At 69.4% G+C, this 112914-nt stretch carries 107 protein-coding genes and 1 tRNA gene (2 of these 108 only partly in view); 36 read left to right on the top strand and 72 right to left on the bottom strand.

Translation table 11 applies throughout. The features are described 5' to 3' along the window. The 5 genes from ACIO3S_RS01130 to ACIO3S_RS01110 form a co-directional block, all read left to right on the top strand. Nucleotides 1-264, top strand: partial view of a hypothetical protein gene (locus ACIO3S_RS01130; protein WP_400458605.1) — the 3' portion only. Its footprint begins 573 nt before the window's first position; only the last 264 of its 837 coding nucleotides appear in the window; its start codon lies off the left edge, out of view; its stop codon occupies nucleotides 262-264. A 73-nt stretch (nucleotides 265-337) separates the two neighbouring features. Continuing rightward, nucleotides 338-1096 carry an SGNH/GDSL hydrolase family protein gene (locus tag ACIO3S_RS01125; protein ID WP_400458603.1) on the top strand — a complete coding sequence of 253 codons (759 nt, stop codon included), beginning with the start codon at nucleotides 338-340 and terminating at the stop codon, nucleotides 1094-1096. A 9-nt stretch (nucleotides 1097-1105) separates the two neighbouring features. Continuing rightward, nucleotides 1106-1813, top strand: a complete 708-nt coding sequence (gene rph, locus ACIO3S_RS01120) for a ribonuclease PH (RefSeq protein WP_378839662.1) — start codon at nucleotides 1106-1108, stop codon at nucleotides 1811-1813. Continuing rightward, on the top strand, nucleotides 1803-2417 hold the full coding sequence (rdgB, locus tag ACIO3S_RS01115) for an RdgB/HAM1 family non-canonical purine NTP pyrophosphatase (protein WP_400458602.1): 615 nt from the start codon (nucleotides 1803-1805) through the stop codon (nucleotides 2415-2417). Before rph ends, rdgB begins: the two co-directional genes overlap by 11 nt. Nucleotides 2418-2435: 18 nt before the next feature. Next, entirely contained in the window at nucleotides 2436-3203 is a 768-nt protein-coding gene (locus tag ACIO3S_RS01110; RefSeq protein WP_400458601.1) for a 2-phosphosulfolactate phosphatase, read from the top strand. On the opposite strand, the gene ACIO3S_RS01105 is transcribed toward ACIO3S_RS01110, so the two are convergent. From ACIO3S_RS01105 to cls, 3 genes are read right to left on the bottom strand one after another with little or no spacing between them, the layout of a single operon-like run. Then, on the bottom strand, nucleotides 3187-3903 hold the full coding sequence (locus ACIO3S_RS01105; protein ID WP_400458600.1) for a cytochrome c biogenesis CcdA family protein: 717 nt from the start codon (nucleotides 3901-3903) through the stop codon (nucleotides 3187-3189). The genes ACIO3S_RS01110 and ACIO3S_RS01105 overlap by 17 nt on opposite strands. Continuing rightward, nucleotides 3900-4379, bottom strand: coding sequence for a thioredoxin family protein (locus tag ACIO3S_RS01100; protein ID WP_400458599.1), 480 nt, complete (start codon nucleotides 4377-4379; stop codon nucleotides 3900-3902). Before ACIO3S_RS01100 ends, ACIO3S_RS01105 begins: the two co-directional genes overlap by 4 nt. 44 nt (nucleotides 4380-4423) lie before the next feature. Continuing rightward, nucleotides 4424-5896 carry a cardiolipin synthase gene (cls, locus tag ACIO3S_RS01095; RefSeq protein ID WP_400458598.1) on the bottom strand — a complete coding sequence of 491 codons (1473 nt, stop codon included), beginning with the start codon at nucleotides 5894-5896 and terminating at the stop codon, nucleotides 4424-4426. Between the two features lie 39 nt (nucleotides 5897-5935). Between cls and ACIO3S_RS01090 the strand changes: the two genes are divergently transcribed. Genes ACIO3S_RS01090 through ACIO3S_RS01080 form a run of 3 tightly spaced genes read left to right on the top strand, consistent with a single transcriptional unit; the run spans nucleotide 5936 to nucleotide 8077 of the window. Beyond that, nucleotides 5936-6844: an alpha/beta hydrolase gene (locus ACIO3S_RS01090; protein WP_400458597.1), complete on the top strand. Its 909-nt coding sequence runs from the start codon at nucleotides 5936-5938 to the stop codon at nucleotides 6842-6844. Further along, complete coding sequence (locus ACIO3S_RS01085) at nucleotides 6841-7485, top strand: methyltransferase domain-containing protein (protein ID WP_400458595.1); 645 nt, start codon at nucleotides 6841-6843, stop codon at nucleotides 7483-7485. The genes ACIO3S_RS01090 and ACIO3S_RS01085 overlap by 4 nt, the downstream gene beginning before the upstream one ends. Before the next feature lie 19 nt (nucleotides 7486-7504). Continuing rightward, nucleotides 7505-8077: a hypothetical protein gene (locus ACIO3S_RS01080; RefSeq protein ID WP_160024677.1), complete on the top strand. Its 573-nt coding sequence runs from the start codon at nucleotides 7505-7507 to the stop codon at nucleotides 8075-8077. A 10-nt stretch (nucleotides 8078-8087) separates the two neighbouring features. Here the strand turns inward: ACIO3S_RS01080 and ACIO3S_RS01075 are convergent, their stop codons facing one another. After that, the gene (locus tag ACIO3S_RS01075; RefSeq protein WP_400458593.1) at nucleotides 8088-9149 is read right to left on the bottom strand and encodes an inositol monophosphatase family protein; all 1062 of its coding nucleotides are present in this window, start codon (nucleotides 9147-9149) and stop codon (nucleotides 8088-8090) included. 596 nt (nucleotides 9150-9745) lie between these two features. On the opposite strand from ACIO3S_RS01075, the gene ACIO3S_RS01070 reads away from it, so the two are divergent. Further along, nucleotides 9746-11020, top strand: coding sequence for an HNH endonuclease (locus ACIO3S_RS01070; RefSeq protein WP_400458592.1), 1275 nt, complete (start codon nucleotides 9746-9748; stop codon nucleotides 11018-11020). Between the two features lie 920 nt (nucleotides 11021-11940). Then, nucleotides 11941-13284: an FAD-dependent oxidoreductase gene (locus ACIO3S_RS01065; RefSeq protein WP_400458589.1), complete on the top strand. Its 1344-nt coding sequence runs from the start codon at nucleotides 11941-11943 to the stop codon at nucleotides 13282-13284. Between the two features lie 71 nt (nucleotides 13285-13355). On the opposite strand, the gene ACIO3S_RS01060 is transcribed toward ACIO3S_RS01065, so the two are convergent. From ACIO3S_RS01060 to ACIO3S_RS01050, 3 genes are all read right to left on the bottom strand, one after another. Next, the gene (locus ACIO3S_RS01060) at nucleotides 13356-16343 is read right to left on the bottom strand and encodes a calcium-binding protein (protein WP_400458587.1); all 2988 of its coding nucleotides are present in this window, start codon (nucleotides 16341-16343) and stop codon (nucleotides 13356-13358) included. Nucleotides 16344-16474: 131 nt separating this feature from the next. Next, the gene (locus ACIO3S_RS01055) at nucleotides 16475-18301 is read right to left on the bottom strand and encodes a hypothetical protein (protein ID WP_400458586.1); all 1827 of its coding nucleotides are present in this window, start codon (nucleotides 18299-18301) and stop codon (nucleotides 16475-16477) included. A gap of 95 nt (nucleotides 18302-18396) precedes the next feature. Then, nucleotides 18397-18615 (bottom strand): hypothetical protein, encoded by a 219-nt coding sequence (locus ACIO3S_RS01050; RefSeq protein ID WP_400458584.1) that lies wholly within the window; start codon nucleotides 18613-18615, stop codon nucleotides 18397-18399. A gap of 125 nt (nucleotides 18616-18740) precedes the next feature. Between ACIO3S_RS01050 and ACIO3S_RS01045 the strand changes: the two genes are divergently transcribed. Both ACIO3S_RS01045 and ACIO3S_RS01040 read left to right on the top strand, forming a co-directional pair. Further along, on the top strand, nucleotides 18741-19502 hold the full coding sequence (locus ACIO3S_RS01045) for a Clp protease N-terminal domain-containing protein (RefSeq protein WP_400458583.1): 762 nt from the start codon (nucleotides 18741-18743) through the stop codon (nucleotides 19500-19502). 83 nt (nucleotides 19503-19585) lie between these two features. Next, on the top strand, nucleotides 19586-20587 hold the full coding sequence (locus tag ACIO3S_RS01040; RefSeq protein ID WP_400458581.1) for a hypothetical protein: 1002 nt from the start codon (nucleotides 19586-19588) through the stop codon (nucleotides 20585-20587). Between the two features lie 57 nt (nucleotides 20588-20644). Here the strand turns inward: ACIO3S_RS01040 and ACIO3S_RS01035 are convergent, their stop codons facing one another. The 4 genes from ACIO3S_RS01035 to ACIO3S_RS01020 form a co-directional block, all read right to left on the bottom strand. Beyond that, entirely contained in the window at nucleotides 20645-21538 is an 894-nt protein-coding gene (locus tag ACIO3S_RS01035) for a dioxygenase (RefSeq protein ID WP_400458580.1), read from the bottom strand. Further along, nucleotides 21538-22590, bottom strand: a complete 1053-nt coding sequence (locus ACIO3S_RS01030) for a maleylacetate reductase (protein ID WP_400458578.1) — start codon at nucleotides 22588-22590, stop codon at nucleotides 21538-21540. Before ACIO3S_RS01030 ends, ACIO3S_RS01035 begins: the two co-directional genes overlap by 1 nt. 29 nt (nucleotides 22591-22619) lie before the next feature. After that, a complete protein-coding gene (locus tag ACIO3S_RS01025) occupies nucleotides 22620-24410 on the bottom strand; it encodes an FAD-dependent oxidoreductase (protein ID WP_400458577.1) in 1791 nt (596 codons plus the stop codon). A gap of 118 nt (nucleotides 24411-24528) precedes the next feature. Beyond that, on the bottom strand, nucleotides 24529-25023 hold the full coding sequence (locus ACIO3S_RS01020) for a hypothetical protein (RefSeq protein WP_400458576.1): 495 nt from the start codon (nucleotides 25021-25023) through the stop codon (nucleotides 24529-24531). A 385-nt stretch (nucleotides 25024-25408) separates the two neighbouring features. Here ACIO3S_RS01020 and ACIO3S_RS01015 point away from each other — a divergent pair, with 385 nt between their 5' ends. Continuing rightward, on the top strand, nucleotides 25409-25672 hold the full coding sequence (locus ACIO3S_RS01015) for a hypothetical protein (protein WP_400458575.1): 264 nt from the start codon (nucleotides 25409-25411) through the stop codon (nucleotides 25670-25672). Between the two features lie 34 nt (nucleotides 25673-25706). Here the strand turns inward: ACIO3S_RS01015 and ACIO3S_RS01010 are convergent, their stop codons facing one another. From ACIO3S_RS01010 to ACIO3S_RS00975, 8 genes are all read right to left on the bottom strand, one after another. Beyond that, complete coding sequence (locus tag ACIO3S_RS01010) at nucleotides 25707-26558, bottom strand: alpha/beta fold hydrolase (protein ID WP_400458574.1); 852 nt, start codon at nucleotides 26556-26558, stop codon at nucleotides 25707-25709. A 97-nt stretch (nucleotides 26559-26655) separates the two neighbouring features. Then, nucleotides 26656-27297, bottom strand: coding sequence for a hypothetical protein (locus ACIO3S_RS01005; protein ID WP_400458572.1), 642 nt, complete (start codon nucleotides 27295-27297; stop codon nucleotides 26656-26658). 572 nt (nucleotides 27298-27869) lie between these two features. Then, nucleotides 27870-28877, bottom strand: a complete 1008-nt coding sequence (locus ACIO3S_RS01000; RefSeq protein WP_400458570.1) for a branched-chain amino acid ABC transporter permease — start codon at nucleotides 28875-28877, stop codon at nucleotides 27870-27872. Continuing rightward, nucleotides 28874-29740, bottom strand: coding sequence for a branched-chain amino acid ABC transporter permease (locus ACIO3S_RS00995; RefSeq protein ID WP_400458568.1), 867 nt, complete (start codon nucleotides 29738-29740; stop codon nucleotides 28874-28876). Before ACIO3S_RS00995 ends, ACIO3S_RS01000 begins: the two co-directional genes overlap by 4 nt. Next, nucleotides 29740-30459, bottom strand: coding sequence for an ABC transporter ATP-binding protein (locus ACIO3S_RS00990; RefSeq protein WP_350837580.1), 720 nt, complete (start codon nucleotides 30457-30459; stop codon nucleotides 29740-29742). The genes ACIO3S_RS00995 and ACIO3S_RS00990 overlap by 1 nt, the downstream gene beginning before the upstream one ends. After that, a complete protein-coding gene (locus ACIO3S_RS00985) occupies nucleotides 30456-31238 on the bottom strand; it encodes an ABC transporter ATP-binding protein (RefSeq protein WP_400458567.1) in 783 nt (260 codons plus the stop codon). Before ACIO3S_RS00985 ends, ACIO3S_RS00990 begins: the two co-directional genes overlap by 4 nt. Further along, entirely contained in the window at nucleotides 31235-32527 is a 1293-nt protein-coding gene (locus ACIO3S_RS00980; RefSeq protein ID WP_400458565.1) for an ABC transporter substrate-binding protein, read from the bottom strand. The genes ACIO3S_RS00985 and ACIO3S_RS00980 overlap by 4 nt, the downstream gene beginning before the upstream one ends. 245 nt (nucleotides 32528-32772) lie before the next feature. Beyond that, nucleotides 32773-33747, bottom strand: a complete 975-nt coding sequence (locus ACIO3S_RS00975; protein ID WP_400458563.1) for an AraC family transcriptional regulator — start codon at nucleotides 33745-33747, stop codon at nucleotides 32773-32775. 148 nt (nucleotides 33748-33895) lie between these two features. Between ACIO3S_RS00975 and ACIO3S_RS00970 the strand changes: the two genes are divergently transcribed. Then, nucleotides 33896-34426, top strand: a complete 531-nt coding sequence (locus ACIO3S_RS00970; protein WP_160026024.1) for a DNA starvation/stationary phase protection protein — start codon at nucleotides 33896-33898, stop codon at nucleotides 34424-34426. 190 nt (nucleotides 34427-34616) lie between these two features. On the opposite strand, the gene ACIO3S_RS00965 is transcribed toward ACIO3S_RS00970, so the two are convergent. From ACIO3S_RS00965 to ACIO3S_RS00945, 5 genes are all read right to left on the bottom strand, one after another. Then, on the bottom strand, nucleotides 34617-35639 hold the full coding sequence (locus ACIO3S_RS00965; protein WP_400458561.1) for an NAD(P)/FAD-dependent oxidoreductase: 1023 nt from the start codon (nucleotides 35637-35639) through the stop codon (nucleotides 34617-34619). A gap of 14 nt (nucleotides 35640-35653) precedes the next feature. Further along, nucleotides 35654-35833, bottom strand: coding sequence for a hypothetical protein (locus ACIO3S_RS00960; RefSeq protein ID WP_400461045.1), 180 nt, complete (start codon nucleotides 35831-35833; stop codon nucleotides 35654-35656). Between the two features lie 41 nt (nucleotides 35834-35874). Beyond that, on the bottom strand, nucleotides 35875-36237 hold the full coding sequence (locus tag ACIO3S_RS00955; protein ID WP_160026026.1) for a non-heme iron oxygenase ferredoxin subunit: 363 nt from the start codon (nucleotides 36235-36237) through the stop codon (nucleotides 35875-35877). Nucleotides 36238-36323: 86 nt separating this feature from the next. Next, complete coding sequence (locus ACIO3S_RS00950; RefSeq protein ID WP_350717714.1) at nucleotides 36324-37187, bottom strand: serine aminopeptidase domain-containing protein; 864 nt, start codon at nucleotides 37185-37187, stop codon at nucleotides 36324-36326. Nucleotides 37188-37366: 179 nt separating this feature from the next. Beyond that, a complete protein-coding gene (locus ACIO3S_RS00945; protein ID WP_350717712.1) occupies nucleotides 37367-38536 on the bottom strand; it encodes a glycoside hydrolase family 19 protein in 1170 nt (389 codons plus the stop codon). 166 nt (nucleotides 38537-38702) lie between these two features. Here ACIO3S_RS00945 and ACIO3S_RS00940 point away from each other — a divergent pair, with 166 nt between their 5' ends. From ACIO3S_RS00940 to ACIO3S_RS00930, 3 genes are all read left to right on the top strand, one after another. Next, nucleotides 38703-39863 (top strand): ROK family protein, encoded by a 1161-nt coding sequence (locus tag ACIO3S_RS00940; protein WP_400458558.1) that lies wholly within the window; start codon nucleotides 38703-38705, stop codon nucleotides 39861-39863. Nucleotides 39864-39936: 73 nt separating this feature from the next. Beyond that, nucleotides 39937-40350 carry a hypothetical protein gene (locus tag ACIO3S_RS00935; RefSeq protein ID WP_400458557.1) on the top strand — a complete coding sequence of 138 codons (414 nt, stop codon included), beginning with the start codon at nucleotides 39937-39939 and terminating at the stop codon, nucleotides 40348-40350. Beyond that, entirely contained in the window at nucleotides 40347-41903 is a 1557-nt protein-coding gene (locus ACIO3S_RS00930; RefSeq protein ID WP_400458555.1) for a multicopper oxidase family protein, read from the top strand. The genes ACIO3S_RS00935 and ACIO3S_RS00930 overlap by 4 nt, the downstream gene beginning before the upstream one ends. Here the strand turns inward: ACIO3S_RS00930 and ACIO3S_RS00925 are convergent, their stop codons facing one another. From ACIO3S_RS00925 to ACIO3S_RS00910, 4 genes are all read right to left on the bottom strand, one after another. After that, entirely contained in the window at nucleotides 41904-42290 is a 387-nt protein-coding gene (locus ACIO3S_RS00925) for a DoxX family protein (RefSeq protein ID WP_350837600.1), read from the bottom strand. 82 nt (nucleotides 42291-42372) lie between these two features. Then, nucleotides 42373-42843: a carboxymuconolactone decarboxylase family protein gene (locus ACIO3S_RS00920; RefSeq protein ID WP_141802088.1), complete on the bottom strand. Its 471-nt coding sequence runs from the start codon at nucleotides 42841-42843 to the stop codon at nucleotides 42373-42375. An 87-nt stretch (nucleotides 42844-42930) separates the two neighbouring features. After that, nucleotides 42931-43812, bottom strand: a complete 882-nt coding sequence (locus ACIO3S_RS00915) for a sigma-70 family RNA polymerase sigma factor (protein ID WP_400458554.1) — start codon at nucleotides 43810-43812, stop codon at nucleotides 42931-42933. A 101-nt stretch (nucleotides 43813-43913) separates the two neighbouring features. After that, a complete protein-coding gene (locus tag ACIO3S_RS00910) occupies nucleotides 43914-44279 on the bottom strand; it encodes a DoxX family protein (RefSeq protein ID WP_400458552.1) in 366 nt (121 codons plus the stop codon). 114 nt (nucleotides 44280-44393) lie between these two features. Here ACIO3S_RS00910 and ACIO3S_RS00905 point away from each other — a divergent pair, with 114 nt between their 5' ends. After that, nucleotides 44394-44771, top strand: coding sequence for a winged helix-turn-helix transcriptional regulator (locus tag ACIO3S_RS00905; protein ID WP_400458551.1), 378 nt, complete (start codon nucleotides 44394-44396; stop codon nucleotides 44769-44771). A 1-nt stretch (nucleotide 44772) separates the two neighbouring features. On the opposite strand, the gene ACIO3S_RS00900 is transcribed toward ACIO3S_RS00905, so the two are convergent. From ACIO3S_RS00900 to ACIO3S_RS00885, 4 genes are all read right to left on the bottom strand, one after another. Next, complete coding sequence (locus ACIO3S_RS00900; protein ID WP_400458550.1) at nucleotides 44773-46476, bottom strand: cation:proton antiporter; 1704 nt, start codon at nucleotides 46474-46476, stop codon at nucleotides 44773-44775. Nucleotides 46477-46604: 128 nt separating this feature from the next. After that, the gene (locus ACIO3S_RS00895) at nucleotides 46605-48872 is read right to left on the bottom strand and encodes a heavy metal translocating P-type ATPase (protein ID WP_400458548.1); all 2268 of its coding nucleotides are present in this window, start codon (nucleotides 48870-48872) and stop codon (nucleotides 46605-46607) included. 72 nt (nucleotides 48873-48944) lie between these two features. Then, nucleotides 48945-49151 carry a cation transporter gene (locus tag ACIO3S_RS00890; protein WP_350717426.1) on the bottom strand — a complete coding sequence of 69 codons (207 nt, stop codon included), beginning with the start codon at nucleotides 49149-49151 and terminating at the stop codon, nucleotides 48945-48947. 43 nt (nucleotides 49152-49194) lie between these two features. Then, nucleotides 49195-50091, bottom strand: a complete 897-nt coding sequence (locus ACIO3S_RS00885; RefSeq protein ID WP_400458547.1) for a hypothetical protein — start codon at nucleotides 50089-50091, stop codon at nucleotides 49195-49197. Between the two features lie 146 nt (nucleotides 50092-50237). Between ACIO3S_RS00885 and ACIO3S_RS00880 the strand changes: the two genes are divergently transcribed. From ACIO3S_RS00880 to ACIO3S_RS00870, 3 genes are all read left to right on the top strand, one after another. After that, nucleotides 50238-53318 (top strand): AfsR/SARP family transcriptional regulator, encoded by a 3081-nt coding sequence (locus tag ACIO3S_RS00880; protein WP_400458546.1) that lies wholly within the window; start codon nucleotides 50238-50240, stop codon nucleotides 53316-53318. Nucleotides 53319-53376: 58 nt separating this feature from the next. After that, on the top strand, nucleotides 53377-54819 hold the full coding sequence (locus ACIO3S_RS00875; RefSeq protein ID WP_400458545.1) for an MFS transporter: 1443 nt from the start codon (nucleotides 53377-53379) through the stop codon (nucleotides 54817-54819). Between the two features lie 63 nt (nucleotides 54820-54882). Further along, nucleotides 54883-55134 carry a heavy-metal-associated domain-containing protein gene (locus ACIO3S_RS00870; RefSeq protein ID WP_400458544.1) on the top strand — a complete coding sequence of 84 codons (252 nt, stop codon included), beginning with the start codon at nucleotides 54883-54885 and terminating at the stop codon, nucleotides 55132-55134. Here ACIO3S_RS00870 and ACIO3S_RS00865 read toward each other — a convergent pair. The 12 genes from ACIO3S_RS00865 to ACIO3S_RS00810 all read right to left on the bottom strand — a co-directional run bounded on the left by ACIO3S_RS00865 (nucleotide 55067) and on the right by ACIO3S_RS00810 (nucleotide 67811). Further along, a complete protein-coding gene (locus tag ACIO3S_RS00865; protein ID WP_400458543.1) occupies nucleotides 55067-55498 on the bottom strand; it encodes an aconitase X swivel domain-containing protein in 432 nt (143 codons plus the stop codon). The genes ACIO3S_RS00870 and ACIO3S_RS00865 overlap by 68 nt on opposite strands. Continuing rightward, on the bottom strand, nucleotides 55495-56793 hold the full coding sequence (locus tag ACIO3S_RS00860) for an aconitase X (protein ID WP_400458541.1): 1299 nt from the start codon (nucleotides 56791-56793) through the stop codon (nucleotides 55495-55497). The genes ACIO3S_RS00865 and ACIO3S_RS00860 overlap by 4 nt, the downstream gene beginning before the upstream one ends. Before the next feature lie 12 nt (nucleotides 56794-56805). Beyond that, nucleotides 56806-58005: an FAD-dependent oxidoreductase gene (locus ACIO3S_RS00855; RefSeq protein WP_400458539.1), complete on the bottom strand. Its 1200-nt coding sequence runs from the start codon at nucleotides 58003-58005 to the stop codon at nucleotides 56806-56808. A gap of 119 nt (nucleotides 58006-58124) precedes the next feature. Further along, nucleotides 58125-59822 carry a dihydroxy-acid dehydratase gene (locus tag ACIO3S_RS00850; RefSeq protein ID WP_400458538.1) on the bottom strand — a complete coding sequence of 566 codons (1698 nt, stop codon included), beginning with the start codon at nucleotides 59820-59822 and terminating at the stop codon, nucleotides 58125-58127. Next, nucleotides 59819-60616, bottom strand: coding sequence for an ABC transporter permease (locus ACIO3S_RS00845; protein ID WP_400458536.1), 798 nt, complete (start codon nucleotides 60614-60616; stop codon nucleotides 59819-59821). The genes ACIO3S_RS00850 and ACIO3S_RS00845 overlap by 4 nt, the downstream gene beginning before the upstream one ends. A gap of 3 nt (nucleotides 60617-60619) precedes the next feature. Beyond that, on the bottom strand, nucleotides 60620-61477 hold the full coding sequence (locus ACIO3S_RS00840; protein WP_400458534.1) for an ABC transporter ATP-binding protein: 858 nt from the start codon (nucleotides 61475-61477) through the stop codon (nucleotides 60620-60622). A 10-nt stretch (nucleotides 61478-61487) separates the two neighbouring features. Further along, nucleotides 61488-62546 (bottom strand): ABC transporter substrate-binding protein, encoded by a 1059-nt coding sequence (locus tag ACIO3S_RS00835; RefSeq protein WP_400458532.1) that lies wholly within the window; start codon nucleotides 62544-62546, stop codon nucleotides 61488-61490. A 138-nt stretch (nucleotides 62547-62684) separates the two neighbouring features. Beyond that, nucleotides 62685-63470, bottom strand: a complete 786-nt coding sequence (locus ACIO3S_RS00830) for an IclR family transcriptional regulator (RefSeq protein ID WP_400458530.1) — start codon at nucleotides 63468-63470, stop codon at nucleotides 62685-62687. A 125-nt stretch (nucleotides 63471-63595) separates the two neighbouring features. Next, nucleotides 63596-63877, bottom strand: coding sequence for a hypothetical protein (locus ACIO3S_RS00825; RefSeq protein WP_400458528.1), 282 nt, complete (start codon nucleotides 63875-63877; stop codon nucleotides 63596-63598). 1 nt (nucleotide 63878) lies between these two features. Continuing rightward, a complete protein-coding gene (acs, locus tag ACIO3S_RS00820; protein ID WP_400458526.1) occupies nucleotides 63879-65858 on the bottom strand; it encodes an acetate--CoA ligase in 1980 nt (659 codons plus the stop codon). A 37-nt stretch (nucleotides 65859-65895) separates the two neighbouring features. Next, the gene (locus tag ACIO3S_RS00815; protein ID WP_141802077.1) at nucleotides 65896-66288 is read right to left on the bottom strand and encodes a DUF779 domain-containing protein; all 393 of its coding nucleotides are present in this window, start codon (nucleotides 66286-66288) and stop codon (nucleotides 65896-65898) included. Then, nucleotides 66288-67811: an aldehyde dehydrogenase family protein gene (locus ACIO3S_RS00810; RefSeq protein WP_400458525.1), complete on the bottom strand. Its 1524-nt coding sequence runs from the start codon at nucleotides 67809-67811 to the stop codon at nucleotides 66288-66290. Before ACIO3S_RS00810 ends, ACIO3S_RS00815 begins: the two co-directional genes overlap by 1 nt. Before the next feature lie 145 nt (nucleotides 67812-67956). On the opposite strand from ACIO3S_RS00810, the gene ACIO3S_RS00805 reads away from it, so the two are divergent. From ACIO3S_RS00805 to ACIO3S_RS00790, 4 genes are read left to right on the top strand one after another with little or no spacing between them, the layout of a single operon-like run. Further along, nucleotides 67957-69168: a GAF domain-containing protein gene (locus ACIO3S_RS00805; protein WP_350717442.1), complete on the top strand. Its 1212-nt coding sequence runs from the start codon at nucleotides 67957-67959 to the stop codon at nucleotides 69166-69168. Nucleotide 69169: 1 nt separating this feature from the next. Then, the gene (locus ACIO3S_RS00800) at nucleotides 69170-70414 is read left to right on the top strand and encodes an iron-containing alcohol dehydrogenase (RefSeq protein WP_400458522.1); all 1245 of its coding nucleotides are present in this window, start codon (nucleotides 69170-69172) and stop codon (nucleotides 70412-70414) included. Nucleotides 70415-70424: 10 nt separating this feature from the next. Further along, nucleotides 70425-71792: a sensor histidine kinase gene (locus tag ACIO3S_RS00795; RefSeq protein WP_400458521.1), complete on the top strand. Its 1368-nt coding sequence runs from the start codon at nucleotides 70425-70427 to the stop codon at nucleotides 71790-71792. A 19-nt stretch (nucleotides 71793-71811) separates the two neighbouring features. Then, nucleotides 71812-72495 carry a response regulator gene (locus ACIO3S_RS00790; protein WP_400458520.1) on the top strand — a complete coding sequence of 228 codons (684 nt, stop codon included), beginning with the start codon at nucleotides 71812-71814 and terminating at the stop codon, nucleotides 72493-72495. Nucleotides 72496-72512: 17 nt separating this feature from the next. Here the strand turns inward: ACIO3S_RS00790 and ACIO3S_RS00785 are convergent, their stop codons facing one another. From ACIO3S_RS00785 to ACIO3S_RS00730, 12 genes are all read right to left on the bottom strand, one after another. Next, nucleotides 72513-73115 (bottom strand): acetate uptake transporter, encoded by a 603-nt coding sequence (locus ACIO3S_RS00785; RefSeq protein ID WP_160026050.1) that lies wholly within the window; start codon nucleotides 73113-73115, stop codon nucleotides 72513-72515. 242 nt (nucleotides 73116-73357) lie between these two features. Next, on the bottom strand, nucleotides 73358-74278 hold the full coding sequence (mftM, locus tag ACIO3S_RS00780; RefSeq protein ID WP_400458519.1) for a mycofactocin oligosaccharide methyltransferase MftM: 921 nt from the start codon (nucleotides 74276-74278) through the stop codon (nucleotides 73358-73360). After that, the gene (locus ACIO3S_RS00775; RefSeq protein ID WP_400458517.1) at nucleotides 74275-75795 is read right to left on the bottom strand and encodes a VWA domain-containing protein; all 1521 of its coding nucleotides are present in this window, start codon (nucleotides 75793-75795) and stop codon (nucleotides 74275-74277) included. Before ACIO3S_RS00775 ends, mftM begins: the two co-directional genes overlap by 4 nt. 18 nt (nucleotides 75796-75813) lie before the next feature. After that, complete coding sequence (locus tag ACIO3S_RS00770; protein ID WP_400458515.1) at nucleotides 75814-77007, bottom strand: AAA family ATPase; 1194 nt, start codon at nucleotides 77005-77007, stop codon at nucleotides 75814-75816. Between the two features lie 97 nt (nucleotides 77008-77104). After that, nucleotides 77105-78397 carry an NDMA-dependent methanol dehydrogenase gene (gene mdo, locus ACIO3S_RS00765; RefSeq protein ID WP_160026054.1) on the bottom strand — a complete coding sequence of 431 codons (1293 nt, stop codon included), beginning with the start codon at nucleotides 78395-78397 and terminating at the stop codon, nucleotides 77105-77107. A 102-nt stretch (nucleotides 78398-78499) separates the two neighbouring features. Beyond that, entirely contained in the window at nucleotides 78500-79918 is a 1419-nt protein-coding gene (gene mftF / locus ACIO3S_RS00760; protein ID WP_400458513.1) for a mycofactocin biosynthesis glycosyltransferase MftF, read from the bottom strand. Next, a complete protein-coding gene (gene mftE, locus ACIO3S_RS00755) occupies nucleotides 79915-80610 on the bottom strand; it encodes a mycofactocin biosynthesis peptidyl-dipeptidase MftE (protein ID WP_400458511.1) in 696 nt (231 codons plus the stop codon). Before mftE ends, mftF begins: the two co-directional genes overlap by 4 nt. Beyond that, nucleotides 80594-81796, bottom strand: coding sequence for a pre-mycofactocin synthase MftD (mftD, locus tag ACIO3S_RS00750; protein WP_400458509.1), 1203 nt, complete (start codon nucleotides 81794-81796; stop codon nucleotides 80594-80596). Before mftD ends, mftE begins: the two co-directional genes overlap by 17 nt. After that, nucleotides 81793-83025, bottom strand: coding sequence for a mycofactocin radical SAM maturase (mftC, locus tag ACIO3S_RS00745; RefSeq protein WP_400458507.1), 1233 nt, complete (start codon nucleotides 83023-83025; stop codon nucleotides 81793-81795). The genes mftD and mftC overlap by 4 nt, the downstream gene beginning before the upstream one ends. Further along, nucleotides 83022-83306 carry a mycofactocin biosynthesis chaperone MftB gene (gene mftB, locus ACIO3S_RS00740; protein WP_141802063.1) on the bottom strand — a complete coding sequence of 95 codons (285 nt, stop codon included), beginning with the start codon at nucleotides 83304-83306 and terminating at the stop codon, nucleotides 83022-83024. The genes mftC and mftB overlap by 4 nt, the downstream gene beginning before the upstream one ends. Beyond that, a complete protein-coding gene (mftA, locus tag ACIO3S_RS00735; protein ID WP_400458506.1) occupies nucleotides 83306-83410 on the bottom strand; it encodes a mycofactocin precursor MftA in 105 nt (34 codons plus the stop codon). The genes mftB and mftA overlap by 1 nt, the downstream gene beginning before the upstream one ends. Before the next feature lie 101 nt (nucleotides 83411-83511). Beyond that, the gene (locus ACIO3S_RS00730; RefSeq protein WP_400458505.1) at nucleotides 83512-84315 is read right to left on the bottom strand and encodes an alpha/beta hydrolase; all 804 of its coding nucleotides are present in this window, start codon (nucleotides 84313-84315) and stop codon (nucleotides 83512-83514) included. Between the two features lie 16 nt (nucleotides 84316-84331). Here ACIO3S_RS00730 and ACIO3S_RS00725 point away from each other — a divergent pair, with 16 nt between their 5' ends. After that, on the top strand, nucleotides 84332-84910 hold the full coding sequence (locus ACIO3S_RS00725) for a PadR family transcriptional regulator (protein WP_400458503.1): 579 nt from the start codon (nucleotides 84332-84334) through the stop codon (nucleotides 84908-84910). A 13-nt stretch (nucleotides 84911-84923) separates the two neighbouring features. On the opposite strand, the gene ACIO3S_RS00720 is transcribed toward ACIO3S_RS00725, so the two are convergent. The 3 genes from ACIO3S_RS00720 to ACIO3S_RS00710 form a co-directional block, all read right to left on the bottom strand. Continuing rightward, nucleotides 84924-85532, bottom strand: a complete 609-nt coding sequence (locus ACIO3S_RS00720) for an MBL fold metallo-hydrolase (RefSeq protein ID WP_400458501.1) — start codon at nucleotides 85530-85532, stop codon at nucleotides 84924-84926. Next, nucleotides 85532-86632: an S-(hydroxymethyl)mycothiol dehydrogenase gene (locus ACIO3S_RS00715; protein ID WP_400458499.1), complete on the bottom strand. Its 1101-nt coding sequence runs from the start codon at nucleotides 86630-86632 to the stop codon at nucleotides 85532-85534. The genes ACIO3S_RS00720 and ACIO3S_RS00715 overlap by 1 nt, the downstream gene beginning before the upstream one ends. A 177-nt stretch (nucleotides 86633-86809) precedes the next feature. Then, on the bottom strand, nucleotides 86810-87154 hold the full coding sequence (locus tag ACIO3S_RS00710) for a DoxX family protein (RefSeq protein WP_400458497.1): 345 nt from the start codon (nucleotides 87152-87154) through the stop codon (nucleotides 86810-86812). Between the two features lie 91 nt (nucleotides 87155-87245). Between ACIO3S_RS00710 and ACIO3S_RS00705 the strand changes: the two genes are divergently transcribed. Then, entirely contained in the window at nucleotides 87246-87965 is a 720-nt protein-coding gene (locus ACIO3S_RS00705) for a TetR/AcrR family transcriptional regulator (RefSeq protein WP_400458496.1), read from the top strand. Between the two features lie 161 nt (nucleotides 87966-88126). On the opposite strand, the gene ACIO3S_RS00700 is transcribed toward ACIO3S_RS00705, so the two are convergent. From ACIO3S_RS00700 to ACIO3S_RS00670, 7 genes are all read right to left on the bottom strand, one after another. After that, nucleotides 88127-88660 (bottom strand): TetR/AcrR family transcriptional regulator, encoded by a 534-nt coding sequence (locus ACIO3S_RS00700; RefSeq protein ID WP_400458494.1) that lies wholly within the window; start codon nucleotides 88658-88660, stop codon nucleotides 88127-88129. Continuing rightward, nucleotides 88657-89838, bottom strand: coding sequence for a cytochrome P450 (locus ACIO3S_RS00695; protein WP_400458493.1), 1182 nt, complete (start codon nucleotides 89836-89838; stop codon nucleotides 88657-88659). The genes ACIO3S_RS00700 and ACIO3S_RS00695 overlap by 4 nt, the downstream gene beginning before the upstream one ends. 44 nt (nucleotides 89839-89882) lie before the next feature. Then, the gene (locus ACIO3S_RS00690; RefSeq protein ID WP_400458491.1) at nucleotides 89883-90335 is read right to left on the bottom strand and encodes a cupin domain-containing protein; all 453 of its coding nucleotides are present in this window, start codon (nucleotides 90333-90335) and stop codon (nucleotides 89883-89885) included. 65 nt (nucleotides 90336-90400) lie between these two features. After that, complete coding sequence (locus tag ACIO3S_RS00685) at nucleotides 90401-92953, bottom strand: LuxR C-terminal-related transcriptional regulator (protein WP_400458489.1); 2553 nt, start codon at nucleotides 92951-92953, stop codon at nucleotides 90401-90403. A 62-nt stretch (nucleotides 92954-93015) separates the two neighbouring features. Next, a complete protein-coding gene (locus ACIO3S_RS00680) occupies nucleotides 93016-93387 on the bottom strand; it encodes a DoxX family protein (protein WP_400458488.1) in 372 nt (123 codons plus the stop codon). A 74-nt stretch (nucleotides 93388-93461) separates the two neighbouring features. Next, nucleotides 93462-95834 carry a sulfatase-like hydrolase/transferase gene (locus ACIO3S_RS00675; protein ID WP_400458486.1) on the bottom strand — a complete coding sequence of 791 codons (2373 nt, stop codon included), beginning with the start codon at nucleotides 95832-95834 and terminating at the stop codon, nucleotides 93462-93464. Nucleotides 95835-95991: 157 nt separating this feature from the next. Further along, complete coding sequence (locus ACIO3S_RS00670; RefSeq protein ID WP_400458485.1) at nucleotides 95992-99003, bottom strand: glycoside hydrolase family 3 C-terminal domain-containing protein; 3012 nt, start codon at nucleotides 99001-99003, stop codon at nucleotides 95992-95994. A 236-nt stretch (nucleotides 99004-99239) separates the two neighbouring features. On the opposite strand from ACIO3S_RS00670, the gene ACIO3S_RS00665 reads away from it, so the two are divergent. After that, nucleotides 99240-100244, top strand: a complete 1005-nt coding sequence (locus ACIO3S_RS00665; protein ID WP_400458484.1) for a LacI family DNA-binding transcriptional regulator — start codon at nucleotides 99240-99242, stop codon at nucleotides 100242-100244. Nucleotides 100245-100328: 84 nt separating this feature from the next. Here the strand turns inward: ACIO3S_RS00665 and ACIO3S_RS00660 are convergent. Continuing rightward, nucleotides 100329-100415, bottom strand: a tRNA-Leu gene (locus ACIO3S_RS00660). A 244-nt stretch (nucleotides 100416-100659) separates the two neighbouring features. Here ACIO3S_RS00660 and ACIO3S_RS00655 point away from each other — a divergent pair. Genes ACIO3S_RS00655 through pknB form a run of 7 tightly spaced genes read left to right on the top strand, consistent with a single transcriptional unit; the run spans nucleotide 100660 to nucleotide 109418 of the window. Beyond that, nucleotides 100660-101367 carry a DUF3662 and FHA domain-containing protein gene (locus tag ACIO3S_RS00655; protein ID WP_045550788.1) on the top strand — a complete coding sequence of 236 codons (708 nt, stop codon included), beginning with the start codon at nucleotides 100660-100662 and terminating at the stop codon, nucleotides 101365-101367. Next, nucleotides 101364-101846: an FHA domain-containing protein gene (locus ACIO3S_RS00650; RefSeq protein WP_141802030.1), complete on the top strand. Its 483-nt coding sequence runs from the start codon at nucleotides 101364-101366 to the stop codon at nucleotides 101844-101846. Before ACIO3S_RS00655 ends, ACIO3S_RS00650 begins: the two co-directional genes overlap by 4 nt. Next, complete coding sequence (locus ACIO3S_RS00645) at nucleotides 101843-103177, top strand: PP2C family protein-serine/threonine phosphatase (RefSeq protein WP_400458482.1); 1335 nt, start codon at nucleotides 101843-101845, stop codon at nucleotides 103175-103177. The genes ACIO3S_RS00650 and ACIO3S_RS00645 overlap by 4 nt, the downstream gene beginning before the upstream one ends. A 23-nt stretch (nucleotides 103178-103200) precedes the next feature. Then, nucleotides 103201-104604, top strand: a complete 1404-nt coding sequence (locus tag ACIO3S_RS00640; RefSeq protein WP_400458480.1) for an FtsW/RodA/SpoVE family cell cycle protein — start codon at nucleotides 103201-103203, stop codon at nucleotides 104602-104604. Then, nucleotides 104601-106067 carry a peptidoglycan D,D-transpeptidase FtsI family protein gene (locus tag ACIO3S_RS00635; protein ID WP_400458478.1) on the top strand — a complete coding sequence of 489 codons (1467 nt, stop codon included), beginning with the start codon at nucleotides 104601-104603 and terminating at the stop codon, nucleotides 106065-106067. The genes ACIO3S_RS00640 and ACIO3S_RS00635 overlap by 4 nt, the downstream gene beginning before the upstream one ends. After that, a complete protein-coding gene (locus tag ACIO3S_RS00630) occupies nucleotides 106064-107617 on the top strand; it encodes a serine/threonine protein kinase (RefSeq protein ID WP_400458476.1) in 1554 nt (517 codons plus the stop codon). Before ACIO3S_RS00635 ends, ACIO3S_RS00630 begins: the two co-directional genes overlap by 4 nt. Beyond that, nucleotides 107610-109418: a Stk1 family PASTA domain-containing Ser/Thr kinase gene (gene pknB, locus ACIO3S_RS00625; protein ID WP_400458474.1), complete on the top strand. Its 1809-nt coding sequence runs from the start codon at nucleotides 107610-107612 to the stop codon at nucleotides 109416-109418. The genes ACIO3S_RS00630 and pknB overlap by 8 nt, the downstream gene beginning before the upstream one ends. Nucleotides 109419-109559: 141 nt before the next feature. Here the strand turns inward: pknB and ACIO3S_RS00620 are convergent, their stop codons facing one another. Next, nucleotides 109560-110348, bottom strand: coding sequence for a DUF881 domain-containing protein (locus ACIO3S_RS00620; RefSeq protein WP_160026082.1), 789 nt, complete (start codon nucleotides 110346-110348; stop codon nucleotides 109560-109562). A gap of 43 nt (nucleotides 110349-110391) precedes the next feature. On the opposite strand from ACIO3S_RS00620, the gene ACIO3S_RS00615 reads away from it, so the two are divergent. After that, complete coding sequence (locus tag ACIO3S_RS00615) at nucleotides 110392-110853, top strand: cell division protein CrgA (RefSeq protein WP_350665255.1); 462 nt, start codon at nucleotides 110392-110394, stop codon at nucleotides 110851-110853. Nucleotides 110854-110997: 144 nt separating this feature from the next. Here the strand turns inward: ACIO3S_RS00615 and ACIO3S_RS00610 are convergent, their stop codons facing one another. The 4 genes from ACIO3S_RS00610 to ACIO3S_RS00595 form a co-directional block, all read right to left on the bottom strand. Then, nucleotides 110998-111804 carry a rhomboid family intramembrane serine protease gene (locus ACIO3S_RS00610; RefSeq protein WP_400458471.1) on the bottom strand — a complete coding sequence of 269 codons (807 nt, stop codon included), beginning with the start codon at nucleotides 111802-111804 and terminating at the stop codon, nucleotides 110998-111000. Between the two features lie 105 nt (nucleotides 111805-111909). Next, nucleotides 111910-112419, bottom strand: coding sequence for a peptidylprolyl isomerase (locus tag ACIO3S_RS00605; protein ID WP_350717520.1), 510 nt, complete (start codon nucleotides 112417-112419; stop codon nucleotides 111910-111912). A gap of 78 nt (nucleotides 112420-112497) precedes the next feature. Beyond that, a complete protein-coding gene (locus ACIO3S_RS00600) occupies nucleotides 112498-112830 on the bottom strand; it encodes a DUF3817 domain-containing protein (protein ID WP_400458470.1) in 333 nt (110 codons plus the stop codon). Further along, nucleotides 112827-112914, bottom strand: partial view of an SURF1 family protein gene (locus tag ACIO3S_RS00595; RefSeq protein ID WP_400458469.1) — the 3' portion only. 680 nt of this gene lie beyond the right edge of the window; only the last 88 of its 768 coding nucleotides appear in the window; its start codon lies beyond the right edge, outside the window; the stop codon is at nucleotides 112827-112829. The genes ACIO3S_RS00600 and ACIO3S_RS00595 overlap by 4 nt, the downstream gene beginning before the upstream one ends.

The following is a 112914-nucleotide window of genomic DNA, read 5'->3' as shown; positions in this document are numbered from 1 at the left end:
TACTACGGCTACACGCTGATCCTGGAGGCGTCCGTCTTCAGCGCCCTCTACTTCATCTTCGACTGGGCTCAGAACCTCTTCCCGTGGATCTCGATGCAGGTCGCGATGATGCCCTACATCGCGGAGAACGAGATGAGAGCAGCCGGGCTCGCCGTCGAGGACGGAGCTCTCGGGTACGCCAGGCTGGCCACCTCGATCGCACTGTGGGTCGGGCTGCCGCTGGTGCTCGGCACGATGCGGGTCCTCAAGTCCGAGCTGAAGTAGTTCATCGGACTGTTCGCGACACGACACGCGGGGGTGGGTGCTTCGGCACCCACCCCCGTCACCGTTGTGAGACGTGGGCACCTACCTGCGTTACGCGGCGCTCGGTGACAGCGCCACCGTTGGCCTCGGCGACCCGGTCCGTGAGGGTTGGCGAGGATGGGCGCGGCTTCTCGCCGAGGCTCTGGGACAGACGTACGACATCTCCTTCTGCAACACCGCGGTCATCGGCGCGACCTCGACCGTCGTGGTCGAGCAGCAGCTCGCCGATGCGGTGGCGCACCGGCCCGACGTGGCCTCGCTGATCGTCGGGGTCAACGACGTGATGCGGTCGAGCTGGGACACCGAGCGTCTCCGCAACGACCTGATGACCTGCGCCGACGCGCTCGCGGGCCAGGGTGCGCTGCTGATGACGGCGCGCTTCCACGACCACTCGGTGATGTGGCCGATGCCTGGCTGGATGAAGCGGTCGATCCAGCGGCGTACGGCCGATCTCAACGCCATCTGGGACGAGGTCCATGCCACCTACGGGGGCCTGCGGCTGGACCTGGGTGCGGTTCCCGACCTGCACGAGCGAAGGTTCTGGGCCGCCGACCGGCTGCACCCCTCCGAGCTCGGCCACCGGCGGATGGCTCGTGCGTTCGGTGAGCAGCTGGTGGCGTACGGCCTCCCCTTCGAGCCTCCGTCGCTGGAGCCTGCCGGCGGGCTGCCGACCACCTGGCGGCAGGACCTGGCCTGGATGGCCGGCGAGGGCGTGCCGTGGATGGGGCGCCGGGCGCGCGATCTGGGGCCGTGGGTCGTACGCCGGGCGTGGGCACGGGAGACCGTTGCATAGGGTGGTCCCGTGACCACACGAGCTGACGGGCGCGCCGACGACGAGCTGCGCCCCATCAAGATCACCCGCAACTGGCTCGACCACGCGGCCGGTTCCGTCCTCATCGAGTTCGGCAAGACCCGTGTCCTGTGCGCCGCCTCGGCCTCCGAGGGCGTGCCGCGCTGGCGCAAGGGCTCCGGGCTGGGCTGGGTGACGGCGGAGTACGCCATGCTGCCCGCGGCCACCCACGAGCGCTCCTCGCGCGAGTCGGTGAAGGGCAAGATCGGCGGACGTACGCACGAGATCTCGCGCCTCATCGGGCGCTCGCTGCGCGCCGTGATCGACTACAAGGCCCTGGGCGAGAACACGATCAACATCGACTGCGACGTGCTGCAGGCCGACGGCGGGACGCGTACGGCAGCCATCACCGGCGCCTATGTCGCGCTGTCCGACGCGGTGGCCTCGCTGGGCGTGCAGAAGGCGCTGACCGGCTCCGTCGCGGCGATCTCGGTCGGGATCATCGACGGTGTGCCGCGCCTCGACCTTCCCTACGAGGAGGACGTGCGCGCCGAGACCGACATGAACATCGTGATGACCGGCGAGGGCAAGTTCGTCGAGGTGCAGGGCACCGCCGAGGGCGTCGCTTTTGACCGTGCCGAGCTCGACGCCCTGCTGGCGCTGGGCGAGAAGGGCTGCGCCGACCTGACCAAGCTGCAGGAGGCCGCACTTGCCGGCTGAGCCGAAGATCCACGTCGCCTCGCGCAACGCCAAGAAGCTGGAGGAGATGTTCCGGATCCTCTCGCCGCTGGTGCCTGGGGTCTCGGTCGTCGGCCTCGACGACGTCACCCACTACGACGAGCCGGTCGAGGACGCGCCGACGTTCGAGGGCAACGCGCTGATCAAGGCCAGGGCCGGTTTCAAGGCCACCGGGCTGCCGACCGTCGCGGACGACTCGGGGCTCTGCGTCGACGCGCTCAACGGGATGCCCGGTGTGCTCTCGGCTCGCTGGGGCGGTCCGCCCAAGTCCGACGCGCGCAACAACGAGCTGCTCCTGGCTCAGCTCTCGGACGTCCCTGACGAGCGCCGCGGCGCCCACTTCGCCTGCGCGATCGCCTTCGTCTGGGACGGTGGCGAGATCGTGGTCGAGGGCCGCATGGACGGCCGGATCATCCGCGAGGTCCGCGGTGACGGCGGCTTCGGCTACGACGTCCTGTTCGTCGCGGTCGACACCGAGGACGGACGTACGTCCGCGGAGCTGTCGATCGAGGAGAAGGACGCCATCTCCCACCGTGGCCGCGCCCTGCGCGAGATCTCCCCGCAGATCGCCTCCGCTCTCGGCTAGGCCTGGGAACCTCATCGCGTGACCACCTTCGACGCTCAGCACCGTCAGCACGCCTACCGGTTCCGGCTCGAGTGGGGGCCGGTGGGCGCCGAGGCGATCGGGCCGGTGGACATCGCCGTCGTGGTGGACGTGCTCTCGTTCACCACGACGCTGACGGTCGCCGTCGAGCGCGGGATCGAGGTGTTCCCGTTCCGATGGCGGGACGACCGGGCGGAGGCGTACGCACGTGAGCGTGACGCTGTGCTCGCGGTGCAGCGCCAGGACGCGGTGCCCGGCCGGCCCTCGCTCTCGCCCGCCTCGCTGCACCGGGCCGAGGGCGTCCGGCGGCTCGTGCTGCCCTCGCCCAACGGCTCGACGATCAGCAGTCTGCTCGCCGACGGCGGTGCCACGGTCGTTGGTGCCTCGCTCCGCAACCGCACCGCGGTCGCCGAGTGGCTCGCTCCTCGCTGCGCCGAGGGCGCGAGCGTCGCCTTCATCGCGTCGGGGGAGCGCTGGCCGGACGGCACGCTCCGCCCCGCGGTCGAGGACCTCTGGGGTGCCGGGGCGGTGCTGGCCGCTCTCGACCCGAGCGACCCCTCGCCCGAGGCAGCGATGGCGCGCGACGCGTTCCGCGCGGCCGATCTTCCGGACGCGCTCCATGCCTGCGCGGGCGGCCGGGAGCTGACCGCGAAGGGCTATGCGGACGACGTGGTCGTGGCCTCCGAGCTGGACAGCTCGTCGGTGGTTCCGCTCCTGCGCGGCAGGTCGTTCGTGTCGGCCGCAGACCGGCTCACTGATCCGTGCTGAGCCGGCCCTCCAGGCCGATCTGCCAGTCGAAGAGCCCCTGCTCCACGAGCAGCGTGAGCAGGGCCTTGTCCAGCCCGGTCGCGATCGCGACGCCGATGAGCACCAGGACGACCCCGAGCACCTTGTGGAAGGCGCCCTCGGGGTCGATCGCCCACCTGAGCCTGGCGATCAGCGCCCGTCCGCCCGCCATGACCGCGGCCAGTAGGAGCGTCAGGCCCGCGACGTACGCGAGCAGGTAGCCGAGGCCGCGCAGCGGCTCAGCCGGGAGGATGGCCGCCACGATCAAGGCGTACGTCGGGCTGCAGGCGCTGAAGACCGGCCCCATGCTCGCGCCCAGGAGGATGTCGCCGCCGATCCCGCGACGGGTGCTCGCCCGGGCCAGACGCTCCTGGGCGCGCGAACCGAGCCCGAGCCGGAGCGCCACCGCGTCCCACAGCCGCGGCCAGATCATCACGACCCCGAAGAGCGCCACGATCACACTGGAGACGACGCTCCAGAACATCGGCGGTACGTCGATCAGCAGCGTCGTCGACTTGAGCGCGATGCTGAACACGATGATCGAGACCCCGAGCGCGGCCACCGCGACCCATGGCCGCCGTTCACCGGTCCCGCGGGAGAGGATCACGGGTACGAACGCCACCACGCACGGGGCGAGCACCGAGAGCGCCCCGGCGAGGAACGACGCGAGCAGCAGCGTCACTGAGTGTTCTCGAGGATGGCGTCGACCGACTTGTCCTGGCCGTAGCCGGACCAGAGCTTGACCGTCTTGCCGGCGGGGTCGACGCGTACGAAGGTCGACTGGATCGTCACCCCGTGCTGCTTGCGCAGGTCGGTCGCGGAGTCGTAGTCGACCTTCAGGATCTGGGCCCGGTCAGGCACCTCGCCGCTCTTGATCGCCTCCTCGAACCCGCGGCACTCGGGGCACCAGGGCGCGTGGAAGAAGAGGATCGTGTCGGTGTAGCACTCGTCGGCGACGGCCGCCTCGGTGTAGTCGGCATAGCGTCCCGTTGCCTCGCAGGAGGGGGACGAGTCGTTCCCGGCGGCGGGCGAGGTGGGCGGCGTGCTCGCGCTCGCGGTGGGCGATGCGGAGTCATCGACGGTCTCCGCCGAGCCGCAGCCGACGGTCACCGCGCAGAGGATGGTCAACAGGGCCAGGATTCGGGTGCTCACGGGCATGGGTTCGGAGCGTACGTCTCCCCGGACTGGTGTGTGCATCGACCTCACTGAAGAGCGGCGGTCAGGCGCAGCACGTTGTCGACGTACGCCGCGACCTTCGGCCGCGCGAGCCACTCCTCGAGCAGCAGCTCGCGCGAGATGGCCCGGTAGCTGTCCTCGACCTTCCGCAGCTGTGCCACCGGGTCGCCGTCGAAGAGCATCAGCGAGACCTCGTAGTTGAGGGCGAAGGAGCGCATGTCCATGTTGCTCGAGCCGAGCACGGCGACCTCGTCGTCGATGCTGAAGTGCTTGGAGTGCAGGACGGCGGGCTTGGGGTAGAGGTAGATGCGGACACCAGCCTCGAGCAGCGCCTCGTAGTAGGAGCGCTGGGCGTGGAAGACCATGAACTGGTCCTTGCCCTCGCTGACGAACAGCTCCACCGCGACGCCTCGCCGGGCGGCGGTGGTGACGGCGTAGAGGAGCGACTCGTCGGGCACGAAGTAGGGGCTCGTGATCGAGATCCGCGACTTGGCAGCGTAGATCAGCGAGGTGAAGGCGCGCAGATTGTTCTCGGCATCGATGCCCGGCCCGCTCGGCACGATCTGGCCGGTGACGTCGCCGACGGGCTCGCCGGACACCGAGACCGATGACGAGACCGCGAGCTCGGATCGCAGCAGCTCGCCGGTCTCGGTGTCCCAGTCGCTGGCGAACACGACGTTGAGTGCGGCGACCAACGGTCCCTCGATCCGGGCGGTCAGCTCGACCCATTCCCGACCCGCCTTGTGGTTCTTCGGCTTGTTGTAGCCGGGCTCGATCAGGTTCTGCGAGCCGGTGAAGGCGACCCGGCCGTCGACGACCAGCAGCTTGCGGTGGTTGCGTAGGTCGGGGCGGCGGATCTGGCCGCGGAGGGGGTCGATCGGCAGCAACGGGCGCCAGTCGATGTCGGAGGCGTCGAGCCGCTTGACCAGCTGACGCCATACCGGGATGCCGCGGGAGCCCAGATGGTCGAGGAGGAGCCGGACGCCCACGCCCCGCGCCGTCGCCCGGTCGAGGGCGTCGAAGAACGGCTCGGTCATGTGGTCGCAGGCGGTGATGTAGAACTGCACGTGCACGTAGTGCTCGGCCTGCTCGACCGCCGCCGTCATCGCCTCGATCGAGCCGCGGTAGTCGGCGATGAGCTCGACCCGGTTCCCCGGCGTGGCGGGCAACGAGCCGAGCCGCTCGTTGAGCTCGATCATGGTCGCGTCGACCTGCGAGAGCGAGTCCGGGTATGGCGGCCTCGGCAGCCCCGCGACGTACCGGGTGACCTCCTCGTTGAGCGCCCGCTGCCGCTCGTGACGCCGCCGGTCGAGTCGGGTCTGACCGAGCAGCAGGTAGCCGATAAGGCCGATTCCCGGGATGAAGAAGATGGCCAGCAGCCACGCCATCGCACTGCTCGGACGCCGGTTCTTCGGCACCACCCCGAGCGCGATGACCTTGACCAGCAGGTCGATGATGTAGATCGAGGTCCCCATGACCCCCGCCACTGTCATGCGCATCAGCATGCACCACCGCCACTCGTGTGGGAATCTTCTGACATGGTTCGACTCTTCCCCGCCGCCCGCCGTGCCATCGCCGCCGAGGAGGCCTCGCCGCCGGTCTGGGAGGTCGACGTCGCCGCCCAGCGCGACCAGGCCCGCAAGCTGGCCGCGGCCGAGGCGAAGGAGGAGGTCGCGGAGGTCACCGGCATCGACGCCGACGGGGTTCCGTGCCGGCTCTACACCCCCGAGGACGTACGCGAGGGGGTGATCGTCCACCTCCACGGCGGTGGCTTCGTCTTCAACGACGTCGAGGTCCACGACGCCGCGTGCCGGCGGCTGGCCAACCGGAGTGGGCTGCGGGTGCTGTCGGTCGACTACCGCAGGCCTCCGGAGCACCCCTATCCCGCGGCTCCCGATGATGTCGACACGGTCGTCAAGTGGCTGGGCAACGACCAGCTGCTGAGCACGTTGCCGGCGTACGTCCACGGCGACAGCGCCGGCGGCAACCTCGCTCTCGTCGCGGCTCTGCGCAACCCGGGTGTCTTCGGCGCGATGGTGCTCGTCTACCCATTCCTCGACCCGTCGATGAGCACCCCGGGCTACGCGATGGAGGACGGCTGGAACGAGGAGGCGGCCTGGTACTGGAAGCAGTACGCCTCGACCGAGGCCGATCTCCGAAATCCCGACCTCGGCCCGTATCTCGCCTCTGACCAGGAGCTTCGTGGCCTGCCGCCGACGCTGATCGTCAGCGCCGAGGGCGACATCCTCACCGACGAGAACGAGGACTTCGCGCTCCGGTTGGCCGACCTCGGCGTCGAGGTGGTCGCCTTCCGTGCCGTCGGCCAGATCCACGGCTTCTGGCGCCACGGCCAGACCTTCCCGGCCGCGGAATCGGTGATGGCGATGACCGCTGCCTTCTTGAATCAGCACAGCTTGAACCAGCACAGGCTACGAGGTCGCCGGTGACTGAGCCTTACGACGTCACCGAGACCCGGGCTGCTTACGACACCGTCTCCAAGGCGTACGCCGAGATCGTCGACCCGACGATGACCGAGACCTCGTTCGACACCGGTGTGCTCGACACGTTCGTCAGCTACGTACGCAAGGACGGTGGCGGGCTGGTCGGCGACATCGGCTGTGGGCCCGGGCGGGTGACGGCCTATCTGGCAGAGCGGGGGATCGACGTCTTCGGGGTCGACCTGTCGACGGGCATGATCGCGCAGGCCAAGGAGCGGCATCCGGCGCTCCGGTTCGAGGTCGGCGACATGGCCCGTCTCCCGCTCCGCGACGGTGAGCTCGCCGGGGTGCTGGCCTGGTACTCGCTCATCCACACCCCGCCCGCGCGCCGGCCCGATGTCATCGCCGAGCTCGCCCGGGTCACCCGCCGCGGCGGCCGGTTCGTGACCGCTTTCCAGGTCGGGGACGAGCACGTACGCCACATCGGCGCCTACGGCCACGACGTCACCTTCGACGGCTACCGGCTCCCGGTCGAGGCGACCAGCGCCCTGCTCGAGGAGGCGGGTTTCGAGGTCACCGCGACCGTGGTGCGCTCCGCCGAGGACTGGGAGCGGACGCCGCAGGCGTATCTCGTCGCGCGCCGTCGCTGACGACCGATAGGTTGCGCCCATGACGCAGCAGCCGTACCACGTCCCTCGCTTCTTCCTCCGCCAGAAGGTGACGCCCTTCGCCAACAAGTACGTCGCTCAGGCCGCCAATGCCGACGGCTCGGAGGGGCAGGTGCTCGCCTTCGCGCAGCAGAAGCGGCTGGCGTTCAAGGAGCAGGTGACGTTCTACGCCGACGAGTCGAAGTCGCAGGCCGTCTTCGCGTTCAAGGCCCGTGCGGTGATGGACCTCAACGCCGGCTACGACGTCACCGACCCGAGCGGTGCGGCGCTGGGGTTCTTCCGCAAGGACTTCGGCAAGAGCCTGCTGCGATCGACCTTCCAGGTGGAGGGTCCGGGCTACTCCGGCACCGGTCAGGAGCGCAACCAGGTCATCGCCATCCTGCGCCGCTTCACCGAGCTCGACTTCCTGCCGATCCACTTCGACTACGTGTCCTCCGAGGGCCAGCCGCTGATCTCGATCGAGCGCCGCTTCGCCTTCCGTGACAAGTACACGGTCACCGTCCACGACCCGCGCGTCGACTTCCGGGTCGCCGCTGCCCTCGCGGTCGCGATGGACGCGCTGATGCAGCGCTGAGCCGTTCGGCTCAGGGTCCGTCCGCCGCCGCCAGGTGCGGGCGGACCAGGTCCAGCAGCAGCTGGTGGGTGGCCGCGTCGGCCGCGGCGATCATCCCGCGGCCGGTGTGGATCGGGTCGCCGTTGAGGTCGGTGACGACGCAGCCGGCGGCCTGGCACAGCGCGATGCCGGCGGTGAAGTGGACGCTCCCCTCGAGGTGGCCGTCGGTGACGTACGCCGCCCGCCGCCCGGCCGCCACCCAGGCGACCGCGAGGGTGGAGGACATCACCCGCGGGCCGAACTGGGCCCGCAGGCGCGGGTCGGCGACGAGCTGCCCGCCGACGAACGGCCGGTCGAGCGGGCCGTCGCACTGGATGTCGACGAGCCGGGTGCGCGGGCTCGGGGCCAGGACGGTGTCGCCGCCGCCCTGGCGCAACCAGGCGGAGGTCGCGTCGGTCCAGAAGATCTCTTCGCTGATCGGATCCGCCGAGACCGCCGTCTCGATGCCGTCGGGTGTCACGAGCGCGACGTTCACTGCGGCGAGCGGGGTCTGGGCGGCGTAGTTGAGGGTCCCGCAGAGCGGGTCGACCAACCATCGCCGCTCGCTGTCCCCGCTGCGCCCGGTCTCCTCGCCCTCGAAGGCGTCCTCCGGCCGGTACGTCGCGATCGTCTCGCGGATCGCCTTCTCCGAGGCGATGTCCGCCTCGGTCGCGCTGTTGTTGTTTTCTTGGCGAGTCGGGGACTTGTCGAAGTGGCTCAGGTCGGTGCCGTACATCTCTCTGACGACCGCCGCACCTGCCGTAGCGGCCGCGATCGCGACGGCTTGGTCCGGGAACGCCGCCCGGAAGGCGTCGATCGCCGGATCCGGTTGCTGCTCCGGCTCGTCGCCGATGAACACCGCCACGACCTCTGCCTCGGGATCCTCGTCCAGGCTGGGCAGGATCGTGTCGCGCCAGCTCCATAGGTTGGGATGGTCATAGTCGACGTACGCCTCCGCGGGCGAGATCAGCTCGATCGCCCGCTCGAGGTCTTCTCGGGACAGTCTGTACGCCGCGGTGCCGCTCTTGTGTCCGACGACTGTTGCGATCACCACGGCCGGGAGGCGGTGGCCGTAGGCGTTGACCAGGGGGAAATGCTCTGGCCTGTGGTCGGGTGCTGTCGATGGGCGGAGGCCTACGCCGTGGGCGTTCGGGGGCTTCCAGCCTTCGATCGCTGATTCGAACCTTGATCGTGCCGCGAGGATCTCGTCCATCGTCGTCCAGTGGTCCACGGTGGGGGAATCTATCGGGGGGCTTGTCTTTCGGAGACTGCTTTTCGGCTGTTCTTCGGGGTTGGGGTGGGCCGCCGACCCGTTCTTGGAGGGTCTTCTCGACGAACCCCGGAGTCAAGGACGGCCTGCGGCCGCCGGCTTCGCCGGCCGCTTCGCGGTCCTTGACACCGGCGCCCGTCGAGAAAAGATTTGGCTGGCTATCGGGGCGGCGGCCCGGGTGTGGCGCGGAGAGATGCTTACGGGTATGGGCTGGCGTTGAGAGGTTTGAGGGTGGCCCTTCGGGCCACTTACCATCCACAGGAACGAGGGCGTTCGCTCACCGCGAAAACAGTGCTTGACCAGGGAAAATAAGTGGCTCCAGGGCGAGTGAAGGCGTAGAATCACACACATCACAGCACACCTCCGAGGAGAGGACAGCGATGAGTCTCGGCCGCTCGATCGACCCCTGGGGCGCCAACCCCGGCGACGCGATCAACGCTGCCCTGGCCGCCATCGAGACCGCCCTCCAAGACCTGCTGACCACCGATCCCGCCTATTGGCGCACGAGCCAGAAGAAAGACCTCCTCGAGCGGCTGGAGAAGCTCCAGGCCCAGCAAGCCGCATTGAAGCTGCGGGTGCTCGCGACGGCCGGCGACATCGCCGAGGAGACCGGTGCCAAGGACGCGTCTGGGTGGATGCGGACCGAACTACTCGTCGACAAGGCTGTGGCTCGCTCCCAGGTGAAGCTCGCAGCGGCGGTCACCAAGTACGACCTCGTCGCCAACGGCCTCGCCGAAGGTGTGGTGTCCCAGGACAAAGCAAGGGTGATCACCCAGGCGCTCGACAAGATCGAGGCCGACCCCATCGCCAGCGCCGAGGACCTGGTGTTGGCGGAGAAGCTCCTCGTTGACTACGCCACGCGGCTGACCGCGAACGAACTCCGCATCGTCGGACGACGGATCCTGCGTGAGATCGACCCGGCCCGGTTCGAGGACGCCGAAGCCAAAGCCCTCCTCGCCGAGGAAGAACGCGCCCACCAGAAGACCGCGCTACGGGTGTGGGACAACCACGACGGCACCATCGGGTTCGACGGCGTCCTGCCGACCTCGATGGGGATGCGGTTCAAGCGGCTGGTGGAGGCCTACGCCCAGCCCCGTAAGCAGCAGTTGGTCGGCAAGGGTGCTCCGTTGCCGCTGTGGGAACGACTGATGGGCCAAGGCTTCGCCCGGCTGCTGGAGACCGTCGACCCGGCCGCGCTACCCCGTCACGGTGGCGACGCCACGGTGGTCAACGTGGTGATCAGTCTCGAGGAGCTCCGTAAGGACCTCGGCATCGCCACCCTGGGCTATGACGAGACCAACGGCGCCACCATCTCCGCGGCCGAGGCACGGAGGATGGCGTGCAACGCCACCATCATCCCCTGGGTCCTCGGCGGCGACAGCGAGGTCCTCGACGCCGGTCGGGGCAGCAGGTTCTTCCAGCCCATCCAACGCAAAGCGATGCGGCTCCAGCACAAGTGCTGCCAGGCCGAAGGCTGCGACATGCCACCCGAGTGGTGCGACGCCCACCACCTCGACCCCTGGGCTACTGGCGGCAAGACAGACCTCAAAGACGGTGCGTTGTTGTGTCCGCATCATCATCGCCTGGCGCACAATGCGGCGTACGTTCATGAGCGGCTACCGGACGGCACCATCCGGTTCACCCGCCGCCCGTGACCGGCTGGGCGAGAAACACCACCGGGCCTGCCCTTCGGGCCTGACGGCTCCAACCATCGACCGGTCTCAGCTCTTGCTGAAACCGTCCGTCCCGGTGCCCACATGAGCGTTCCAGCCACCCTTGCTCGACTCCACGCCCGCCGCTCCCCACCGGCGAGGACACTTCCCCACCGCAGTGGAGGTTCCCCACGCTCCGGAGCATGGGGAACCTCCGCACCCGTGGGGAACTCTCCCGATCGGTGGGGAACTCGCGACCCTGCCGGCACCGAATCCGACCCCGGTCAAGAACAACGGCTCGCTTGTGAACGATTCACAAGATCGCGCCCACTGCCGTAGGCACCCACGAGGCACGACCCGCCGACGCACGACCAGTCACAGCCCCCAAGCCCGTGCCCAAACTGAATCCGCTGCGCCACACCCTCGCCGCCGACCCGATACAGGCCAAGTCTTTCTCGATCGCGTACCGGGTCAAGGATCGCCGAAGGCGACCGGCGAAGCCGGCGGGCGAAGCCCGTCCTTGACGCGGTGTGTGATCGAGAAACAATCGAACCAAGGGTCGGCGGCGAACCTCGAGACGAAACCACGGCCACCTCCAGCGCGGCGAACCGAAGCCAAACCAGAACTCAACGGCGAAGCCAGCAGAAGAAGCGCCCCTTGACTCCGGGCCGACATCGAGAACACCATCGATAGCAGGGTCGGCGGCCACCAGATTCGAAGCATCCCCGACCCGATCGAGGCCCGATGACGCGCCGTACGTGTCCGAGATCACGTCCCCAGGCAACCCCTAAACGAGAACACGTTCTAGTATTGAGCGTGGAACCCACGCACGACCTCGTAACCACCTGGTGGAACGGATTCGGAGGGTTACACGACCCCCTTTAGGCTTGCCTTAGTACATCCACGGAAGGTTGAACTCCCTTATGCGTGACATCCGCGTTGCGATCGTCGGTGCCGGTCCGGCCGGCATCTACGCTGCCGACATCCTCACGAAGGAGCACCCTGGTGCGCGCGTCGACGTCATCGAGCGCCTGCCTGCTCCCTACGGCCTGGTTCGCTACGGCGTGGCTCCTGACCACCCGCGAATCAAGGAGATCATCAAGGCTCTGAAGCGCGTCCTGAACCAGGACAGCATCCGCTTCATCGGCAACGTCGACTTCGGCACCGACCTCAAGCTCGACGACCTGCACCGGTTCTACGACGCCGTCATCTTCGCCACCGGCGCGATGGCCGACCGAGAGCTCGACATCCCGGGGATCGACCTGCCCCAGTCCTACGGCGCGGCCGACTTCGTCAGCTGGTACGCCGGACACCCCGACGTCTCCCGCGAGTGGCCCCTCGACGCCGAGGAGGTCGCCGTCCTCGGCGCCGGTAACGTCGCGCTCGACGTCGCCCGCATGCTGGCCAAGCCCGCCGACGAGCAGCTGGTCACCGAGATCTCCGACAACGTCTACCAGGGCCTGAAGAAGAACCCGGCCAAGACGATCCACGTCTACGCCCGCCGCGGCCCGGCGCACATCAAGTTCAGCCCGATGGAACTGCGCGAGCTCTCCCACTCCCCGTCGGTCGACGTCGTCGTCGAGGAGGAGGGCTTCGAGATCGACGAGGCCGGCGAGAAGGCGATCCAGAGCCACAAGGCGACCAAGCTCGTGGCCGACATCCTCCTGAAGTACATGGAGGCGCCCGCCGGCGACAAGCCCCACAAGATCGTCATCCACATGATGCAGAACCCCGTCGAGATCCTCGGCGAGGACGGTCAGGTGGTCGCGCTGCGCAGCGAGAAGACCGAATACAACGGCGACGGCACCGTCACCGGCACCGGCGAGTTCACCGACACCCCGGTCCAGGCCGTCTACCGCGCCGTCGGCTACCTCTCCGAGGCGCTCCCCGACGTGCCCTTCGACAGCGAGAACGGTGTCATCCCCAACGCCGGCGGCCGGGTGCTCGACCTCAACGGCGAGCACATCAACGGGACGTACGTCACCGGGTGGGTCAAGCGCGGACCGGTCGGCCTCATCGGCCACACCAAGTCCGACGCCAAGGAGACCATCGACAACCTCCTCCACGACCTCGACAAGCTCCAGCCCGCCGAGCTCGGCTCGCCCGCGGCGGTCCTCGAGCACCTGTCCGGCAAGGGCGTCGAGTTCACCACCATCGAGGGCTGGGAGAAGCTCGACAACCACGAGCGCTCGCTCGGCGAGGCCCAGGGCCGCGAGCGGATCAAGGTCGTCCCCCGCGACAAGATGATCCAGATCTCCAACGCCTGACACAGAGTTCGTACGCCGCTGGGCCGGTCATCCACTCGGATGATCGGCCCAGCGCCACATTCCCCTCAGCGTCAGGGGATGCTGATCCGCCGCTCGACGGCGATCGAGCTGTCTCTTCCCGGGCCACCGAATCCGCTGTCTTGACCGGGTCCTCCGAAGAGCACATCTGCTCCGCCGTCACCGTAAAGCTTGTCGGCGCCAGCCTCACCGTAGACTCTGTCGTTCCCAGCCCCACCGCGGAGCGTGTCATTCCCGCCATCGCCGTGGAGTTCGTCAGCGCCGGCACCACCCAAGACGACGTCGTATCCGACACCTCCTCTGATCACGTCGTTGCCGCCGTTTCCGTGAACGCGATCGTTGCCAGCTCCTCCGGTGATCACTTCTGAAACTGGACCGCCTACGAGGACATCGAGCCCGGAACCACCGATAAGACGTTCGAAAGCACTGATCAGGTCGGTACCAGCACCGCCGGTGTTCTGGGCGCTGGTCAGGCCCATGGACACCGAGAGCGGCCTGGAGATACTCGCGTAGGAAAGGGTGTCGACGCCACTGCCTCCGTACACCTTGTCGTTCCCTGCGCCAGGCAGAATGACATCGTTGCCCGAGTTTCCGCGCAGGAGATTCGCACCCGAGTCACCGCTCAACGTGTCCGAGTATTTGCTGCCAGCCAGATTCTCGACCCCAGTCATGACATCAGTACCTGCCCCGCCCGTGGCTCGAGTCGGCGACACCTTGACGCTCGCGGAAGCGGACGCGTACGACGCAGTATCGGTCCCGTTTCCTCCCTGCAATCGGTCATTGCCGCCTGAACCGGTGAGCGTGTCGTTTCCTGCTCCTCCATCAATCACGTTGGTTCCGGGTGTACCCGTCAGACTGTCGGCATGGGCGCTTCCGGCCACATTTTCAACCGAGGCGATGGTGTCCCATCCTGCTCCCACGGTGTCCTGACGAGCGGTTGTCGAAAGATTCACGCGGACACCTGCCGATGCCGTCCCGTATGTGACCAGGTCCGTTCCACCACCGCCGACGATCCGATCCGCCCCCGCGCCCCCGTCGATGTGGTCGTTGCCGTCTCCACCGGAGATCATGTCGTCGCCTCCACCCGCTGTGATGACATTGGCGCCGTACGACCCAGTGATGGCGTCCGCGAACCGCGAGCCGATGACGTTGTCGATTCCTGAGGCAATGCCCTCACCGAGCGTGCCTTTCATCAGGTCCGTTGCGATACCTGCGGAGGACTCGCTGTACGAAACGGTGTCGATCGCGTCGTCGTAGCTGTAAGAGCCGTCGTCGTGACCGTAGACAACGTCTACGCCACCGGCCGGATGGATCACGTCCGGACCATGGCGGCCCATGATCTCGTTGTCGCCGGAGTCGCCGAAAAGTGTGTCTGCGTAACGAGAACCCACAAGGCGCTCTGCCCCTCTGAGGATGTCGTTTCCAGAGGCCTGTGTCCCCGGGACGCTGAGCCCACCCAGCCCGACCCTGACCCCTGCAGCGGCATCGTCGTACGACACCGCGTCGTGGCCAGTCCCGCCATCAACGACATCGTTGCCCGAGCCCGGATAGAGGGTGTCGTCACTCGCTCCGGCGACCAGTGTGTCGTTGCCACCCTTGCCGTGGATCTCGTCACCGTGCCCGCCGAGCGAGCTGTCGTCGTAGCCGAGTCCATCGATGACGTTCGGCCCGTCACTTCCGGTGAGGTTATCCAACCCGGGCGATCCGATGAGGTTCTCGAAGTCCCGGATCGTTTGGGTCTCGTGCGCCGCGCCGTCGAATCTCCTCACGACCTGAGGACCGGTGACGGCCAGTGAGACGTCAATGCCCATCGCGTAGCCCCGGGGAAATTCTCTGTTGGCGTAGGACAGCGTGTCGGTTCCTCCGCCACCGTCGGCAACCATGTCGCCATTCGGCAGGATCACGTCATCGCCAGCCTCACCAGCAAGACTCTGCCCGTAGCCGCCGACGAGCACATCATCGTGGCCGGAGCCCTTGACCCACTCGACCGCGCCGGTGGTGACAGGCGTTTCACTGAGGTCGACTCCTGTTGACCATGCAGCGAAGGAGATCACGTCGTCGCCCGGGCCCCCGTAGAACTCGTCCTCCAACCCAGCCACCGGAAAGGTGTCACCCCCGCCACCGCCGGACAGGCGGTTCGTGCGACCCGGAGGCGCGCTCAGGACGTCGTCGTGCGCGGAGCCGTCCACGTTCTCGAAGTCGATGATCGTGTCGTTCCCGGATCCCCCCGAGGCCAACCCGGCACCCAGGTCAACGTGGACGCCTGCGTCAGAACCCGCGAAGGTCACCCTGTCAGGTTCTTTGCCCTCCGGCTCTGGCCCACCGTCGACCACATCGTTGCCATCACCCGGGTTGACGAGGTCGCCGCCATCGAGAGTTTGAACGTGGTCATCGCCGGAGCCGGCATAGATCGCGTCGTAGCCATCCGTCGCCCGGATCAAGTCAGCTCCACCGGTCCCTTCGAAGGCGATTCCGTCCTCGCGCCACCGGCTCGACCCTTCCGCGGACAGAAAGAGGTCCACGTAGGCGGTGCCGATCTCCTTCACCGTTGGCGACTCCGCGGCGAAATCGGCCTCAACCGGTGTCGAAAGGTCGCTGTAGTTGACCGTCACCGACCGCACGCCCGACGACAGATGCACGACGTCAGCGCCAGGGCCCGGGCGGAGGTATGCCAACCCGCCTTCAAGGTGGAGTTGGTCGTCTCCTGCTCCGCCGTCAGCAACGAAGTCTGAATGGATCTGATCGTCGCCATCGCCTCCGATCGCCGTGGTGGCACCGGTGATGCGATCGTTCCCCCCTCCACCACATACGGTGTCCGCACCCAACCCGGAGTCGATCACGTCATCGCCGGGCGTCCCCCAGATCACGTCGCTCGCTTCACGGTCGGGGTCTGGGTGCTCAGCCGCGGTGAGGTCGATGGTCACGGGTTCGCCCCCGCAGGACAACGGTTCCTCAGCCACCGCTCGCGACGATGCCGTACCGATCGTGATGCCAGCCATGAGAATGCTGCCGGCGACGTACGCCATCGGATGGATACGCATATTGGAACCTCAGAATCTGGTGCGAGAAGTCGCTCGGTGGGTCGAGCGATCGTCAGGACTACTTTCTGCCGGACGGCAGGCTGGTCACGATCTCCGATGGCTGGAACAAGCCGTCGGCGACGGGCGACTGGTCAACTCCCGGAGGTCAGCCGCAGAATCTGGGTGGTGTTCGACGACACCGACTTCGACCGCTCCTCTGATGTGATCGCCTCCAACTGCGCCGAGGAGTTGCTGTCCGGTACTGCAAAGGAGAATTCCATGGTCGTCGCGCCACTAGGTACGACAATGCTTGCTTGGTCCGGAACCAGGACACTCTCGAAGAAGGTCACGATGCGATCGTGATCGGAGGGCCCGGCGAAACGAAGCTGACCGGTCGCGAACTGTCCTGCGGCCACTTCAGCCGGAAGTTCGATGCCGATCAGAGCCGGCTCGAGCGTGACCGCGAGCCGCCGTGTGACCACGCCGTCCGTGACGACGACCGCAACCTCGGTGGTCGTGCCGACCGATCCGACGCATGGTGCGAAGTCCGCCACCGTGTGTCCGGCAGCAATGTCGACCGTCTCGACGCTGCATCCAGGGAATGAGGGCTCGGTGGTGACGCTCAACTGCTTACCTGCAGGACCTGCCTGATGGTCGAGCTTGATCCTGAACCCGCCTGCCTTCCAGGCTTCGGTCGGCGGAGAGACCGCAGTGACTGGCGGCGTGGCGATGCTGAAAACGTCGCCGTTGCGGAAGTCTCGTTTCACCGGGATCTGGACCGTGACGCTGGACGTCCCAAGGGTGAAAGTCACCTTCGCGACGGTGTCCTCGTCGGGGCTCTCGAAACGCCATGGCCCCTTCGACTGATACAACCAGTAGCCTTTGGCTAAAGGAAAGGTCGCCGGGATGTCAGAGGCCGTGGTCGAGGCGATCTTGATCGCTGATCCGTCCAGCGCACCTTCGGTCAGGGAGAAGCTGAATCGGTAGGTGTTGGCCTCCCACCCGTCAGCGGAGAAGGTCACACCAGCGATACCAGGGTCCAGGACGAGCGACCGGCTCGCCGAACCGACCGCCGACGACACCTTGACGGTGGGAGACGCGGCCATTGAGCTGGCTTCCTTGGCCGAGATCTTCACCGCGAAGCCGACCGATCGTGACTTCGCAGGCACCGTAACGGTAGCCGGTACGGAGAGGCGGCCGTCGTTCGTGCTCAGCTTGAGCTCGACCGGTGACACGGTCTCGCATCCCAGCACAATCGAGCCGTTGACCGTACTGGCAGCGTTGGCAGGGGCCGGCAGGTTGATCGTGGGAACGCACCGCGCCCTGGTGAATGTCCTCGATTTCTGCCGTCCACCGTGGCGGGCTGTGACGGTGCTGGTGCCGGTGCTGCTCGGGATGCTCGTCGTGACTCTGAATGTGGCGCTCTGCTTGTTGCGGCCGACGGTCACGCTGCTGGGCACCCCGACGCCCGAGGTAGCGCGTAGCCAGACGGTCTTGGCACTGGCCGGCAGACAGGTGAGTGTCACCTTGCCGACAGCAGCGGTGCCACCCATGACGCTGGCAGGAGACACACCTACGGACTGTGGATAGCAGGCCGCCGGCTTCCGCACCAAGGCGGCGCTCAGCGTCCGCTGCCGAAAGGTCGCCCGTACCTTCGAGCTCGTCCTGATGGAGGTGAGGCGAGTCGAGACGACGAAGGACTTGGCGCGCGTCCCCCTCGCGACGTACACCGCTGTCGGCGCGGACAGACCGGCACCGGCGCTGATCGCGACCTTCGTCCTCGTACGCACCGAACACGACAATTTCACGGTCGCCCTCGTGCTCCTGCCACCCACGACAGTCGACGCGCTCAGGGTGAGCGACGACAGGCGCGGCGAGCATGCCGCCAACGCCGACTCGGCGGCCACAACGACCGAGAGGGGGACGATCACCGTTACGGCCGCAACAACGGCGGCGACGACAAGGTGCAGAGGCTTCACAGCGACCTACTTCAAGTTCAGGCTCACAACCGACACGGGGAGCGGCGGGAGCCTACTCGATCTGGTGCCCTCCTGGGTATGGTCCCGAAGGTACGTCACCGACTCGTTGAAATGCCGTCAGGACCGCGCGCATTCCACTCGTCAACGCCCGGTACCGGACTGCCAGCGCGCGGCTTCAGCTCGTCCTGGTTCATCTCGCGAGGAAGCGAGCGGTTCCGCTCGATATCCAGGTCGTCGACACTCGGACCGCTGAGCAGGTGCTCGGCAATTGACACCTCGGGCTCAGACATTCGGCGATCGTCATAGGTGCTCACCAGGGCTACTGCCTCCGTCTAGACAGACTAGGCGGCTTACAAGCCGAAGTCCGGGACTGTCGCCCACCCAAAGAAGCGTCAACCAAGGGTTGACGATCTCGGAATCGTCAACTTAAGGTTGACGCATGACGACTCCCCGCGATGCAGACCCCGCCCTCAAGGCCGTACGCCTCGACACCCTGATCGACTCGATCAAGAAGGCTCGGACCGAGCCCCTGGACCAACTGGCCGACGCGATGGTGGTCGGTGAGCACCTGGGCGAGGTGGCCGACCACCTGATCGGGCACTTCGTCGACCAGGCTCGCCGCTCCGGTGCCTCCTGGACCGAGATCGGGACCCGGATGGGGGTGACAAAGCAGGCGGCCCAGAAGAAGTACGTCCCCAAGGCCGGCGAGACGGCGCTCGACCCGAACGCCGGGTTCGCGAAGTTCACCCCGCGCGCTCGCACCGTCGTCGTCGCCGCCCAGGGGGAGGCACGGAAGGCCGCGAACGCGGAGACCGGCGTACCTCACCTGGTGCTCGGTCTCCTCGCCGAGCCGGAGGGCGTCGCGGGCCACGCGATCAGGGCCCAGGACGTCACCCTCGACGCCGTGCGCGCCGCGGCGACGGCCGCCACGCCGGAGCCCTACGGCGAGGTCGGGGAGATGATCCCGTTCACCGCCGACGCCAAGAAGGTGCTCGAGCTGACCTTCCGCGAGGCCCTGCGCCTCGAGCACTCCTACGTCGGCACCGAGCACATCCTGCTCGCTCTGCTCGAGTACGAGGACGGCGCCGGGATCCTCCACGAGGCCGGGATCGAGAAGGCGAGCACCGAGCAGACCATCGCCTCGATCCTGGAATCGCTCCAGGTCGACTTCGCCGCGGCCGATGCCGACGCCCAGCAGTAGGCGACCGAGCGAGGGCTACCTGATCTGAGGGACCGCTGGTACGTGCGAGCAGCACGTACCAGCGGTCCCGATACGTTCCGAAGATGTCCCGCTGCTTCGCCCGACTCGTCCTCGGCATCGTCCTGGCCGTCGCGGTCCTCAACGTGCCTGCCGCGGTGACGGCACCGTCGGCTGAGGCGGCCTGTCGGCCGGCACTCAAGTCGCTGACGCTCGCCAGGAGCACCGTGGCCGGAGGAACGTCGACCACCGCCACGATCCGCCTCACCTGCCGGACCCCTCGTCGCGCCAAGGTGCAGCTGTGGGCCAGCACGGGCATCCGGGTCCCGGCGTACGTCTATGTCGCCGGCGGTCGGAGCACGCGGGTCGTCACCGTAAGGACCTCACCCACGACGGTCCGCAGCAGCGGCAGGGTCAAGGCGGTCTACCGGCAGGTGGTACGCCGCGCGACACTCGTCCGCACGGTCACCCCGTGCTACCCGACGCCGGCGCCCACCGCGGTGGCGTTGCCCGCGTACGTCCACGCCGGCCAGAAGGCCACCGGGACGGTCACGCTCGACTGCGTGGCCCGCACCTCGCTGGCCGTGAGCCTCACCTCGAGCTCGTCCTGGGTGACGGTTCCGGGCACGCTCACGATCCTGGCCGGGCGGCGTACGGCGTCGTTCACGGCGGTCACGAAGGGCCCGGCGGTTGGGACGCTGCCCGCGTTCAACGTGACGATCAGGGCGACCCGGAACGGGAAGAGCGCCGCACGGACGATGCAGGTCCGGCCGGAGATCCGGGCGTTCCGGGCCGGCGACCGGTTCACCGTCAACGAGCCGATCCTGACGCCCGACGGGCCCGACGGGTGGGTGTCAGGAACCCTACGGATCACCCTGGACCATCCGGCGCCGCCGGGCGGGCTCGACGTCAAGGGCTCGGTCGTCCCCGAGGGCCAGACCTGGACCGAGGTGCCGATCTATCTCGACTCGTATCCGCTCGACTCCCGCGTGACCGATCACATCACGATCACCACGAGGCCTGCGTCCGGTGAGGGCGGGTTCCTGCTCGACGAGGACTTCACCTACATCGTCCATCCGGCTCCGTGAGGGGGTCCCTGGCGTGCCGGGGCAACACCCCTGTGCCCGAAGCACGCCAGGGACGTATCAGGCGCCGGCGGGCGCGAGGACGATGTCGAACCGCACCTTCGACCAGGTGCCATCGACGTCCCGTCCGTCCGGCGTCGGCGTCCCGGTGGCCTGCCGCTCGAACTTCTTGATCAGCGACTCCTTGACCCCGAAGACGGTGTCCTTCCAGCCGATCGGGTCGCCCTCGGGGAAGATGTGGGTGACCAGCGTGCGGCAGCCCTCGTGGGTCACCATGAAATGCAGGTGCGAGGCCCGCAGCGGCGACCGCCCGACCGCGGCCAGCATCTTGCCGACGGGGCCGTCGTCCGGGATCGGGTACGGCGTGGGCGTCAGTCCCCAGAACCGGTAGCCGCCCTCGGCGTCGGTGAACAGGTGTGCCCGCGCGGCCCTGGCGCCCGCGTCGCGCTGGACGTCGTAGAGCCCGTCCTCGTCCGCCTCCCAGACCTCGATCCTGGCTCCGACCAGCGGTTTCCCGTCGGTTCCGCTCACGGTTCCGGTGACCCAGCAGGGCTCGCCCGGGGCACCGAAGGCCATGTCCCCACCCAGCTCGATCGCCGGGGAGTCCTCCACGAAGAACGGCCCGAAGACCGTGGCCTCGGTCGCGTCGGCGTACGCCTGGTTGTTGATGTTGATGGTCTGCATCGAGGCGCCGAGGGTGTCGGAGAGGAGGATGAACTCCTGGCGTACGTCGTCGGTGATGTGGCCGGCCTTGGTCAGGAACTCGATGGCGGCGGCCCACTCGTCCTCGGTGAGGCGTACGTCGCGGATGAAGGCGTGCAGGTGGCGCGTCAGCGAGACCATGACCTCCTTCAGGCGCGGGTCCTCGCAGGCGTCGAAGGACGCGACGACGGTGTCGACCAGGGTCTGCTCGACCGCCTGCTGCTCCGGCGATACGGCGGCTACGTCGCTCATCAGCTCTCCTCTCCCGCCCACGCCGCGGTCAGCAGCGCGGTCAGGTTCTCCTCGGTGACCGGGGTCGGGTTGTTGTCGGGGATCGCGGCCAGGATCGGCGCGACCGCCTTGGCGATGCCGTCCTCGGGCATGCCGTAGTCCTTGAGCGCCGTCGGCGCGCCGAGCGTCGTACGCAGCTCGGCGAGCCCCTCCACGGCCGTCGGCGTTCCGAACGCCGCTGCCATCCGTACCTCCGCCTCCGGGGCGGACGGCGCGTTGAAGGCGAGCACGTGCGGGAGCACGACCGCGTGGGTCTGGGCGTGCGGCAGGTTGAACATGCCGCCGAGCACGTGGCAGATCTTGTGGTGCATCCCGGAGCCGGCGGACGTGAACGAGACCGCCGCCAGGTAGGCGCCGTAGAGGGTCTGCTCGATCCCCTCGATGCTCTCCGAATCCGCCTTGACCAGGGGGAGTCCGGCCGCGAGCCCCCGGATTCCCTCGGCTGCGAAGACCTGGTCGATGGGATCCACCCGCGGACCCCACATCGCGTCGACGCAGTGCGCGAGCGCGTTCAGGCCGCTGGCGACGGTCATCTCGCCGGGCAACGTGGTCAGCAGGGAGGCGTCGTAGACGACCGACCGCGGCAGGACGCGAGCGTCGATGCCGGTCGTCTTGGTCTCGCCCGAGGTCAGGCCCCAGACGTTGGTCGCCTCGGACCCGGCGTACGTCGTGGGGACCGCCACGATCGGCAGCCCCGTGGTGAGCGCGACGGCCTTGGCCAGGCCGGTGGTCGAGCCACCGCCGACGCACACCAGCGCGTCGACGGCGGACTCGGCCGCCCGCTCACGAGCCCGCTCGGCGACCTCGACCGGCACGTGCATCACGACCTCGTCGTGATGCAGCGCGACCGGTACGTCGGCAGTCACGCGGGCGGCGAGCTCGGCCTCGCGCGCGCCGGCGATGACCATCACCCGCCGCGCGCCGAGCTCGTCGATCTCTGCTGCCACCGCGGCGGGCGCCTCGCCGGTGGCGAAGCGGACCCGCTGCGGCAGCGACTCATGCGTGAACTTCATAGAATCCCCCCGTCAGGGCCCGGAAAGGGTCAGGCCTTGCCCAGCAGCGTCGCGACCGCCTCGCCCAGCGCGGCGCCGGGGTCGTCGGGAAGCGACATGGAGCGCCAGGCGATGTGCTTGTCGGGACGTACCAGGATCGCGCCCGACTCCTCGACCTCGCGGAGCTTGGCCCAGTCGAAGTAGAGGTCGGTGACCGGCCGGCCCGGGCCGATGACGACGGTCTGGAGCGGGATCCCGAACTTCGTCCGGACCGCCTCCGCCGCGTCCTCCCACGCCTCGCCGGCGACGCCGGTGATCAGCGTCCACTGCGTGTAGGGGGCGAGGTCGAGCATCGCGTGCTTCTCGACGTTGTCCCCGACCCAGGCGTGCGGCAGGTGAGCACCCGGAGAGGTCGACATCCGGTGGTAGAGGTCCTCGTCGTCGGTCGGCGCCGGCCGGGTGCCGTCGGAGACGATCGCGTTGGACTCGTAGAACTGGCCGAGCTCGACGCCGTGGGCGTTGAACTCGTAGTTCTTGCGCTCCATCGCGGTGACGAGCGCGGCCCGCTTGGCGGCACCCTCGGGAGTGTTGGCCTTGCGCTCCTCGATGGCCTTGGCCATCTCCTCGCCCTCGAGGCCGACGACGCCGAGCGCCTCGAAGAGCTCTCCGAACTCGCGCGCGGACTGGTTGGCGCGGGTGACGATGCGCTTGGCGACCGGGGCACGCTCGGCGGAGTAGGACTCCAGGAGCGACGGCTCGGCATAGCCCTGCAGCACCGCCGCGAGCTTCCAGGCCAGGTTGTAGGAGTCCTGGATCGAGGTGTTCGAACCGAGACCGTTCGACGGCGGGTGCCTGTGGATGGCGTCGCCGGCGCAGAAGACGCGACCCTTCTGCGCGTGGGTCGCGTACATCTCGTTCACGCCCCACAGCGAGTAGCCGGTCACGTCCGGCTCCAGGTCGGGCATCCCGAGCAGGTCGCGGATGACCTTCACCGCGTACTCCTCGGTCAGCTCCGGCGGCGGCTGGTTGATGTCGTAGCCCCACACGATCAGCCACTCGTCCCAGGGGCGGACCATGCGGACCAGGCCGGTGCCGATGCCGCCGACGTTCGAGCCCGGCTGGATGACCCAGTAGAGGACCGACGGGCGGTGGTCGACGAGCTCGGAGAGGTCGGCCTTGAAGGTGATGTTCATCGACCCGGCGATGTCCATCGCACCCTCCATCGGGAGGTCGATGTCGGCGCCGACCTGGGTGCGGGCGCCGTCGGCGCCGATCAGGAACTTCGACCGGATCTTGTACTCGTGGCCGGTCAGCCGGTCGCGGGCGATCGTGGTGACGCCGTCCTCGTCCTGGACATGCGAGACGTACTCGGTGGAGAACCGCGTCTGGGAGCCGCGCTCGGTCGCGTTGCGGACCAGGATCGGCTCGAGGTACGTCTGCGGGATGTCGACCGTCAGGCACGGGGAGGCGAGCTGGTAGTCGGCCTCGCGGTCGGGGCGCGTGCCCCACGTGCGGATGCGGCCGATCTCCTCGCCGGCGATGCTCGTGCAGAAGACGGTGTCACCGACGAGCTCGTGCGGCGTCGCGTCGGCGAGCACCTGCTCCTCGATGCCCAGGTCGCGGAAGATCTCCATCGCGCGCTGGTTGGTGATGTGTGCCCGCGGGGTGTTCGCGGTCCAGCGGTACTTCGTGATCATGATGTTGTCGACACCGAGCTCGCTCAGGAAGAGCGCGGCGGACGCGCCCGCCGGGCCGGATCCCACGACGAGGACGTCGGTGGTCACGACATCCTCGGTCTCGGGAACCTCGGTCTCTTTCTGACCGTCGTCGAAGACTGGCATGTTCCTCACCTTTCCGAGGCCGCGGCGGGGTGTGGGATCGCAGCCTCAGGGCGAGTCTTGCGGCCCGCTCGGGCCGCTTCAAAGGTGGGGTCGTGGGTTGGCGGAAATGCGTACGCGACTAGGGCGTCGCCGGCTGATCCGCGTCGGACGCGGTCAGCGCGACCACCGCTCGCTCGATGCGCTTGGCACCCATCTCCCGGGCCAGCTGAAGGGCCCGATCGAGCATGGCGTCTGTCTCGCTGGACGACCCCGTTCTCGCTGTCGCCTCGGCGCAGCGCCACGAAGCGACTGCCTCTTCCCAACCCCAATCGGCACTGACGCAACGGTCGAGGGCGGTGTGCCAGAGATCGACCTCGTCGTCGCTGCGGCGACAACGAGCCGATTCGGCCTCGAACAGCGACCGCAGTTCGGGTTGGGCTGCGAAGGGATCATCCCAGGGAAGCCCCTCTGCTTCCTCGAGCAGCTTGTCGAGCAGGCGTTGCCCGCGACCTGTCGACCCGGTCCCCGAAGAGTCGAACGACGCCAGGTCCGCAGCGGCCCACGCACCCAACCGCAGCAGGTCGGCGGCTGTGTCCGGGTCGCTCTGGTCGAGTTGGAGATGGTCGAGGATCACCTCTCCTGCGCGCTCGGGTCTGTCGTGGCTGATCAAGTGCCTCACCGGGTGCCGTGGTCAGGGCGGCCAAGACCAACCGGTCACGGCCACCGATCCGACGCGGGTCGCCGTGCACGCTCAGGGGACCGAGAACCGCGATCTCCACCTCACCACTGTCGGCCGCGCCAGAGCGGGCGTCAAGCCGCCTCAGATCGCCTGCGAGTAACCGGTCTTAGCTCGACTCAACGCACAGCTTGGCCGGAGCGCGGCAGGCCAGCCACCGCGCCGAGGCGCCAGGGCCCATCCGATACCGGCGCGATACCGAGCCACTGCCGCTGCGATACCCGCTGATGACACAACGGAGATCCACACCGGGGCGACCAGCCCCACGATCCAAAGGAGCATCATGAACACCGCCACCACACACCGCACCGCGACCGCCCTCGCCACTGCCGCCGCCGCAGGCGCACTGACCATCGTGTCCTTGATTGCGCCCACGGCCGCCAGCGCGCACCGTCCCGACCCCGTCCCCGACCCGGTCACGACCACGCGCTGCGCCGAAAGCGCCGGGGGATCCAGCATCTCGTCGATGGACATCGACGAGATCGTCACGATGTTGAAGGTGCGGAGAGCGAAGTACCTGTTCGACCACCCGCTCCTCATCCGATGAGCGAGCCCGCCGGGCTCGACCCCGAGACATGCGACTAGTGCGAGAGCCAGTCGAGAACCGCCTTGATGGTCGAGTCCGGCTGGCGGGCCCACTTGAAGTGGTCGATGCCAGCCTCGTCCAGGTGGACGCGGCTGACCTCCAGCCCGGGCATCCGGCGGTGAATCTCATCGACCGTCGCGCTCGGGGCCAGCCAGTCGCCCTCGATGGAGACGATGAGCGCGGGCTTCTCGAGTGCGCGCATCGCGGGCGTGACGTCGCGTGCCGGCCGGCCGAAGCGGAGCCGGCCGGTGCGGGCGTACCTCGCCCATTCCCTCATCAGGGTGCGGGCCTCGCGCCCGGCGAACTTGAGCTGCTTGCCGGGGAAGTGGCCGACGACGCGGCCGATGAGGCCCATCGCCTGGCTGGCGACCAGGAAGCCCGGGCCGTAGTTGCGCCAGTAGGGCGTCTGCGAGGCGACGTAGATCAGGCCGGCGACCCGGTCGGGGTGCAGCGCGGCGTAGGCGCTGGCGGCCTGCCCGCCGAGGCTGTGCCCGAGGACGTACGCCGCACCGGCCGAGGCCGGAACCAGCTCGCCGAGCCGCTCGACCGCGGCGGCGATGTCGTCGACCAGGTCGGCGTAGCCGAAGTCGTAGGACCAGCCGGCGACCCGCCCGCCGAGCTCCTCGTGGCCGCGCTGCTCCATCCGGCCGACGTTGATCCCCGCCTCCGCGAAGGCCACGATCAGCTTGTCGTAGTAGCCGGCCGGCATGCCCATCGCGGGCACGACCAGCACGGTCGGCGCCTCGGGGTCGGCCGCACGGACCACGGTCAGCGTGAAGCTGGTGCCCTCGGCACGCTCGATTCCGTACGCCTCAGGGGTGGTCGTGGGGGTGGTCGTCTCGGTCACGCCGTTCATGTTACTCGCGAGTAGAGTCTTCAGGTAGTCGGGGACCAAACGGTCGGTTACGCGCGAGTAGAGCGACCGTTTGATCCCCGACTACAGCTCAGGCTGCCCATCGGTGGCTCAGCAGACGGCGGCGTTCATCATTCGAGAGGGCTCGTCGCTCGGCCACTGTCGTGGCTGGCGTCCACCACGCAGGCGGATCCAGTGTCCATCGCCTCGGCCCCGCCGCTGCTCGTGCCCGCTTCCGCGCAGCCAGGGTGCGGGCCTTGAATCCCGACGGATCGCGCAAGTCCGCGGAGACCATGGTGACGTACTCCAGACCGACACCACGCAGATCTCCCTCTCGCCTGATGTCCTTGGCACGCTGCTTGCCCTCGAGGTGCAAGGAGCCGTCGTACTCGCCCACGACACCTGTCTCCAGGTCGAGCACGTCAGGCGTGGCGACATGCCGGCCGACATGGTCGAACACCGGGTGATTGCACACGACGTCACGGATGCCGAGCTCCGCCCACACGAGTCGGAGATCGACCTCAGGCGGTGACCACGCGTTCTCGTCGAGGAAGGGGAGTGCGTCCCGGACCTTCGCGATTCCGGTCCAGCCGCGGTGCGCATCCGCCCATTCGGAGATCTCCGCGATGGAGACCAGGTCATGGAGCGCCGCCATGTCGTGGGCTCGCACGGCCGCCCGCCGATCGCGGGCGTAGCGCATCTCGAAGGTCACCGACCGCACGGGGATCGTCACCCGCACACCGTCAACCACCTGGACGTCGGAGAGGAGGAGTCGCTCACCGCAAACGGCGAGGCCCGGACGTGACACCAATGAGTGAGCAGTGGCCGCCACGGTCACCGGCCTGGGTCGACCGGAGGGGTCCCAGCCGTCGAACCACTTGCATCGCATCCACGCCAACGCCGCCCACCCCGTCACCGCCGCATGCGCGGGAAGTCGCACCGATGCCTCGAGCACGCGCTGCATCGGCGCGTCAGCATCGACGTCAGTCGGCACGTAGAACCCGTGGCTGCTCCGCCGCCACCCACGCCCCCGAGCCTGACGCGGGGTCGGACCGGTCTGTCCACTCGGGTCGAGGCGCACCGGCCGCACCACGAAAGGCCGCGCGGAGGAGTACTCCGGCGGTCGGAAGTGAGGAGGTCGGGCAGCCACCACGACAGGATCACGCAGGCGTACGAATCCCGCATCCAGCGATCCCCAAAAATCCCCCGCATGTGCACAAACCTGTGGATAACTCTGGAGAGCAGTGGATAGTCGGGGATCAAGCGGTCGGTTACTCGCCAGTAGAACGACCGTTTGATCCCCGACTATCGGGTCAGGACCGTGTGACCGACCGGGAAGACCTCGTAGCGACCCCGCGCCGCGAGCCCCCACAATCCGCGCGGAGCCAGCAGCACGACGGCGATCGCGACCGCGCCGAGCGCGACGAGATACCAGGTGCCGTAGGAGTCCAGCAGCTGCTGGAGCGCGAAGAAGATCACCGCGCCCAGGATCGGGCCCTCGATCGTCCCCAGCCCGCCGATGACGACGATGAAGATCATGAAGGCGGTGTACTGGACCGAGAACATCGAGTCGGGCGAGACCCGCAGGCCGTTCACCGCGATCAGCGCCCCCGCCAGGCCGGCACCACCGGAGGCGGCGACGTAGACGAGCCGCTGCGAGCGCCGCACCGCGACCCCGAGCGACGCCGCCGCCACCGAGTCGTCACGGATCGCGGTCAGACCGAGGCCGACGCGCGAGCGCATCAGGACGTACGTCGCGAGCACGACGAGCACGGCGAGCGCGAGCGCCAGGTAGTAGACGGTGGCGATCCGGGTCACCCGGTCGACGCCCTGGAAGGCGGTGAGCGAGAGGCCGGAGCCGCCGCCGAAGCCCGGGAGCTCCTGGGTGACCAGCTTGAAGACCTCGGCCACCACCCAGGTGCCGATCGCGAAGTAGCCTCCGACCAGCCGGAACAGCAGGAACGAGGTGGGGATGGCCAGGGCGGCGCAGACCACGCCGGCCGCCACGACGGCCACCGGGATCGGCAGCCCGACGACGTCGGCGAGCTTGATCACGCCGTAGCCGCCGGCACCGATGTAGGCCTGCTGCCCGATCGACACGAGCCCGCCGTAGCCGGCCATCAGGTTCCAGGTCGTGCCGAGGATGATCAGCGCGAAGAGCGTGACCAGGTTGGTCACGTCACCCGGGCTGAAGACGAACCACGGTGCCGCGGCCAGGAAGACCACGATCGCGGCGAGGACGCCGCCGCCGGCGAGCGAGGGCCAGCCGCCGCGTACGACCTTCAGGTCTTGTCCGGCGAGGGTTGTGCTCATGCGACGACCGCCTTCGGGAGCAGGCCCTGGGGCCGGAACAGGAGTACGACCAGGAAGACCAGGTGACCGGCGAGGACGCCGTAGGCCGGGTCGATCTGGGCGCCGACGGTCTGCGCGACGCCGAGCACGAGACCGCCGAGGAGCGTGCCCCACAGCGAGCCGAGGCCGCCGATGATGACCGCCTCGAAGGCGAAGATGAGGACCAGATCTCCGTACGTCGGGCTGAACTGCGTCGACATGCCGAGGAAGACACCGGCCAGGGCGACGGTGCCGATCGCGATGGCGGTGGCCAGGGCGTACATGTGCCTCTCGTCGATCCCCATGAGCGTGGCCGCCTCGGGGTCGTCCTTGGTCGCGCGCATCGCGCGGCCGATGCGGGTGTGAGAGAGATAGAGCTGCAGACCGACGATGACACCGACCGCCACCACGAGTGTGATCAGCGAGAAGACACCGAGACGCAGGCCGCCGAGCTCGACCGACGAGGTCGACAGGTCGCCGATCGAGATCTTGCGGGAGTCGGCGGTGAAGATCTCCTGGAGCAGGTTGGCGCCGATGACGGCCAGGCCGAACGAGACCAGCAGCGGCGACAGCTCCCCGTGGCGCAGCGCCGGGTTGAAGAGACCGCGCTGGATGGCGTAGCCGACCGCGGCGAGCACGGGGATCACGATGACGATGGTGAGGAACGCCGGCATCCCGGTCTGCTGGACGAGCCAGTAGGCGAGGTAGGCCGAGGCTACGGCGAGGACGCCGTGGGCGAGGTTCACGATCCGCATCACGCCGAAGATGAGGCTCAGACCGCAGGCGAGGAGTGCGTACTGCCCACCGAGCAGAAGTCCCTGGAGGACCGCGTTGATCCAGTCCATCAGCCGACCTCCTGCTCGTCGATCCCGAAGTACGCCGCCTGGACCTGCTCTCGGGTGACGTCGGCCGCCGCGCCCTCGAGGACGGTGCGGCCCTCGAGCAGACACTGCACCCGGTCGGCGACGGTGAGCGCCTGGGTGAGGTCCTGCTCGACCACGAGCACGGTCGTCCCCTTCGCGGTGATCGTGGGGAGCGCCTTGTAGATGTCGGCGATCACGACCGGGGCGAGGCCGAGCGAGACCTCGTCGAGCAGGAGCAGCTTCGGGTTGGACATCAGCGCCCGGCCGATGGCGGTCGCCTGCTGCTCGCCACCGGAGAGGTGGGCACCGCGGCGCGTTCTCTTCTCCGCGAGCAGCGGGAACGCGTCGTAGACGGTCTGGAGGTTCCAGGGGCCGGGGCGGCGTCCGTGCGCGCCGACCTTGAGGTTCTCCTCGACGGTGAGGGAGGCGAAGATCCGGCGCCCCTCCGGCGTGAGCGCGATGCCCTCGCGGACCCGCCGATGGGCAGGGGTGTGGGAGACGTTGTGGCCGTTGAAGCGGATCTGGCCGGCGGTCGGGCGGAGCAGGCCGGCGATCGTCTTCAGCAGCGTGGACTTGCCGGCGCCGTTGGCACCGATCACGGCCAGCGTCTCGCCCTCGGCGACCCGGACCGTGATGCCGTGCAGGGCGCGGAAGTCGCCGTAGGCGACGTCGATCGCGTCGACCTCGAGCAGGCTGGTCATGGGGTGTCGCCTTCCAGGTCGGGGGAGCCGAGATAGACGGCGGCGACCGCGTCCGAGGCCATCACCTCGCGCGGGTCGCCGGTGGCGACGACGTCGCCCTGGGCCAGGCACATCAACCGGTCCACGACCTGCAGCAACGCGTGCACGATGTGCTCGATCCAGACGACGCCGGTGCCGCCGTCACGGATCGCCGAGATGGTCTCGATCAGCGCCGGCAGCTCGTGCTCGGTGAGCCCGCCGGCGATCTCGTCGAGGAGCAGCAGCCGCGGCTGGGTGGCCAGCGCGCGGGCGAGCTCGAGCCGTTTGCGGTCGAGCAGCCGCAGCGAGCCGGCGGGGGTGTTGGCCAGGTGCGTCAGGTCGGCGGTCTCCAGCGCCTCCCAGGCCAGCGCGTTGGCCTCCTTCCGGCGCGTACCCGCACCGAAGGTCGACCCGACCAGCACGTTCTCGAAGACGGTGAGCCCCTCGAAGGGGCGGGGGACCTGGAACGTACGTCCGATCCCGAGGGCCGTACGACGGGCCGCCGGCATCCGGGTGACATCGGCGCCGTCGAAGCTGATGGTGCCGGCGTCGGCCGGGAGGGTGCCGGTCACCAGGTTGAGCAGCGTGGACTTGCCGGCGCCGTTGGGCCCGACGATGCCGAGCGCCTCGCCCGCGGCCACGTGGAAGGAGACCGAGCGGGCGGTGACGACCTGGCCGAACGCCTTGGCCAGGCCTTCGGCCTCCAGCAGCGCGCCGGGCGCGCTGCTGGAGGCCTCGACCGCTTGTTGAGCAGAGGTCACTTGAGCGCCTCGGGCTCGCCCCCGAGAGGTACGTCGGGAGCCAGCGAGTTCTGCACGACGACCAGCTCGAACGGGTGCTCCCCGCCCTCGACCTGGCGCCACTGACCACCCGCGAGCGAGGTCTTGGCGACGTACGGCGGGACGTTCGCGTCCTTGCCCCAGGCGACGTCACCGACGACCGTGGAGACCTCGAGCCCGGCCAGCGCCTTGGTGATCGCGTCGGCGTCGGTCGAGCCGGCCTCGGTCACCGCTGCCGTCGCGACCTCGAAGAGCGCGTGCGCGAAGCCCAACGGCTGGGTCCACTGCTTGCCGGTCTTCTCCTCGTACGCGTCCGCCAGCTCCTGCGCGGACTGGCCGGTCAGCGAGGACTCGTAGGGAGCGGTCGGGGTCCACCACACCTCGGTGGAGAGGTTGTGGGCGATCGGGCCCAGGGCCTCGACGCTGCTCGGGAAGAGGAGCGCCTTGCCGATGGTGGCGACCTTCGGGTTGTAGCCCTGCTGCTTCGCCTGCTGCCAGAACGTGGTGAAGTCCGGCGGGATCGGGACGCCGACCAGGACGTCGTGACCCTTGTAGGCGCTGATCTGCGCGGAGAAGTCCTTGGTGCCGTTGGGGTAGTTGCCCGGGTTGTCGATCTTCACGCCCGACGCCTCGGTCAGCGCCGGGAAGTTGGCGCCCCAGGCCTCACCGTCAGGGTCCTTCGGGAACAGGCCGCCGGCCTTCTTGTTGTTCGGAACCTTGCCCCAGATGTCGGCGTAGACCGTCGCGACGTCCTCGAGGCCCCAGAAGAAGTGGTAGCTGTACTTCAGCTCCGCCGGCTTGTCGCCGCTGCGGATCGCGAACGGCTGCCACGGGGCGACCGTGGTGATGCACGGGATCGAGTTGGCCTCGCACTGCTCCGAGACCGGGTTGACGATGTCGGGGGTCGAGGAGGCGACGATGATGTCGGCGCCGTCCTTGTTGATCAGGTCGCCGGCCACCGCCCCGGCCTTCGTCGTGTCGCTCTGCGCGTCGCGCACCACGATCTCGACGTCGAGCTCCTTGTCACCCACCTTGACCGGGTGGTCCTTGAAGTAGGTCTCCATCTCGTCGACGACGAAGCTGTTCGCCTCGCCGAACGGCGCCGAGGAGCCGGTCTCGGTCGAGACGAACCCGATGGTGAGCGTGTCCTCGCCGCCACCGCCTTCGTCGTCGATGCCGCCCGACCCGCAGGCCGTCAAGGTCAGCGCCATCGCTGCGACACCGGCGGCTGCCAAGCTCAGGCCGCGTCCGGTGGTGAGTCCGTTGCGCACGTACGTCTCCTTAGAGAGTGTGGGGTGTTCGAGAGTGTCGTCCGCCACCGCCCCTACAGGTGGGAAGCAGGGTCTGGTTGGCGGAAAATCGCATGGAAGACCTATCGGACTTTGGTGGACTTGTCACCCTTTCGCGCCGAGAAGTGACTTCTGGGCGCCGAGAAGTGACTTGTGGCGTACGAAACTCGACTTTCGTACGCCACAACTGGGGATTCGGCCCGCCACAAGTGCGGACTCGGCTGGGGTCAGGCGCGGGCGGCGCGGCGTACGTCTCCGGCGGCGACACCGAAGCGCTTGCGGAAGGCGTGGGAGAAGTACGAGGCGGAGGTGAAGCCGCACTTCTCGGCGACGTCGACGGTGCGGATGGCTGGGTCCGAGCCGGTGGCGAGCATCGCGTAGGCGAGCTCGAGGCGGCGACCGAGGATGTGGCGGGGGACGCTGGTGCCGGCGTCGGCGAAGAGGCGCGACAGGTGGCGCTCGGAGATGCCGGCGCCCGCGGCGACGGCGGTGGCGGAGAGGCCGGGGTCGGCGAGATGGTCCTCGATGAACGCCTTCGCCGCCGCCCGATGGGCCGTGGCCAGCGAGACCTTCCCGGCGGTGGCGATCACCGAGATCAGGTCGAGCACGGCGCCCTCGTCGGCCGGCACCGGGTCGTGGGGCCGCAGGGCGCGGCCGACCATCTGCACGAGGGCTCGGCCGTGCGGGTCCTGGTCGCGGCCGGCGTCGAGGACGAGCGGCGACGGCATCGACGCCATCCCGGTGCGGGCCGCGAAGGCGTCCACCGGGACCTTGACCGCGAGCTCCTCGAGCCCATGCCCGAAGCCGCGCAGGAAGGGTGCGTCGACGTCGCACACGATCAACTGTCCGGGCCGGATGACCTTGCGGCGGCCGGCGTACTCCAGGATCGCCTCGCCGCGGAGGCTCGCGTAGACGGCGATCGACCGGGCGGGGATCTCCTTGACGAGGCTGGCCGGCCGCTCGACGACGTGGCGGGTGGCTCGGACCCGCGCCAGATGGATCTCGTCGAGCTGCAGGTTGACCTCCTGCGCGTCGAACCCGTGGCCGTCGATGGGCCGACAGGAGAGCGCGACCAGGGCGCTGGCGTTGTGGCGTTCCCAGGCCTCGACCTGCGCGTCCTCGTTCAGCCGGCTGGTCTCGAAGACCTCCGGGCGGCGAACCCGCGCGAGGAGAGGGGCTGGATCGACTCCGGCTGGCGGCACAGGCCGACTCTACGGCGTTGCGGGTGCCGCCCGCGATGACTTCGTGACGACTTAGGGAAGACTTACCTTTCTGGAATGGTTCAAGAAAAGGTGGCACAGTGGGTGTCACCACGAAAGACCCACATCAATCCAGGGGGATACACCGAACATGGCTACGCAGACCGCCACGAGCAGCGCCACCCACACCTCGCACCCCGCGTTCATCCCGAGCCCGGCGTTCGCGACCCAGATGCAGCGCCTGCTCGTCGATCTGACCGAGCTCAGCCTGCAGGGCAAGCAGCTGCACTGGAACGTCGTCGGCAAGAACTTCCGCGACATGCACCTCGTCCTCGACGAGGTCGTCGACGCCGCCCGTGACTTCACCGACGAGGTCGCCGAGCGCATGCGCGCGCTCTACATCCTCCCCGACGGCCGCACCGGCACCGTCGCCGAGGACACCACCCTCGCGCCGCTCCCGGCGACCGAGGTCGACACCGCGACCGCCGCCGACCTCGCCGCCGCCGCGCTCTACGCCACCTCGAAGACCGCTCGTGACATCCACGACGACATCGACTCCGAGGACCCGACCACCGCCGACCTGCTGCACGCGATCATCACCCGCGTCGAGCAGCTGGCCTGGTTCATCGACTCCGAGAACCGCGTCGCCAACCAGTCCAAGCCGGCTCAGCTGACCGTCTGAGATCTTTCCCTGAGGACGGCGTCCCGCGAGCTGCTCGCGGGGCGCCGTTCTTCGTTGTGCGGGCGAAGCCGCGCCGAGTCGGCCCGTCCTCACCGTAAAACCCGTCGAGTCGGCTCGTTCAAACGCGCCGACTCGGCACGAATCTCAGTCAGAACGAGCCGACTCGGCGTGAATCTCGTCGGCGAGCTCGCTATCGACGCAGCAGGGTTCGGAGGCTCTTGGTCGGATCCGCAAGATCAGATGCGCGTACGTCGGCAGCACGATCGATCAGCCGGCGCGCCGCTCTCGCGGCGTTGGGGTCGTCGACCGCGACCGCGCCGGTGACGCGCTCGCCACGGAGAGTGAAGACCGCGAACGGCGGCTCGCCGACGGTGCCGCGTACGACGTTCTCGTGCTTCGCATCCGGCTCGTGCATCTCACCGACGACCTCGACATGCAGGTCGTAGCGGTCGGTCCAGAACCACGGCGCGGTCTCCGGTCCGGCGTCGGCACCGAGGATCGTCGCCGCCGCCCGTTGACCGTCGTGCAACGCGGCCTCCCAGTGCTCCGCGCGGCGGTGGCCGCGGCGCCGGGCGCAGTCACCGACGGCGAGGACATTCGGGTGTGAGGTGACCTGGCGGTCGTCGACGAGGACGCCGTTGTCGACCTCCAGGCCGGCTGCCTTCGCCAGGGCGGTGTCCGGCACCATGCCCACAGCCAGAAGGACAGCATCGAACGTACGCGGCTCCACCTCGCCCGCGATGTGCGCCACGACTCCGGCCCTCGTCGACTCGAGCTTCTCGACCGTCGAGGTCACCGTCTCCACACCGTGGACCGGGTGCAGGGAGTGCAGCCACGCAGCGACCCGGGTGCCGACCGCCGCCGCGATCGGCGGATCGGCGGGATCCACGAGCACGACCTCGCAGCCGAGCTTCCGAGCGGTCGAGGCGACCTCGGCCCCGATCAGGCCGGCGCCGACCACCAGCAGGCGGGCGCCCGAGAGCAGCACGTGCCGCAGCGCATCGGCGTCCTCGGCACTTCGCAGCGTGTGAATCCCGGTGGTCGAGATCGGGACTCCCTCACCGGGTGGCGGAAAATCAAGCCGCTCCCCGACGACGCGTTCGAAGTCGGGCCACCGCGAGTGTCCGCCCGTCGCCAGGACGATCCTGTCGGCGGAGAGCTTCCGGCCGTCCGACAGCGCCACCGTGCCGGCAGCCGGATCCAGATCCACCACCAGTGCAGCCGTGATCAGGTCGATCCGCTGCTCGGCGTACCACTCCGGAGCCTGCAGCGCGATCGAGTCGAGCTCCTTCGCCCTGCCAGGTACTCCTTGGACAGGGGCGGACGGTCATACGGGAACGGGTCGACGGAAACGAGCGTCAGCTCACCGACGTACCCCTGCTTCCGCAGCTCCGCGACCGTCGACACACCGGCGATACCGCCACCGACGACGAGGACCGACGAGACCGTCACGGCCTCTCGCCGGGGAACAGGTACACCTCACCGTCGCGGACCTCGACGCGGTGCGGGACGGTGTCGCGGGTGGCGGGGAGCCCGTCGACCTTGCCGGTCTTGAGATTGAACCGCGAGGAGTGCAGGGGGCACTCGACGTCGCCGTCCTCGACCCAGCCCTCGGCCAGCGAGGCGGTCTCGTGGGTGCAGGTGTCGTTGAGGGCCCAGCAGGTGCCGTCGTCGTCGCGCAGGATGGCGATGTCGTCCTCGGTGCCGGTGATGTCGGAGGAGATGGCGATCCCCTCGCCCTCCGGGATGTCGTCGACGGACGCGACGCGGATGCCTGTGCTGCTTCCGCCGTTTCCACTATTTGCGGTCATGCCCCCATCTTCCAACGTGGGTGCAGAAGAACCGGCCACCTCCCCCGAGGTGGCCGGTTCGATTGCGTACGTCCGGGGCCGACGGATCAGTCCGGGCAGGTGTTGCGGTAGTCGGACAGGTTGATCGAGGACGGCGCCGGGCAGAGGAACTGCGAGTAGCGGGTGTCGTCGTCGACGTACCTCTTCAGCCAGGTGACGAACAGGCGCCCTTGCCAGTCGTCGTCGGTGTTGGCGATGAAGTGGTCGCCGTTGTTGATCTCGCCGTACGCCTTCTCCCGGGCCCCGGTGGCCGAGGTGTAGAACGGGATGGAGTGCGAGCTGACCGGCGCGACGCTGTCGTTCTCCGCGCCGATGATCATGGTCGGGATCTGGATGCCGGGCCAGGTCTTGTCGGTGTGCCAGGGCTGCAGCGCGACCGCGGCCTTGATCGAGGAGTCCTGGTTGGCCGCCGCGAGCGTGCCACCGCCACCCATGGAGTGACCGGAGACCGCGATCCGGGACTCGTCCAGGCGCGAGGCGACCGTCGAGGAGGCGTTGTTCTTCAGATAGGAGACTGCGGCCAGGATCTGCGAGCCGCGGCTGTCGGGCTGGTCATAGCGGGAGTTCGTGTCGATCGCGAAGACCACGAACCCGTGCGAGGCCACCCGGCGAGCGACCGCGGAGTAGGACGACGAGGAGGCCGTGTAGCCGGGGGCGAGCACGACACCGCCGAAGGTCCCCGCGGTGGTGGAGGTGGGGTAGTAGATCGTCCCTCCGCCGAAGCCGGTCACCAGCGAGGAGACCGAGGCGGTGGAGAGGGAGAACGTGCCGTTGTCCAGGACGCTGGCCGACGTCGGGTCCGGCCCGCGCTCGTAGGGGCTCTCCGCATCGGCCGGCGCTACCAGGCCGAAGAGGGGGAGAGTGACGGCCGCGGCGACCGCGGCGATTCGGAGAGAGAGTGATCTGAGCACCGAGCATGCTCCTTCGTCCGTCCGGCCCCGGGCTGTCCGGGGATCCGGTTGCTACTCGAAGGTAGGGGCGCAGCCGAGCGGCCGACACCGGCACGGAGGCAGAACCTCGTTGGGCGCTTGTCACAAAACAGAAACACGGCGGCGTACGCAGGTGGGGCTGCTACGCCGCCGGTTCTGGTTCAGCAGTACAGGTTCCCGCCCGGGTCGACACCCAGGAGAGACGTGACCTCGGTGTAGTTGTCGACGCGGCTCTGCACCTGGGCCGGGTTGCCGCCGTTGCACTCGATGGCGCCGTTGATGGACCGGATGGTCTCGCCGAAGCCGGCGCCGTTGACCATCGCCGCGTGCGGCGTCATGGTGCCCGGGCCGTTCTGGGTGTTCCAGTACCAGAGCCCGGTCTTCCAGGCGACCGCCGGATCGGTGGCGACCAGGTTCGGGTTGTTGAGCAGGTCGATCCCGAGCGCGTCCCCGGCGGCCTTGTAGTTGAAGTTCCAGCTCAGCTGGACCGGCCCGCGGCCGTAGTACTGGTCGTTGCCGGCCGGACAACCGTAGGGCTGGGACGTGTCGCAGTAGTGCGGGTAGTTGGCCTCGTTCTGCTCGACGACGTAGAGCAGGTCACCGGTCTCGTGGGCGACGTTGGCGATGAACGCGGCAGCCTCGCGCTTCTGGGTCGCCTCGTCCCCAGCATTGGTGAATTCCGGATAGGCGCTGAGCGCCTCGACGAGGCCCGCGTACGTGTAGAAGGGATTGCGGTTGGGGAAGAGCTGGTTGAACTGCTCCTCGCTGACCGGGAACTCACCGGCCACCGGTGCCGGCGTCTCCGGGTCGGTGGCGGTGCCACCGATGTTCACGTCGATGCAGGCGTAGAAGGCGTTCGCCGTGTCGGCGACGTTCCAGACCGCGAGGACCTTCTGCCGGCCGGTGAACGACCCGAAGTCGACCTGGTGCTCGACGGTTGCCGGCGGCTGCGCGCCACCGTCGTCGAACTCGGCAATCTTGGTGCCACCGATGAAGTACTGCCAGGTGCTGGTGCTGTGCCGGGCGCTCAGTGACCAGGTGAACGTCTGGGTCCGGCCGACGGGCGTGGCCTGCCAGTTCTTGGAGTCGTCGTCGAGCTCGGCGAACCTCGAGTTGCCGCCGGAGCAGCTGGTCAGGCCCTTCGGGCCCTCGACACTCTGTGGTTCGTACTTGATGTCCCCGCACTCGACGGTGCCGGCAGCACACTGGGCCTGCCTGCTCGGGGGGTTCGAGATGTAGCCGTGCGCACTTGCGGGGCTCGTCGGCAACATGGCCAGGACGGGCGCCAGCAAGATCCCGCCGAGAACGGCGATCTTCGTGGTAGTACGCATTCCAAGCTCCTTGATGGGGGTTGAGATGGATGGCGATCGAAGCCCCCACTGTAAGGTTCCTTTACAGTTACCGTCTAGACCCAGCGTGGACAAACACCGGCGCGAGCCCTGCAGTTGTTAGGTTGCTTTCCGTACGCCACCCCGACCCTCGAAAGGAGCGCCGCCGATGTCGAGACCACCCAAGACACACCTGATCCGCGACACCAACGACCGCGCGGCGCTCGATCTGATGCTCTCGAACGGGCCGGTGACGAAGACCCGGCTCGGCGAGCTCGTCGGCCTCTCGAAGGTGACCGCGGGACAGCTGTTGACCCGGCTCGGCGAGCGCGGCCTGGTCGAGGTCGTCGGGACCCAGCAGGGCGGTCGCGGCCCCAACGCCGCGCTCTACGGCGTGGTCCCGTCGGCGGGCTATGTCGCGGCCCTCCACATCGGACCCGACCAGATCACCGCGTCGGTCGCCGACATCACCGGCACCGAGCTGGCCACCGGTGCGCTCGACCCCCATGAGACCTCCGACCCGGTCGAGGCGGTCCGGGCCACCGTCGCCGACGCCACCCGGAGCGCCGGCATCACGATGACGCAGCTCCGCTGCCTCTCGATCGGTACGCCCGGGATGATCGACCCGCGCACCGGCGACTTCCGCTTCGCCAACGACCTGCCGGACTGGCGCGCGGGCGTCCTCCAGGACCTCCGCCGCAGCTTCCAGCGGCCGATACTGATCGAGAACGACGTCAACCTCGCCGGGCTCGCCGAGCAGTCCGCCGGAGCCTCCCACGGCGTCAAGGACTCGGTGCTCGCCTGGATCGACCGCGGCCTCGGTCTCGCGGTGATCGTCGACGGCCGCCTCCACCGCGGCGCCGGCGGCGGTGCCGGCGAGATCGGCTACCTGGCGGTTCCGGGCGCCTCCACGCCCCACGGCACCGACAGCCCGCAGCACGCGGCCTTCCAGTCGCTGGTCAGCGTCGAGGCCATGGACATCCTCGCCCGGGCGTTCGGGCTGAAGGGCAGCGGCGTGGACTGCGTACGCGCGGCCGCCGGCGGCGACCCCGACGCCGAGCCGTTCCTCGAGGAGCTGGCCAGGAGGCTCGCCCTCGGCCTGGCGGGCATCTGCGTCGTGCTCGACCCCGAGCTCTGCGTGCTCGCGGGCGAGGTCGGGCGCGCCGGCGGGCCGGTCCTGGCCGCCCGCGTACAGAAGGCGATCGCCGCCCTCGGCCCCAACGTCCCCACCGTCGTTCCCACCGAGATCTCCGGCGACCCCGTGCTCCGCGGTGCCCTCCAGATCGGTCTCGACACGGCCCGCGACGAGGTCTTCACCCACCAGGGCTGACCCCGACGAGGATCCGCCGGCAGTCAGGGGAACGCCCGATGCCATAGGTACCGCGGCTACATATCGTCGTGGTGTGACCACCACCCAGATACGCGAGCGCCGACCACGCGTCAGCCTCTTCTGCTTTCGAGCCGTCGCGGTTCTGACCGCGCTCTTCGCGATCGGGCAACCGATCTTCATCGGCTCCTACTTCGCCGGCACCTTCGAGGCGTTGGGCCTCCACTCCGCGGGCGCAGTCGCGCTGCAGGGCCTCGGCCTGCTGCTGCCGATCGCCGCGGGCGCCGTCGTGGCGATGCGCGGGCGCTGGTGGTTCCTCAGCTGGTCGGTCGCGCTCTTCTTCCTCATCCACGTCCAGGCGATCCTCGGCTACACCCGGGTCCTGCAGCTGCACGTCCCGGTCGGCGTCCTCACCGTCGGCATCGCGGTGGCCGTGGCCGTCGCCGCCGTACGCCGCGGCGCCGGCAGCCCGCGGGAGGTCGGGCGATGAGGATCGGACGACGCACCCTCCTCGGCGCCGGACTGGCTGCCCCGGTCGCCGGATCGCTGGCGGCGTGCGGCGAGGCCCCCGGGCAGACCGGACGGGTCCTGCGCAGCGCGGCACGGCTGCCGAAGGCGTACGAGACACCGTTGCCGTTACCGCCGGCCAAACGACCGTCGGGCGAACTGATCGAGATCGCCCAGCGCACCGCGTCGGTGGAGATCCTGCCCGGGCTGCGGACCGAGATGATGACGTACGACGGGGTCTTTCCCGGGCCGACGCTCGAGACCCGCCGCGGCGAGGCGGTGACCGTGCGCCACACCAACGCCCTCACGCTGCCGACCGCGACGCATCTCCACGGCGGGCACACCCCGGCGAAGAGCGACGGCTGGCCGACGGATCTGCTGCTGCCCCCTGGCTTCGAGTCGCACCACGCCCACCACGCCGGTCACGGGGGTGGCCACGAGGCCATGGCCGACCCGAAGGCGCAGGTCACGACCGGAAAGCGGGACTACCGCTATCCGCTCGAGCAGCCGGCGACGACGCTGTGGTACCACGACCATCGGATGGACTTCACCGCCCCGCAGGTGTGGCGGGGTCTGGCCGGCTTCCACATCATCCGCGACGACGAGGAGGACGCGCTCTCGCTGCCACGGGGCGAGCGGGAGATGCCGCTGATGATCGCCGACCGGGCCTTCGACGAGGACGGCACGCTGCGCTATCCCGCGCTCGACCCGGAGCTGCTCGGCGAGCCCGGCGTCGAGGAGCGCTACATGGCCGGCGTGCTCGGCGACGTCATCCTCGTCAACGGCGCCCCGTGGCCGGAGGCGGAGGTCGACGCGGCCCAGTATCGGCTGCGGCTGCTCAACGCCTCCAACGCGCGTCGCTACGCGCTGAGCCTGCGCACCTCCGACGGACGGCCGGTGACGTTCACCCAGATCGGCTCCGACGGCGGGCTCCTCGCGGCCCCGGTCGAGCACGGTGAGATCACGATGGCGTCCGGCGAGCGGTTCGACGTCGTCGTCGACTTCCGGTCGCTCGCGCCGGGCACGACGGTCGAGATGCGCAACCGTCTCGGCACCGGCCGCACCGCTCAGGTGATGCGATTCCGCATCGCCCGGCACGCGGCCGACGACGTCCGGCTGGCGGAGCGGCTGGCCGACGTACCCGAGGCCGAGGCGCCCGACGGCGCGGTCGTCCGCAGGTGGCACTTCCGCCAGGCGAAGGTGCACGGCCGCCGGGGCTGGGGGATCAACGGCAAGCCCTTCGACCCCGCGGTGCCGCAGGCCCGGGTGCCGCTGGAGTCCACCGAGATCTGGGAGTTCTTCACCGACGCGCACCACCCCGTCCACGTCCACCTCTCGCCCTTCCAGGTCCTGCGACGCGGCAACCGTGGCCCAGGTCCGATGGACCTCGGCTGGAAGGACACCGTCGACGTACGCCCCTACGAGGCCGTCCGGGTCAGGGTGAAGTTCGAGAAGTACGCCGGCCGGTTCCTGATCCACTGCCACAACCTGGAGCACGAGGACATGGCGATGATGGCCGGCTTCGAGACGGTGTGATCAGCCGGTGAAGGGGACCCAGGCGAACCGGCCGATCGCCACGAAAGCGGTCAGGGCGAGGTAGGTCGCGTCCACCAGCGCGGCCTTCGTCTCGCCTCTGCGGATCCGCAAGGTCACGGCGCCGACCATGATCAGTGTCAGTCCGCTTGCCGCCAGCGGCACCAGGATCGGCGCGATGTCGAGCAGGGCGGGCAGGATCAGACCGATGGCGCCGAGGATCTCGAGGCCGCCGATGGTCTTGAGGGTCGCGGGCCGGAAGTCGAGGACCCAGCGCGAGGCGTCGCCCATCGTGGCCATCCTCTCCCTGGGGACCAACAGCTTCCCGAAGCCGGAGAGCAGGTAGATGGCGGCCATCAGGCCGGCGACGATCCATAGTGCGATGTTCATGAGTCTTCTCCTGGGCAGAATCGATGAGGTCTGTGGCCGCGGCGGACCCGGCCGGGTCCGCCGCGAGCCGAGGCACGTCGGGTCAGGCGTACTGCCCGGGCTGGTACTCGCCGCCGGGAGTCCGGGTGATCACGTTGAGACGGTTGAAGGCGTTGATCAGGCAGATCAGTCCGACCAGGGCCATCAGCTGGTCCTCGTCGAAGTGCTTCGCCGCGTTCGCCCACGCCTCATCGGTGACGCCGCTGGAGTCGGCGAGGCGAGTGCCCTGGTCGGTGAGCTCCAGCGCCGCCCGCTCCGCCTCGGTGTAGACGGTCGTCTCCCGCCATGCCCCCACCAGGTTGATCCGCATCGCGCTCTCACCGGCGGCCGCGGCGTCCTTGGTGTGCATGTCGAGGCAGCCGCCGCAGCCGTTGATCTGGCTGGCGCGGATCTTCACCAGCTCCTGCACCGCCTTCGGCAGTGTCGAGCCGGCGATGATCTTGTTCGACGAGATGATGTGCTTCGCCCACGCGGCCCCGATCTCGTTGCCCATCGGGTTGATCCGGCTTTCCATCTTGGGTCTCCTTCGTCTTCGGATGCTTGCACCAGTACGACGGAGCCGTTCTCCACGAGGTAACAACCCGGGGCGACGAAAGGCGCGCTACTCGGGTCGCGGGGGCAGATCCATGGCGTCGAGGCGCTTGCGGTCGCTCACGGTCACCAGCTCGACGATCCGCCCCTCGACCACGGTGCACACCACCAGGCCGAGCACCTTGCCGTGGGCGCCCCAGGCCACGAACCCGGGCTCGCCGTTGACGCGGACCGGGAGCGTCGAGGTCATCGAGCGTGCGCCGCGCAGGACCGGTTCGGCCACCTCGGCTGCGCCGACCGTGGTCAGCACGCCCTTCGGGTGGTACGTCCGCCAGGTCACGTTCGGATCGAGCAGGGCGACGAGTCCTTCGAAGTCCCCGTTCCGTGACGCGGCGAGAAATGCGTCGACCACGGCACGCTGGCGCCGCGGCTCATCCTGCGGCAGCGGGGTGCCCTGCACCTTCCGGCGGGCCCGGCTGGCGAGCATCTTGGTCGCATCGGTGGACCGGCCGATGATCTCGCCGATCTCGGCGAAGGGCACCGCGAACATGTCATGCAGGACGAACGCCAGCCGCTCGGTGGGCGTGAGGGAGTCGAGCACCACGAGCAGTGCCAGCCCGACCGACTCGGCGAGCATCGCGTCGTCCTCGGGTGCTGCTCCACCGTCGACGGCCACCACGAGCTCCGGCAGCCGGTCCTCGTACGACAGCTCCGACCGGGTCCTACGCGAGCGGAGCACGTCGATGCAGACCCGCCCCACCACGGTCGTCAGCCAGCCGGCCAGGTTGTCGATCGACGCCTCGTCCTGCCGAGACAGCCGGATCCACGCCTCCTGCACCGCGTCCTCGGCGTCCGCCCTCGACCCGAGCATCCGGTACGCGACCGCCACCAGGCGCTCACGCTGCTGCTCGAAGGCCTCCGCCGTTGCTTCGTGTGGACCTGATCCGGTCATGTCGTTACCTTCCTCGCGGAAACTCCGTCATGGTGATGACGGGCCCGCAGACGCCAAGGTAACCGTCACGACGGGGAGATCTGACCCGGACGGCCCCCGAGCTAGCGGCCGACGGCCAGGAACAGCGCGGCCAGGGCGACCACGACCAGCACACCGTTGAGCCACAGGTCTCCACGCTCTCCGCGCGAGAGATGGAAGATCGCGGCGAGCACCTGCACCACGGCCAGCCCTCCCGCCGCCCAGACCGCCAGGCCGGGGGCGATGCCGGTCAGCGGCGGGAGGATCAGCCCCAGAGCGCCGGCGATCTCCACCGCACCGATCGCCCGGACTCCCGCCATCGGGATCGAGGTGCCGGCCCACCCCATCATCGGCGCCAGCTGCTCCTGGCTCCGAACCACCTTGATCCCGCCCGAATAGAGATAGAACGCCGCGAGCAGCGCGGCGACGATCCAGTACGCGACAGCCATGTCGAACTCCCTTGGTTACGATGAGTAACTGAGCAATGACCACCCAGCATGGACGGGTTTCGAGGGGCGTACAAAAGGCACATCGGTGTGCCTGAGGAGCGGCGGGAGCAGAGCATGTCGGACTACGAGAAGGCCTGCCTGATCAGGGGCGATGGCGGACGCGCGATCCGCGGCATCCTGGATCGCATCGGGGACAAGTGGAGCGTGCTGGTGATCGCCACCCTGGACGGCGGTCGGATGCGGTTCGGCGATCTGAAGCGGCACGTCCCGGGCGTCTCCCAGCGCATGCTCACGCTCACCCTGCGCCACCTCGAGCGCGACGGGCTGGTGGCACGCACCAGCTACCCCGAGGTGCCGCCGCGGGTCGAGTACGAGCTGACCGACATGGGCAGGACGCTGGTCGGTCCCGCGGTCTCCTTGGCCGAGTGGGCGATCCGGCACAACCCGCTCATCGATCAGCAGCGACGCGATTACGACGCCCGTCTGGACTGACTCACACCTCGAGCCGCTTCTCCATGTCGTCGAGGAGCGACTCGACCTTGCGGTAGGTCTGCGAGCTGTACGCCCCGATGCCGCGCTCGGCGGCGAGCGCGTCACGCATCGCGTCGAGGTAGCGCAGCTGGAGGATCATCGTCTGCTCCATCACCGCGGGCTTGAGCCTCGGGGTGTCGCGTACGCCCGCGAGCACCCGCGGGAGGATGCGGTCCTTCAGCTTCGTCACCAGCTGCGGGTCGATCGGCTCGCCGTCGATGGTCTGCGACTCCAGCGGTCCGAGGGTGTCGACCGCCGACTCCCCGACCTGACGCAGCAGGGCGCGGAACGCGTTGTGCCGCTCCTTGGCGCTCTCGGGGGAGAACCGCATCCGGCGGATCACCGCCGGGAGGGTGAGGCCGAAGAGCACCAGGGTGATCAGCGCGACCAGGAACGCGGCGAGCACGACGGTCGCACGGTGGGAGGTGCCGACCGGGATCGTCTGGGCGGCGGCGACCGTGACGACGCCGCGCATCCCGGCCCAGCCGATCGTCAGGAAGCCGCGCTTCGTGATCGGCTCCCGCTCCTCGAAGTCGATGTCTGCCCGACCTCTGGCCAACCGTCGCCGGGCAGAGGTGATCCGGGCGTCCTCCCGGTCGTCGGCCGGCGTCAGCGACTCGATCTTCTCCTCGAACTGGTCCAGGCGGGCACGTACCTGCTCCTTGCTCTCCTCGCGGTCGCGGAGGGCAGGCCCGGCGAGCCCGGCGAACCGGAGCAGGACCAGCAGGCCGACCACGATCGCGACCAGCCCGGCCATCTCGCCCAGGGTGGTCTCGCCCTGGGCGGCATCGACGAAGTCGGGCAGCTGGTAGCCCATCGCCAGGAAGACGCCGCTCTCCAGGATGAAGTTGAAGGTCGCCCAGGTGGTCGTCTGGGTCTGTCGGTCGCGGGCGCTGAACCGGCGGCTGCCGAGACCGCCCGTCACCAGCCCGGCGACGACGACGGCGAGCACCCCGGACGCGTTCAGCTCCTCGGCCGGGAAGTAGGCGATGAACGGCACCGCGAACGAGATCGTGGTGTTGAGCACCGGGTCGTCCAAGCGCTGGCGGAGCAGGACGGTGAGCCAGCCGACCACGCCGCCGATCACGAGCGCGCCCAGCACCGCCCAGCCGAACTCCAGCGCCGTACGTCCCAGCGAGAACGAGCTCGCCGCCGCGATCCCCGCAACAGCCGTCCGGAGGACGACGAGGGCGGAGGCGTCATTGACCAGGCTCTCGCCCTCCAGCACCGTCATCACCCGCGGTGGCAGCCCGACCCGGCGCCCGATCGCCGTCGCCGCCACCGCGTCGGTGGGACTGACGACCGCCCCGAGCGCGACCGCGAGCGGGAAGGAGATCTCCGGGAACAGCCAGTGGACCACCGCCCCGATCACCAGCGCCGAGACGATCACCATCACGACCGAGAGCCAGCTGATCAGCCGCAGGTTCCGCCGGAAGTCGATCACCGGCAGGTTCACCGCGGAGGAGTAGAGCAACGGCGGCAGTACGCCGGCCAGGATCCACTCCGGATCGAGCTCGATCGCCGGCGCTCCCGGCAGATAGCTCGCCCCGATCCCGAGCCCCACGAGCAGCAGCGGCGCCGCCACTCCCGTACGCCGCGCGAACACCGACGCCGCGATCATGATCGCCAGCGCCACCCCGACGATCAGCATTACCCGATGGTCCATGTCAGGAGCCTAGGAAACCGCTGGACATGGCTCCGGATGCCGAGTCGGCGCGTCCTGACGCAAAGCCACGCCGAGTCGGCGCGTCATGACGAGCCGACTCGGCGATCGGTGGGTTGTCGCCGGCGGGATCAGCTGAAGCGGCGCAGCCGGAGGCTGTTGCTCACCACGAACACCGACGAGAAGGCCATCGCGGCACCGGCGAGCATCGGGTTGAGCAGTCCGGCGACCGCCAGCGGGATGGCCGCGACGTTGTAGGCGAACGCCCAGAACAGGTTGCCCTTGATGGTCGCCAGGGTCCGGCGGGAGAGCCGGATCGCGTCGGCCGCGACCCGCAGGTCGCCGCGGACCAGGGTCAGGTCGCTGGCCTGGATGGCGACGTCGGTGCCGGTGCCCATCGAGAGGCCGAGGTCGGCCTGGGCGAGCGCCGGCGCGTCGTTGACACCGTCACCCACCATCGCCACGACACGGCCCTCCTCCTGCAGCCGACGGACCACCGCGACCTTGTCCTCGGGGAGAACCTCCGCGATGACAGTGTCCGCGGAGACCGGGATCCCGACCTCGGCGGCAACGCTCCGAGCCACGGTCTCGTTGTCGCCGGTGAGCAGGACCGGGGTCAGGCCCAGGCGCTGGAACTCCGCGATCGCCTCGGCCGAGGTCGGCTTGATCACGTCGTTGACGACCAGGACGCCACGCGCCTGTCCGTCCCAGCCGACGGCGACGGCGGTGCGGCCCTCGCCCTCGGCCGCAGCCATCGCGGACGCGAGATCCTCGGGCAGGTACTGGCTCCACTCCTCGAGCAGGCGGGCCCGGCCGACGAGGACCGCGTGGCCCTCGACGATGCCCTGGACACCCAGGCCTGGGACGTTGGCGAAGTCCTCGGCCGCCGGCAGGGGGCCGACGCGCGCCTCGGCCCCCGATGCGATCGCCCGGGCGATCGGGTGCTCGGAGGCGTACTCCAGGGCGCCGGCGAGCCGCGCGATCTCGTCGGCGTCCTCGCCGGGCGCGGCGATGACGTCGGTCAGGGTCATGCTGCCGGTGGTGACGGTGCCTGTCTTGTCGAGCACGATGGTGTCGATCCTGCGGGTGCTCTCGAGCACCTCCGGTCCCTTGATCAGGATGCCGAGCTGGGCGCCGCGTCCGGTTCCGACCATCAGCGCCGTGGGCGTGGCCAGACCGAGCGCGCACGGGCAGGCGATGATCAGCACCGCGACCGCCGCGGTGAAGGCGGTGGCGGCCCCCTCGCCGGCGCCGAGCCAGAACCCGAGCGTGATGGCCGAGAGGGCGATCACGATGGGTACGAAGATCCCCGAGATGCGGTCGGCGAGCCGCTGAGCCGCCGCCTTGCCGGTCTGCGCCTCCTCGACCAGGCGCGCCATCTGGGCGAGCTGAGTGTCGGCACCGACCCGGGTCGCCCGGACGACGATGCGCCCGCCGGCGTTCACGGTGGCACCGGTGGCGCCGTCACCGGGTCCGACCTCGACCGGCACCGACTCGCCGGTCAGCATGGCCGCGTCGATCGCGGAGGACCCGTCCTCGACGATGCCGTCCGTGGCGATCTTCTCCCCGGGACGTACGACGAACAGGTCGCCGACGGCGAGCTCGTCGATCGGGATCCGGATCTCCACCTCGTCCCGGAGGACGGCCACCTCCTTCGCGCCGAGCTCGAGGAGCGCGGTCAGGGCGGCGCCGGCGCGCCGCTTCGACCTGGCCTCGAAGTAGCGGCCGGCGAGGATGAACGTCGTGACCCCGGCCGCCGCCTCGAGGTAGATGTTGCCGAGCCCGTCGGTGCGCTCGATGGCGAAGCTGAACGCGTGGGTCATGCCGGGCTCGCCGGCGGTGCCGAGGAAGAGGGCGTACAGGGACCAGCCGAAGGCTGCCAGGGTGCCGATGGAGACCAGGGTGTCCATGGTCGCCGCCCCGTGGCGGGCGTTGGTCCAGGCTGCCCGGTGGAACGGCGCCGCGCCCCAGACGACGACCGGTGCTGCGAGCGTGAGCGAGAGCCACTGCCAGCTCTCGAACTGCAGCGCCGGCACCATCGCCAGCAGCACCACCGGGACAGTGAGCAGGGTCGAGACCAGCAGCCGCCGCTTGAGGAGTGCGACCGGGTCCGAGACGTCGGCGTCGGCGGAGGCATTCGAAGGAGCCGCCTCGCGGCGAGGCTCCTTGGCGCCGTACCCGGCGCTCTCGACCGTCGCGATCAGCACGCTCGCGTCGATGTCGGTGCTGTCCGCGGCGACGGAGATCTTCGCCTTCTCGGTCGCGTAGTTGACGGTGGCGGCGACACCGTCGAGCTTGTTGAGCTTGCGCTCGATGCGGTTCGCGCACGACGCGCAGGTCATGCCGTTGATCTCGAGCTCGAAGTCGGTCGTGGGGGCAGAGGTTCCGGAGACGGTCATCACTGGTGTCCTTCGGGTGGGTGATCGTGGTGCGCGTCGGCTCCCCGCTCGCAGGGAGCCGACGCGGGTGGCTCAGCCGGCGAGCTGGTAGCCGGCCTCCTCGACCGCGCGCTGAACCTGCACGCGGTCGAGCTCGTTCGCGGAGGTGACGGTCACCTGGCCGGTGGCCAGGTCGACGTCGACCGAGGAGACGCCCGCGATCTGGGCGACCTCCTCCGTGACGGAGCTGACGCAGTGGCCGCAGGTCATCCCGGAAACGGTGTAGGTGGTGCTGCACATGGTGCTTTCCTTTCTCTGTGGTGGACCCTGCTCAGGCAGGGGGTCAGTGGGCCTCGGCGGTGAAGGCAGCGGTCCGGACCTCGCCGGCGTGCTTGAAGTCGAGGAACAGCCGGTACGTTCCGGCCGAGGGCACCTCGGCGGAGAAGGTGATCTCCGGGCCGGGGTCGGTGCTCCCGTCGCCGGGTGCTCCTTCGGGGTGGACGTGGAGGTAGGCGAGGTCGCCGTCGCGGAGTGCGACCAGGTGCCCGTACGCCTCGAGGTAGGGCTCGAGGTCGGTGACGGCTTCGCCGTCCCGGGTCACGGTCAGGGTGAGGCGCGAGGTCCGGCCGGGCACCAGATGACCGTCCAGGTTCACCTCGTAGGGGCTGACGGTGCTGGTGGTGGCGGCCGGCGGCAGCGGCTCGGGCTCGTGGGGGCCGGCGACGAAGAGGTCCTGACCGAGGGTCAGCCCCTCGGCCGCGGTCGCCGGCCGGAAGTCGGCGAAGACGCGGTAGGTCCCGGCCGCGGCCAGGTCGGCGGTGACCGACCAGGTGCCGTCGGCGGCCATCACCGGGTGCAGGTGCTCGTAGGTCGCCAGGTCGCGGCGTACGACGATCAGGTGGAGCTTCTTCCCGTGCGCGGTCCCGAACCGGGTCACCGGCTCGTGGTCGGCGTCGAGGATCCGGAACCGCAGCGTGGCGCCAGCCGTGCGCTGGTAGCGGTCCTCGACGAGGTCGAGCGTGTAGCCCGCCTCGCTGACGTTGAGCCCGGTGGCCTCGGGCGCCGTCGTCGCGCCGTGTCCGGCGTGACCGCCGTGGCCACCGCTCGCGGCCTCGTGCTTCTGGTGGGCCGGGCGCTCCGGCTCGCCGACAGGGCCGACGGAGGCGCCCACGGCGGAACCCAGGCCGCCGAGGGCAACGACGGCTCCGGCGAACGCACCGACCTTGGCAATGGCGTTCATGTGATCTCTCCTGGCTCGAATCTCGATGACTCTCGATGACGTGCCAGAGGTTGCTCGGCCGATCTGTCCGCGGACTGTCCCGGGGTTGTCGGGGCCAGGACAGATATCTGTTCGGCGCCCGAGCCGGGTCTGACTACGCTTTCGACGTGCTGCCGACTCCGACGACTGACATCCGATTCGGGCTGCTCGGCCCCTTCGAGACGACGGTCGACGGCGACACCGTCAAGGTCCCCGGGTCGGCGGAGCGGGCCCTGCTCGCGGTGCTGCTCCTGGCGCGCGGCCGGATCGTGCCCGCCTCGGCGCTGATCGACCGGCTGTGGGCCGACTCGTCGTTGCCGGCCGACCCGTTGAACGCCCTCCAGCTGCGGGTGTCCAAGCTGCGGCGGGTGTTCAAGAACGCCGGCCTCGACCTGGTTCAGCGCGACGGCGGCGGCTACCGGGCCGCGGTCGACCCGGTCGCGATCGATGCCGAGGACTTCGAGCGCCGGATCCGCCGGGTCCGGGCGTCGGTCGCCGGCGGCGGGAGCCCGACCGAGACCGACCTCGACGCCTACGCCGCGGCACTCGCGCTCTGGCGCGGTGACGCGCTCGCCGACTTCGCCACCGAGCCCTGGGCGGTGCCCGAATCCGTACGGCTCGAAGACCTCCGCCGGACGGCGTACGCCGAGCGTGCTCAGATCGCGCTGTCGCTGGGCCGGCACGCGGAGGTCGTCACCGATCTCGAGCCGCTGCTGCGTACCGACCCGACACACGAGGCGATGGCCGGGCTGCTGATGGTCGCGCTCTATCGAGCCGGCCGGCAGGCCGACGCGCTCGAGGTGTTCACCCGCACCCGGACGACGCTGGACGCCGACCTCGGCCTGGAACCGTCGGCTTCCCTCCGCTCGCTCCACGAGCGGGTGCTCCGGCAGGACCCGTCGCTCGGCGCCTCCGGCGAGGTCACCCTGTCGACCCCCGCAACCGGTCCGCACCGCACCAGGTCCGGGCTCTCCAACCTGCCGACCGACCTCACCCCGCTCGTCGGACGCGAGGAGCTGCTCACGTCACTGAGTGAGCGGGTCGGCACATCCAGGCTCACCACCCTCGTCGGCCCCGGCGGATCCGGGAAGACCGTCCTCGGCCTGCAGACCGCACAGCGGGTCGCCGACCGGTTCCCGGACGGCACCGTCCTCGTCCGGCTCGCCGCTATCCGCAGCCGGGAGCACATCGTGCCGGCCGTCGCAGCGGCCGTGGCGATGCCGCAGGACGGCTCGGCGATCGACCTCCAGGAGCGGCTGGCCGACTTCCTCGCCGACAAGCACCTGCTCCTCGTCATCGACAACTGCGAGCACCTGGTCGACCCGGTCGCGACCCTGGTCGAGCAGCTCCTGGCGCGCTGCCCCCGGCTCACCGTCATCGCCACCAGCCGCGAGCCCCTCGCCCTGCCGAGCGAGGTGCAGACCCTCGTCGGGCCGCTCCCGACGCCGCGCGAGGACGATGACGCCGAGGCGATCGCGGCGACCGCCTCCGTACAGCTGCTGATCCGTCGGATCGCGACGGTCCTGCCGGGGATCGAGGCCGACCAGGAGGCGTACGCCCCGCTCGGCCGCATCGCCCGCGCGCTCGACGGCATGCCGCTGGCGCTGGAGCTGGCCGCGGCCCGCGCGGCCACGCTCTCCCCGAGCGACCTCGCCGACCGGCTCGACCAGCGGTTCACGCTCCTCACCTCGGGAGCGCGGACGGCGGAGGACCGCCAGCGCACGCTCCGCGCGACCGTGGACTGGAGCTACGACCTGCTCGACGACCTCGAGAAGCGCGTCTTCGAAGGGCTCGCCGTGTTCCACGGCGGCTGGACCCTCACCGCTGCCGAGCAGATCCTCTCCGACGACGAGACCGACTCGAACCAGATCATCCACGCCGTCGGCAGGCTGGTCGAGCAGTCCCTGATCGTCGCCGAGCGCGGGCCGGTCACCCGCTATCGCATGCTCGAGACGCTGCGTGAGTACGCCGCCGACCGGCTGGCACAGACCGGCCGGAACGACGCCTTGGCCACCCGGCACGCGCACTACTTCGCCCAGGTCGCCGAGCGGTCGGCGCAGGCGATGCGCGGGCAGGGGGACGCCCGGGCCAGGCGCCTCCTCGTCGACGAGCAGGCCAACGTACGCTCGGCCATCGCCTGGTTGGAGGGCCCGGCCGGCGACATCGACGCCGCGCTACGCATGGCCGGTCATCTGGGGCTCTTCTGGCATCAGGGCCGCCATCTCGAGGGCCGCCGGATCCTGCGTCGGCTCCTCGAGCAGGACCGCGGCTCGGCCGCGGCTCGGGCGGCTGCCCTCCAGGCGGTGGCGCTGGTCGAGCGTCCCCGGGCCTGCGTCGTCCACCCCCATCCCCGCTGCGCCGAGGCAGCCCGGGAGAGCCTCGCGGTCTTCCTCGCGGACGGGGACGCCGACGGCGCCGCGGTCTCCCGGGTGCTGCTCGCCGTCGAAGGCGTCAACGGGACGGACCCGGAGGCCGCCGCGCTCCTGGACGACGCCGAGACGTGGTTCCGCGAGCAGGGGGACCGGTGGGGTCTCGCCGTCGCCGGCTTCGTCCGGCTCGAGACCGCGCTGAAAGCCAGGGACGAGCCGGCTGCGATACGCCTCGGACGGGCCACCGCGGCCGAGTTCGGTCACCTCGACGACCCGTGGGGTCAGAGCGCCGTCCTCTACCACCTCGGCTACGGGCTGCGGCACTTCGGACGCCTGCGGGAGTCGGCCCGGACGCTCGAGCAGGCCATCGACGTCGCGGCGTCCGCAGGCATCCACAACACCGTGCAGTGGGCCCTCGCCGACCTCGGGATCACCCACCTCGAGCTCGGGGACGAGGAGTCGGCCCGGGACGCCTTCCGTCGCGCCGAGCTCGCGTCCCGTCACGTCGGCGACCGCGCCGGGTCGGTCCTCGCCGCGTACGGACGGGGTCGGCTGGCCGAGCGCCAGCAGGACTGGTCGAGCGCCATCGCACTGCTGTCGAGCGCCATCCAGGGCTTCGAGACGCTGGAGACGCCCGCGATGACGGCGAAGGCCACGCTGGCCCTGGCCCGGTGCCACGAGCAGGTCACCGAGCCGGAGGCGGCGGCGGAGCGCTACGACGAGGCCCGAGCGCTCGGCCTCGCCGCCGGCGAGACCGCCGTCGCCGCCCGGGCGGAGGAGGCGCTGGCTCGGCTGGCCGGTGGCCGGACAGACGGCGGCCGGACAGTCCAGGGACAGTGACCCGGGACAGGTTCTCTTTCACGCGGTCGGACGGCCGCCCTGACGAAAAGAGAGAACCATGTCTTCCACAGCATCCCCGGCGGCGGGTGCCAACAGCCGCCGCTGGCTCGCCCTCGGCCTCATCGCCGCCGCCCAGTTCATGGTCATCATGGACACTTCCATCATCGGAGTCGCACTCCCTGAGATACAGCGCGACCTCGGATTCGCCCCGCAGGGCCTCAGCTGGGTGTTCAACGCCTACGTGGTGGCCTTCGGCGGCCTCCTCCTGCTGGGCGGCCGGCTCTCCGACCTGCTCGGCGCCCGACGGATCTTCGCCATCGGGTGGCTGGTCCTCGGAATCGGCTCCCTCGTCGCCGGACTCGCTGACGGCGTCGCGGTCGAGATCGTCGGTCGCGCCGTCCAGGGCGCCGGTTCCGCGCTCATCGCACCGTCGGCACTGACGCTCCTGTTCATGACCTTCGGGGCGAACCCGAAGGAGCTGACCAAGGCCCTCGCGCTCTACGGCGCGGCCGCCCCGGCCGGCGGAACGGCGGGCGTGTTCCTCGGTGGCGTGCTCACCGAGTACCTGTCCTGGCCGTGGGTCTTCTTCATCAACGTGCCGATCGCCGTCGGCGTACTCCTCCTGTCGCCCGCCGTGATGCCGGCGGGCCAGGCGCAGCGCGGCCGCATCGACGTTCTCGGCGCGCTCACCGTCACGCTGGGCCTCGCCGCGGTGGTGTTCGCCGTCGTACGCATCCCCGAGCAGGGTTGGGGATCGCCCAGCACGCTCATCGCCGGTCTCGTCGGCATCGCCCTGCTCGCCGCCTTCGTGGCCCTGCAGGCCGGCTCGGCGGCACCGCTGATGCGTCTGGGGATCTTCCGGGCGCCGAACCTGGCCGCCGCCAACATCGCCCAGCTCCTGCTCGGCGCGGCCTGGATCCCGATGTTCTTCTTCATCAACCTCTACCTCCAGCAGGTGCTCGGGCTCGGTGCCTTCGAGTCCGGCGCCGCCCTGCTGCCCATGACGGTGACGATCATGCTCGGCATGGTCGCCATCGCCCCGCGACTGACCGCCGCGTACGGACCCAAGGCGATGACCGTCGGCGGCCTCGTCGTCCTCGGGATCGGCCTCGTCTGGCTCTCCTTGATCGACGCCGACGGCAGCTTCGCCGTCGACGTGCTCCCGGCGACGCTGGTCACCGCGGCGGGCATGGCACTGGCGTTCATCCCGTCGCTGAGCACGGCGCTCGGCGCGGCCGCACCCGAGGAGTGCGGTCTCGCCGCCGGGATCGTCAACACCAGCTACCAGGTCGGCTCCGCGCTGGGGCTGGCGGCGATGACCGTCGTCGCCTCCGCGTACGGCTCCGACCAGGTCGGCGACCTGGCCGCCATGACCGACGGCTTCTCAGCCGGCTTCCTCGGCGCGGCCGGCATCGCCCTCGCCGGTGCGGTCGTCACCGGGATCGGCTGGAAGCCGGTCCGCACAGCGACCGCCGCCGAGTCGGTTCCCGCCGGCCGCTAGCAGTCCGACCCCTCTTCGTGGCCCCGGGTCGTTCCGGGGCCACGAAGGCACAAGGAGACCGCCATGCAGACCATTCAGTTGTACGTCGAGGGCATGCGTTGCCCTCGATGCGTCCGTGAAGCCACGGCTCGGCTCCGCGACCTCCCCGGCGTCGCCACCCTGACCGCCGACCGCGAGACCGGACAGATCACCGTCACCGGTGACGTCTCCGCCGCCGACCTGATCACCGCCCTGGCCGGCAGCAGCTTCACAGCCGTGAGAGCACGCTCACCAAGCCGCGATCGGCGTCGACCTCGACCCAGTCGCCCGTGGTGATCCGCGCCAACGGGTCGTCGTCGAGATCGGTCACTGCCGGCACACGGGTGACGATCGCACCAAGGGCAGCCTTGGTGGTCAGATGTGTAAAGACCATCGCCCGCGGTGCGGTGCCCAGCAGACGTGTGGCCTGAAAGAAGCCGGACCACCCGGACGACCCCTTGGCGCCCGGGAAGACCAAGATCTTGCCGGTGAAGCACACGTCGTACAGCTCGTGGCGGCGTTCGATGATCCGGCCGGTCGCGGGATCGATGCCACCCCATCCGGAAATCGTCTCGTGGGAGACCAAGGCCTCCCCTCGGACACAGCCGGGGACGATCCCGCGCCCCCGCAGAACCAGCACACCATCAGTCCCGCGACTCATCGCACGACCTCCGCCGGCGCCAGCGAACCCCGCCAGCGCCCGGTGACCGCGGCGGAGACACACTCCTCCGTGGTGCCGAACCACGCCTCGATGCCGAGGATCGCCGGGAGATAGTGGGCCTGCTTTGCAGAGTCGGTCGCGAACACCTTCGTCCCGACCGGAGCTACCCGCGACATCGCCGGGCAGGAGTCCGTCAACACTCGGCCACCCGCACGTTCGATCGTGGCGGTCCAGCCATTGCGATCAGCGACCGTGCGAAGGGCACGGGGAGTCATCACCCACAGCTCCGTACCCGACGCGAGACGGCGCCCATCGAGCAGACGCGCTACGACCTGGATCTGCTCCAGCGACGCGTGCGGACAGCCGATGAGGACGAAGTCGACCTCCTCCGTGTCGCCGATCGCGTTCAGCGACTCATAGATCTCTCGGCGCTCGCGCTCCCCGTAGTGGACCGCGTCGGGCAGCGACCGCCCGCCGAATGCTGCCTCGAGGGTCGGAGCGTCCGGGGTGCGTCCAGGGATGTGGAACATCTCCACTCCTCCGGAGGAAGCCGCCGCCGCTCCGAAGTGCTTGAGGTCGGCAAGGTCGGGCTGTCCGAGATCGCCGACCATCACCGGGCGCGCCTCCTGGACGACGTCGCCGACGAAGTAGCCGAACATCCCCCAGTCCTGGAAGCCCGTCATGCGCAGGCTGGACTCCAGTAGGTGAGTGCCGTAGCGGTTCTCCACCAGGTGATTGCCCCAGCAGGGGATGCGGCCGGTGATGCTCGCCGACCCGGTCGAGGCGCCACCTTCACAGTTGGTGCGTGCCCCGAGGACCGAGTTGGCGAAGACGACCGCCGAGGACTCCATCCAGGCGATGTGCTCGCCGTAGGTCGGCAGGTTGCCGACCTGGTACGGCGTACAGGTGGCGAGGACGTTGACGCCCTTCTCACTGTAGAAGGACTCCGCGTCGGCCTGGATCTCGATGTTCCGCTTCCCGTACGGCATGATGCCGAGCGCCTCGTCGCCGAAGCCGTGCTGCAGCTGGCAGGTCGGCACCTTCATCTGTGGCATGTCGATGTCGTCGTCGCAGTCGAGACTGATCACGGCAAACGCCTTGGCCCATCCGCCCTCCTCGAACAGGGCGGTCTTCGCAGGCGACGGCTGCGTCGTGGTGCCGGCGACGTTCCGTGTCTCGCACAGCCGCTCGGCGCCCAGCGCGTTGCCATACCGCACCAGCAGATCCATCGCGGCCGCGACAGCTCGGCCCTCGGCTCCGTCGAGCATCGCCTTCTCGTCATCGGTGAGTCTCACGCGGCCACCTCTTCAGGCCTCGACGTTCTCGTAGACGCGCTTGCGCAGCGAGGCCGAGTCTATGGCTCCCAAGCCGTCCTCGGCTGCGAGGTCGAGCGCATGAGCCGCACCGAATCCCATCGCCGCGCAGGGGCCCATGACCCGAACGCTGGACAGCGCAGCGGCGTCTCCGTCGACGCAGCGGCCGGCCGCGACCAGGTTCTGCGACCCGAGCGGGATCAGGCTACGGAGTGGGACATAGTGCACATGGTCGGGCGCGAACGTCTCCCAGACGTAGCCTTCGATGCGGTCATGGAGCTCGACCGGCCACGCGGTGCGTGCGACCGCGTCCTCGAACGGTGTCCCGTCGCGAACTTCCTGGAGGGACAGCTGGTGCTCAGCTGCGATCCAACGGGTCTGTCTCCGGCCCGGCAGGCCATAGCTGCGCACGTTCGCCCGCCCGAAGGCAGCAGGAAATTCACGCCGCAGGAAGGCCACAACCCGGTCTGCTTGCGCACGTCCTTCGAGCTGCGCCTCGGCGGCGCGTACGGCCTCCAAGGGCGCCTCGACGTGGGTCATGTTCATGACAGCCGTGTTCCTGCCCGGGAAGAAGAACGCCAGACCATCACGCCGCACCAAGCCGTACTCTTCGGCCTTCTCGTCCACTCGAGCGACCAGCTCCTCCGGCGACGGCTTCGACGCCTCGTTCAGGTTCTCCAGCCGGATCTGCTGCGACCCCCAAACGGTCCGTTCCGGGACACGACACGGCAGACCCGCTTCCCAGGTGAGCGCTGCGTCACCCGTCGCGTCGACGAAGCCGGCTGCCGCGACGCGAACGTCCCCATGCCGGGTGGCGAACGTGACCGAGCGGACCCTGCCGTCCTCGATGTCGACGTTGGATACCGATGCCCCGACCACGACCCGGATACCGAGCCGCTGGACCAGGTTCTCCACCCAACGGCCGAGGACCACCTCGTCGTAGCTGACAGTCCGGGTGTGGCCGTCGTTGAAGTGGATATCCCCTGTTCGACCGAGGTCCGCGAACATCTCGTCGAAGATGCCATGGGTGAGCTGACGGTAGTCAGGGCCGTTGCCATAGACACCGCAGAACAGGCCGATGAGCGAGTTGACGCACTGGCCGCCGAGAACTGGCAGCGCGTCGAGCAGGGCGACGGTCCGGCCTAGCCGCCGCGCCTCGATTGCCGCGGACAGGCCGGAGATGCCCGCGCCCACCACGCAGACATCTGCCACGACGTGCTCCGCAACCCTGCCCGGCGGTTTGGTGACGGTGTTGATACGTAGCTCGGTAAGTGGATGCGGCACTGGTTCTCCTCGATCGTCGAAGGCAGGTGTCAGATGAGCGGTTCGGGAGCCCGGCGCAGCGTCGCTCCCTGATGGAGGGGCTCGACCGATCGGGCGTAGACGTCGAGCCACCCAGAGGTCGGAGGTGCGGCCTGGTCGGGTCCCACAGTTCGGCTTCGGCGCGCCAGCTCCTCGTCTGCCACGAGGAGATCGACTCGGCGTCTACTGAGGTCGATCTCGATCAGGTCGCCGTCCGCGACCAGGGCCAGCGGCCCGTCGAGCGCGCCCTCGGGCGACACCTCCCCGACCACGATGCCCTTGTTCACGAGGCCGGAGAGCTGTCCGTCGGTCACGATCGCGACCTGCCCGGTGAGCCCGGCTCCATCGACGGCGAACACGGTCTGCGAGCCCATGCCCATGCCCGGCGTTCCGATCGGACCGAGCCCGCGCAGCACGAGCACGTCGCCTGGCTGCAGCTCGCCCCGCTCGATGCCGGCGATGGCAGAGGCAGCATCGCTGTAGACCCGGGCCGGCCCGCGGAAGGTGCGTGGTCGCCGCTCGGTGGCCGAGAGCTTCACGATGGCCGATGCCGGCGCGAGCGAACCACGGATCACGACGACCGAGGCGTGGTCGCCATGCGGTCTGGTGGCGGGTCGGATGATCTCCTCGTCCTTCACGATCGCGGCAGCCACTCGTTCGGCGACGGTTTCACCGGTGACGGTGACCTGGTCGCCGTGGACGAGGTCTCCGAGCTGCTTGAGCACTGCCAGCGCTCCGCCCGCATCTTCGAATCGCTCGATGGACTCCTCGCCGTTGGGCCTGACCGCCGACAACGGCCGGACGCTCTCGGCGTACCGCTCGAACAGTGCGTAGACGTCCACGTCGGAGTCAGCCTCACGGGCGATCGCCTGGAGGTGCTTGACGGTGTTGATCGACCCACTCACGGCGAGCACCGTCATCACCGCGTTCTCGAACGCGCCGGCGGTCAGGATGTCGCGCGGCCGGCGGCCCTCGACGATCGCATCCACGATCACGCGACCCGATGCAGCGATAGCGGCCCACATCCGGGGGCTGTTCGCGCGTACGGGTGTGGAGCCGGGTATCGCCATCCCGAGCGCCTCGGCGACGATGTGCATCGAGTTCGCGGTTCCCATTCCGCTGCAGACGCCGGGACCGGTGATCGCTCGGTCGCTCATATCGCACAGGGACTCGACCGTGACCGAGCCGGACGCGACGTGACCGGCCTGGATGAACACCTCCTCGATGTCGACCGGCTGACCGTCCTCAAGCGTGCCGCAGCTTTGATAGCCGCAGGAGACCACCAGTGTGGGGATGTTGGTGCGAGCGGCTGCCATCAGCTGTCCCGGCGTGGTCTTGTCGCAGGAAGCGAGGCAGACCATGCCGTCGAGCTGGGCGCCCTCGACGACGGCCTCGACGTCGTTGCTGATCAGGTCGCGGCTGGACAGGACGTAGCCACCCCCTCGGCCGGCGCTCATGATGAAGTCGGTGGGTGCGACAGTGCGGATCTCGAATCCGACCCCGCCCGCTGCATCGATCGACTCCTTCACCTTGTCCGCGATCTGATCGAGGTGGCTGAAACACGGCGCGAGCTTCGAGGAGGAGTTGACGATCGCGATCTTCGGCTTCGTCATGTCCTCGTCGTCGAGCCCGAGCGCTCGCCATTGGGTGCGACGGGTCGCCCAGCGGGGGCTGCCCACAGGGAGGTTGCTGCGCAGCTCGCCAGTCACCGGCTCACCTCGGCCTTGTTGTAGACCGACTCGTGCCAGGGGATGAAGAATCGCTTCAGGCTGGTGACGGTGAAGTAGAGCGCGAGGCCGAGCGCGGACAGCAAGATGATGACGGCGAACAGCTCTGGGGCGTTCAGCTGGTTCAGGGTCACCACGACCAGATAGCCGAGTCCTTCACTGCCTCCGAGGTACTCGCCGACGATGGTGCCGATGACGGCGAAGACGATGCCGACCTCCATGCCGGCGAAGACGTACGGCAGCGTGCTCTTGAGCTCGAGATTGGTGAACGTCTGCCAGCGGGTCGCGTTCAGGCTGCGCATCACCTCGCGCTGGCCGGAGTCCACCGACCGCACCCCTAGCTGGACATTCAGCATGATCGGGAAGAACGCGAGCATCGCCGCCATGATGATCTTCGAGGTGACCCCGAAGCCGAACCAGATCACGAAGAGCGGGATCAGAGCGACCTTGGGGACTACCTGGGATGCCACGATCATGGGTCTCAGACTCAGCTCGAGCCAAGGGATCTTGCCGAGGATGACTCCGGAGGTCACACCGAACAGCATCGCGAGGCCGAAGCCGACCACCGTCTCGAAGGTGGTGACCCGCGCGTGCTGCCAGGTCTCGGGCCGCTGGACCATGTCGATGAAACTGTCGAGAACCGTGCCTGGCGGCGGCAGGACGAGCTCGGAGATGCCGAACACCTTGATGAACAGGTCCCAGAGCACGAAGAGCAGCAGTAGGAGCAGCGGCGTGCTCAGCCAGGGCAGCAGCTTGAAGATTCTCTCGCGACTCATCTGCTAATCCCTTTCATCGAGCGCATGACGTAGGTCACGGATGAGGTGGCCGAACTCTGCTTCGGTCTGGACGTCGATGGCTCGGGGGCGAGCGAAGTCGACGCTGGTGATGTCACGGATCCGACCGGGCCGCGGGGTCAGGTGCACGACTCGGTCCCCGAGGAACACGGCCTCGGTGATGTCGTGTGTGACGAAGACGACGGTGGCCTGGGTGGCGAGCGCGATCCGCTGGAGCTCGAGATTCATCCGCTCGCGGGTCAGGGCGTCGAGCGCGCCGAACGGCTCGTCCATGAGCAGAAGCTTGGGGTTGCAGCTGAGCGCTCGCGCTATGGCGACGCGCTGCCGCATGCCACCGGACAGCTCGCGGGGGTAGGACTTCTCGAAGCCCTTCAGGCCGACCAGCTCGGCGAGCTCACCGGCGCGTTCACGCCGGGCCTTCGTCCCCGTGCCGCGCAGCTTGAGGGGCAGGGCGATGTTGTCCAGGACGGAGTACCAGGGGAACAGGTTCGCCTCCTGGAAGACCACGCCGAGCTGGTTCACGACGGTGGGATCGACCTTGGCTCCCTGCCACAGCGGCCTGCCGTCGACGAGGATCTCCCCCGCCGTGGGACTGATCAGTCCGGCCATGGTTCGAAGGAGTGTGGTCTTGCCGCAACCGGACCGGCCGATCAGCGAGACGAACTCCCTGTCATCGATGGTCAGGTTGATGTCGGAGAGTGCGAGAGTGTTCTTGCGCCGAGTTTTGAACTCCTTGCTGATTCCACGGATCTCGAGCTTGGGCGCGCCGCCGGCGCGGGGATTCTCTGTGGCCGTCACTTCCTGCTCAGGGAGCAGGGCTGGGGTCCGATGCGAAGTGGACATCGTCTTCCTCTCAGGAGCTCTGCAGCAGGCCGTTGTCGACCCACGTGGACGGATTGGCGCCGGACTTCACCATCCCGGCCTTCGCGAGCTCGTCGTATCCCGCCTTCCAGTAGTCCTCGTCAGTTCTGAGGATCGGCTGGGTGCCGTCCGCCGTCCACAGCGAGCGGAGGGACGCCAGGCTCTTCCTTGCGATGTTGTCGTCGTCGAGGGAGGGGAACGAATACTTGCTGCGCAGCACCTTCAGCGTCTCGTCGAGCTTCTCGTCGGCAACCGCATCGGCGAGCGCAGCCTGGATCGCGGTCAGGTATCGCGTGATCGTCTCGCCGTCGCTCTCGATCGCCTTGGTGGTCGAGGTGTAGACCTGAGCGTCGGACTTGACCGACGTCCCCGGGTCGAACACAACACAGTCGTCGTTCTGTGACGCGACGACGTTGGCGGTGTCGATGCTGACGATGTATCCGGCGATCCTGCCCTGCTGGACCAGGTTGAAAGTGCCCGGCGTCAAGCCGACGACCTGCCGCTTGACCTGTGCTGGGTCGAGTCCAGCGTTGGAGAGCATCAGGGACAGCGCCTTGTCGCTCGTCCCACCTTCGGACGGGACGCCCATCGTCTTGCCGACGAAGTCCTCGGGCTTCTCCAAGGGGTCGCTCGAAGCGGACAAGAATCGCAATGCAGAGCCACGCACGAGGCTGCCTACGTTGACCAGAGGTTGACCGTCGCCGGCAGCCGACATCAGGTCGATCTGCCCGATACGGGTGATCGGAGCGATCCCGCCGAGGAGGCTCTGCATCGCCTGCGGTGAACCCCGAGTCACCTGGAACTGGACGTCGAGGTCCTGCTCCTTGAAGTAGCCGCCGGCATCGGCGAGCAGTTCGGCGGTCATCGACAGCGTCTCCATGGGCAAGTAGCTCAGAAACGTCACCTTCCCCGAGGACGTGGCGGTCGATCCGCATGCGCTGAGCAGGCTGGGGCTCAATGCCGCAGCGGCGACCGTCAGCGCGGAGCGGTTCAGGAACGAGCGCCGGGTGAGTCCCGGGCCGGGATGCGAAGTTGAGTTGAACGAGGTCACAGTCGGTTCTCCTTGCGGTGTGCCACGACGCTCGAGGCGTCGTAGAAGAGACTTCAGTCACACTCGCTCAGAGGCCACCGCGCTTTCCGCATATCGGAAGGGAATGTTGTCGCCCACACCTCCGCGGCCGGTACGTTCCTACCCGGACTCGCGTAGAGCCCGGCTGCTGCGTGGGGTCGACAGATTCGCACCGAGGGCGCGCGAGATGGCGCGCGCACTGGACTGCACCAAGTGACCGTGGGCCGGCCCTTTCGCCTCAGCGAACGGCACGATCAAGGACAGTGCTGCGACGACCCCACCCTCGGCCCCGTAGATGGGTGATGCGACCGAGACGAACTCGTTGCTGATCTGCCGGTCGCTGTATGCGTAACCCTTCCGCCGCACGTCCGCGAGAACGCGCCGCAGCTCGTGCGGATCGGTGCAGGTTCGACTGGTGAACGACGGGAGCGGACCACTCAGGAGGTCGTCCAGAACCTCCTTCGGGGCGTAGGCAAGCAGGACCATCCCCACTGCGGTCGCGTGCATGGCGTAGCGGCCGCCGACCCGCGGACTGCCGCTCAGGTTGTCCGGGCTTACGAGCCGTTCGACGAACACCACCTCGCCCTTCTCACGCACGGCGAGATGCACACCGAGATGTGTCGTCTCGTAGAGGTCTTGCATGTACGGCAGCGCGATCCGCTGCAGGCCCACCGAGCGAGGCGCGAGGGAGGCCACCTCCCACAGCCGCAGTCCTATGCGGTAATTGCCGGCGGCATCACGTTCGAGTACGCCACCCTCCGCCAGCTCCGCGACGATCCGGAACGTGGTGGTGAGCGGGATGCCGGACCGCCGGCTGAGCTCGGAGAGGCTCATCGCCTCGCGGCCCACCACGAACGCCTCGAGGATCTTCAGGGTGCGCTTGACAACCGATCGCCGGTCCGACAACTCCAGCTCCTCTCGCCCACCAGAACTCATCGTCCGTTGTAACCCGAACCAGAGCACGGCGGCTAGGGACGGTCACCACACGGCTGGTCTGATGGTCGAAGGGTAACTTTTCGATTGAGGTCGGATCAGGGCGAAGGATTGTCAGTGACTCGCTGTCGTGTTCGAAGTGCTGCCGCTGCGGAGCATTCGGCGCACCAGCGGCGGATGTCCTCGGACCGCAGGTGCCAGAACGCGTGCCACCCCTGGGCCGGCACACCGCAGATGGTCACGGACGTGCCGATCCGCTTGAGGTGTGCCTCGCCCCACGGCGCTGGAGCCGCCGTCCCTGCGGGCTGGCGGTGCCGGGCCACGATGATCCAGCTGTGCCCGATCGTCCTGGGATCGACGCCGGTGGCGGGCACAGCCATCTCATGCCTCCGCCGCTGCGGTGTCTGCAGCGTGTGCGGCGTCGCGGTTCGCGATCAGGGCCATGACGCTCGGATCGCTGAGCGTGGTGGTGTCGCCGACATCTCGGCCCTCGGCGACATCGCGCAGGAGGCGGCGCATGATCTTCCCGGACCGCGTCTTGGGCAGCTCCGGGACGATCGTGATCTGCCGCGGCTTGGCGATGGCCCCGATCTCTCGGGCCACATGGTTGCGCAGCTCCTGGATCAGCGCCTCGCCGGTGTTGCCGTCCCCGGAGCGCAGGATCACGTAGGCGACGACCGCCTGGCCGGTGGTCTCGTCGACGGCGCCGACGACGGCTGCTTCGGCGATCCGCGGGTGGGAGACCAGGGCGGACTCGATCTCGCTCGTGGAGAGGCGGTGTCCGGACACGTTCATCACGTCGTCGACACGGCCCAGGATCCAGATGTCGCCGTCCTCGTCCTTCTTGGCTCCGTCGCCGGCGAAGTAGTAGCCGAGATCCGCGAAGCGAGTCCAGTACGTCTCGACGAAGCGGTCGTCGTCCTGCCACAACGTGCGCAGCATCGCGGGCCACGGCTTGGTGAGGACCAGGTAGCCGCTCGACCCGTTCGGCACCGAACGACCCTCCTCGTCGACCACGTCGGCGCCGATACCGGGCAGCGGCCGCATCGCCGAGCCGGGCTTGCCGGCGGTGACCCCGGGGAGGGGACTGATCATCATCTGACCGGTCTCGGTCTGCCACCAGGTGTCGACGACGGGGCAGCGGTCGCCGCCGATGACGGTGCGGTACCAGAGGTAAGCCTCGGGGTTGATCGGCTCGCCGACCGATCCGAGGAGCCGCAGCGAGGTGAGGTCGTACCTGTCCGGGATCTCGCGTCCCCACTTCATGAACGTCCGGACCGCCGTCGGGGCGGTGTAGAAGAGGGTCACGCCGTACTGTTCGATGATCTCCCACCAGCGACCCCGGTGCGGGCTGTCCGGAGTGCCCTCGTAGAGCACCTGGGTGACGCCGTTGGCGAGCGGCCCGTAGACGATGTAGCTGTGTCCGGTGACCCAGCCGATGTCGGCGGTGCACCAGTAGACGTCCGTGTCCGGCTTGAGGTCGAACACGGCGTGGTGCGTGTAGGACGCGCCCGTCAGGTAGCCGCCGGTGGTGTGCAGGATGCCCTTGGGCTTCCCGGTCGTGCCCGAGGAGTACATGACGTACAGCGGGTGCTCGGCATCGAACGCCTCCGGCGTGTGCTCGGGCGAAGCGCTGTCGACGACGTCGTGCCACCACAGGTCGGTGGCGTCGTCGAACGGCACGTACTCCCCGGTGCGGCGCACGACGAGGACGTGCTCCACCGGGCTCTGGCCGCCCAGCCGCGCCAGGGCCGCATCGACCGCCGGCTTCAGCGCCGACGGAGCCCCGCGACGGTAGCCGCCGTCGGAGGTGATCACCAGCTTGGCCCGGCAGTCCTCGATCCGCGAGGCGAGGGCCTCGGCCGAGAACCCACCGAAGACCACGGTGTGGGTGGCCCCGATGCGGGCACAGGCCAGCATCGCGACGATGGCCTCGGGGATCATCGGCAAGTAGATCGCGACCAGGTCGCCGCTGACCACGCCGAGGTCGGTCAGCGCGTTGGCGGCTCGGGACACCTCGTCCTTGAGGTCGGCGTAGGTGATGTCCCGGGTGTCACCGGGCTCGCCGATGAAGTGGAAGGCCACCTTGTCGCCGCGACCGGCCTCGACGTGCCGGTCGACGCAGTTGTACGCCGCGTTCAGCTTCCCGTCCGCGAACCACCGCGCGTGGGGTGCGTCGGACCAGTCCAGCACCTCGGTGAACGGCTCGGCCCAGGTCAGCCGCTCCGCCTGCTCGGCCCAGAAGGCCTCGACGTCGGACTCGGCCCGGGCGTACGCCTCCTCGGTGACGTTGGCGGCAGCAGCCAGGTCGGCCGGAGGGTCGAAGCGGATCGGTTTGCTGGGGATGGTCAGGTCGGTCATGGCGTCGTGCTTTCTCGGGAGGGCGGGAGGGGAGGCGCTAGCCGAGCAGGGCGGCCTCGTCGTCGGTGAACAGTCGCGACCGGATCAGGAACCGCACGCCCTCGGGCGCCTCCAGGGAGAACCCGGCGCCGCGTCCGGGGACGACGTCGATGGTGAGGTGGGTGTGCGACCAGTACTCGAACTGCGAGCGCGACATCCAGACCGGCACCTGCTGGTCCAGCCCGATGTCCAGGTCACCCAGGTGGATGTCGGCGTCGCCGAGCATGAAGTCACCGCTCGGGTAGCACATCGGGGCGGAGCCGTCGCAGCATCCACCGGACTGATGGAACATGACCGGCCCGTGGATACCGACGAGGCGGCGGAGCAGGTCCGCCGCCCCGTCGGTCACGGCGACCCGCGCCGGAAGGGAGGAGGCGTGGGTCGCGCTCATCAGAAGAACCCGAGTGCGTCGGGGCTGTAGCTGACGAGCAGGTTCTTGGTCTGCTGGTAGTGGTCCAGCATCATCTTGTGGGTCTCACGACCGATGCCGGACTGCTTGTAGCCGCCGAAGGCCGCGTGGGCCGGGTAGGCGTGGTAGCAGTTCGTCCAGACCCGGCCGGCCTTGATCTCCTTGCCGGCCCGGAAAGCCTGCGACCCGTCACGCGACCAGACACCGGCGCCGAGGCCGTACAGGGTGTCGTTGGCGACCTTGAGGGCGTCGGCCTCGTCGTCGAAGCCGGTCAGCGACACGACCGGCCCGAAGATCTCCTCCTGGAAGATCCGCATCGAGTTGTCGCCCTCGAAGACCGTCGGCTGCACGTAGTAGCCCTCGGCGAGGTCTCCCTCGAGGATGCTCCGCTCGCCACCGGTGAGGATCTTGGCGCCCTCGTCCTTACCGATCTCGATGTAGGACAGGATCTTCTCGAGCTGGTCGTTGCTGGCCTGGGCGCCGATCATCGTGGTGTCGTCGAGCGGGTTGCCCTGCTTGATCTTCTCGACCCGGGCGATGGCGTCGCCGACGAAGTCGGAGTAGATCGAGCGCTGGACGAGCGCACGCGACGGGCAGGTGCAGACCTCGCCCTGGTTGAGGGCGAACATCGTGAAGCCCTCGAGCGCCTTGTCGTAGAAGGCGTCCTTCTCCGCGGCGACGGAGTCGAAGAAGATGTTCGGGCTCTTGCCGCCGAGCTCCAGGGTCACCGGGATGATGTTCTGGCTGGCGTACTGCATGATCAGGCGGCCGGTGGTGGTCTCACCGGTGAAGGCGACCTTGGCGACGCGCGGCGAGGAGGCCAGCGGCTTGCCGGCCTCGACGCCGAAGCCGTTGACGACGTTGAGCACTCCGGCGGGCAGCAGGTCGCCGACCAGCTCGACGAGCTTGAGGATCGACCAGGGCGTCTGCTCGGCCGGCTTCAGGACGACGCAGTTGCCCGCCGCGAGCGCGGGGGCGAGCTTCCAGACCGCCATCAGGATCGGGAAGTTCCACGGGATGATCTGGCCGACGACGCCCAGCGGCTCGTGGAAGTGGTACGCCACGGTGTTCTCGTCGATCTCACCGATGGTGCCCTCCTGGGCACGCAGCACGCCGGCGAAGTAGCGGAAGTGGTCGATGGCGAGCGGGATGTCGGCGGCCAGCGTCTCGCGGACCGGCTTGCCGTTCTCCCAGGTCTCGGCGACGGCGATCGCGGTGAGGTTCTCCTCCATCACGTCGGCGATCTTGAGCAGGATGTTGGCCCGCTCCGTCGTCGAGGTCTTCCCCCACGACGGAGCGGCAGCATGTGCGGCGTCCAGGGCGGCCTCGATGTCCTCGGCCGCGCCCCGGGCGATCTCGGTGAACGGCTTGCCGTTCACCGGCGAGATGTTCTCGAAGTAGGCACCCTTGACCGGGTCGACCCAGTCGCCACCGATGTAGTGGCCGTAGCGGCCTCGGACGGTGACCAGCGAGTCGGGCTGGCCGGGAGCTGTGTATACGGTCATCGGGATTTCTCCTCAGGCAGTTCAGGCATTAGGGCGTGATCGTGGTCACAGACGCTAGGAACGCTGAGGTTGCAGCAACGTTGCGCGACCGATGCAACGTGAATGCAACCTTCAAATGTGACCCTCATCACTTGAGGAGGTCCGGATGAACGACACGAAGCAGAGCCCCTCCATGCGTGCAGCCGTGGCGGACTCGTGGCACCGATCCGCTGCCGCCGGGGTGACCGCGGACGACACGTCCGCGCCGATCACCCTGCCCGAGGACCAGCTCCGGGACATCCGCGCGGCCCATCCGCTGGCTCGCGTGTTTCCGCTCCTCGACGACGTGCTCGGGCAGGCGGCGCGCGACTGCGACGCGATCATGGCCGTCTCGGACGAGGCCGGTCAGCTGCTCTGGGTGTGCGGTGCTCCGGCGGCACTCCGCCGCGCGGAGCGGATCGGCTTCGTCGAGGGGAGCAACTGGGACGAGCGCCTGGCCGGCACGAACGCTCCCGGGCTCGCGCTCCGGCTCGACCGGCCGACCAGCGTCGTCGCCGCCGAGCACTTCCGGCGCTCGGTGCAGCAGTGGAGCTGCGCCGCGACCCCGATCCACGACCCGGGCGACTCGCGCCTGCTCGGCGTCCTCGACATCACCGGCGGCGACTCCATCGTCGTACCCCAGACGATGGCGATGGTGCGCGCCGCCGCGAGGCTCGCGGAGTCCGAGCTTGCCCGCGAGCAGCTGCTGCCGAGGCCGCCCGAGACCCGGCCTGGCTGGGCACGCATCGCCGTGGAGACCCTGGGCCGCCAGGACCTGCTGCTGTCGATCGACGACGGCCGCGGACATCGCGCGCAGCTGCGGCTCTCCCCACGCCACAGCGAGATCTTCCTGCTCCTCGCCAGCGCCCCGCGCGGCCTCTCGGGCGACGAGCTCGCGGTCCTCCTGTACGAGGACGACGGCGGTTCCTCGACGCTCCGCGCCGAGCTGAACCGGCTGCGCAACCTGCTCGGAGAGGAGTTCCTCGCTTCGCGGCCCTACCGGCTCACGACCGAGGTGACCGGGGACTGGCTGGGCGTCGAGGCACGGCTCGCGGTGGGCGACGTCGCCGGCGCGCTCCGTTGCTATCGCGGCCCGATCCTGCCGCGGTCGGTCGCGCCGGGCGTGGTCCGGCTCCGCGAGACGCTGGCGCAGCAGCTGCGCGCGGCGGTGCTGCAGTCGGGCCAGCCCGACCTGGTCTCGACGTGGACCCGGTCGGCGTGGGGCGCCGACGACTATGAGATGTGGCTCCGGCTCCGGACCCTGCTGCCCTCCGGCTCGCCGTTGCTGGCCCTCGCCGACGGTCAGATCGCCCGGCTGGACCGCGAGGTCGGTCTCTGAGATGACCGCTGGAATGGCGCCGACGACGGCGGTGATGGCACGCAGCTGGGAGGTGGCTCCTCGGCAGGAGCAGGTCCCGCCGGCCGCTGCCCCGCTCGACCAGGTGGTGAAGTTCCAGGCCCCCGAGGTGGTCTTCGGGCACAACTCGCTCGAGGAGGCGGGCTACGCCGCTGCCCGGCTCGGGGCCAGACGACCGTTCGTCGTCAGCGATCCCGGCATCGTCGAGGCCGGCTGGGTCGACGAGCTGCTCCGGCTGCTCCGGGCCGAGGGGCTCGTCCCGGTGCTGTGGACCGAGGTCACGCCGAACCCCAAGGACCACGAGGTACGCCGCGCCTACGAGAGGTACGTCGAGGCCGAGGCCGACGTCATCGTGGCCATCGGCGGCGGCTCCTGCATGGATGCCGCGAAGGGCGTCGCGGTGCTCTCGGGCAACGGCGGCGACATCCTCGACTACGCCGGGATCGACCAGATCGCCCGGCCGATCCCGCCGATGCTGATGATCCCGAGCACCTCGGGGACCGGCGCCGACGTCTCCCAGTTCTGCATCGTCACCGACACCGACCGCCGGGTGAAGATCACGATCATGGGTCGCGCCCTGGTGCCCGACGTCTCGATCACCGACCCCCGCCTGCTGACCACGATGCCGGAGGCGCTCAACGCCGCGACCGGCCTGGACGCACTGACCCACGGCATCGAGTCGTACGTCTCGCTGGCGCACAACCCGCTGGCCGACGGGCACGCGATGAGCTCGGTCGCGCTCGTCTGCCGGCACCTGCGCTCGACCGTCACCGACCCGACCTCGATGGAGCATCGCGCGATGATGGCGCAGGCGAGCCTGCAGGCGGGCCTGGCCTTCACCAACGCGATCCTCGGCGCGACCCACGCGATGAGCCACCAGGTCGGCGGGCTGCTCGACGCTCCGCACGGTGTGGTCAACGGGGTCCTGCTCCCGCACGTCATCCGCTACAACGCGCGCTCGGTCCCCGAGCGGTTCGTCGGCCTGGCCCGCGCCGCCGGTCTGCCGGTCGACGGTGTCCCCGGTGACGTCGCCGCCGAGATGCTCGCCGACCACGTGCGGCGCCTGGCCGACGACGTCGGCGTGCCCCGAGGCCTGAGAGACCTCGGGGTGACCGACACCGATCTCGACACCCTGTCGGTGACCACCCTCGACGACGCCTGCCTGACGACGAACCCCCGCCCGGCGAGCCGCGCCGAGATCCACGCGCTCTTCCGAGAAGCCCTGTGAGGGCGATCCAGTGAGCGCTCCCGACCTGGCAGCACTGACCGGCGTACGTTCCGGCAAGCGCTCCTACTACCGCGCCTTCCTGCGCTCCGACGAGCGCATGCAGCAGGCCGTACGTGCCATGGACTCGATCTCACGTGCACTGGTGCGCACGGTCGAGGGCCCCCGGGCGCTCCTGGAGGAGGTGGCCCGGGCGGCCGCGGTGCACCTCGCCGCGGAGTGGACGATCCTGGCGCTGGCCGACGGCCACCTGACCGGGGCCCGGCCGAGGTTCATCGTCGTCGACCACGACGGCCGGGTGGTCGGCGACGAGGAGGAGCTCCCCGGAGTCGTACGTCGCGAGCTCGGCGCGATCCGCGCCGGACATGCGACCGGGGCACCCGGGCCGGCTCGCTGGGTGCGGGTGCCGATGACGCTGGAGAGCGTCATGATCGGCAGCCTGGTCGGTCTCCACGGGCTCGCCGACGACCCGGAGCCCGGGGACCTGTCGGTGCTGCGGATCCTGGCCAACGAGGCCGCGGTGGCGCTGCACACCTCCGAGCAGTACCAGGCCGGGCTCGCCCAGCACCGCCGCGCCCAGCGGCTCTACGACGAGGTCGGTGCCCGGGAGCGGGACCTCGAGCAGCGCACCCGTGAGCTGCGTCAGGCCGAGGAACGGCTGCTGGTGGCACGCCAGCGCGAGCTGGTCGACCACGAGCGCCACCGCATCGCGCGGGAGCTGCACGACAGCGTGACCCAGTTCGTGCTCTCGGCGGGGATGTCGGTCGAGGTCGCCCGCGGCGAGACGGAGGAGCTGGGCCCGGCCGGGGAGCGGATCGGTGAGCTCCTCAACACCGCGAAGAAGCTCACCCAGGACGCCGTGGAGCAGCTCCGCCGGGCGATCTACGCCCTGCACCAGCCGCATCGCGACACGGTGTCGTCGCTGCCCGAGCTGCTGCACGAGGTCGCCGAGCACCACCGTCCGCATCTGGACGTGTCGGTGCGGGTGGAGGGCGAGGTCTGCCCGATGCCCGCGGAGGCCAAGCACGACATCGCCCGCGCGGTCGGCGAGGCGCTCTTCAACGTGGCGATCCACGCCGAGGCCAGCCAGGCGGTGCTCCGGCTCCGCTACCGCAAGCACGAGCTCTACGTCGGGGTCGCCGACGACGGCCGCGGGGATCCGGGCCTGCTCGCCCGGAAGCTGCGGCTCGAGCGCGGCGCCTCGATCGACGGCAGGCACCGGGGCCTGGCCAACATCGAGACCCGGATCGGCGAGCTCGGCGGCACCGTCGCGTTCCGGCGCTCGCACCTCGGCGGCGTACGAGTGGAGCTCCGGGTGCCGCTGCCGGTCGTGGACCGCGGCCGGGGAACGATCTGCGGGCTCATCGAGGACCCGCAGTAGCCGCTTCGAGGAGGAACCGATGAACACGCTCAGCCCACCCCAGGCGGTCCCGGACCGGATGACGGCCGGCATCGACGTACTGCTGGTCGATGATCACGCGATCGTCCGTCAGGGTCTGCGCTCGATCCTCGAGCGCGAGCCCGGCCTCCGGGTCGTCGCGGAGGCGGCGACGGCGGCCGAGGCGTTGGCCCGGGTCAACAGCGCTCGCCCGGACATCGTGCTGCTCGACCTGAAGCTCTCCTCGTCCTCGGACGCCGAGGGGCTCGAGCTGTGCGCCGCGCTGACCCAGCGGCACCCGGAGGCGCTGATCCTCGTGCTGACGACGTTCCTCGACGAGCAGCTGGTGATGCAGGCGATCCGCGCCGGCGCCCGTGGCTATGTCGTCAAGGATGTCGACACCACCGGGCTGGTCCGCGCCATCCGGGACGTCGCGAGCGGCGGGAGCGCCTTCGACGCGCGCTCCGCGGCGGCGATGATCCGTGGCGTGAACATGCCGGTGACCAGCGACGACTCCGAGCTCACCGCCCGCGAGCTGGAGGTGCTGGAGCTGCTCGCGCACGGGCTGTCGAACCGTGCCATCGGCCACCGGCTCTACATCTCCGACACCACCGCCAAGTTCCACGTGGGCAACATCCTGCGGAAGCTGGGCGTCAGCCGCCGGGCCGAGGCGGTGTACGAGGCGTCCAAGCTCGGCCTCCTCTGACCCGGCGGCCGGAGACGTCACGGCACCGGCAGGACGGTGCGGTCCCAGGTCGTGTTCACGATGATCGCGGCGGAGGCGTAGAGCGCCACCAGGGCGTCCAGGATCAGCACGTAGCCGGCCGTCTGGCCAAGAGCGGCGCTGCCGAGGAACGACCCGAAGGCCGCCAGGTAGAAGACCCCGGCCAGGAGCACGAAGATCACGATCGTGGTGGTGTTGGTGCGGAGCGCGGCGAGCAGCATGTAGGTCGTGAACACCGCCCAGGCCAGCAGGAACATCCCGGTGATCGCGGCGCCGCCCGCGGTCACCATCGGGCCGTAGAACTGCACGAGCAGGGCGTAGGAGAGCCAGAACCCGGCGTACGCGGTGAACACCAGGGCCGGGAACGTCTCGCCCCGCCGGAAGTGAACCAGGCCGGCCACGAGCTCGGTCGCGAAGCCCAGGGCCAGCGCGAGGGGCAGGACAGCGGGCAGGGCGGCCGCGTCCACGATCCCCGACATCACGGTGGCCAGGACGAGCGCCGAGATCCCGAAGCTGGCCAGGCCGAGCGGGAAGGGGTCGCCCCACGTCGTCGGTGCGGTGCCTGGCATGGTCTCTACTGCATCGATGGATGTGTTCGTCATCGGTTCCTCCAAGGGTTCAACCGTCGTCCGGCTGGGCCACGGTTCTCACAAAGTAGTGACGTACGACACACCGACGGACCCGCCGAGCGGGCGGTAGCGCACCTGCCCGCGGGTAGCCCTCCAGCGCGGTCGCGTGCGGCCGACGGACAGGTCGGACCGGGCCTTGACCAGGCCTGACGCGGCGCCGGGAGGACGACGGCTCGTCCGCGTCGCCGACGGACAGGTCGCCGCCGGAGAGGCGATCAGCGGTCGGTGTCGATGACGAGCCAGCCACCGTGGTGCTCGACGACCCGGTGCGGGTGTCCCGAGGCCGCGCCCCAGGCGGCGAGGTCATCGAGCGAGACCGTCCGGACGTGTCCCCAGGTCTCGTCGGGCTCGTCCTCGAGGGGTACGGCGATCACCACGCGGCGTCGCGCCACCCGGATCGCCTCCGCGACCGCCCGGTCGCCGAGGCTCGGCTCGATGTGCTCGAGGAGGTGGATCAGCAGCACGTTGTCGGCGGCCCCGTCCGACCACGGCAGCCGGGTGGCGTCGGCGGCTCGCGTCGCCAGCGGCACCCCCAGCCCGGCCGCCGCGGCGCTGAGCAGCGTGACTGTGCCGGCGGAGAGGTCGGAGGCGGTCACGTCCCGTCCCGCGGAGGCCAGCCGCAGCGAGAGGAACCCGAAGCAACAGCCGACCTCGAGGACCGAGCCGGGCGCCAGTTGCTGCTCGACGAAGCGGTAGACGGGGGCGTACTCGGCGACGGTTCCGTGAGCCGGGGCGGCGGGACCGGGCCGGTGCAGCGCCTGCTCCACGCGCCGCAGCGTGTTGCGGTAGAACGCCGCCCACGCCTGCTCCGGGTCCTGAGCGCTGCTGACCACGACCCCGGTGAAGAGCCGCTCGAAGAGGTCGGGACCGCGCAGCCAACCGGGCTGGAACAGCTCCTCGGCCAGCAGACCCGAGAGGTCGTCGTCGATCTGGTCCGTACGCAGGCAGTGGATCAGATGGACCTGGTGGCCCTCACGGTGCACGTCGAAATGGCGGGTGCGGATCGTCCCGAGATGACGCCGCGGGCGCGGACCCTGCCAGGCCCGGACGCTGACGAGCTCGTCGCGGTAGACCCCGGCCTCGGGGCCGGGTCGCAGCGCGTCGATCACGTCCAGCTCGCCGGGCGGCGTGGTCATCGGCCGACCGACATCGTCTGGGTGACGTTGTCCAGGCCGCGCAGATTGCGGACGACCTGGACCTTGTCGCACCACTCGGCGTACTCCGGCAGGTCACAGCCCCCGAGCGCCCAGGAGTAGCGCGGCTCAGAGGTGAGCCAGATCGTCGACCGGGCGCGCCGGGTGAGCTCCTCGAAAGCGGCGAAGCCCGGATCCTTGCCGTTGCCGCGGCCGTCGCCGAGGATCACCAGCGTGGTCCGCCGGTTCACGGCCGAGCCGAACTGCTCGAGGAACTGCTCGAACGAGGCGCCGTAGTTCGAGTCCGCGTCCACGTCGAGCACCCCGCCGGCAGGCAGGCCCGCCAACACTAGGGACAGCGCGTCCTCGATCCGGTGCTCGGCGAACAGGTCGGTGATCTCGACCAGGTCCTTCACGAACGCGAACGACCGAACGGAGGTGGCCACCGACTGCAGGCTGTGCAGCAGGTGCAGCGTGAAGCGGGCGGTGGAGCGTACGGACAGGGAGACGTCGCAGAGGACGAGCAGCCGTGGCCGGTCGTGCGCCTTGGCGACGGTGACCGGGCGGAACGGCACCCCGTCGTACTTCATGTTGGTGCGCATCGTCCGCCGGCCGTCGACGATGCCGCGGGCGGCGACCGTACGCCGCGGCCGTGGCGCTCCGTGGAGCTTCCGGAGCAGCCTCCGCAGCGACTCCTCCAGTGCGGCCCGGTCGTGCTCGGCCACTGTCTCGGCCTGCGCCGCCTGGATCTCCCGCGACTCGATCTCGCGCTCCATGCTCATCAGCCGCTCGAGGTGGTCCCGGATCCGCTCGGGCAGCGACGCCAGCCATGGGGAGAGCGCCTTGCGGAGCTCCGCGAGGGCATCGTCGTCGTCGATGCCGCTGTCGGGTTCGCGCTCCTCGAGCCAGCTCAGCAGGGCGATCTCCTCCTGCACGGACAGCTCGGTGTCGAGCTGCATCCCGCCGTCCCGGATCAGCTCGCCCGGGTTGCCGGGGTTGTGCATCCGGCTGGTCGAGAGCTGGACCCGCGCGGCCTCCCCGGGGCTGGACTTGGGGTCGTTGGAGAGGACGATCTCGTCGGTGAGCGCGGCGATGTCGATCTTGTTCGCCTCCTGGTGGAGGTTGTAGCGCTGCGCCATGTCCTCGGGCTTGAAGTACTCCTTGATGTCGTCCGGCTTGCCGTGGCTGTGCCCGTCCTCGGGCACCTCGCCCGGCTCCTCGGAGAGCGTGAAGTCGGTGAGCTCGCCGTCGTCGGAGAGGTCGTCGTGGCTGTGCCCGTGCTCGACCGCGTCCTCGACGACCGGGCGCAGCCCGAAGAACCGGTCGAAGACGAGATCGAAGGTGTCCAGGTCGCGACGGTCCTTGACCAGGCTCGCGGTCAGCGCGGCGTGGAGCAGGTGGCGCTGCTCGAGGACTCCGGGCTGGGCGACCGCGTGCATCGCGTCGATCACCTCGGCGGTGCTCACGCGCACGCCGCAGAGCCGGAGCAGCCGGATGAAACGGTGGAGTGCGGTCTCCATGTCGGGCCCGATCCCGGCTCAGACCGGACGCTTGCGGGCCGACGGGAACGCCCGGCTGCCCTGGCTGGTGGACACCGAAGGTGCCGTACGCGGCCCGGTGCCGCCGGCACCGCCGTAGTAGCCCGCGTTGTGCCGGCCGGGCTGGTCCTTCGCCTTCCGTTCCGCACGCCCGTCGAGGTCGCCATCATTCGGGCCGGCGGCCGGGGCGGCGCGGGTGTGGCCATGACCGTGGCCGTGCCCGTGCCCATGGCCGTGCAGGTGGTCGGGGACCTCGGCGTTCGGGTCGACCAGCCGCGGCAGCGCCTCCATCACCCGCTTGAGGTCGCGCTCGTACTTCACCACCACGTTGAGCGTCGTCGAGAGCACGTCGGCGGTGAGCTCCTCGACGCCGAGCACCGCCAGCGTCCGGGCCCAGTCGACGGTCTCGGAGATGCTGGGCGCCTTGCGCAGCTCCAGCTCGCGGATGCCCCGGACGATGTCGACCAGCCGCGCGGCCAGCGAGTCGGCGAGTCCGGTCTCCTTGGACCGGATGATCTCCAGCTCACGGACCGCGTCGGGATAGTCGAGGAACAGGTGCAGGCACCGGCGCTTGAGCGCGGCGGACAGGTCGCGGGTGTTGTTCGAGGTCAGGACGACGTACGGCATCGTCCTGGCGGTCACGGTGCCGATCTCGGGGATGGAGATCTGGAACTCCGCGAGCAGCTCGAGCAGCACCGCCTCGAGGGCCTCGTCGGCACGGTCGACCTCGTCGATGAGGAGCACCACCGGGGTGTCGGAGTCGATCGCCTCGAGCAGTGGCCGCGCGGCCAGGAACCGCTGGGAGAAGAACACCGAGTCCTGCTTGGCGATCCTCTCGACGGCCTCGTTCAGGTCGGCGGCGTCCTCGACGACCTGGCCGATCTTCTCGCGCAGGATCTGGGTGTAGAGCAGCTGCTTGCCGTAGTCCCACTCGTAGAGCGCCTTGGTCTCGTCCTGGCCCTCGTAGCACTGCAGCCGGATCAGGCGCCGCCCGGTCGCGGCGGCCAGGCTCTCGGCCAGCTGGGTCTTGCCGACGCCGGCCGGGCCCTCGAGCAGGACCGGCTTCTCCAGCCGGGTCTGCAGGAAGACCGTGGTGGCGAGCCGGTCGTCGGCGAGGTAGCCGCACGTCGCCAGCTGGGCGCGGGTGTTCTCGACGTCGGTGAAGCCCTGGATCGGTTCGGTGGTGGTCGACACGTGCACTCCTCGAGGTGGTGGATGGGGCGAGGTGGCGGGTCCGGCCGGTGGTCTCAGCGGGCCGGACCCGCCACGTTCGCGGGATCAGGCGGGCCGATCAGCCGAGCAGGTCGTCCAGGTCGCCGTTGAGGCAGTGGTCGACCACCGGACGTACGGTCTCGAACGTGCATTCCTTGGCGTTGCCCGGCGTGCAGGCGTCACCCAGGACGTGGTTGGTGATCCGGTCGACGTCCGTGTCGTCGCCGACGATCTCCTTGGCGTTCTCGTAGTACGCGGTCGGCCCCTGGCCGAGCCGGTTCTTCGAGTACGTGTCCTGCTTGACGTCGACGAACCGCTCGGTGATGCCGACGTCGCGCAGCAGCCGGATGGCCGCGGCGAGCGCCGCGTCGGCGGCCTGCACGTCGGTCATCCCGTGGGTGTCGACGCCCATCGCGCGAGCGATGTCGGCGAACCGCTTGTAGTGGGTGGGCATGTTGAACGCCCACACCCGCGGCAGCGCGATCGCGTTGTTGAGGCCGTGGTGGGTGTCGTAGAACGCGCTGATGGCGTGGCTGATCGAGTGGATGATGCCGAGTCCGCCGGAGTTGAACGCCTGAGCGGCGATGTACTGGGCGTACATCATCCCCTCGCGGCCGCCGAGGTCCTGACCGTTCCAGACCGCCTGCCGCAGGTTCTCCGAGGTCAGCTTGATCGCGTGCAGCGCGTTGCCGAGCGATGGCTGGAAGTTGATCCGGGAGACGTACGGCTCGCTGGCGTGCGCCAGGACGTCGAAGCCGCACTGCGCGGTGTAGTCGACAGGGCAGTCGAAGTAGAGCACCGGGTCGTCGATCGCCAGGCTGGCCACCGAGGCGTCGTCGAAGGCGACGTACTTGTGCGGGTTGTCCGGGTCCGTGGTGGTGTCGGTGATGACGTACGCCCAGGACGTCTCGGAACCGGTGCCGGCCGTCGTCGAGACGGCGATGTGCGGCGGGTTCTTCGGGTTCTCGGACATGTTGAAGCCCTCGAACTCGTTGACGTTACGGCCGTCGTGGGCGACCGAGATGCGCGCGCCCTTGCAGGCGTCGTGCGACGAGCCGCCGCCGATGGAGACGAACGAGTCGCACTCGTTCTCCTGGTAGAGCTTCACCGAGTCCATGACGTTGTAGTCCTTGGGATTGGACTCGACCTTGTCGTACACGACGACCTCGAGGCCGTGGTACTTCATCGACTCGACGATCTTGGTGACGATGTCCGTGCCGCGCAGGCCGGACGTCATCACGAGGGTCTTACGGAAGCCCATCTTCAGAGCCTCGGGCCCGATCATCTCGTGAGCGCCGGGGCCCATGAGGGCTCGAGGGAACGGGTGGAACTCCTTGATGGGGAAGGGCTTGAGTAGTTCGTCGACCTGCATGGCAAACCTCCGGTTGGTGTGTGACGCTCAGCACATTAGGTACGCCGAGCGAGCCGCGAACAGGCGAGGAACGGGAAACAGGCCACCCCGGGAGGGGCCTACCTACCCGTTGGGAGAGGTGCCTCCCTGGCCGGTCTTCTGGCCGCTCTTCTGGCCGGGTCGGCGCGGCAGCAGACAGGTCACCGAACGTGCTCTGAACGCGCCGGCCCAGAGCCCTGCGCCGTACGCCATGTCGTCCAGCCGCCGGGCCAGCGGCCGGTATCTCGTGCCAGGGTTGTCGACCTGGGCGACGACCACGTCGACGAGCAGCGAGGCGGCGAGGGCGCGCCTCAGGAGCCTGCTGTGCGGGGCGAGGAGCACCGTCAGCGGCCACCAGTGCCGCAGCAGCAGCGCGGCCTCCTGTCGGACCGTCCAGCCGAGGCCCTGGGCGCAGAGCTGGACCGCGAGAAGATCGCGGCCGGGGGTCTCCGGCAGCCGCCGTCGCAGCGAGAGCGTGCCGTAGGCGATCCCGACGGCGGCCACCGGGAGCGACCACCGGCGGCCCATCATCAGCGCGGCGGCCGTGGCCGCCATGCTCGCCGTCATCACCGCCGGCGCACCCTTGCGGCCGTGCCTGACGGCGAGATCGGCGCCGCCGGTCCCGTAGAGGTACTTGCGGCCCAGCCAGCCGCGGATCGTGGTGCGGGTGTCGTGCCAGGCCACCTGGCCCGGGTCGTAGCGGACGACCTCGCCGGCCTCGACCAGCCGCCACACCAGGTCGACGTCCTCGCCCACCCGCATCGACTCCTCGAAGCCCTGGCCGAGCCGGGACGTACGTCCGACCAGGCAGGCGCTGGGCAGCCAGCCCACGGCGGCGCCGGGACGTACGACGCAGGCCCGGGTACCGAGCGCTAGCGACGAGTCGTCCTCGTCGAAGCGCTCGAACCACCGTGGCGTCCGGCTGCGTGCGCGGCTGCGGACCAGCGGCGCCACCAGCGCGACTCGGCTGTCGGTGAAGTGGCGGGAGAGGTCCAGCAGCGTGTGCGCCTCGACCGTGACGTCGGAGTCGACGAAGGCGACGTACGGGGTGCGGACGGCCCGCAGGCCCGCGTTGCGGGCGCCGGCCGGGCCGAGGTTCTCCGGCAGCCGGATGATGCGCGCCCCGTGGCGGCGGGCCACCTTCTCGACCGCGTCGGGATCGTGGGAGTCGTCGTCGACGACGATGCGTTCGAGACCGGCCAACGGGCCCAGAGCACGGTCGAGCTGGTCGGGCCGGTCACGCACCGGGATCACGACGGTGAGCTCGGCCGGGTCCACCCCGGGTCCGCTGAGCACGGGATCGGCCAGGTTGCCGTCGACGAGCCTGGCCGCGAGCGCCTCGGTGGCCGTGTCGACCACCGTGATCTCGCCGGTCCGGAGGAGCGTCAGTGCGGCATCGGTGAGCCGGACGGCGCGCAGCGGCGAACCACCGACCAGCAGCCGCCGGTCGATGCGGCGTACGTCCTCCCGGACTCGGACCCGGAAGCCGGACGGGAATCTCACCCCACTGCCACGCCGCCGGGAGCCAGCACGTCCATCGTGGCCTGCTCGATCATCAGGGTGAGCGCCTCGGCTCCCTGCGCCGCGGTGGCGCCGGTCGGGTCGCCGAGCACGCCGTTGGCGGAGACCGCCGCGACCCCGCCCGCCCGCATGGCCGGGAGGATCTCCGCGAGCGGCCGGGTGTCGCCGGGCTCGGCCAGGTCCATGCGTACGGCCTCGGGCCGCAGGTGCAGCATCAGGGACGTCTCCGTGCGGCCCGCGTGCAGGTCGAACTCCTCGGTGCGGCACGGCAGCCAGCACGCCGACTGCCGCTCGAAGGCGAGCTGGTTGACCGCGCTGGTCAGCGCGGCGGCGTTGCCGCCGTGGCCGTTGACGAGCACGACCCGTTCGGCCCAGGTGCGGGCCGAACGGACGAGCTCGACGATGACCAGATGGAGCGCATCGCTCCCGATCGACACGGTGCCGGGGAAGGACTGGTGCTCGCCGCTGGAGCCGATCGCTATCGGCGGCGCCGTCCAGCTCTGGACACCCTGCTCCGCGAGCCGTTCGGCCACCCCCTGCGTGACCGCGGTCGCGATGGTGGTGTCGGTGTCGAAGGGCAGATGCGGTCCGTGCTGCTCCAGCGAGCCGACGGGCACCAGCAGGACGGTGCCCCTACCCACCTGCGGCCAGGTGGCGTCACCGAGTGCTGACATGGAAGCCGTCCGGGACGATCAGGTGCTCCGGGCTCAGCTCGGTGACCGACCCGACCGCGAGCCCCCGCAGCGCCGAGTCGATGCCACCGCTGAGGACGTCGAGGACGTTCTCGACCCCGGCCTGGCCGTTGGCGGCCAGACCCCACAGATAGGCCCGGCCGATCAGCACCGCCTTCGCACCGAGCGCGAGCGCCTTGACGACGTCGGAGCCGCGGCGTACGCCTCCGTCCATCACCACGTCGACCTGGTCGCCGACGCGGTCGGCGATCGGCTTGACCATCCTAATCGCGGCCGGGGTGCCGTCGAGGTTGTTCCCGCCGTGGTTGGACACGGAGATGCCCGCGACCCCGGCATCGACGGCGCGGAGCGCGTCATCGACCCGGCACACGCCCTTCAGCACGAACGGGGTGCCGCTGATCTGGTGCCACTGCTCGCGCATCCACGCGACGTCGTCCCAGGTCGGCGGTGGGGTGGTCATCCACTCGTAGTAGGCGCCGAAGAACGTCGGCGCGCTCCCGCCCGGCGGGGCGAGGTTCGGGGCGGTGAGATCGGGGAAGGAGCCGGTACGCCCGAACTGCCAGGCCCACCGCGGCCTTGCCGCCACCTGCGGCGCCAGCCGCAGCATCGTCCGCAGGTCGACCTTCTCCGGGATCTCGGGGCTGCCCCAGTCGCGGCCGATCGAGAAGGACCAGTCGAGGGTGGCGATCAGGCCCCGGGCGCCGGCGGCGTGCGCCCGCTGCATGCGCTGGATCATCGTGTCGCGGTCGCCGGTCCAGTACATCTGGAAGAACGTCGTGGCACCGGTCGCCGCTACCTCCTCCACCGACCGCGAGGCGAAGTTGGACAGCCCCATGATGGTGCCGCGGGCCGCGGCGGCGCGGGCGACCGCGACCTCGCCGTCGGGATGCACGGCCTGGACGCCGGTCGGGCTGATCAGGACCGGCAGTGGGACGGAGTGGCCGAAGACGGTCGTGCCCAGGTCGCGCTTGGCGTGCTGTCCGACGACGTGGGGCGCCCAGCCGAGCTCGGCGAAGGCGGCCTGGTTGTCGGTCATGCTCTGACCGCGCTCGGAGCCGGCGACCAGCGCGCCGTAGACCGGCTTGGGCAGCCGGCGCCGGGCTCGTTCCTGGGCCACCGCGACCGACTCGAACCAAGGGTTCTTCTTCCAGGGGTTCTCGAGCTTCATGACAGGTCACCTCCGGCGAGCGGGTCTTCGTTGCAGGCGGAGACGGGGCGCCGCCTGGTGGCGCCGAGGTTGAGCAGCACCGGTGCGTTGCGGCTGGCCTGGCTGCGGGAGTGGTCCTGGCTCGCCTGCGGGACGAGCCGGTCGCCGGCGAGCGCCGTCTCGCCGTAGCCCTGGACGCACTCCGGGTCCGGGCCGTCCAACGGCAGCCCGGTGAAGAACTTGGCCGCCATGCAGCCGCCACGGCAGGCGTCGAAGTGCTGGCACTTCGTGCAGGCACCGCCGGTCTGCGGCGAGCGCAGCTCGGTGAAGAGCGGCGAGGACTGCCACACGTCCTGGAAGCCGCCCTCGCCGAGCAGGTTGCCGGCCAGGAACTGGTCGTGGATCGCGAACGGACAGGCGTAGACGTCGCCGATCGGGTCGATCAGGCAGACCACCCGCCCGGCGCCGCACAGGTTGAGCCCGGGGAGGGACTCGCCGTACGCGGCCAGGTGGAAGAAGGAGTCCCCGGTGAGCACGTCCTCGCCGTGAGCCATCAGCCAGTCGTAGAGCTCGCGCTGTTGCTCGGGGAGCGGGTGCAGCTCGTCCCAGACGTCGGCGCCGCGACCCGACGGGCGCAGCCTGGTGAGGCGCAGGGTCGCGCCGTACTCGTCGGCGATGGCCTTGAAGTCGTCGAGCTGGCCGATGTTCTCCCGGGTGCAGACCACGGAGATCTTGGCGTCGGAGAAGCCCGCGTCGCGAAGGTTCCTCAACGCGAGCAGCGCGGTGTCGTACGAGCCGGCTCCGCGGACCCGGTCGTTGACCTCGGCCGTCGCGCCGTCCAGAGAGATCTGCACGTCGACGTAGTCGGTCGAGGCCAGGAAGGCGGCACGCTCGGGGGTGATCCGGAAGCCGTTGGTGGAGAACTTCACACCGACCTGGTGGTCGACGGCGTACTCCACGAGCTCCCAGAAGTCGGGGCGGATCGTCGGCTCGCCGCCGCCGATGTTGACGTAGAAGATCTGCATGCGCTGCAGCTCGTCGATGACCGCCTTGCACTGCTCGGTGCTGAGCTCGCGCGGGTCGCGCCGGCCCGAGCTCGACAGGCAATGGGCGCACTCGAGGTTGCAGGCGTACGTCAGCTCCCAGGTCAGACAGATCGGGGCGTCGAGGCCGAACTCGAACTGCTCGACGAGGCTGCCGCCTGCGGGACGGCCCTGGGGAGTGATGGGGCGTTCTGGTGCGAGGGTCACACTGCCTCCTCATGGCGGGGGCGGATCATGTCGGTCTCGGCGAGGGCGCGGAGCGCCGCTGCGTACGCGTCGTGCTGCTCCGGCGGGATGCCGGCCGCGTCGAGCGCGCTGCCGAGACGGGGGTGCTGCTCGAGGAGCCGGACCACCTCGACCAGCTCCGGCCGCTTGAGGAAGGTCAGCTTCCGGTTGCCGAAGTGGTAGGCGAGGGCCCCGAAGGGCTCGGGACGCAGCGCCACCGAGGGCGAGAGTGTCCACGGCTCCTCGAGCATGCGATCGGGCATCAGTAGACGCCGCACATTCCGTCGATCGAGACCTCCTCGATGAGGTCCTCGGTGGCGACGTCGCTGGCGATGTCGGCCGGGTTCGACTCGTTCTGGGGTTCCATCTGCTGCTCCTCTCACGGGGTGACCGTTCGCACGTTAATCACGGCGTGAGCGGAGCAACCTCCCCGATCGGAGAGTCTTGCGGGCAGGATCAGGGAGGCGATCAGCCCGTGGCGTACGTGAGGACCTGCTGACCGAGCGGCGTGAGCCTGCCCTCCTCGATCACCAGCTCCCAGCCGTGCCCCGCCTCGACGGGGACGAACTCCGAGGACGTGGTCCGCGCCAGCGCCTGGGCGGCGTCGGCCTCCTCGGCGCCGTCGGTGTCCTCGGCGATGGCGATCAGGCCCGGCGTGCTGATCGAGTCGGCGACCGAGGCCAGGTCGACACCGGCCCAGTTCGACGGCCCCGACAGGTCGACCCAGCCGTCGACGTCCACGCCGGCGGCGACGGCCCGGACGGTCTGACTGCCTCCCATCGAGGCGCCGACCAGCACGACCGGCGCATCCGGCCACTGCTTCTCGACCTCGCTCAGCACGGCCCGCACCTGCGGTACCGGGTCGTCGGGATCCTTGATCCCGCAGTCGGCATCGCCGTAGCCGCAGAGGTCGAACGAGAGACCGGCGACGCCTTGGAGAGCCGCCAGGATCGCGAAGTCTCCCCAGCCGCAGCGGTCCCCGTCGGTCTGGTGGAGCATCACCAGCACCGCCGACGGGTCCTGGCCGTCCGGCGGTGAGAAGCGGATGGCCGGCAGCTCGAGCTCCTTGCCGGCGACCTGCGTCGGCTCCACCCCGGCGTCGGTCTCCGGCAGGAAGCAGCCACCGAGCTCGCCCTCGATGTACGGCCCGTCGGTGGGCAGCACCGGACCCGACTCCTTCGCCTTCGCCGGGCCGGCGTCGTCGGCGCCGCAGCCTGCCAGCAACAGGCCGAGGATCGCTGCCCCGGCCGCTACGCCCTTCATGCTCCGCATATGTCAATATTGACATATGAACGACTCCGGGGTGACCGCTTCCAACCTCGGCTTCGCGATCCTCGGCCTGCTGGCACGGCGCGCGAGCACCGGCTACGAGGTCGCGCAGCGGATGCGCCAGCCGATCGGCTACTTCTGGACCGCCCGCCACTCCCAGATCTACCCGGAGCTGAACCGTCTCGACGCCGCCGGCCTGGTCGACCACGAGGTCATCGAAGGAGCCGGCCCCAGGCCGACGAAGCGCTACCGGATCACCGAGGCCGGTCGGACCGCCCTGGCCACATGGGTGGTCGGCGACCTCGAGCCCCAGCCGGTCCGTGACCTGGAGGTTCTCCGGCTGTGGTCCATCTGGACCGTCGAGCCCGACGCCGCCACCGAGCTGGTCGGCCGGCTCGAGGCGGCCCATCAGGGCGTCCTCGACCGCTACCTCGAGGAGCTGGCCGAGATCGCCGACCGCCCCGGCGTCCGCGACCCCTCGAACCCGCTGTTCGCCACGCGGATCACCCTCGAAGGAGGCATCCGGTCACGGCGTACGGCACTGGAGTGGTGCGCCTGGATGCGCGCGGAGTTCGCGGCCGCCGAGCGACGCGGATAGCCGGGGTCCTGCGTCAGCCCAGACCGGCGGCCTCGGCGGCGATCGTGGTGTCGTCGCCGTGCCCGGTGTGGACGACCGTCTCACCAGGAAGCGTGAACAGCTTGGCCCGGATCGACGACTCGATGGTGGGCCGGTCGCTGAACGAGCGCCCGGTCGCCCCGGGACCACCCTGGAACAGGGTGTCGCCGGTGAAGACGCACCCCAGCGACGGCACCAACAGGCAGACCGCCCCCGGCGCGTGACCCGGCGTGTGCAGGACTGTCACCGAGGTGTCGCCGATCTCGATGACCTGGCCGTCGGACAGGTCCGCGTCCCACAGCTCATCCGAGTGGGTGAGCTCCCACAGCGGCCGGTCGTCGGGATGCAGCAGGATCGGGGCCCGGACGGCCTCTCGCAGCGCCGGCGCCACGCGTACGTGGTCATCGTGGGCGTGGGTGCAGACGATCGCCTTCACCCGGCGACCGCCCACCACGGCCAGGATGTCCTCCACCGAGTGCGGTGCGTCGATGACCAGGCACTCCTGGTCGTCGCCGATCACCCAGACGTTGTTGTCCACCTGGTGCGTCTCGCCGTCGAGGCTGAAGGTGCCGCTGGTGACGCCGTGGTCCACGCGTACGGTCATCAGAGCACCACCACCGAGCGCAGGACCTCGCCACGGTGCATCTTCTCGAAGGCCGCCTCGATGTCACCGATCCCGATCTCCTCGCTCACGAAGGCGTCCAGGTCGAGACGCCCCTGGCGATAGAGGTCGACCAGCATCGGGAAGTCGCGGCTGGGGAGGCAGTCGCCGTACCAGCTGGACTTGAGGGCGCCGCCGCGTCCGAAGACGTCGATGAGCGGGATCTCGGGCACCGTCATGTCGGGCGTGGGCACACCGACGAGCACGACGGTGCCGGCCAGGTCGCGGGCGTAGAAGGCCTGCTTCCACGTCTCCGGGCGCCCGACCGCCTCGACGACGATGTCGGCGCCTTCGGCACCGTCGTACGTCTCCGAGCAGATCCTTCGGATCTCCTCGACCGGGTCGGTCTGCGAGGAGTCCACGGTGTGCGTCGCGCCCATGGCCGCGGCGCGCTCCAGCTTCTTGGCGTCGATGTCGACGGCGATGACCGGGCTCGACCCGGCCAGCGCCGCACCGGCGATCGCCGCCACTCCGACACCGCCGCACCCGATGACCGCCACCGACCTGCCGCGGGTCGCGCCGCCGGTGTTGATGGCGGCACCGATACCGGCCATCACGCCACATCCGAGCAGTCCGACAGCGGCGGGCCGGGCCTCCGGGTCGACCTTCGTGCACTGACCCGCCGCGACCAGCGTCTTCTCCGCGAAGGCGCCGATACCCAGCGCGGGCGAGAGCTCCGTGCCGTCCTCGAGCGTCATCTTCTGGGTGGCGTTGAACGTGGCGAAGCAGTACTGCGGCTCACCGCGCTTGCATGCCCGGCAGCTGCCGCAGACGGCGCGCCAGTTGAGCACCACGAAGTCGCCCGGCGCCACGTCGGTCACGTCCGGACCCACCGCCTCGACGACCCCGGCGGCCTCGTGACCCAGCAGGAACGGGAACTCGTCGTTGATCCCGCCCTCGCGGTAGTGCAGGTCGGTGTGGCACACCCCGCACGATTGGATCTTCACCACCGCCTCGCCCGGTCCCGGGTCCGGAACGTTGATCGTGACGAGCTCGACGGGCGCGCCCTTGGCACGGGCGACGACGGCCTTGACCTGCTGCATGTCTCTCCTCTCGAGGCGCCGGAGGCATCCGGTCGCTCGGGCTCCATCCTGGGGGTTCGTGATATATCTCGGCAAGAACCGATCTCGGCGCCCGGGTTTTCCCGGGTCAGGCGCCCGGCCCGAGCCCGTCGGCCGGCTCGAACTTCTCTCGGCGGATGAGCCGGGGCGCCATCCGGCTCAGGCCGAGACCGTACGCAGCGCGATGATCGCCACCGAGACGACCGCGAGGACGGCCGCCGGAGCGATCGCGGGTTCCCGCACGCGCAGGTGCGCGATGATCGCGCCGAGGAAGTACAGCGTCGTGCCGATCGCGGCCGCGACGCCGAGCGGCCACCAGAACAGGCCGATGATCAGCCCGGCCGCGCCGGCGATCTCGAGCAGCGCCAGGATCGGCACGATCCGGGTGGCGCCGACCTTCTCCATAGCCTCCGCCAGGGCGGGGTTGCGGGTCAGCTTTCCGTACGCCGAGAACAGCAGCAGCAGGGCGAACAGGATGCTCAGGACGAGCGTGGCGATGAACATGGTGGTCTCCTAGGTGATCCGGACTGATGTCTCCGGTATAGAAAGCGGGGACTAGTCCCCGGTATTCCCTGGACCGTCGTAGGCTGGCGCCATGGGGTGCCCGAAGGATCACGACGAACGCCCAGACCGACCCCCGGCTCGACCCCGTCGGCCGGCTCGGGCCGAGCGGCGCGACAGCATCCGCAACCGTGAGCGGATCATCGCGGCAGCCCAGGCCGTCTTCCAGCGTGACGGGATCCACGCGCCGCTTGACCACATCGCTGCCGAGGCCGGCGTCGGCTCGGGCACCCTCTACCGCCACTTCCCCGACCGCCTCGAGCTATGGACGTCGGTCCTCACCGAGCCCCTGCAGGCCAATCTCGCCACCGCCCAGGCGGCCTTGGCCGCCGCCGACCCGTGGGACGGCCTGGTCGCCTATCTCACCTCCAGCTGCGAGCTGGAGGCCGCCGCCTCCGGCTACATGAACCTGATGTCCACCCACTTCGAGGGCGGCTCCGAGCTCGCCGTCCTGCGTACGGAGATCCAGCGGGCCACCGAGGCCGTAGTGCTCCGCGCGGTGGACGCCGGCGTGGTCCGCTCCGACCTGGTGCCCGAGGACCTGCTCTTCGTCGTCCTCTCGCACAGCAAGGTCGTCGAGGTGACCGGAGCCGCCGCTCCCGAGGCCTGGCGACGCAACCTGGCCTTCTACCTCGACGCGTTCCGCCCCGAGGGCGCCCACCCGATCGAGGCCCCGCCGCTCACCACGCGCCAGATCCTGCTCAGCCTGCTGGTCCCGAGCGCCCGGTCACGGCGTCGCGGTCGGAGGACCTAGGGGCTGTTTCGGAATGTGGCGCCGAGCGCCACGTCGTCCAGGTCGTGCGATGGCAAGGCGCCGTCTCGACGTCATACCGGGCGTCTTACGAGAGGCGGCAACGCCGCCAGCGTGCGGCCTGGGCGGCGTGGAGCCGGCGCCTCCACATTCCGAAACAGGCCCTAGGACGGCGACACGAGGAACCGCTCCAGCAGGCGGCGCTCCTGCGCTTCATCGTCGCCAGGGTCGGTGAGGAACGACAGGATGATGCGCAGCACCCAGTCGGCGAGGTCGGGGTCAGCGTCGCCGGAGGCGAGGTAGCCCTCGGCGGTCCCACGGATGATCGGGGAGTCGCGGAGCACCTCGCGCAGGAGGGTGCTGTCACCGGCGTACCAGGCGGCGAGGTGGGGGCGCTCGCGCACGGCGGCGAGGCAGGCGACGACGGCCTCGACCACGCGACTGCCGGGATCGGAGACGTCGGTCGTGGCCTGGGCGACCTGCTTGGTGATGAGCCGCGCTTCGCGGTGGGCGAAGGCGTAGATCAGGGCCTGCCGGTTCTCGAAGTAGCGATAGAGCGTCGCTCGCGAGCAACCGGCCGCGCGGGCGACCTCGTCCATGCCCGGCTTGTCGACACCGCGCTCCACGAAGAGCGCGCCCGCGGCGTCGAGGATCCGCTCGGCGGCGAGCTCGGTCCGCTCCGTCTCCAACCAGCTCACGCCGTCACCTCGACGTGAAGACTGACGGGCCTGCGTACGTAGCTCCCCGGCGCCCATCGCAGGGAGTCGTGGTCGACGGTGAAGGACGGCATCCGGGTGAGTATCTCGGTGAGCGTCACCCGGCCCATCATCCGGGCGGCCGCGGCGCCCAGGCAGTGGTGCGCGCCGTGGGCGAAGGTCAGGATCTGCCGGGGATTCCGGGTGACGTCGAACTCCTCGGCGTCGGCGCCGAAGACGCGCGGGTCGCGGTTGGCGGCCGCGTAGCAGAGCAGCACTTTCTTCCCAGCGGGAATGGTGACGCCGTGGAGCGTGACGTCGCGGGTGGCCGTGCGAGCGAGGCCCTGGACGGGTGAGGTGAGCCGCAGCAGCTCCTCGACGGCGGCCGGGACGTCCTGCAGGGCGAGCTCGCGCTGGTCGGGGCGCTCCGCCAGCAGCGGCAGGCCGCCACCCAGCAGACCGGTCGTCGTGTCGTTGCCGCCCGCGACCATCGTGAAGGCGAACGCGAGCACCCGCAGCAGGCCGGCGTCATCATCGGCCTCCCCGGCGGCGACGAGATGGGAGACGGTGTCGTCACCGGGCTCCCGTCGGCGCCGCTCGATGAGCTCGGCGAAGTAGCCCATCAACTCGGCGGCGGCACCGGCTCCGATGCTCTCGTCCTGAGCGGCGTTCGCCGTCACGATCGCGTCGGTCCACACGTCGAAGCGACCCCAGTCCACCTCAGGGACGCCGAGGTAGTGGGCCACCACCATGCTCGGCAGCGGCTTGAACAGCTCCGCGACGATGTCGCCGCCGCCCGCTGCCCTGAGCTGCTCGACCCGCTCGACGACGAACTGCGTGACGCGTGGAGTCACCTCCTCGACCTGCTTCGGGGTGAACCCGCGGTTCACCAGCTTCCGGAACGCCGTGTGCGCCGGCGGATCGGTCATCACCATCGGCGGGTTGTCGGCCAGCCCGATCCGGTCGAGCTCGTCATGAGCGGTCGTCAGCCCTCCGGTCGAGCTGTACGTCTCGTGGTCACGCACCGCCGCGTAGACGTCGTCGTGCCTGGTCAGGACCCAGTAATCACCCCGGGCGACGTGATGGACCGGGTCGTGCTCGCGCAGCGCGGCGTACATCGGCCACGGGTCGGCCCAGGACGCGCCGGTCGGAGGGACGTACGCGGCGATCCGGTGAGACATATCGCATGGCATGTCTCACAGAATCAACACACGCGACCAGTTTGTCAATGGGTCGGCCCGGCGAGAGCGACGCCATGACGCTCGGTGACCGACATGATCGCGGCCATCGAGTCCGCGGCCGGCTGATCGGCGGGAACGGAGCTGGCGAAGTCGGCAAAGAACCGGCCGGCGCCGTCGCCGGTGGTGATCGCGAGGAACCGGGTGGAGTCGCCGACGACCTCGAAGGTGAGGGGCGTCCCCGCAGGGCAGACGACCATCCCGTGGGGTTCCACGTGGTAAGCGGTGCCGTCGACGTACGCGGTGACGCGACCCTCGAGCAGGTACAGAACCCCGCTCCACGGCGAGACGTGTGGCGGCGCCATCGGCGCGGCGGGGGCGACGACCTCGAAGACCTCGAACGCACCCTGGGCGTCCTTCACGGCCGCCTTCGCGATGTGGTCGCCGTCGATCATCGGAATGTGCCGGCCCTCGTCGGGCCGTACGTAGGTGGTGCTCATGATTCCTCCTCCAGTTGGGTGCGTTCAGCATCCGCCGCTGGAGCCGGAGTGGTGCGAGTAGTGCGCTACTCGACTCCGAGAGGGTCGGCCAGCCCGGCTCGTTCGGAGACGCCGAGCTTGTGGCCGGCCCGGTAGAGGTGGCCCTCGACGGTGCGTACCGACAGGGTCAGTCGCGCCGCGATGTCCTTGTTCGACAACCCCCGGGCGGCCAGGGCGGCGATCTCGCGCTCGCGGGCCGTCAGCGGCAGCGGCCGGGCCGCGACCACCAACGCCGGGGTGCGGGCACCCGACCTCTCGGCCAGCTTCGCCGCGGTGGCCGCCGCGGTCAGGGCCGACCCCTGCCGCCCCGCGCGGCGGTGCACGTCGGCGGCATGCGCGGCCGCGTCGCCCGCGGCGACGAGGTCACCGAGCCGGGCCCACGCATGCGCCACCTGGAGCAGCGCGTCGCCGTCCTCGTCGGCCCAGGCCCGGGCATGGGCCAGGGCCGTGTCGGCGCGAGGGCCGAGTCCGGCCAGCGAGGCGAGCCGGCGGGCCGGCGCCACGGTCGTGTCGCCGAACTGGACCGCGGTCTGCCAGGCGAGGACTTCGTACGCCGCTGAACCCGCCTCGCGAGCCAGATCCGCCGCGGCGACCGCGTGGCCGAGCGCCTCCGTCGTCCATCCCTCGGCCGCGGCACCCCACGCCTGCGCCAGGCGATCGTCAGGCAGATAGAGCCGGTACGCCGGATGGTGCCCGGCAGCCACGTCGGCCAGCAGCGGCGCGGCGTTCTCCGGTTGGCCGGCCTGCGCCAGGGCGGTCGCCAGCAACGTACGACACCGGAACCGGAACTCGTGGCCGGAGCCCTCCAGCGCGGCCCAGGCCTCGCGCAGCGAGAGGAGGGCGTCGAGCAGGCGGCCCTCGGCCAGGGCCGCGTGACCTGCGACGACGAGCCCCATGAGCCGGGCCGGCCCAGGGAGGTCGGCCGATGCGGCCCGCATCCTCCGAGCCAGGTCCGCGCCCCGGTCCGGTGTGCCGGCGAGGCGGTGCCCGAGCACCTGGAAGTCGGCGAGCCCGAAGCCGGGGATGACGGTCGGCACCCGGTCTGCGGTCAACCCACCCACGATCGCGGCCGCGTCGAGGAGCTCGCGGTCACCGGTGACGGCGGCCGCCGCGGACGCGGCGGTGGCCACGAGGATGCCGGCCAGGTCGTCGGGAAGCTCGCTCCGCAGCAGCTGCGGCGCCCGGGCGAGCACGCCCGGGATCTCGCCGTCCACCAGATCCAGGACGAGCGACATGGCGGCGACGTGCGCCGGGGCTGCCCCGGTGGCCTCGGCCGCGGCCAGCGCCTGATGGGCCTCGTCGGGCCGGGCCATCGTGAAGAGCAGGTTGCCGGTGCGGTGCAGCTGCACCATGGCGAGCAGCCCCGGGTCGGACGCGGTGGCGACGATGTCCTCGTGGATCGCCTCGGCCTCCTCGCCGCGGCTGAGCCAGGAGAGCGCCGCGCCGTGCACGACCCTCGCGGCGATGTCGCCGGTGGCAGCGGCCGCGCGCGCCAGCCGCTCGGCCAGCGGCAGGTCGTACATCCGGGTCGCGGCCTCGGCGGCCCGCAGGAACAGCGCCGGCTCCGGTGGCAGGTCGGAGTCGAGGGTCAGTACGGCGCGGGGGATCGGGTCCGGCTCGGGGTCCAGGGTGAGCGCCACCCGGCCGCGGAGGCGGCGGGCACGCAGCGTGCCCATCGCGGTGCGGCGTACCTCGCCGTAGAGGGGGTGCGCGAGCCGGGCGACCACTCCGTCGGTACGCACCAGCCCACGCTCCTCCGCCTCCTCGAGGTCGGCAGCCGAGGTCAGCGCGGACAGTGTCGCGACCGCCACCGGCTCGGTCAGGGCGACCAGGTCGACGACGTCCCGCACCCCGGTCGCGAGGTCCCCGATCTCCCGCTCGAGGAGACCGGCGAGCTCCGGCGAGATCGCCGGCTCGCGGCTCCAGCGCCAGATGCCGGACGCCGCGGTGACCCGTCCCGCCGACAGCTCCCCGGCCAGCAGGTGCCGCAGGAACAACGGGCTGCCCTGGGTCATCGTCCACAGCCGGTGGGCGGAGTCCGTGTCGACCGGACCGCCGAGCACCCGGGCGATCAGCCGGGTGCTCTCCCCGGCGTCCAGCGGCGCCAGGTCCAGGCGCGGGAGGTGCTCGTCCTTCCACAGCGAGGTCACGATGTCGGGAGCGGGCTCCCCGGTGCGGAGCGTGATCAGCACCGGAGCCATCCGCCGGGCAACGACGCGATGCACGACGATCGCGGAGTGCTCATCGAGCAGGTGAGCGTCGTCGACCGTGAGCACGAGCGGCAGCTGCCGGGTGATCTGGTCGAGCGCCCTGCCGATGGTCTCGGCGGCCTCGCCGGGCGGGACGTCGAGCAGACCGGCGAACGCACCGAGCGGGAACTGCCGGGCGGCCGTGCTCCCCTGGGCGAAGACGACCGATCCGTTGTGACCGGCAGCGGCCGCCAACGCCTCGCGGGCGAGCCGGGTCTTCCCCACCCCCGCCGGACCCGCAACGATGACGCCCGCCGCACCGGGCCGGATCGCGGCCGCGACCCTCCGCAGCTCCTCGTCCCGCCCGGTCAGCGGCCACGGCCGCTCCATGGCGTCAGGCTAGCGACCCGCGTCCGGCACCGCATCACTCAAAAGGTGGCTGCGCCAGGAGCCTAGAACGGTTCGATCGCGAAGCGCCCCCACGCGACGAAGACCATCGCCGCCAGGAACAGCAGGTCGCCGAGCAGCTCCTTGTACTCACCGCGCCGGAGCCGCTCGGTGATCGCGCCGGCCATGTAGAGCGCCATGCACGACGCCGCGATCGGCACCAAGACCGGCGCGATGTCGACCAGTCCCGGCAGGACGAGGCCGAGACCACCCAGGATCTCCACGACTCCCATGAACCTCACGTTGCCGGGCGTGAAGTCCTCCGGCCAGCCCAGCTTCGCTGCGTACTTCTCATAGGGCATCGTCAGCTTGACGATGCCGCCGGCGACGTAGGCGATGCCGAATACGCCGGCGACGATCCAGAGGGCGATGTTCATGATGTCTCCAGGTGTCCAGTTGATTCCCGATGTTCACCCCCTCAGACGGGACACGCGGTGCATCTGTGACATCGCTACTGACGTGCCATCGCGATCCTGAACCGTTCCTCCGGGTCGATGTAGTGGTCGTGGACGTCGTCGCCGAGGTCGATCTGGACCCACGCGATCTTGCCGCTGAACCGGCTGGTCCGGCTCGTGTAGTCCGAGGAGACCGTCGTACCGGACTCGTAGCCGATGTCGGTGGTCTCGTCTGCCGAGAAGATCATCGGCTGCGTCACCTCCACCCGGCCCGACCCGACCGGCTTGCCGTCGTCGTAGAGCGTGACGTCGCCGCCCTTGGCGAGCCCACCACCGTCGTACGCGAACTCGACCCGGATCTGGCGGGTCCCAGCCGCGAGCAGGGATTCCGACACGACGGGGAACTCCTGGATGCCGAGCACGTTGTAGACGAACTTGAGCCGTCCGTCGCGGGCGAAGAACGCCCAGCCGCCGAACCGGCCGCCCTGGGCGATGATGACGCCCTCGGCCCCGGTGTCGGGGATCGTCACCTCGGCGGTGACGGAGAACGACTTGTTCTTGATACTGACCACGCTGTTCTCCGAGAGCCGGCCCATGCCGGGGAAGAAGAGCTGGGTCTTGCCGCGGACGAGCGTCGGCCTGCCGGCCATCTCGGGCACGATCCGCTCGCTGGTGCGGTCGTCCATCGGCAGCACGCCGTACTTCACGGCCTCGATCAGCCAGAGCCGCTGCAGCCGGGCCAGCTTCTCGGGCCGTTCCTCCGAAAGGTCCCTCGCCTGGCTGAAGTCGGTGTTTCCGTCGTACAGCTCCCACACGTCGTCGTCGAACGCCGGCAGGTCCCCGCCGACCATCACCCACGGGGTGCGGTGCTTGGTGACCGCGCTCCAGCCCTTGTGGTAGATGCCGCGGTTGGCGAACATCTCGAAGTACTGCAGGTCGTGCCGCTCCGGCTCGTCCGCGCCGCGGAACGTGTAGAGCATGCTCGTCCCCTCCATCGGCGACTGCTGGACGCCGTTGACCATGGCGGGCTCGGGCAGTCCTGCCGCCTCTAGGATGGTCGGCGCGAGGTCGATCACGTGGGTGAACTGGGATCGCACCGAGCCCGGGTCGTCGATCCCGTTCGGCCAGTGCACGATGGTGCCGTTGCGGGTGCCGCCCCAGTGCGACGCGACCTGCTTGGTCCACTGCAGCGGCGAGTTCATCGCCCACGCCCAGCCGACCGCGTAGTGGCTGTAGGAGCTGGGTGAGCCGAACTCGTCCATCTTCGACCGCATGAACTCCGGAGTCTCCAGCGCGGCCATGCCGTTGAAGTTGGCCATCTCGTTGAAGGCGCCGTTGACGGTGCCCTCTGCTGAGGCGCCGTTGTCGCCGATGATGTAGTAGACGATCGTGTTGTCGAGCACGCCGAGGTCGGCGATGGTGTCGATCACGCGGCCGACGTGGTGGTCGGTGTGCTCGAGGAAGCCGGCGTACACCTCCATCTGACGGGCGAGCACGGGCTTGAGCTCGTCCGGCATGTCGTCCCACGCCGGGATCTCGTCGTGGCGGGCGGTCAGCTCGGCGTCCGCGGGGATGACCCCGAGCTCCTTCTGCCGCGCGAAGGTGCGCTCGCGGTGGACGTCCCAGCCGTCGTCGAACTTGCCGGCGTACTTGTCGATCCACTCCTGGGGGACGTGGTGGGGAGCGTGGGTCGCGCCCGGCGCGAAGTAGGCGAAGAAGGGCCGATCGGGCATCAGCGCCTTCTGCTGACGGATCCAGGCGCACGCGTGATCGGCCAGGTCCTCGGTGAGGTGGTACCCCTCCTCGGCCGTCGCCGGCGGCTCGATCGCGGTGGTGCCTTCGTAGAGCGCGGGGTCCCACTGGTTGTTCTCGCCGCCGATGAAACCGTAGAACGTCTCGAACCCGCCCCCGGCCGAGGGCCAGGCGTCGAAGGGGCCGAGCGGCGATGTCTGCCAGACCGGGACCTCGTGACACTTCCCGAACTGTGCCGTCGAGTACCCGTTGAGCTTGAGCGTCATCGCGAGCGGCGCCTTGGTGTTCGGCCGCAGCGAGCTGTTGCCGGGCGCCGAGGTCGCCGTCTCGGTGATGCTGCCCATGCCGACGGAGTGATGGTTGCGCCCGGTCAGCAGAGCCTGTCGCGTCGGGGCGCACAGCGCCGTCGTGTGGAACCGGTTGTAGCGCAGGCCGTTGCCCGCCAGCCGCTCGGCGACCGGGGTGGCGCAGGGCCCTCCGAAGGCGCTGGCCGCCCCGAAGCCGACGTCGTCGAGAAGTACGACGAGCACGTTGGGCGCGCCGTCCGGCGGGAGCAGCGGCTCGATCGGCGGGTACTTGGTTTCCGGGTCCTTGGCGTCGTACGTCGTGTGTCCCGAGGGTGGTCGGTCCGGGATCGGCAACATGGTCCGGGCGTGAGGGTCGGGACGGTTCGGCATCGCGGGGCTCCTGTCATCGGCGAGGTACTCACCGACCGTCGCAATCGACCGCCCTCGCGTGGTCACCCTTACCGGGTGAACCGCCCGCGGCCCACCAGCGACTGCCCGACCCCGCCGTTGGAGGGGCCGGGCAGTCGCCCGAGCGTCGGGAGCCGACTCAGGAGAGGGAGAACGTGGAGACCCGGACACCCGGGCTGAGCACGAGGTAGACGTCGCGCACGCCCGAGACATCGGCGAGCAGCGTGTCGACGCTCACCCCGGTGTAGTCGTACTCCCCGCCAGTCGCGGCTACCGGCGCACTCGCCAGCAGCTGCCCGGTCGGCGAGCCGAGCCGCACCTCGAGCGTGCCGGCACCCTGGGTCTCCTTCGCCACGGATGCCGTGAACTTCGTCGGCCGGTCGAGCCCGGAGGCTGCGAACTTCACCCAGGCCTGCTGGTCTCCAGCCGCGACGGAGGTGCCACGCTCCTTGGTGGTGGGGACGAGCAGTGCGTCGTCGTAGTCGTCGAAGTTCTCGGTGCTCGTCGCGACCGCCAGGTCCCGGGGCGGGATCACCTCACCGGCCACGCGCACGGCGGTGGTCTGCCGGATGTCCTCCGCGGAGGATCCCACCATCAGGTCGTAGGTCGACCGCTCGACCGCCCACCGTTCGCGAGTGACGTCCCAGTGCGCCAACTGATCGGAGTCGATCTGGAAGCGGACTGTGCGTGTCCGGCCCGGAGCCAGCGTCACCCGGCTGAAGTCCTCGAGCTCCTGCAGCGGGCGAGCCGTCCGGGAGGTCCGCTGGTGGCTGTAGAGCTGGACGACCTCCGCACCAGTGCGGGATCCGGTGTTCTTGACGTCCACGGTCACCGTGATCTTCCCGTTCTTGCCGACCCGCTTCGAGTCGACCCGCAGGCCGGAGTAGCGGAAGTCGGTGTACGACAGGCCGTGCCCGAACGGGTATCCCGGCTCCCCCTCGAAGTAGAGGTAGGTCTGGCCGGTCTTGACGATGTCGTAGTCGAAGACGTCCTGGGGGAGGTCGGCGTCGGAGTCGTACCACGTCTGGGTGAGGCGGCCCGAAGGGTTGCTGTCACCGAAGAGGGTGGCAGCGACCGCGTTGCCCGTCTCCGAGCCGGCGTGCGTGGTCCACAGGAATGCGCCCGGGTCTTCGTCCATCGTCACGGGATAGCTGGACTCCAGGACCACGGCGGTCCGGGGGTTGGCCTCCTGCACCGCGTCGATGAGGTCCTGCTGGCTACCGCCGAGCGCCATGCTGGACCGGTCGTGGATCTCCCGTCCGTAGACGAACGGGTTGCTGCCCACGACGGCCACGACGGCGTCCGCCTCGGCAGCTGCCTCGGCGGCCTCCGCGGCCCCGTCGCGAATGACCTCCCGCTCGAACCGAGCGGCCTGCTCCTTCGTGCCGGTGCCGACGGTGCCGTCCGCGGCGACCGTGACGTAGTTGCCGCGTGACCACCAGGGCTCATTGGTCTCGTAACCGACGTACCGGAGAAGCACGGATCCGTCGGGCTGCTCCTCGAACTCGAACTGCTGCGGGACATACCAGCCGCTCGGGGTGGTGGCGCTCGTGTTGAACGGCCCGAAGTTGCCGGTGAGGTAGCGGCCGTTGCTCGCATTGCGCAGGGTGGCCACGTCGGCCATCCACTCGTTCACGTCCCACTGGGCGGCTTCACCGGGCTCACCCTGGGTCCCGACGACCTGGTCCGTGGTGCCGGTCCCGGTGGCGCTGAGATAGCGCCCGCTGGTCGTGTCACGCAGGGCAATCCGGTCGAGGCCCTCGACGCCGGTGACGACAGCGCCATCGCCGAGGCGTTCCCGGATCCCGTCGAGCGGGGTCACCTCGTAGGGCAGTTTGCCGCCGTACCAGTCGCTGAACAGCGTGTCTGCGAGCGGGCCGACAACCGCCACCTTCTTCGTCTTCTTCGGGTTGAGGGGGAGCAGGTCGTCGTCGTTGCGGAGGAGCACGACCGCCTCCTCGGCAGCCTGCCTGTTGAGTCGCCGGTGAGCCGGGCTGTTGAGGACGTCCGGCGAGGTTCCGGCGTACGGGCCGCCGTCGGGGTCGAAGTGGCCGAGCCGGCAGCGGATCGTCAGCACGCGAGTGACCGCCTGGTCGACGTCGGCTTCGGTGATCAGGTCCCGAGCGAGGGCGTCCTTGAGCGTCGCGATCATCGGCTTGTTGTCGCTGTCGTCGACGACGAAGGAGTCGAGGCCCGCCTTGAGCACGTTGGCGTAGGCCTCCGTCTCATCGTCATAGAAGTGCTGGGTCTGGGTCACCCCGTGAGGTCCCCACGCGTCACTCAGGTTGTAGAGCGTCTCGTCGGTCCAGGAGCGCACGTCCTCGTTGAGGGCGCGGTCCACGTGTGTGGGGCGGCCGTTGACCTCGTTGTACGAAGCCATCACACCGGTCGCCGCGTCGGCCTCGATGGCCGGCCTGAAGGCGGCGTACTCGTACTCGTGACGCAGCTGCGCACGGACGTTGGACGAGCTGGCGTTGCGGTCCGTCTCGTTGTTGTAGGCGTAGAAGTGCTTGAGCACCGGCGCGGCCTTGAGGTAGGTCGGGTCGTCTCCGGAGAGGCCTTTGCCGTAGGCCGTCGCGATGTCGCTGGTGAGGGTCGGGTCCTCGGAGTAGCCCTCCTCGTTACGGCCCCAGCGAGGGTCGCGGAGAAGGTTGACCACCGGCGCCCAGAGCTGGAGCCCCCATTGCCTGGGGTTCAGTTCGTTGTAGGCGCGGGCCTCGTCGCCGACGGCCGAGCCGACGCGGCGTACGAGTTCGGGGTTCCACGTGCTGGCCAGGCCAACGGCCTGGGGGAAGACGGTCGCGCGATCCGCGAGCACCTGCTTCCAGCCGTTGTCGATGTCGTTGGACCAGGCGACCCCATGCAGGGCCTCGGTGCCGGCCTTGAAGTAGGGGACGTCCAGGCGCGGGATGGCGACCTGGGACTGGTGGAGCAGTGACAGCTTCTCGTCCAGGGTCAGCCGACCCAGCAGGTCGTCGACCCGCTGCTCGACCGGTAGATCGGGGTTGCGGAAGGGCATGTCATCGAGGTCCTGGCTCGCCACCATGGGGGCGGCGGCGGTGGGCTCAGGCGTGGTCATCACAGGAAGCAGGACCAGGGAGGCTGCGAGGGCGGCTATCAGGCAGCGGCGACGGGGCGTCAGTCGACTCATTTTCTCTCCTTGTGAGGAATGCGCCGACGCCCGGTGCGACGACACCTTCATCATCGAAGCGTTTCGACGATTCAAAGGTAGAGACCGGTGCCATGTGTGTCAACGGTCACATTTTCTCTTCACCCTCAGTCCCAGCGGTCTGAAGCATCTGGCACGATGACGGAGCAGAATTTCGACGAAGCGCTTCGACGAGCGATTCGACGACCACAGCGGGACGAGGCAACCCAGGAGGCGCCATGACCACGATCGTCGACGTCGCGAAGGCGGCCGGCGTCTCGGTCAGCACCGTGTCGTACGCGCTGAGCGGTAGGCGGCCCATCTCCGCCGCGACCCGTGAGCGGATCCAGGCCGCGATCGACGAGCTCGGATACCGCCCGCACGCGGGGGCGCGCTCACTCGCCAGCCGGCAGACAAGGGTGATGGCGCTGGCTGCGCCGCTGCGCACTGATCTCTACGTACCCGTGATCATGCAGTTCGTTGCGGCCGTGGCCACAGCGGCGCGCGCCCATGACCACGACGTCCTGCTGCTGATGAACGACGAGGGCCCGGCTGGGCTCGAGCGGGTCGCGGGCGGGTCGATGGTCGACGCGTTCGTGGTGATGGACGTCGCCACGAACGACCCCAGGTTGCCCGTCCTGCGCCGGCTCCGCGAGCCCACCGTGCTCATCGGGCTGCCGGCCCGGGCCGACGGCCTCAGCTGTGTCGACCTCGACTGGGAGGCCGCCGGCCGACTGGCGGTGCAGCACCTGGTGGACCACGGCCACACCGCCGTCGCGCTCATCGGACCGCCGAGGGCCGCCTACGAGCGAGGAACGACGTACGCGCACCGGTTCCGCACTGGCTTCGAGGTTGCTGCAGCCGAGGCCGGGATCCACAGTCTTGCCGTTCCCTGCGAGCCGAGCCATGACGGGCTCGTGGCCAGCCTTGCCCGGGTCGACACCGAACAACCGGACACCACGGGCTTCGTCGTGCACAACGAACCCGTCGTGGGGACCCTGCTCCACGCTCTCAGGGCCTCAGGACGCGAAGTGCCGGATGACGTGTCAGTCCTCGCCGTTGGCCCGCACGAGCTGGCCGAGGGTCCGGCGGTCAGGCTCACCTCGATCGGCATCCCGGCCGACGAGATCGGCGCCCTGGCCGTGGAGATGGCCGCCGACCTCCTCGCCGGCCGGAGCCCACAGACCAGGCTCGTGGCCCCGCGTCTGGTCGAGCGCGACAGCTGCGGCCCCGCGCGGGCGTGACACGGACGCCGAACAACCCCGTCCGTCAGTCGAGCCGTCCGAAATGACTGAGCCCCGGATCGAGGATCCGGGGCTTGTCTGTGGTGGTGCGCGAGGGGGGAGTTGAACCCCCACGTCCTTTCGGACACACGGACCTGAACCGTGCGCGTCTGCCTATTCCGCCACTCGCGCGTGCAGCAGAGGAAACGTTAGCCCACGGGCGCCCACCGACCCAAAACGACGGCACCCCGGTCGCCTTGACGCTGGTGGTCACCCGATCGTGGGAGGATCGAAACCACGCAGAATGCGGGAAGTGGCAGATCCCCTAGGGTGCACCGATACGATCGGGCCGAATCCCGGGGACCACTGTGCCCGTACGCGACTGACCACCCACCCCGACCGGCCCACCCCCGGCACCTGAGAGGAGCGCAACAACGTGAGCGGCCTGCAGAAGTTCGAGCAGAAGTTGGAGCAGCTCATCTCAGGCGCTTTCGCGAAGGCGTTCCGGTCCGAGGTGAAGTCGGTGGAGATCGTCGCCGCGCTCCAGCGCGAGATCGACAACAACGCCCAAGTGCTCAGCCGCCAGCGGCGCCTGGTCCCCAACGACTTCTTCGTGGAGCTGTCCTCCAGCGACCTGAGCAAGCTGGAGTCGTACGGCCCACACCTCAAGGAAGAGCTGAAGCGCCAGCTGATGGACCACGCCGAGGCGCAGGGTTTCGTCTTCCCCGGCCGCGTGAGCATCGAGTTCGGCGAGGCGAAGGACCTGACGATCGGCCGGTTCCGGGTGCGCAGCCGCGCCCAGGCCGCCGTCTCCGGCGCCGACATGAGCGACACCCAGGTCAGCCGCGCGCAGGCCTACCTGGAGATCAACGGCACCCGGCACCCGCTCCACGGCAACCTCGTCGTGGGCCGGGGCACCGACGCCGACCTGCGCATCAACGACCCCGGCATCAGCCGCCGCCACATCGAGTTCCGCTCGAAGCAGGCCGGCGACCGTGTGCGCGTCGAGGTCTATGACCTCGGCTCGACCAACGGCATGCTGGTCAACGGGCAGAAGATGGCGAGTGCCACCTTGGACGACGGCTCTCAGGTGCGCATCGGCACCACCGTCATCACCGCGCATATCGTGGAGGAGCGCCGTTGAGCGAGCTGACTCTGTTTCTGATCCGGGTCGCTTATCTGGCGATCCTCTGGATCTTCGTGCTGGCCGCGTTGTCGGTGATCCGCTCCGACATGTTCGGCGCGCGGGTCACCAACGCCTCCGCCGGCGGCCAGCCCGCGGCCCCGCCGGCTCGCGGCAAGGCTGCCGCTGCGCGCGCACCGCGGCGCGGCGTACCCACGCATGTCGCCGTCACCACCGGCTCCAACGCCGGTGTGACCGTGCCTCTCTCGCAGGCACCCATCGTCATCGGCCGCGGCAGCGATGCCGCGATCATCCTCGATGACGACTACGCCTCCACCCGCCACGCCCGGATCGCCGTCTCCGGCGACCAGTGGTTCGTGGAGGACCTCGGATCGACCAATGGCACCTACATCGGGTCCGTCCGGATCAATCAGCCGACCGCCATCTCTCTCGGGACCCAGGTGCGGATCGGTAAAACAATCCTGGAGCTGCGCAAGTGACCGCTGCGACCGACCCCACCCCCGACCCCGCACCCAGCCCCGGCTCTGCCGACGGACGACCCTTCCGCCTCGAGTTCGCGGCGGTCTCGGACGTCGGCCGGGTGCGCAAGGACAACCAGGACAGCGGGTACGCCGGACCCTGGCTGCTGACCGTCTGCGACGGTGTCGGCGGCGCTGCCCGCGGTGACATCGCCTCCAGCACCGCCGTCCAGCAGCTGCGCAAGCTCGACGAGGAGCCGGCCCTCGGGCTGGTCGACGACGACCTGATCGGCCTGGTCTCCCACGCGCTGCACATGGCCCACGACGAGATCGGCCACCTGGTCGACCACGACCCGACGCTCAACGGCACCAGCACGACCTCGACCGTCGGCCTCTTCGACGGCTCCAAGCTGACCGTCGGCCACGTGGGCGACAGCCGCGCCTACCTACTCCGCAACGGCGCGATCCACCAGGTCACCCACGACCACACCTTCGTGCAGACGCTTCTCGACGAGGGGAGGATCACGGAGGAGGAGGCCAAGACCCACCCCCACCGCAACCTGATCCTCAAGGCCCTCGACGGCACCCGAGAGCTCGAGCCCGACCTGTTCATCGTCGACCTCGTCGCCGGCGACCGGCTGATGTTCTGCAGCGACGGTGTCTGCGGCTACGTCGACGACCCGCGGATCGCCGACATCCTGGCCACCGGCACGCCCGAGTACGCAGCCGTCGAGCTGGTCCGGGTCTCCCTCGACTCCGGCAGCACCGACAACGTGACCTGCGTGGTCGCCGACGTGGTGCCGAGCGACACCATCCCGTCCCCGGGCCTCGAGGCCCAGATGGTGGGCGCGGCGGCCGAGCTCAAGCGGAGGACCACCAAGACCGGCCAGATGACCGCCCTGTTCCGCGGTCACCGGATGGGCGACACCGGCGAGCTGGACCCGATCGACGAGGAGATCCCCGACGGCGCGATCGCCGCCGACCCGGAGGAGATGCGCTACGCGCTCCAGGCCCCGGCCAAGTATCTGAAGCTGCGCTGGGCCTTCGGCCTGCTGACCCTTCTCGGTGTCGTCTGGATCGCTGTTGCGACCGCGTTCGTCTGGTCGCAGAACCAGTGGTACATCGGCGAGCAGGAGGGCAACGTCACGATCTTCCGTGGCGTACCCACCACGATGATCGGCCTCGACCTCTCCGAGCCCTACCAGACCTCCAACTTGAAGGTCGATGACCTGGCCGAGACCTACCAGAACCAGCTCGAGGACGGGATCCACAGCAAGGACCTCGCCGGCGCCCAGGAGAAGGTGCAGTCTCTCGCGGACCAGAGCGCCGCGGACGCGGGAAGCGGGTCATGAGCGGTTTCACACCGGCTAGCTCCATGCCCGTTTTCGTCCACCGGTCACGGCGGGGAGCGGAGCTGGTCCTGCTGATCCTGGCCCTGGCGGTCGGGATCGGTGCGTACGCCGCGGTCGGCCTCGGGGTGCAGGAGAAGATCCCGGTCGACATCGTCGGCTACGGCACCTGGCTGGTCGCGCTCCTGGTGGCAGCCCACATCGGCGTACGTCTGCTGGCTCCGTACGCCGACCCGGTGCTGCTTCCGCTGGTGGCGATGCTCAACGGTTTCGGTCTGGCGGTCATCCACCGGCTCGACCTGGCGGCAGGGGCGAGCGAGACCGATGCCTTCGCCCGCCAGCAGCTGACCTGGATGACGATCGGCGTGGTGCTGTTCCTGATCACCCTCTTCGTGGTCCCCGACCACCGGATGCTGCAGCGGTTCACCTACACCGCCGGCCTCGGTGCGGTGGTCATGCTGATCCTGCCGATGCTCCCGATCATCGGCAAGCAGATCAACGGCGCGCGGATCTGGATCAACCTCGGGCCGGTCAGCTTCCAGCCCGGTGAGGTCGCCAAGGTGCTGCTGGTGATCTGCTTCGCCGGCTATCTGGCGGTCCACCGCGACGCGCTCGCACTGGCGGGGCGTCGGTTCGCCGGCATCGACCTGCCCCGCGGCCGCGACCTCGGCCCGCTGCTGATGATGTGGGTGATCAGCCTCGCGATCCTGGTGCTGCAGCGCGACCTCGGCTCCAGCCTGCTCTTCTACGGCCTCTTCGTGGTGACGCTCTATGTGGCGACCGAGCGCAAGGGCTGGATCGTCGTCGGCGGGCTGCTCTTCGCGGGCGGCGTGTTCGCCGCGATCAGCCTGTTCAGCCATGTCCGCGTCCGCGTGCTGACCTGGCTGAACCCGTTCGACTACTTCCCGGCGGACGCCAACGGCACCTCCTCTGAGCAACTGGTCCAGGGGCTGTTCGGGATGGCCTGGGGCGGCATGATCGGCCGCGGTTTCGGCTCCGGCCAGCCCTGGCGGATCCCTTACGCCAACTCCGACTTCATCATCCCGGCAATCGGCGAGGAGCTCGGTCTGACCGCGCTTCTGGCCCTGCTGCTCTGCTACGGCCTGATCGTCGAGCGCGGCCTGCGCACAGCAATCGTGGCCCGCGACGACTTCGGCAAGCTGCTCTCCGTCGGCCTGGCCACCTCGATCGCCCTGCAGACCTTCGTGGTCGTCGGCGGCGTGACCGGGCTCATCCCGCTGACTGGTCTGACCACACCGTTCCTCTCGTATGGTGGGTCTTCGCTGGTCGCCAACTGGGTGATCGTGGCCCTCCTGTTGCGCGTCTCGGACCAGTCCCGCCGTCCACTGCCGACGGCGCCGTCCGATGAAGATCTCGCCGCTGAGGAGACCCAGATCGTCAAGCTCGACAAAGGGGCGATGACCAAGTGAACCGCCCCATCCGCACGCTCAGCGTCGGCTGCCTGATCCTGTTCGTGGCGCTGATGCTCAACGTGACGTACGTCCAGTTCTTCAAGGCGAGCTGGTACAACAACCGAGCCGACAACCGGCGGGTCACCGAAGAGGCTTACTCGCAGCAGCGCGGCGACATCCTGGTCGGCAAGAAGGCGATCGCCACCAGCAAGCCGAGTGACGACACCTTCGAGTGGCAGCGCACCTACCCCGGCGGCAAGAAGTACGCCCCCATCACCGGTTTCATGTCCTTCTCCTACGGCCAGACCGGGATCGAGCGATCCCAGGACTCGGTGCTGTCGGGCAAGGACAACAAGCTCTTCACCAACCGCCTGGTCGACCTGGTCACCAACTCCGAGCCGGCTGGCGGCAACGTCGAGCTCACCATCGACCCGAAGGTCCAGGACGCTGCGTACGAGGGTCTGACCGCCCTCGGCGAGGACGTCCAGGCGGCGGCGGTCGCGATCGAGCCGAGCACCGGCAAGATCCTGGCGATGGCCTCCACCCCCACCTACAACCCGGACCGGGTGGCGACCAACGACATAGACGCCGCGCAGAAGTCCTACAACCAGCTCTCGAAGGACGAGAACGAGCCGCTGCTCAACCGCTCCATCCAGACGGCGCTGCCGCCGGGATCGACCTTCAAGCTGGTCACCGCCGCGGCCGCGATCGAGAACCTCGGCATGGACGGCAACAGCATGGTCTACGGCGGCGCGTCGCTCGACCTCCCCGGCACCACAACCGACCTGCCCAACCTCAACGGCACCAGCTGCGGCGGCGAGCAGATCACCCTCACCCACGCTCTCGAGGTCTCCTGCAACACCGCCTTCGGTTCTCTCGGTATGGAGCTCTCCGACGAGGAGATGCAGGAGCAGGCCGAGGGGTTCGGCTTCGGCCAGGACTACCTCGACGACATCGGCCCGCTGGCCAAGAGCCAGTACCCACCCAACGACGGCAAGGCCGAGCAGGCCCGTGCCGCGATCGGTCAGCAGAGCGTGATCGCGACCCCGCTGCAGATGGCGATGGTCTCCGCAGGGATCGCGAACGGCGGCGAGGTCATGAAGCCCTACCTCGTCGACCGGGTGACGTCCTCCTCGCTCGACGTCATCGACCAGGGCAACCCGACCCCGATCGACAACCAGCCTGCGGTCTCGCAGGACACCGCCGAGATCCTGACCCAGATGATGGTCAGCACCGTCGACAACGGCACCGCCGAGGCGGCGGCCATCGACGGCGTGAGTGTCGCCGGCAAGACCGGCACCGCACAGACCACGCCGGACAAGCCGCCGTACGCCTGGTTCACCTCGTTCGCCCCGGCGGAGAACCCGTCCATCGCGGTCGCCGTGATGGTCCAGAAGAGCGGCACCGAACGCAGCGAGATCGCCGGCGGACGGCTGGGCGGCCCAATCGCGAAGGCCATGATGGAGGCAGCGATCTCATGAGTCGTTACGTATTCCACGAGCTCATCGGCACCGGCGGGATGGGCGAGGTGTGGCGAGCGACTGACACGACCCTCAACCGCGAGGTCGCGATCAAGCTCCTCAAGCCCGAGCACGCCGAGGACCCGATCGGCCGGTCCCGGTTCGAGTCCGAGGCGAAGCATGCCGCGGCCCTCCACCACCCCAACGTGGTGGCCGTCTACGACGTCGGCGAGATGCCGACCGCCTCCGGCCTGATGCGACCGTTCCTGGTGATGGAGCTGGTCGACCACAAGCCGCTCTCCGAGCTGCTCCGTGACGGCCGTCCGCTGGCCCCCGAGGTCGTACGCGACCTGCTCGGTCAGGCCGGCGACGCCCTGGCCGCCGCGCACCGCGCCGGCATCGTCCACCGCGACGTCAAGCCCGCCAACCTCCTGGTCACCCCGCAGCGCAAGGTGAAGGTCACCGACTTCGGCATCGCCCGCGCGCAGGCCTCGACCGGCATCACCGGCACCGGCCAGGTGATGGGAACCCCTCAGTACCTCAGCCCCGAGCAGGCACGCGGCGAGAAGGCCACGCCCGCCTCCGACGTCTACTCCCTCGGCGTGGTCGCCTTCGAGTGCCTGGCCGGCTACCGGCCGTTCCAGAAGGAGACCCCGGTCGCGACCGCGATCGCCCACCTGCACGACCCGGTCCCACCGCTGCCCGACCACGTCCCGGCCGACCTGGCCGCGATCGTGATGCGGAGCCTGCAGAAGGACCCGAGCCTCCGCTACGCCGACGCGGCCGCATTCACCAGCGCGATGATCGGTCACGGCGCCGCTGACCCGGACGCCGATGCCACCACTGTCGTTGCCGCGGCGGCGCCCGGTGACGCGACCGCGACGTCGGTCATGGACCCGGTGCCATCGCCCACTCAGAACTACGTCGGCATGCAGGGTGCCGCGGGCGGTCCCGAGGGTCCGCCGCCGCCTCGCTACCAGGACCCGTACGACCGGTACGACGAGGACGACGAGCAGAAGCCTTGGTACAAGAAGCCGTTCAACATCGTCGTCATCCTGATGCTCGTGGCCGTCATCGTCGCGATCATCTGGATCATCATGACCCTCGGCGCGGACCCGAAGTCTCCTCCGGCCAACGACACGTCCACCACTCCTTCGGCCTCCCCCACTCCTACTCCGTCGGAGGAGCCCGAGGAGGAGCCGAAGCCCGTCGAGATCAACGAGGACGAATACATTGGCCGCAACGTCGATGAGGTGCGCTCCGAGCTGGACGAACTCGGCCTGAAGGTGAAGGTGGCGGTCCAGGACAACGACGGCAGCTACGAGCCCGACACGGTCGCCGGCCTCGACCCGACCCGCAACCTCTACGAGGGCGAAACGATCACCATCCGCTACTACGGCGAGCGCCCCGTGGTCGAGCAGCCTCCCGCCCAGGAGGAGCCCGACGAGGAAGAGAGCGACGAGGAGGAGCCGACCGACGGAGAGTCCTCCGACTGGGGCATCCCTGATCTTCCGGGCGACGAGAACACCGATGGCGGCGGCGGCAACGGCAACGGGGGCGGCAATGGCTGAGGGAGCTCTCCTGGCCGGTCGCTACGAGGTCGGCGAGCTGCTCGGCCGTGGCGGCATGGCGGAGGTCCGCAAGGGCACCGACCATCGGCTCGGCCGCGTGGTCGCGATCAAGCGGCTGCGGGTCGATCTCGCCAGCGATGCGACCTTCCAGGCCCGTTTTCGGCGCGAGGCTCAGTCCTCGGCCAAGCTCAACCATCCCTCGATCGTGTCGGTATACGACACCGGCGAGGAGAAGTCCGACGACGGCGTCGCCCAGCCCTACATCGTGATGGAGTACGTCGCCGGCCGCACGCTGCGCGACGTACTCCGTGAGGGTCGCAAGATCCTGCCCGAGCGGGCGCTGGAGATCAGCTCCGACGTACTCAACGCTCTCGACTACAGCCACCGCAACGGGATCATCCACCGCGACATCAAGCCGGGCAACGTCATGCTGACACCGGCCGGTGACGTGAAGGTGATGGACTTCGGCATCGCCCGGGCTCTCAACGACGCCCAGTCGACGATGACCCAGACCGCTGCCGTGGTCGGCACCGCGCAGTACCTGAGCCCCGAGCAGGCCCGTGGCGAGCAGGTCGACGCCCGCTCCGACGTCTACTCGGCCGGCTGCCTCCTCTACGAGCTGCTCACCGGCCGTCCGCCGTTCGTCGGCGACTCGCCGGTGTCGGTGGCCTACCAGCACGTACGCGAGCAGGCTCAGCCTCCCTCGGCCCACGACCCGACGCTGACCCGTGAGCTCGACGCGATCGTGATGAAGTCGCTGGCCAAGCGGGTCGAGGACCGCTACCAGTCCGCGCAGGCGATGCGCACCGACATCGAGCGCTACCTCGCCGGGCGTCCGGTCCAAGCGACCGTGCCCCCGAGCATGGACCAGACGCAGGTCGCCCAGAACCGCGCTGTCGGCCCCTACGGTGGCGACCCCACCAACGGTGGCTACTACCCGCCCCAGGACGACCGACCCGAAGGCCCTCGCCCGTGGGTGCTCATCCTGCTCGGTCTGGTCATCGTCGGCCTCATCGGGTTGGGCGCCTACTTCCTGCCTGCGGCCCTCGGCCCGCAGACCACCCCGGCGCCCGACGTGACCGGTCTGACCCAGGAGAAGGCGATGGCCGAGCTGAGCACGGCCAAGCTGAAGGGCGCGATCAAGCAGGAGTCGAGCGACACCGTCGCCGTGGGCGTCGTGATCTCCCAGGACCCGTCCGCCGGCGAGGACGTCGAGGAGGGCAGCACCGTCACCCTGACGGTCTCCACCGGGCCACCCAACCGGGAGATGCCCAACGTGATCGGGTCCCCGCAGAAGACCGCCAAGGAGCTCCTCGAGGGCGATCCCTACAACTTCACGGTGAAGATCGAGACGGAGGAGTCCGACCAGGACAAGGGCACCGTGATCGAGTCCGACCCGGTCGACGGCGAGAGCGTCACCACCGGCAAGGCCACCGTGGTCACCCTCACCGTCTCCAAGGGCCCCAACAAGGTCCCGAACGTGGTCGGGAAGACGGCCGAGCAGGCCGAGGAGATCCTCCGCAACGCCGGGTTCACGCCCGTACGCAAGGACGAGCCCAACACCGACAAGCCCAAGGGCACCGTCGTCGAGCAGACGCCGGCCAAGGGCACGCCGCTCGCGCAGGACGGCGAGGTGATCATCTTCGTCTCGACGAAGGAGGAGGCCCTGCCGAGCTGTCAGACGCTGGTGCCCGGCACGGACCCGGCCAACCCGTCGGCGTCGGCCACGCAGACCGCCGACCCGGGTGACCCGCCGACGTGCGACCCGGCGCTCCCGCCGAGCACCCCGGCGGCGCCGTAGCCCGCCGCCCCGCTGGTCGAGCCGCGAGCGCCAGCGAGCGTGTCGAGACCAACACAGCCCCATCCGCGCTCGATAGGACTGTGTTGGTCTCGACACGCCTCCGCCTAGCGGCTCCGGCGGCTCGACCAGCGGAACGGGCTCTCACTTCTCCTGAGGCAGGGGCTTCGCGTACTTCACGTCGAGCAGGCCGTCGTAGGCCGGCGCGGTGAGGTAGGTCAGCGGCTTGAGGAACCAGCCGATCTGGACGTTGGGGTCGCGGGCGTCGGCCCGGTAGTTCTGCACGTGGTTGTCGCGGTCGATCGCGGCCTGCAGCCGGTCGGGGTCGCCGACCGCCTCGATGACGTACGGCTGGGGGTAGGGGACGCCGTCGAGCTGCACGGTGCTGCCGGAACACTTGATGCCGGTGGTGGTGATGATCCGCTTGCCGGCGATGGTGATCGCCTCGGCGCCGCCGGCCCAGAGCGCGTTGACGACGGCCTGGATGTCCTGCTGGTGCACGACGAGCGAGTTCGGGTCGTCACCCGTGTAGCTCTCCTGGACCTCCGAGGGCGCGTCGCCGAGGACGATCTGCATGCCGGCGCCGCTGTGGTCGGAGGTGCCGGCCGGGTCGGCCAGCCGCGCGGACTGGTGCTGGAGCTTCTTGACGTCCTTGTCGGTGACGCCGCTGGTGAGCTGGTCCACCTCGCTCTGCAGGTCGGTCAGCTGGGCCTCGAGGCGGTTGTAGCGGATCCGCTCCCCGTCGACGAGCGTCGCCAGGTCCTCGTAGCGGCCCGGACGCAGGTCGGTGCCGTCGGCGTTCACGAAACTCACCGCGAGCAGGCCGCCACAGAGCAGCACCACGACGGGCGTACCAAGCCTCCAAGAGGTCACGCGGGACCAGCGCTTTGGTTTAGGTGTGGGGTTCGCCTGGGTTCCGGAGCTCACGACCATTAGGGTATGCGCAGCAATCACATTTGTCTGAGGAGCATCACCCGTGGCCAAGCTCAAGCTCTCGAAGAAGAGTGATCTCGACCTTCCCAAGGAGCCGATCTTCACTCCGCGCTTCGGGGTCGCCCTGCTGCTGATCGCCCTCGGCATCGGCTGGATCGCCTACTACTACGTCGGGGTCCGCCCCAATGAGGTCGGTGGCGACTTCACCGGGCCGAAGCCGGTGCAGAAGCTCGAGGGGTGGAACTACCTGATCGGCTTCATCCTGCTCTTCCTGGGCCTGGCCGTCGCCGCCCACCCGAAGACCCCGCTGGGCCGCGGCCGCGGCGTCGTGGTCGGCATGCTCGGCTGCTTCGTCATCGGCCTGATCTGGATCTGCGTCTTCTACGTCTTCGCCAACGACCACCTGGACAAGATCTGGGTCTTCAACGACCTGGGTCAGAAGAACCTCCTGGTCGGCATCGGCTTCATGGCGGTGGGCTTCACCTTCGCCACGAAGTGGGAGTGACCCTCTCGTTAGACGGTAAAAGCGGCGCAAACCTTTGGTTTGCGCCGCTTTGCGTTACACGGATGTAGTTCTCCACAGGGCCATCCACACCTGTGGATTTGTCCACGCGGTGAAAACGCCCCGAAAACACCTGCCTCGAAGGCGTCAGAACAGCAGGATCCGTACGCCGATCAGGGCAAGCAACGCCAACGTGAAGGCACCCAGGGCAGCCCATTGCAACGGTGCCTTCCGGTCGGCCCGGAGCGAGGTGAAGATGCCCGCGACGACGAGACCGCCGATGAAGCCACCGACGTGCCCCTGCCAGGAGATGCCGTTGCCGAAGAAGGTGATGCCCGCGTTGATCAGCAGCACCGGCAGCAGCGGGGAGAGCGACTGCCCGGCCCTGACGAAGAGCACCACCAGGACACCCAGCAGGCCGAAGATGGCACCGGAGGCGCCGACGGTCGACCCGGCCGGTGCCGACGCCCAGACCACCAGGGCGGAGCCTGCCAGGCCGGAGATCAGGTAGAAGACCAGGAGCCGCAGCCGGCCCACGATCGGCTCGAGGAACGAGCCGAGCATGTAGAGCGACAGCATGTTCACGGCCAGGTGGATGATCGAGACGTGGGTGAACGTCGAGGTCAGCAGCTGCCAGAACGCTCCGTCGTCGACCCCTGGCATCCAGGTGTAGCCGCTCGCCCGGCAGACGTCGTTCGGCACCGCGAACCCACCGTCAGGCGTGAGGCAGTAGCCCTGTAGTCGGATCGCGAGGAAGTCGGCGATCCTCGACCCGGATCCACCGGTGAGGATGATGCTCAGCCAGACCAGGACGTTGACGCCGATGAGCGAGAAGGTCACCGGGAGCGCCCGGAAGCTCACGCGCGCGCCGGTGAAGCGCTTGGGCTGGCGTACGGACTTGTGGCCCTCACGCACGCACTCGGGGCACTGGAAGCCGACCGAGGCGGGCGTCATGCAGTCAGGGCAGATAGGCCGGCTGCATCGCTGACAGCGAATATGCGTCTCACGGTCGGGGTGGCGGTAGCAGACCGGCACCCCGACCGGGGTCGAGTCGGACAACTAGACGATCTCGACCTTCTCGATGACGACCGGCTCGACCGGGCGGTCCATCGCACCCGTCTTGGTGCCGGAGATCGAGTCGACGGCCTTCTTCGACTCCTCGTCGGCGACCTCACCGAAGATGGTGTGCTTGAAGTTCAGCCACGGCGCCTGGCCGGTGGTGATGAAGAACTGCGAGCCGTTGGTGCCGGGGCCGGCGTTGGCCATCGCGAGCAGGTAGGGCTTGTCGAAGGTGAGCTCGGGGTGCGGCTCGTCCTTGAAGGTGTAGCCCGGGCCGCCCGTACCGGTGCCCAGGGGGCAACCGCCCTGGATCATGAACCCTGCGATGACACGGTGGAAGCCGAGACCGTCGTAGTAGGGAACACCGGAGCGGCCGGCGTCGTCCGTGTACTCCTTGGTCCCCGTGGCGAGGCCGACGAAGTTGGCGACCGTCTCCGGAGCATGGTTGGGGAACAAGGTGATCGTGATGTCACCGTGATTGGTGTGGAGGATGGCCTTCTGGTCAGCCATGACCTGCCCTTCCGACATTGGGATTGGTACGGGATGTAACTCCTCGATCCTCCCACAGTGTCGGTCGCGGACCTGAGGTCAGGAGGCCGCGTCAGCGAGCATGGGAGCGATCCGGTCGGCGACGCGGCGCTCGACCCAGAAGATCAGACCGGGGATCAGGCCGGCGATCATCATCAGCAGGAACTCGGGGATCGTCCAGCGGGCCTTCTGCGTCAGCAGGAAGGCGACGATCACGTAGATGATGAAGATCCAGCCGTGCGCGACCCACAGCGGCGTCATCGCCTCGCCGAAGGACTGCAGGGCGGTGCCCTCGGGGAGCAGATATTTGAACAGCGAGGAGATCGTGCCGACGAGCAGCAGCACACCCACGACGTACGCAAGCACCTTGTAGGTGCCGAACAGCTTGTTCACGCGTCCGAGGGTACGCGCTCATCCTGAGTGATTTTCTCAGGGTCTTCTTCGTCCTCGTCATCCCGGGGACGCAGGGTGTCGCGC

Source organism: Nocardioides sp. NPDC087217, assembly GCF_044744805.1.
In the GTDB taxonomy this organism is placed as follows: Bacteria; Actinomycetota; Actinomycetes; order Propionibacteriales; family Nocardioidaceae; genus Nocardioides.
Note: the sequence above shows the minus strand (reverse complement) of the source record. Positions and strands in the feature narration are given on the sequence as shown.

Bases quoted from the DNA above. Each gene is read 5' to 3' on its own strand.
- ACIO3S_RS01100 (WP_400458599.1), bottom strand. From the start codon at position 4,379: ATGCCCGTGAGCACCCGAATCCTGGCCCTGTTGACCATCCTCTGCGCG.
- cls (WP_400458598.1), bottom strand. From the start codon at position 5,896: ATGCGCATGACAGTGGCGGGGGTCATGGGGACCTCGATCTACATCATC.
- ACIO3S_RS01090 (WP_400458597.1), top strand. From the start codon at position 5,936: ATGGTTCGACTCTTCCCCGCCGCCCGCCGTGCCATCGCCGCCGAGGAG.
- ACIO3S_RS01080 (WP_160024677.1), top strand. From the start codon at position 7,505: ATGACGCAGCAGCCGTACCACGTCCCTCGCTTCTTCCTCCGCCAGAAG.
- ACIO3S_RS01070 (WP_400458592.1), top strand. From the start codon at position 9,746: ATGAGTCTCGGCCGCTCGATCGACCCCTGGGGCGCCAACCCCGGCGAC.
- ACIO3S_RS01065 (WP_400458589.1), top strand. From the start codon at position 11,941: ATGCGTGACATCCGCGTTGCGATCGTCGGTGCCGGTCCGGCCGGCATC.
- ACIO3S_RS01060 (WP_400458587.1), bottom strand. From the start codon at position 16,343: ATGCGTATCCATCCGATGGCGTACGTCGCCGGCAGCATTCTCATGGCT.
- ACIO3S_RS01045 (WP_400458583.1), top strand. From the start codon at position 18,741: ATGACGACTCCCCGCGATGCAGACCCCGCCCTCAAGGCCGTACGCCTC.
- ACIO3S_RS01040 (WP_400458581.1), top strand. From the start codon at position 19,586: ATGTCCCGCTGCTTCGCCCGACTCGTCCTCGGCATCGTCCTGGCCGTC.
- ACIO3S_RS01035 (WP_400458580.1), bottom strand. From the start codon at position 21,538: ATGAGCGACGTAGCCGCCGTATCGCCGGAGCAGCAGGCGGTCGAGCAG.
- ACIO3S_RS01030 (WP_400458578.1), bottom strand. From the start codon at position 22,590: ATGAAGTTCACGCATGAGTCGCTGCCGCAGCGGGTCCGCTTCGCCACC.
- ACIO3S_RS01025 (WP_400458577.1), bottom strand. From the start codon at position 24,410: ATGCCAGTCTTCGACGACGGTCAGAAAGAGACCGAGGTTCCCGAGACC.
- ACIO3S_RS01015 (WP_400458575.1), top strand. From the start codon at position 25,409: ATGAACACCGCCACCACACACCGCACCGCGACCGCCCTCGCCACTGCC.
- ACIO3S_RS01000 (WP_400458570.1), bottom strand. From the start codon at position 28,877: ATGAGCACAACCCTCGCCGGACAAGACCTGAAGGTCGTACGCGGCGGC.
- ACIO3S_RS00995 (WP_400458568.1), bottom strand. From the start codon at position 29,740: ATGGACTGGATCAACGCGGTCCTCCAGGGACTTCTGCTCGGTGGGCAG.
- ACIO3S_RS00990 (WP_350837580.1), bottom strand. From the start codon at position 30,459: ATGACCAGCCTGCTCGAGGTCGACGCGATCGACGTCGCCTACGGCGAC.
- ACIO3S_RS00970 (WP_160026024.1), top strand. From the start codon at position 33,896: ATGGCTACGCAGACCGCCACGAGCAGCGCCACCCACACCTCGCACCCC.
- ACIO3S_RS00955 (WP_160026026.1), bottom strand. From the start codon at position 36,237: ATGACCGCAAATAGTGGAAACGGCGGAAGCAGCACAGGCATCCGCGTC.
- ACIO3S_RS00945 (WP_350717712.1), bottom strand. From the start codon at position 38,536: ATGCGTACTACCACGAAGATCGCCGTTCTCGGCGGGATCTTGCTGGCG.
- ACIO3S_RS00940 (WP_400458558.1), top strand. From the start codon at position 38,703: ATGTCGAGACCACCCAAGACACACCTGATCCGCGACACCAACGACCGC.
- ACIO3S_RS00930 (WP_400458555.1), top strand. From the start codon at position 40,347: ATGAGGATCGGACGACGCACCCTCCTCGGCGCCGGACTGGCTGCCCCG.
- ACIO3S_RS00925 (WP_350837600.1), bottom strand. From the start codon at position 42,290: ATGAACATCGCACTATGGATCGTCGCCGGCCTGATGGCCGCCATCTAC.
- ACIO3S_RS00920 (WP_141802088.1), bottom strand. From the start codon at position 42,843: ATGGAAAGCCGGATCAACCCGATGGGCAACGAGATCGGGGCCGCGTGG.
- ACIO3S_RS00915 (WP_400458554.1), bottom strand. From the start codon at position 43,812: ATGACCGGATCAGGTCCACACGAAGCAACGGCGGAGGCCTTCGAGCAG.
- ACIO3S_RS00910 (WP_400458552.1), bottom strand. From the start codon at position 44,279: ATGGCTGTCGCGTACTGGATCGTCGCCGCGCTGCTCGCGGCGTTCTAT.
- ACIO3S_RS00905 (WP_400458551.1), top strand. From the start codon at position 44,394: ATGTCGGACTACGAGAAGGCCTGCCTGATCAGGGGCGATGGCGGACGC.
- ACIO3S_RS00900 (WP_400458550.1), bottom strand. From the start codon at position 46,476: ATGGACCATCGGGTAATGCTGATCGTCGGGGTGGCGCTGGCGATCATG.
- ACIO3S_RS00895 (WP_400458548.1), bottom strand. From the start codon at position 48,872: ATGACCGTCTCCGGAACCTCTGCCCCCACGACCGACTTCGAGCTCGAG.
- ACIO3S_RS00890 (WP_350717426.1), bottom strand. From the start codon at position 49,151: ATGTGCAGCACCACCTACACCGTTTCCGGGATGACCTGCGGCCACTGC.
- ACIO3S_RS00885 (WP_400458547.1), bottom strand. From the start codon at position 50,091: ATGAACGCCATTGCCAAGGTCGGTGCGTTCGCCGGAGCCGTCGTTGCC.
- ACIO3S_RS00875 (WP_400458545.1), top strand. From the start codon at position 53,377: ATGTCTTCCACAGCATCCCCGGCGGCGGGTGCCAACAGCCGCCGCTGG.
- ACIO3S_RS00870 (WP_400458544.1), top strand. From the start codon at position 54,883: ATGCAGACCATTCAGTTGTACGTCGAGGGCATGCGTTGCCCTCGATGC.
- ACIO3S_RS00865 (WP_400458543.1), bottom strand. From the start codon at position 55,498: ATGAGTCGCGGGACTGATGGTGTGCTGGTTCTGCGGGGGCGCGGGATC.
- ACIO3S_RS00845 (WP_400458536.1), bottom strand. From the start codon at position 60,616: ATGAGTCGCGAGAGAATCTTCAAGCTGCTGCCCTGGCTGAGCACGCCG.
- ACIO3S_RS00840 (WP_400458534.1), bottom strand. From the start codon at position 61,477: ATGTCCACTTCGCATCGGACCCCAGCCCTGCTCCCTGAGCAGGAAGTG.
- ACIO3S_RS00825 (WP_400458528.1), bottom strand. From the start codon at position 63,877: ATGGCTGTGCCCGCCACCGGCGTCGATCCCAGGACGATCGGGCACAGC.
- acs (WP_400458526.1), bottom strand. From the start codon at position 65,858: ATGACCGACCTGACCATCCCCAGCAAACCGATCCGCTTCGACCCTCCG.
- ACIO3S_RS00815 (WP_141802077.1), bottom strand. From the start codon at position 66,288: ATGAGCGCGACCCACGCCTCCTCCCTTCCGGCGCGGGTCGCCGTGACC.
- ACIO3S_RS00810 (WP_400458525.1), bottom strand. From the start codon at position 67,811: ATGACCGTATACACAGCTCCCGGCCAGCCCGACTCGCTGGTCACCGTC.
- ACIO3S_RS00805 (WP_350717442.1), top strand. From the start codon at position 67,957: ATGAACGACACGAAGCAGAGCCCCTCCATGCGTGCAGCCGTGGCGGAC.
- ACIO3S_RS00800 (WP_400458522.1), top strand. From the start codon at position 69,170: ATGACCGCTGGAATGGCGCCGACGACGGCGGTGATGGCACGCAGCTGG.
- ACIO3S_RS00790 (WP_400458520.1), top strand. From the start codon at position 71,812: ATGAACACGCTCAGCCCACCCCAGGCGGTCCCGGACCGGATGACGGCC.
- ACIO3S_RS00785 (WP_160026050.1), bottom strand. From the start codon at position 73,115: ATGACGAACACATCCATCGATGCAGTAGAGACCATGCCAGGCACCGCA.
- mftM (WP_400458519.1), bottom strand. From the start codon at position 74,278: ATGACCACGCCGCCCGGCGAGCTGGACGTGATCGACGCGCTGCGACCC.
- ACIO3S_RS00775 (WP_400458517.1), bottom strand. From the start codon at position 75,795: ATGGAGACCGCACTCCACCGTTTCATCCGGCTGCTCCGGCTCTGCGGC.
- mdo (WP_160026054.1), bottom strand. From the start codon at position 78,397: ATGCAGGTCGACGAACTACTCAAGCCCTTCCCCATCAAGGAGTTCCAC.
- mftE (WP_400458511.1), bottom strand. From the start codon at position 80,610: ATGTCAGCACTCGGTGACGCCACCTGGCCGCAGGTGGGTAGGGGCACC.
- mftD (WP_400458509.1), bottom strand. From the start codon at position 81,796: ATGAAGCTCGAGAACCCCTGGAAGAAGAACCCTTGGTTCGAGTCGGTC.
- mftB (WP_141802063.1), bottom strand. From the start codon at position 83,306: ATGCCCGATCGCATGCTCGAGGAGCCGTGGACACTCTCGCCCTCGGTG.
- mftA (WP_400458506.1), bottom strand. From the start codon at position 83,410: ATGGAACCCCAGAACGAGTCGAACCCGGCCGACATCGCCAGCGACGTC.
- ACIO3S_RS00730 (WP_400458505.1), bottom strand. From the start codon at position 84,315: ATGCGGAGCATGAAGGGCGTAGCGGCCGGGGCAGCGATCCTCGGCCTG.
- ACIO3S_RS00725 (WP_400458503.1), top strand. From the start codon at position 84,332: ATGAACGACTCCGGGGTGACCGCTTCCAACCTCGGCTTCGCGATCCTC.
- ACIO3S_RS00720 (WP_400458501.1), bottom strand. From the start codon at position 85,532: ATGACCGTACGCGTGGACCACGGCGTCACCAGCGGCACCTTCAGCCTC.
- ACIO3S_RS00715 (WP_400458499.1), bottom strand. From the start codon at position 86,632: ATGCAGCAGGTCAAGGCCGTCGTCGCCCGTGCCAAGGGCGCGCCCGTC.
- ACIO3S_RS00710 (WP_400458497.1), bottom strand. From the start codon at position 87,154: ATGTTCATCGCCACGCTCGTCCTGAGCATCCTGTTCGCCCTGCTGCTG.
- ACIO3S_RS00705 (WP_400458496.1), top strand. From the start codon at position 87,246: ATGGGGTGCCCGAAGGATCACGACGAACGCCCAGACCGACCCCCGGCT.
- ACIO3S_RS00695 (WP_400458493.1), bottom strand. From the start codon at position 89,838: ATGTCTCACCGGATCGCCGCGTACGTCCCTCCGACCGGCGCGTCCTGG.
- ACIO3S_RS00690 (WP_400458491.1), bottom strand. From the start codon at position 90,335: ATGAGCACCACCTACGTACGGCCCGACGAGGGCCGGCACATTCCGATG.
- ACIO3S_RS00685 (WP_400458489.1), bottom strand. From the start codon at position 92,953: ATGGAGCGGCCGTGGCCGCTGACCGGGCGGGACGAGGAGCTGCGGAGG.
- ACIO3S_RS00680 (WP_400458488.1), bottom strand. From the start codon at position 93,387: ATGAACATCGCCCTCTGGATCGTCGCCGGCGTATTCGGCATCGCCTAC.
- ACIO3S_RS00675 (WP_400458486.1), bottom strand. From the start codon at position 95,834: ATGCCGAACCGTCCCGACCCTCACGCCCGGACCATGTTGCCGATCCCG.
- ACIO3S_RS00670 (WP_400458485.1), bottom strand. From the start codon at position 99,003: ATGAGTCGACTGACGCCCCGTCGCCGCTGCCTGATAGCCGCCCTCGCA.
- ACIO3S_RS00665 (WP_400458484.1), top strand. From the start codon at position 99,240: ATGACCACGATCGTCGACGTCGCGAAGGCGGCCGGCGTCTCGGTCAGC.
- ACIO3S_RS00640 (WP_400458480.1), top strand. From the start codon at position 103,201: ATGCCCGTTTTCGTCCACCGGTCACGGCGGGGAGCGGAGCTGGTCCTG.
- ACIO3S_RS00630 (WP_400458476.1), top strand. From the start codon at position 106,064: ATGAGTCGTTACGTATTCCACGAGCTCATCGGCACCGGCGGGATGGGC.
- pknB (WP_400458474.1), top strand. From the start codon at position 107,610: ATGGCTGAGGGAGCTCTCCTGGCCGGTCGCTACGAGGTCGGCGAGCTG.
- ACIO3S_RS00620 (WP_160026082.1), bottom strand. From the start codon at position 110,348: ATGGTCGTGAGCTCCGGAACCCAGGCGAACCCCACACCTAAACCAAAG.
- ACIO3S_RS00610 (WP_400458471.1), bottom strand. From the start codon at position 111,804: ATGACGCCCGCCTCGGTCGGCTTCCAGTGCCCCGAGTGCGTGCGTGAG.
- ACIO3S_RS00605 (WP_350717520.1), bottom strand. From the start codon at position 112,419: ATGGCTGACCAGAAGGCCATCCTCCACACCAATCACGGTGACATCACG.